Source organism: Pseudomonas resinovorans NBRC 106553 (genome assembly GCF_000412695.1).
GTDB classification, from domain to species: Bacteria; Pseudomonadota; Gammaproteobacteria; order Pseudomonadales; family Pseudomonadaceae; genus Metapseudomonas; species Metapseudomonas resinovorans_A.
The window spans coordinates 4,525,594-4,637,917 of sequence record NC_021499.1 but is presented as its reverse complement, the minus strand read 5'-3'; the positions used below and the strand labels follow the sequence as shown (position 1 = coordinate 4,637,917).

At 67.1% G+C, this 112,324-nt stretch carries 105 protein-coding genes (2 of these 105 running past the window's edge); 70 read left to right on the top strand and 35 right to left on the bottom strand.

The genetic code is table 11. The features are described 5' to 3' along the window. The 7 genes in view from PCA10_RS20965 to PCA10_RS20935 are tightly spaced (at most 8 nt apart) and all read right to left on the bottom strand, a layout consistent with a single transcriptional unit that may run on beyond the window. A protein-coding gene (locus PCA10_RS20965; RefSeq protein ID WP_016494088.1) for a flagellar biosynthesis protein FlhA crosses the window boundary here: on the bottom strand, positions 1–1,963 show its 5' portion. 134 nt of this gene lie to the left of the window's left edge; the window shows 1,963 of its 2,097 coding nt (coding positions 1–1,963); it begins with the start codon at positions 1,961–1,963; the stop codon falls past the left edge of the window. A 3-nt stretch (positions 1,964–1,966) separates the two neighbouring features. Continuing rightward, positions 1,967–3,100, bottom strand: a complete 1,134-nt coding sequence (gene flhB / locus PCA10_RS20960; RefSeq protein WP_016494087.1) for a flagellar biosynthesis protein FlhB — start codon at positions 3,098–3,100, stop codon at positions 1,967–1,969. Beyond that, positions 3,093–3,893, bottom strand: coding sequence for a flagellar biosynthetic protein FliR (fliR, locus tag PCA10_RS20955; RefSeq protein ID WP_016494086.1), 801 nt, complete (start codon positions 3,891–3,893; stop codon positions 3,093–3,095). Before fliR ends, flhB begins: the two co-directional genes overlap by 8 nt. A gap of 4 nt (positions 3,894–3,897) precedes the next feature. Next, positions 3,898–4,170: a flagellar biosynthetic protein FliQ gene (locus PCA10_RS20950; RefSeq protein ID WP_016494085.1), complete on the bottom strand. Its 273-nt coding sequence runs from the start codon at positions 4,168–4,170 to the stop codon at positions 3,898–3,900. Positions 4,171–4,178: 8 nt separating this feature from the next. Continuing rightward, a complete protein-coding gene (gene fliP / locus PCA10_RS20945) occupies positions 4,179–4,928 on the bottom strand; it encodes a flagellar type III secretion system pore protein FliP (RefSeq protein ID WP_016494084.1) in 750 nt (249 codons plus the stop codon). Beyond that, positions 4,925–5,293 carry a flagellar motor switch protein FliN gene (gene fliN, locus PCA10_RS20940; RefSeq protein ID WP_016494083.1) on the bottom strand — a complete coding sequence of 123 codons (369 nt, stop codon included), beginning with the start codon at positions 5,291–5,293 and terminating at the stop codon, positions 4,925–4,927. The genes fliP and fliN overlap by 4 nt, the downstream gene beginning before the upstream one ends. Next, positions 5,290–6,129 carry a FliM/FliN family flagellar motor C-terminal domain-containing protein gene (locus PCA10_RS20935; protein WP_016494082.1) on the bottom strand — a complete coding sequence of 280 codons (840 nt, stop codon included), beginning with the start codon at positions 6,127–6,129 and terminating at the stop codon, positions 5,290–5,292. The genes fliN and PCA10_RS20935 overlap by 4 nt, the downstream gene beginning before the upstream one ends. Before the next feature lie 474 nt (positions 6,130–6,603). Between PCA10_RS20935 and PCA10_RS20930 the strand changes: the two genes are divergently transcribed. The 17 genes from PCA10_RS20930 (at position 6,604) to PCA10_RS20850 (ending at position 21,062) form a co-directional block, all read left to right on the top strand. Continuing rightward, positions 6,604–7,971, top strand: a complete 1,368-nt coding sequence (locus PCA10_RS20930) for a sigma-54 interaction domain-containing protein (protein ID WP_016494081.1) — start codon at positions 6,604–6,606, stop codon at positions 7,969–7,971. A 19-nt stretch (positions 7,972–7,990) separates the two neighbouring features. After that, the gene (locus PCA10_RS20925; protein ID WP_016494080.1) at positions 7,991–8,320 is read left to right on the top strand and encodes a flagellar hook-basal body complex protein FliE; all 330 of its coding nucleotides are present in this window, start codon (positions 7,991–7,993) and stop codon (positions 8,318–8,320) included. 20 nt (positions 8,321–8,340) lie between these two features. After that, complete coding sequence (fliF, locus tag PCA10_RS20920) at positions 8,341–10,047, top strand: flagellar basal-body MS-ring/collar protein FliF (RefSeq protein ID WP_016494079.1); 1,707 nt, start codon at positions 8,341–8,343, stop codon at positions 10,045–10,047. Next, complete coding sequence (locus PCA10_RS20915) at positions 10,022–11,089, top strand: FliG C-terminal domain-containing protein (protein ID WP_041770384.1); 1,068 nt, start codon at positions 10,022–10,024, stop codon at positions 11,087–11,089. Before fliF ends, PCA10_RS20915 begins: the two co-directional genes overlap by 26 nt. 4 nt (positions 11,090–11,093) lie before the next feature. Next, positions 11,094–11,792 (top strand): flagellar assembly protein FliH, encoded by a 699-nt coding sequence (fliH, locus tag PCA10_RS20910; protein ID WP_016494077.1) that lies wholly within the window; start codon positions 11,094–11,096, stop codon positions 11,790–11,792. 1 nt (position 11,793) lies between these two features. Then, positions 11,794–13,122, top strand: coding sequence for a flagellar protein export ATPase FliI (gene fliI, locus PCA10_RS20905; protein ID WP_016494076.1), 1,329 nt, complete (start codon positions 11,794–11,796; stop codon positions 13,120–13,122). Further along, positions 13,119–13,541: a flagellar export protein FliJ gene (locus tag PCA10_RS20900; protein WP_016494075.1), complete on the top strand. Its 423-nt coding sequence runs from the start codon at positions 13,119–13,121 to the stop codon at positions 13,539–13,541. The genes fliI and PCA10_RS20900 overlap by 4 nt, the downstream gene beginning before the upstream one ends. 108 nt (positions 13,542–13,649) lie before the next feature. Next, positions 13,650–13,931, top strand: a complete 282-nt coding sequence (gene flgM / locus PCA10_RS20895; protein WP_016494074.1) for a flagellar biosynthesis anti-sigma factor FlgM — start codon at positions 13,650–13,652, stop codon at positions 13,929–13,931. Next, positions 13,928–14,368 carry a flagella synthesis protein FlgN gene (locus PCA10_RS20890; protein ID WP_016494073.1) on the top strand — a complete coding sequence of 147 codons (441 nt, stop codon included), beginning with the start codon at positions 13,928–13,930 and terminating at the stop codon, positions 14,366–14,368. Before flgM ends, PCA10_RS20890 begins: the two co-directional genes overlap by 4 nt. A gap of 441 nt (positions 14,369–14,809) precedes the next feature. Further along, positions 14,810–16,147 (top strand): flagellar filament capping protein FliD, encoded by a 1,338-nt coding sequence (gene fliD / locus PCA10_RS20885; RefSeq protein ID WP_016494072.1) that lies wholly within the window; start codon positions 14,810–14,812, stop codon positions 16,145–16,147. Next, on the top strand, positions 16,144–16,542 hold the full coding sequence (fliS, locus tag PCA10_RS20880; protein ID WP_016494071.1) for a flagellar export chaperone FliS: 399 nt from the start codon (positions 16,144–16,146) through the stop codon (positions 16,540–16,542). Before fliD ends, fliS begins: the two co-directional genes overlap by 4 nt. Then, on the top strand, positions 16,526–16,843 hold the full coding sequence (locus PCA10_RS20875; RefSeq protein WP_016494070.1) for a hypothetical protein: 318 nt from the start codon (positions 16,526–16,528) through the stop codon (positions 16,841–16,843). Before fliS ends, PCA10_RS20875 begins: the two co-directional genes overlap by 17 nt. A gap of 3 nt (positions 16,844–16,846) precedes the next feature. After that, on the top strand, positions 16,847–17,953 hold the full coding sequence (locus PCA10_RS20870; protein ID WP_016494069.1) for a flagellar hook-length control protein FliK: 1,107 nt from the start codon (positions 16,847–16,849) through the stop codon (positions 17,951–17,953). 44 nt (positions 17,954–17,997) lie between these two features. After that, entirely contained in the window at positions 17,998–18,480 is a 483-nt protein-coding gene (locus PCA10_RS20865; protein WP_016494068.1) for a flagellar basal body-associated FliL family protein, read from the top strand. Positions 18,481–18,496: 16 nt separating this feature from the next. Continuing rightward, positions 18,497–19,231: a FliA/WhiG family RNA polymerase sigma factor gene (locus tag PCA10_RS20860; protein ID WP_016494067.1), complete on the top strand. Its 735-nt coding sequence runs from the start codon at positions 18,497–18,499 to the stop codon at positions 19,229–19,231. Between the two features lie 8 nt (positions 19,232–19,239). Then, the gene (motA, locus tag PCA10_RS20855) at positions 19,240–20,112 is read left to right on the top strand and encodes a flagellar motor stator protein MotA (RefSeq protein ID WP_016494066.1); all 873 of its coding nucleotides are present in this window, start codon (positions 19,240–19,242) and stop codon (positions 20,110–20,112) included. After that, entirely contained in the window at positions 20,109–21,062 is a 954-nt protein-coding gene (locus PCA10_RS20850; protein ID WP_016494065.1) for an OmpA family protein, read from the top strand. Before motA ends, PCA10_RS20850 begins: the two co-directional genes overlap by 4 nt. 10 nt (positions 21,063–21,072) lie before the next feature. On the opposite strand, the gene PCA10_RS20845 is transcribed toward PCA10_RS20850, so the two are convergent. The 6 genes from PCA10_RS20845 to flgA all read right to left on the bottom strand — a co-directional run bounded on the left by PCA10_RS20845 (position 21,073) and on the right by flgA (position 27,582). Further along, positions 21,073–21,537 (bottom strand): hypothetical protein, encoded by a 465-nt coding sequence (locus PCA10_RS20845; RefSeq protein ID WP_016494064.1) that lies wholly within the window; start codon positions 21,535–21,537, stop codon positions 21,073–21,075. Next, positions 21,534–22,391, bottom strand: coding sequence for a winged helix-turn-helix domain-containing protein (locus PCA10_RS20840; protein WP_016494063.1), 858 nt, complete (start codon positions 22,389–22,391; stop codon positions 21,534–21,536). The genes PCA10_RS20845 and PCA10_RS20840 overlap by 4 nt, the downstream gene beginning before the upstream one ends. A gap of 357 nt (positions 22,392–22,748) precedes the next feature. Next, positions 22,749–23,630, bottom strand: a complete 882-nt coding sequence (gene lafA, locus PCA10_RS20835) for a lateral flagellin LafA (RefSeq protein WP_016494062.1) — start codon at positions 23,628–23,630, stop codon at positions 22,749–22,751. 734 nt (positions 23,631–24,364) lie between these two features. After that, complete coding sequence (gene lafA, locus PCA10_RS20830; RefSeq protein WP_016494061.1) at positions 24,365–25,207, bottom strand: lateral flagellin LafA; 843 nt, start codon at positions 25,205–25,207, stop codon at positions 24,365–24,367. Between the two features lie 729 nt (positions 25,208–25,936). Then, a complete protein-coding gene (lafA, locus tag PCA10_RS20825; RefSeq protein WP_016494060.1) occupies positions 25,937–26,827 on the bottom strand; it encodes a lateral flagellin LafA in 891 nt (296 codons plus the stop codon). 128 nt (positions 26,828–26,955) lie between these two features. Beyond that, positions 26,956–27,582: a flagellar basal body P-ring formation chaperone FlgA gene (gene flgA, locus PCA10_RS20820; RefSeq protein ID WP_016494059.1), complete on the bottom strand. Its 627-nt coding sequence runs from the start codon at positions 27,580–27,582 to the stop codon at positions 26,956–26,958. A 251-nt stretch (positions 27,583–27,833) separates the two neighbouring features. Here flgA and flgB point away from each other — a divergent pair, with 251 nt between their 5' ends. The 17 genes from flgB to PCA10_RS20735 all read left to right on the top strand — a co-directional run bounded on the left by flgB (position 27,834) and on the right by PCA10_RS20735 (position 44,610). Then, positions 27,834–28,196, top strand: a complete 363-nt coding sequence (flgB, locus tag PCA10_RS20815) for a flagellar basal body rod protein FlgB (protein WP_041770383.1) — start codon at positions 27,834–27,836, stop codon at positions 28,194–28,196. Positions 28,197–28,198: 2 nt separating this feature from the next. Further along, the gene (gene flgC, locus PCA10_RS20810) at positions 28,199–28,627 is read left to right on the top strand and encodes a flagellar basal body rod protein FlgC (RefSeq protein ID WP_016494056.1); all 429 of its coding nucleotides are present in this window, start codon (positions 28,199–28,201) and stop codon (positions 28,625–28,627) included. Continuing rightward, positions 28,627–29,289: a flagellar hook capping FlgD N-terminal domain-containing protein gene (locus PCA10_RS20805; RefSeq protein ID WP_016494055.1), complete on the top strand. Its 663-nt coding sequence runs from the start codon at positions 28,627–28,629 to the stop codon at positions 29,287–29,289. The genes flgC and PCA10_RS20805 overlap by 1 nt, the downstream gene beginning before the upstream one ends. A gap of 69 nt (positions 29,290–29,358) precedes the next feature. Continuing rightward, on the top strand, positions 29,359–30,546 hold the full coding sequence (flgE, locus tag PCA10_RS20800; RefSeq protein ID WP_016494054.1) for a flagellar hook protein FlgE: 1,188 nt from the start codon (positions 29,359–29,361) through the stop codon (positions 30,544–30,546). Positions 30,547–30,557: 11 nt separating this feature from the next. After that, positions 30,558–31,286: a flagellar basal body rod protein FlgF gene (locus PCA10_RS20795; RefSeq protein WP_016494053.1), complete on the top strand. Its 729-nt coding sequence runs from the start codon at positions 30,558–30,560 to the stop codon at positions 31,284–31,286. 28 nt (positions 31,287–31,314) lie between these two features. Beyond that, complete coding sequence (gene flgG, locus PCA10_RS20790; RefSeq protein WP_016494052.1) at positions 31,315–32,100, top strand: flagellar basal-body rod protein FlgG; 786 nt, start codon at positions 31,315–31,317, stop codon at positions 32,098–32,100. Positions 32,101–32,105: 5 nt separating this feature from the next. Next, entirely contained in the window at positions 32,106–32,768 is a 663-nt protein-coding gene (flgH, locus tag PCA10_RS20785) for a flagellar basal body L-ring protein FlgH (RefSeq protein ID WP_016494051.1), read from the top strand. A 23-nt stretch (positions 32,769–32,791) separates the two neighbouring features. Next, positions 32,792–33,886 (top strand): flagellar basal body P-ring protein FlgI, encoded by a 1,095-nt coding sequence (locus PCA10_RS20780; protein ID WP_041770891.1) that lies wholly within the window; start codon positions 32,792–32,794, stop codon positions 33,884–33,886. Between the two features lie 12 nt (positions 33,887–33,898). Further along, entirely contained in the window at positions 33,899–34,894 is a 996-nt protein-coding gene (locus tag PCA10_RS20775; RefSeq protein WP_016494049.1) for a lytic transglycosylase domain-containing protein, read from the top strand. Beyond that, complete coding sequence (gene flgK / locus PCA10_RS20770) at positions 34,891–36,258, top strand: flagellar hook-associated protein FlgK (RefSeq protein ID WP_016494048.1); 1,368 nt, start codon at positions 34,891–34,893, stop codon at positions 36,256–36,258. Before PCA10_RS20775 ends, flgK begins: the two co-directional genes overlap by 4 nt. A 45-nt stretch (positions 36,259–36,303) precedes the next feature. Next, positions 36,304–37,221 (top strand): flagellar hook-associated protein FlgL, encoded by a 918-nt coding sequence (gene flgL / locus PCA10_RS20765; protein ID WP_016494047.1) that lies wholly within the window; start codon positions 36,304–36,306, stop codon positions 37,219–37,221. 15 nt (positions 37,222–37,236) lie between these two features. Continuing rightward, on the top strand, positions 37,237–38,277 hold the full coding sequence (locus PCA10_RS20760; protein WP_016494046.1) for a hypothetical protein: 1,041 nt from the start codon (positions 37,237–37,239) through the stop codon (positions 38,275–38,277). Positions 38,278–38,463: 186 nt separating this feature from the next. Continuing rightward, the gene (locus PCA10_RS20755) at positions 38,464–39,324 is read left to right on the top strand and encodes a LysR family transcriptional regulator (protein ID WP_016494045.1); all 861 of its coding nucleotides are present in this window, start codon (positions 38,464–38,466) and stop codon (positions 39,322–39,324) included. 216 nt (positions 39,325–39,540) lie between these two features. Continuing rightward, entirely contained in the window at positions 39,541–40,605 is a 1,065-nt protein-coding gene (locus PCA10_RS20750) for a putative 2-aminoethylphosphonate ABC transporter ATP-binding protein (protein ID WP_016494044.1), read from the top strand. A gap of 1 nt (position 40,606) precedes the next feature. After that, positions 40,607–42,325 carry a putative 2-aminoethylphosphonate ABC transporter permease subunit gene (locus PCA10_RS20745; protein ID WP_016494043.1) on the top strand — a complete coding sequence of 573 codons (1,719 nt, stop codon included), beginning with the start codon at positions 40,607–40,609 and terminating at the stop codon, positions 42,323–42,325. 40 nt (positions 42,326–42,365) lie between these two features. Beyond that, complete coding sequence (locus PCA10_RS20740) at positions 42,366–43,385, top strand: putative 2-aminoethylphosphonate ABC transporter substrate-binding protein (protein WP_016494042.1); 1,020 nt, start codon at positions 42,366–42,368, stop codon at positions 43,383–43,385. 97 nt (positions 43,386–43,482) lie between these two features. After that, positions 43,483–44,610, top strand: a complete 1,128-nt coding sequence (locus PCA10_RS20735) for a TIGR03364 family FAD-dependent oxidoreductase (protein WP_016494041.1) — start codon at positions 43,483–43,485, stop codon at positions 44,608–44,610. 128 nt (positions 44,611–44,738) lie between these two features. On the opposite strand, the gene PCA10_RS20730 is transcribed toward PCA10_RS20735, so the two are convergent. Genes PCA10_RS20730 through PCA10_RS20715 form a run of 4 tightly spaced genes read right to left on the bottom strand, consistent with a single transcriptional unit; the run spans position 44,739 to position 48,347 of the window. Next, complete coding sequence (locus tag PCA10_RS20730) at positions 44,739–45,818, bottom strand: ABC transporter permease (protein WP_016494040.1); 1,080 nt, start codon at positions 45,816–45,818, stop codon at positions 44,739–44,741. Then, entirely contained in the window at positions 45,815–46,762 is a 948-nt protein-coding gene (locus PCA10_RS20725) for an ABC transporter ATP-binding protein (RefSeq protein ID WP_016494039.1), read from the bottom strand. The genes PCA10_RS20730 and PCA10_RS20725 overlap by 4 nt, the downstream gene beginning before the upstream one ends. Next, positions 46,759–47,712 (bottom strand): HlyD family secretion protein, encoded by a 954-nt coding sequence (locus tag PCA10_RS20720; RefSeq protein ID WP_016494038.1) that lies wholly within the window; start codon positions 47,710–47,712, stop codon positions 46,759–46,761. Before PCA10_RS20720 ends, PCA10_RS20725 begins: the two co-directional genes overlap by 4 nt. Beyond that, on the bottom strand, positions 47,709–48,347 hold the full coding sequence (locus PCA10_RS20715) for a TetR/AcrR family transcriptional regulator (protein WP_016494037.1): 639 nt from the start codon (positions 48,345–48,347) through the stop codon (positions 47,709–47,711). Before PCA10_RS20715 ends, PCA10_RS20720 begins: the two co-directional genes overlap by 4 nt. A gap of 193 nt (positions 48,348–48,540) precedes the next feature. On the opposite strand from PCA10_RS20715, the gene PCA10_RS20710 reads away from it, so the two are divergent. Genes PCA10_RS20710 through PCA10_RS20700 form a run of 3 tightly spaced genes read left to right on the top strand, consistent with a single transcriptional unit; the run spans position 48,541 to position 51,588 of the window. Further along, positions 48,541–50,529 carry an FUSC family protein gene (locus PCA10_RS20710; RefSeq protein ID WP_016494036.1) on the top strand — a complete coding sequence of 663 codons (1,989 nt, stop codon included), beginning with the start codon at positions 48,541–48,543 and terminating at the stop codon, positions 50,527–50,529. Beyond that, on the top strand, positions 50,516–50,722 hold the full coding sequence (locus PCA10_RS20705) for a DUF1656 domain-containing protein (protein WP_016494035.1): 207 nt from the start codon (positions 50,516–50,518) through the stop codon (positions 50,720–50,722). The genes PCA10_RS20710 and PCA10_RS20705 overlap by 14 nt, the downstream gene beginning before the upstream one ends. An 11-nt stretch (positions 50,723–50,733) precedes the next feature. Further along, positions 50,734–51,588 carry an efflux RND transporter periplasmic adaptor subunit gene (locus PCA10_RS20700; protein ID WP_016494034.1) on the top strand — a complete coding sequence of 285 codons (855 nt, stop codon included), beginning with the start codon at positions 50,734–50,736 and terminating at the stop codon, positions 51,586–51,588. A 693-nt stretch (positions 51,589–52,281) separates the two neighbouring features. Here the strand turns inward: PCA10_RS20700 and PCA10_RS20690 are convergent. The 3 genes from PCA10_RS20690 to PCA10_RS20680 form a co-directional block, all read right to left on the bottom strand. After that, positions 52,282–52,752 (bottom strand): MaoC family dehydratase, encoded by a 471-nt coding sequence (locus tag PCA10_RS20690; RefSeq protein WP_016494032.1) that lies wholly within the window; start codon positions 52,750–52,752, stop codon positions 52,282–52,284. Further along, positions 52,749–53,705, bottom strand: a complete 957-nt coding sequence (locus PCA10_RS20685; protein ID WP_016494031.1) for an alpha/beta hydrolase — start codon at positions 53,703–53,705, stop codon at positions 52,749–52,751. Before PCA10_RS20685 ends, PCA10_RS20690 begins: the two co-directional genes overlap by 4 nt. Before the next feature lie 64 nt (positions 53,706–53,769). Continuing rightward, a complete protein-coding gene (locus PCA10_RS20680; RefSeq protein WP_016494030.1) occupies positions 53,770–54,507 on the bottom strand; it encodes a substrate-binding periplasmic protein in 738 nt (245 codons plus the stop codon). A gap of 184 nt (positions 54,508–54,691) precedes the next feature. Between PCA10_RS20680 and fadD2 the strand changes: the two genes are divergently transcribed. The 8 genes from fadD2 (at position 54,692) to PCA10_RS20640 (ending at position 68,084) form a co-directional block, all read left to right on the top strand. Beyond that, positions 54,692–56,380, top strand: coding sequence for a long-chain-fatty-acid--CoA ligase FadD2 (fadD2, locus tag PCA10_RS20675; RefSeq protein WP_016494029.1), 1,689 nt, complete (start codon positions 54,692–54,694; stop codon positions 56,378–56,380). A 334-nt stretch (positions 56,381–56,714) separates the two neighbouring features. Beyond that, entirely contained in the window at positions 56,715–58,421 is a 1,707-nt protein-coding gene (gene fadD1, locus PCA10_RS20670; RefSeq protein WP_016494028.1) for a long-chain-fatty-acid--CoA ligase FadD1, read from the top strand. 121 nt (positions 58,422–58,542) lie between these two features. Further along, positions 58,543–59,448 carry a LysR family transcriptional regulator gene (locus PCA10_RS20665; protein ID WP_016494027.1) on the top strand — a complete coding sequence of 302 codons (906 nt, stop codon included), beginning with the start codon at positions 58,543–58,545 and terminating at the stop codon, positions 59,446–59,448. A gap of 147 nt (positions 59,449–59,595) precedes the next feature. Then, positions 59,596–61,143, top strand: coding sequence for an MFS transporter (locus PCA10_RS20660; protein WP_016494026.1), 1,548 nt, complete (start codon positions 59,596–59,598; stop codon positions 61,141–61,143). Between the two features lie 13 nt (positions 61,144–61,156). Continuing rightward, entirely contained in the window at positions 61,157–62,218 is a 1,062-nt protein-coding gene (locus PCA10_RS20655) for an HlyD family secretion protein (protein ID WP_016494025.1), read from the top strand. A gap of 109 nt (positions 62,219–62,327) precedes the next feature. Then, positions 62,328–66,353, top strand: coding sequence for an ATP-dependent RNA helicase HrpA (gene hrpA, locus PCA10_RS20650; protein WP_016494024.1), 4,026 nt, complete (start codon positions 62,328–62,330; stop codon positions 66,351–66,353). Continuing rightward, positions 66,353–66,889: a DUF3087 domain-containing protein gene (locus tag PCA10_RS20645; RefSeq protein WP_016494023.1), complete on the top strand. Its 537-nt coding sequence runs from the start codon at positions 66,353–66,355 to the stop codon at positions 66,887–66,889. The genes hrpA and PCA10_RS20645 overlap by 1 nt, the downstream gene beginning before the upstream one ends. Positions 66,890–66,986: 97 nt before the next feature. Continuing rightward, on the top strand, positions 66,987–68,084 hold the full coding sequence (locus PCA10_RS20640; RefSeq protein ID WP_016494022.1) for a sensor domain-containing diguanylate cyclase: 1,098 nt from the start codon (positions 66,987–66,989) through the stop codon (positions 68,082–68,084). A gap of 721 nt (positions 68,085–68,805) precedes the next feature. Here PCA10_RS20640 and PCA10_RS20635 read toward each other — a convergent pair. Beyond that, complete coding sequence (locus tag PCA10_RS20635) at positions 68,806–69,240, bottom strand: HIT family protein (RefSeq protein WP_016494021.1); 435 nt, start codon at positions 69,238–69,240, stop codon at positions 68,806–68,808. Between the two features lie 330 nt (positions 69,241–69,570). On the opposite strand from PCA10_RS20635, the gene PCA10_RS20630 reads away from it, so the two are divergent. After that, positions 69,571–71,808 (top strand): TonB-dependent receptor, encoded by a 2,238-nt coding sequence (locus PCA10_RS20630; protein ID WP_016494020.1) that lies wholly within the window; start codon positions 69,571–69,573, stop codon positions 71,806–71,808. Positions 71,809–71,864: 56 nt separating this feature from the next. Here the strand turns inward: PCA10_RS20630 and PCA10_RS20625 are convergent, their stop codons facing one another. Further along, positions 71,865–73,052: an MFS transporter gene (locus PCA10_RS20625; RefSeq protein ID WP_016494019.1), complete on the bottom strand. Its 1,188-nt coding sequence runs from the start codon at positions 73,050–73,052 to the stop codon at positions 71,865–71,867. Between the two features lie 103 nt (positions 73,053–73,155). Between PCA10_RS20625 and PCA10_RS20620 the strand changes: the two genes are divergently transcribed. From PCA10_RS20620 to PCA10_RS20600, 5 genes are all read left to right on the top strand, one after another. Continuing rightward, positions 73,156–74,058, top strand: coding sequence for a LysR family transcriptional regulator (locus tag PCA10_RS20620; RefSeq protein ID WP_016494018.1), 903 nt, complete (start codon positions 73,156–73,158; stop codon positions 74,056–74,058). 389 nt (positions 74,059–74,447) lie between these two features. Next, positions 74,448–75,569, top strand: a complete 1,122-nt coding sequence (locus tag PCA10_RS20615) for a beta-ketoacyl-ACP synthase III (RefSeq protein WP_016494017.1) — start codon at positions 74,448–74,450, stop codon at positions 75,567–75,569. Further along, positions 75,569–76,180 (top strand): RNA polymerase sigma factor, encoded by a 612-nt coding sequence (locus tag PCA10_RS20610; RefSeq protein ID WP_016494016.1) that lies wholly within the window; start codon positions 75,569–75,571, stop codon positions 76,178–76,180. The genes PCA10_RS20615 and PCA10_RS20610 overlap by 1 nt, the downstream gene beginning before the upstream one ends. Then, the gene (locus PCA10_RS20605) at positions 76,174–76,407 is read left to right on the top strand and encodes a zf-HC2 domain-containing protein (RefSeq protein WP_016494015.1); all 234 of its coding nucleotides are present in this window, start codon (positions 76,174–76,176) and stop codon (positions 76,405–76,407) included. The genes PCA10_RS20610 and PCA10_RS20605 overlap by 7 nt, the downstream gene beginning before the upstream one ends. Before the next feature lie 284 nt (positions 76,408–76,691). After that, positions 76,692–78,005: an OprO/OprP family phosphate-selective porin gene (locus PCA10_RS20600; RefSeq protein ID WP_016494014.1), complete on the top strand. Its 1,314-nt coding sequence runs from the start codon at positions 76,692–76,694 to the stop codon at positions 78,003–78,005. A 667-nt stretch (positions 78,006–78,672) separates the two neighbouring features. On the opposite strand, the gene PCA10_RS20595 is transcribed toward PCA10_RS20600, so the two are convergent. Continuing rightward, positions 78,673–78,993, bottom strand: coding sequence for an antibiotic biosynthesis monooxygenase family protein (locus tag PCA10_RS20595; RefSeq protein WP_016494013.1), 321 nt, complete (start codon positions 78,991–78,993; stop codon positions 78,673–78,675). Then, positions 78,990–79,688: a CTP synthase C-terminal region-related (seleno)protein gene (locus PCA10_RS20590; protein ID WP_016494012.1), complete on the bottom strand. Its 699-nt coding sequence runs from the start codon at positions 79,686–79,688 to the stop codon at positions 78,990–78,992. The genes PCA10_RS20595 and PCA10_RS20590 overlap by 4 nt, the downstream gene beginning before the upstream one ends. 94 nt (positions 79,689–79,782) lie before the next feature. Between PCA10_RS20590 and PCA10_RS20585 the strand changes: the two genes are divergently transcribed. The 6 genes from PCA10_RS20585 to PCA10_RS20560 all read left to right on the top strand — a co-directional run bounded on the left by PCA10_RS20585 (position 79,783) and on the right by PCA10_RS20560 (position 84,757). Beyond that, positions 79,783–80,682, top strand: a complete 900-nt coding sequence (locus tag PCA10_RS20585) for a LysR family transcriptional regulator (RefSeq protein ID WP_041770885.1) — start codon at positions 79,783–79,785, stop codon at positions 80,680–80,682. 61 nt (positions 80,683–80,743) lie between these two features. After that, positions 80,744–81,271 carry an SRPBCC family protein gene (locus PCA10_RS20580; protein WP_016494010.1) on the top strand — a complete coding sequence of 176 codons (528 nt, stop codon included), beginning with the start codon at positions 80,744–80,746 and terminating at the stop codon, positions 81,269–81,271. Positions 81,272–81,543: 272 nt separating this feature from the next. Further along, the gene (locus tag PCA10_RS20575; RefSeq protein WP_016494009.1) at positions 81,544–81,921 is read left to right on the top strand and encodes a YciI family protein; all 378 of its coding nucleotides are present in this window, start codon (positions 81,544–81,546) and stop codon (positions 81,919–81,921) included. A 31-nt stretch (positions 81,922–81,952) separates the two neighbouring features. Next, the gene (locus tag PCA10_RS20570) at positions 81,953–83,176 is read left to right on the top strand and encodes an RNA polymerase sigma factor (protein WP_144277064.1); all 1,224 of its coding nucleotides are present in this window, start codon (positions 81,953–81,955) and stop codon (positions 83,174–83,176) included. 113 nt (positions 83,177–83,289) lie between these two features. Further along, positions 83,290–83,733: a YybH family protein gene (locus PCA10_RS20565; protein WP_016494007.1), complete on the top strand. Its 444-nt coding sequence runs from the start codon at positions 83,290–83,292 to the stop codon at positions 83,731–83,733. Positions 83,734–83,896: 163 nt separating this feature from the next. Then, positions 83,897–84,757, top strand: coding sequence for a LysR family transcriptional regulator (locus PCA10_RS20560; RefSeq protein ID WP_016494006.1), 861 nt, complete (start codon positions 83,897–83,899; stop codon positions 84,755–84,757). 104 nt (positions 84,758–84,861) lie between these two features. On the opposite strand, the gene PCA10_RS20555 is transcribed toward PCA10_RS20560, so the two are convergent. Beyond that, the gene (locus tag PCA10_RS20555) at positions 84,862–86,028 is read right to left on the bottom strand and encodes an HPP family protein (RefSeq protein ID WP_016494005.1); all 1,167 of its coding nucleotides are present in this window, start codon (positions 86,026–86,028) and stop codon (positions 84,862–84,864) included. A 532-nt stretch (positions 86,029–86,560) separates the two neighbouring features. On the opposite strand from PCA10_RS20555, the gene PCA10_RS20550 reads away from it, so the two are divergent. The 10 genes from PCA10_RS20550 to PCA10_RS20505 all read left to right on the top strand — a co-directional run bounded on the left by PCA10_RS20550 (position 86,561) and on the right by PCA10_RS20505 (position 97,479). Then, a complete protein-coding gene (locus PCA10_RS20550) occupies positions 86,561–87,784 on the top strand; it encodes an SfnB family sulfur acquisition oxidoreductase (RefSeq protein ID WP_016494004.1) in 1,224 nt (407 codons plus the stop codon). A 10-nt stretch (positions 87,785–87,794) separates the two neighbouring features. Then, the gene (locus tag PCA10_RS20545) at positions 87,795–89,168 is read left to right on the top strand and encodes an LLM class flavin-dependent oxidoreductase (RefSeq protein ID WP_016494003.1); all 1,374 of its coding nucleotides are present in this window, start codon (positions 87,795–87,797) and stop codon (positions 89,166–89,168) included. After that, complete coding sequence (locus PCA10_RS20540; protein WP_016494002.1) at positions 89,165–89,830, top strand: methionine ABC transporter permease; 666 nt, start codon at positions 89,165–89,167, stop codon at positions 89,828–89,830. The genes PCA10_RS20545 and PCA10_RS20540 overlap by 4 nt, the downstream gene beginning before the upstream one ends. A 96-nt stretch (positions 89,831–89,926) precedes the next feature. After that, a complete protein-coding gene (locus tag PCA10_RS20535) occupies positions 89,927–90,697 on the top strand; it encodes a MetQ/NlpA family ABC transporter substrate-binding protein (RefSeq protein WP_016494001.1) in 771 nt (256 codons plus the stop codon). Positions 90,698–90,880: 183 nt separating this feature from the next. After that, positions 90,881–92,116 carry an SfnB family sulfur acquisition oxidoreductase gene (locus tag PCA10_RS20530; protein ID WP_016494000.1) on the top strand — a complete coding sequence of 412 codons (1,236 nt, stop codon included), beginning with the start codon at positions 90,881–90,883 and terminating at the stop codon, positions 92,114–92,116. Positions 92,117–92,126: 10 nt separating this feature from the next. Beyond that, positions 92,127–93,335 carry an SfnB family sulfur acquisition oxidoreductase gene (locus PCA10_RS20525; RefSeq protein WP_016493999.1) on the top strand — a complete coding sequence of 403 codons (1,209 nt, stop codon included), beginning with the start codon at positions 92,127–92,129 and terminating at the stop codon, positions 93,333–93,335. After that, positions 93,335–94,792, top strand: coding sequence for an LLM class flavin-dependent oxidoreductase (locus PCA10_RS20520; protein ID WP_016493998.1), 1,458 nt, complete (start codon positions 93,335–93,337; stop codon positions 94,790–94,792). The genes PCA10_RS20525 and PCA10_RS20520 overlap by 1 nt, the downstream gene beginning before the upstream one ends. 18 nt (positions 94,793–94,810) lie before the next feature. Further along, complete coding sequence (locus tag PCA10_RS20515; protein ID WP_016493997.1) at positions 94,811–95,605, top strand: MetQ/NlpA family ABC transporter substrate-binding protein; 795 nt, start codon at positions 94,811–94,813, stop codon at positions 95,603–95,605. 157 nt (positions 95,606–95,762) lie between these two features. Then, the gene (locus PCA10_RS20510; RefSeq protein WP_016493996.1) at positions 95,763–96,842 is read left to right on the top strand and encodes a methionine ABC transporter ATP-binding protein; all 1,080 of its coding nucleotides are present in this window, start codon (positions 95,763–95,765) and stop codon (positions 96,840–96,842) included. Further along, positions 96,826–97,479: a methionine ABC transporter permease gene (locus PCA10_RS20505; protein WP_016493995.1), complete on the top strand. Its 654-nt coding sequence runs from the start codon at positions 96,826–96,828 to the stop codon at positions 97,477–97,479. Before PCA10_RS20510 ends, PCA10_RS20505 begins: the two co-directional genes overlap by 17 nt. A 157-nt stretch (positions 97,480–97,636) precedes the next feature. Here the strand turns inward: PCA10_RS20505 and PCA10_RS20500 are convergent, their stop codons facing one another. From PCA10_RS20500 to hmgA, 3 genes are all read right to left on the bottom strand, one after another. Next, the gene (locus PCA10_RS20500) at positions 97,637–98,050 is read right to left on the bottom strand and encodes an anti-virulence regulator CigR family protein (RefSeq protein WP_016493994.1); all 414 of its coding nucleotides are present in this window, start codon (positions 98,048–98,050) and stop codon (positions 97,637–97,639) included. A gap of 247 nt (positions 98,051–98,297) precedes the next feature. After that, complete coding sequence (fahA, locus tag PCA10_RS20495; protein ID WP_016493993.1) at positions 98,298–99,602, bottom strand: fumarylacetoacetase; 1,305 nt, start codon at positions 99,600–99,602, stop codon at positions 98,298–98,300. A 1-nt stretch (position 99,603) separates the two neighbouring features. Further along, entirely contained in the window at positions 99,604–100,899 is a 1,296-nt protein-coding gene (gene hmgA, locus PCA10_RS20490; RefSeq protein ID WP_016493992.1) for a homogentisate 1,2-dioxygenase, read from the bottom strand. Between the two features lie 102 nt (positions 100,900–101,001). Here hmgA and PCA10_RS20485 point away from each other — a divergent pair, with 102 nt between their 5' ends. Beyond that, the gene (locus tag PCA10_RS20485) at positions 101,002–101,790 is read left to right on the top strand and encodes an IclR family transcriptional regulator (RefSeq protein WP_016493991.1); all 789 of its coding nucleotides are present in this window, start codon (positions 101,002–101,004) and stop codon (positions 101,788–101,790) included. Between the two features lie 36 nt (positions 101,791–101,826). On the opposite strand, the gene PCA10_RS20480 is transcribed toward PCA10_RS20485, so the two are convergent. Beyond that, on the bottom strand, positions 101,827–102,726 hold the full coding sequence (locus tag PCA10_RS20480; RefSeq protein ID WP_016493990.1) for a neutral zinc metallopeptidase: 900 nt from the start codon (positions 102,724–102,726) through the stop codon (positions 101,827–101,829). A gap of 60 nt (positions 102,727–102,786) precedes the next feature. Beyond that, positions 102,787–103,689: a LysR family transcriptional regulator gene (locus tag PCA10_RS20475; protein WP_016493989.1), complete on the bottom strand. Its 903-nt coding sequence runs from the start codon at positions 103,687–103,689 to the stop codon at positions 102,787–102,789. Positions 103,690–103,829: 140 nt separating this feature from the next. Here PCA10_RS20475 and salA point away from each other — a divergent pair, with 140 nt between their 5' ends. Both salA and PCA10_RS20465 read left to right on the top strand, forming a co-directional pair. Further along, positions 103,830–105,119, top strand: coding sequence for a salicylate 1-monooxygenase (gene salA / locus PCA10_RS20470; RefSeq protein ID WP_231866601.1), 1,290 nt, complete (start codon positions 103,830–103,832; stop codon positions 105,117–105,119). A 73-nt stretch (positions 105,120–105,192) separates the two neighbouring features. Beyond that, positions 105,193–106,539, top strand: coding sequence for an MFS transporter (locus PCA10_RS20465; RefSeq protein WP_016493987.1), 1,347 nt, complete (start codon positions 105,193–105,195; stop codon positions 106,537–106,539). A gap of 275 nt (positions 106,540–106,814) precedes the next feature. Here PCA10_RS20465 and PCA10_RS20460 read toward each other — a convergent pair whose 3' ends face one another. The 5 genes from PCA10_RS20460 to PCA10_RS20440 form a co-directional block, all read right to left on the bottom strand. Next, positions 106,815–108,872 carry a pyridoxamine 5'-phosphate oxidase family protein gene (locus PCA10_RS20460; protein ID WP_016493985.1) on the bottom strand — a complete coding sequence of 686 codons (2,058 nt, stop codon included), beginning with the start codon at positions 108,870–108,872 and terminating at the stop codon, positions 106,815–106,817. A 52-nt stretch (positions 108,873–108,924) separates the two neighbouring features. Further along, entirely contained in the window at positions 108,925–109,554 is a 630-nt protein-coding gene (locus PCA10_RS20455) for a glutathione S-transferase family protein (RefSeq protein WP_016493984.1), read from the bottom strand. Positions 109,555–109,714: 160 nt separating this feature from the next. Beyond that, positions 109,715–110,617, bottom strand: coding sequence for a LysR family transcriptional regulator (locus PCA10_RS20450; RefSeq protein ID WP_016493983.1), 903 nt, complete (start codon positions 110,615–110,617; stop codon positions 109,715–109,717). Positions 110,618–110,620: 3 nt separating this feature from the next. Further along, the gene (locus tag PCA10_RS20445; RefSeq protein WP_041770881.1) at positions 110,621–111,535 is read right to left on the bottom strand and encodes a LysR family transcriptional regulator; all 915 of its coding nucleotides are present in this window, start codon (positions 111,533–111,535) and stop codon (positions 110,621–110,623) included. A 94-nt stretch (positions 111,536–111,629) separates the two neighbouring features. Beyond that, positions 111,630–112,324, bottom strand: the 3' portion of a protein-coding gene (locus PCA10_RS20440; RefSeq protein WP_016493981.1) for an ATP-binding protein. It continues 679 nt past the right edge of the window; only the last 695 of its 1,374 coding nucleotides appear in the window; its start codon lies beyond the right edge, outside the window — the gene reads right to left on this strand; its stop codon occupies positions 111,630–111,632.

Sequence of the window (112,324 nt, the reverse complement as noted above, 5' to 3'; positions counted from 1 at the left end):
TGGGCGGGTGGCCTTCCTTGCGCAGCTTCTCCTTCACCACCGGCATGGCGTTCTGCAGCTGGTTGAGCAGGGCCGGCTCCACCGGAATGTTGTCCAGGCTCACCGGGCCGGCCTGCTGGGCGATGCTCAAGGCCCCCAGCAAGGTGTTCTCCAGGGCGTTCTCCAGGATGAACACGGAGATCTCGCCGCGTTCCCCGGCGATCCGCGAAACGATGCTGCGGCGTAGCGCGTAGCGCACGTCGGAGGCCAGCAACACCGGGTCCTTGGTGCTCTCGCTGCCTTCGAGCAGGGCGGTAGCGATGCTGACGATGTCCTTCAGCGGCACTTCTTCCTGCAGCAACTGGCGGAACACCCGGTGCTGCTGGGAGTAGTTCAGCTGCGCCTTGAGCGAGTCCGCGAGCTTCGGCGCCTGCAGGGCCAGGCGTTGCATCAGGTGGTCGACGTCGTCGTGCTTGAAGATGTCCGGCAGGTGTTCGCGGACCACCTTGTTCAAGTGGGTGGCCACCACGCTGGCGCAGTCGATCACCTGGTAGCCCAGGTTCAGCGCGCGGGTCTTGTCGCTGGGGAGGATCCACACCACCTGCATGCGGTAGGCCGGGTCGGTGCCGAGGATGCCGTCGACCTCGCCGTAGACTTCCGGGGAAGGGATGGCCATCAGCCGGTCGGCGTGCAGCTCGGCACCGTCGATGCGCTCGCCGTTGATATGGATGCTGTACTGCGAGGCCTTTAGCCGCAGGCTGTCACGGATCTGCACCTCCGGCAGGAGAAAGCCGAGGCTCTCCGAGAGGGTCTGGCGTACGCCTCGTACCCGCTGGGCGAGAGGCGCGCCGCTGGCCTCGCTGACCAGCCCCACCAGCTTGTAGCCCAGGGAAATGGACAGTCGCTCCACCAGCGGGATGTCTTCCCAGGCGAGGTTCTGCACGCGCTCCTGGTCCATGGCCTTGCTCATCGCCTCGACCTGTTCCAGCTGCGCCGCCTCACTCACCGGTTCGGCCTTGGACACGCGCCAGCCGATGTAGGCGATCAGCGCGGCGAAGCCGAGGAAGGCGATGTGCGGCATGCCCGGCACCAGGCCGAGCACGGTGAGGATGCCGGCCACGGTGTAGAGCACCGACGGCGAGGCGAGCATCTGCCGCTGCACCAGGTTGGTGATATCGGCCGATTCGTTGACCCGGGTGACGATGATCGCCGCCGCGGTGGACAGCAGCAGCGCCGGGATCTGCGCCACCAGGCCGTCGCCGATGGCCAGCAGGGCGTACTGCTGGAACGCGTGGCTGCCGTCCAGTCCGTGGACGAACACGCCGATGGCGATACCGCCGAAGAGGTTGATCAGCAGGATCAGGATGCCGGCGATGGCGTCGCCGCGAACGAACTTCGAGGCCCCGTCCATGGCACCGTAGAAGTCGGCTTCCTTGGCCACTTCCTGGCGGCGGGTCTTGGCTTCTTCCTGGGTGATGATGCCGGCGTTGAGGTCGGCGTCGATGGCCATCTGCTTGCCGGGCAGGGCGTCCAGGGTGAAGCGCGCGGTCACCTCGGAGATCCGCTCGCCGCCCTTGGTGACGACCATGAAGTTCACGATCATCAGGATCACGAACACGATCAGGCCGACGATGAAGTTGCCGCCGATCACCACCTCGCCGAAGGCCTCGATCACCTTGCCCGCGGCGCCGGTGCCGGTGTGGCCGTCCAGCAGCACCACGCGGGTGGAGGCCACGTTCAGCGACAGGCGCAGCAGGGTGGTGACCAGGATCACCGTCGGCAGCAGGGAGAAGTCCAGCGGCCGCTTCGACGACACGCTCACCATCAGCACCAGGATCGCCATGCCGATGTTGAAGGTGAACAGCGCGTCCAGCAGCAGCGGCGGCAGCGGCAGGATGATCATCGCCAGGATCGACAGGATCACCAGCGGAATGCCGATGCGCCCGCTGCTCAGGGTGGGGGTCAGTTGCTGGAGTAAACGCATGGGTCAGTCCCTGTTCAGCAGGTCTTCGGGAATCGGGAGGTTCCTGGCCAGCTCGGGTTTGTCGCGGCGTCCCTGGCGCCACGCCTTGAGCTGGAGGATGTAGGTCAGCACGTGGGCCACGGCGCGGTAGAGCTGCATCGGGATCTGCTGGTTGACCTGGGTGGTGAAGTAGATGGCGCGGGCCAGGGGCGGCGCTTCCACCACCTCCAGGTCATGGGCCTGGGCCATCTTGCGGATGTACAGCGCGGTCTCGTCCACGCCACGGGCGATCACATAGGGTGCCTGGGCCTTCTTCGGGTCGTACTTGAGCGCCACCGCGAAGTGCACCGGGTTGACCACCACCACGTCGGCGTTCTTGATCACCCTGTTGATCTGCCGCTGCACCAGCTGCCGTTGCAGCTGCTTGATGCGCGACTTCACTTCCGGGCTGCCTTCCTGGTTCTTGTGCTCTTCCTTGCGCTCCTGCTTGGTCATGCGCATTTTCTTCATGAAGAAGAACCGCTGCAGCGGGATGTCGATCAGTGAAAAGACCACGAACACCAGCAAAAGCGAGAGCGTCGCGTCGAAGGCCAGGCCGAAGGCGCCGCGCAGGGCCTCGTGCAGGTTGCCGCGCTGCAGGGCGATCAGCTGGGGCAGGGCGTCGCCCAGTTGCCACCAGGCCACCAGGCCCAGCACCGCGATCTTCACCAGGGACTTCAGCAGCTCCGCCAGGTTCTGCAGGGAGAACATCCGCCCGAAGCCGGCGATGGGGTCGAGCTTGGACAGCTTGGGGTAGAAGTTCTTCGCGGCGAACACCCAGCCGCCGGAGAGCAGCGACAGCGCCACCACCAGCAACGGCGTGAGCAGCAACGGCAGGAGCAGCTGCATGAACAGCAGCAGGCCGTGGCCCATTACCAGGCGCAGGTCCTCCAGGCTGATCTCGCTGCGCGAGAGGTCCACCCAGCTCTGGCTGAACACGCTTTGAAGGCCATCCTGCAGCCAGCCGAGGCTGAACTTCAGCACCAGCAGGGTGGCCAGCAGGGAGAGGGTGGTGGAGAGGTCCTTGGAGCGGCTGACCTGGCCTTCCTCGCGGCTCTTCTTGAGCTTCTGCTGGGAGGCCTCTTCGGTTTTTTCCTGGGCGCTGCTTTGCTCAGCCATTGCGCCCCTCCACGAGGATGCGGCCGAGGTTGTCCAGCAGCTCGCGAGTCAGGTGCAGGTAGCTTTCCGGTAGGTTCGGCAGGGTCAGCTGGATGCACATCAGGCCAGCGATGATCGCCATGGGAAAGCCCAGGGAGAACAGGTTCATCGCCGGCGAGATGCGGTTCAGCAGGCCGAAGCAGAACTGCAGCAGGCTCATGCAGAACACCAGGGGCAGGGACACCAGCACCGCCGCCGAGAACACCCAGCCGAGGGACTGCAGCACCGCCTGCAGCCCGCTGTAGTGCAGTCCGCTGCCCACCGGCCAGTAGATGAAGCTCTGGAACAGGATGCTCACCACCAGCAGGTGGCCGTCGATGGCGAAGAACAGGAACACCAGCAGGATGAAGTAGAGCTGGAAGATGATCGACGACGAAGACACCCCGTTCACCGGGTCGTTGAACAACGCCATGCTCAGGCCCAGCTGGGTGGCGATCACATCGCCGACCATGCCGAAGATGGCGAACACCAGCATCAGCGCCAACCCCAGCAGCAGGCCGAAGGCGACCTGCTCCAGGGCGGTGAGCAGGCCCCGCGCCGACAGCGGCTCGATGGCGGGCATCGGCGGCAGGGCGGCGGCCAGGGCCAGGGTCAGGGCCAGCGCCAGGAGCACGCGCAGGCGCGCCGGCAAGGCCTTGTGGCTGAACAGCGGGGCGATGCCGAACACCGCCATGATCCGGCAGAACGGCCACCAGTAGCTCTGCAACTGGTGCAGGTACTGGCTCAATTGCAGGATCGCGTCGTTGCCCGCCATGCCATCAGCCGACCAGCCGGCCCGCCTGCTTGAAGGACTCGATGAACAGGTCGCTCAGGGTCCGCAGGATCCAGTTGCCGGCGAACACCAGCATGCCGAGGGTGATCAACAGGCGCGGCAGGAAGCTCAGCATCTGCTCGTTGATCTGCGTGGCGGCCTGGAAAATGCTGATCAGCAGGCCGCCGATCAGGCTCGGCACGATGAGCACGCAGACCACCAGGGTGGTGATGTGCACGGCGTTGGAGACGATGCCGACGGCGGTATCGGGGGTAAGCATGGTCGACCTCAGAACGGCTGCACGCTGGTGGTCAGGGTGCCCATCATCAGGGCCCAGCCGTCCACGAGGACGAACACCATCAGCTTGAAGGGCAGGGAAATCATCATCGGCGAAAGCATCATCATGCCCATCGCCATCAGCACACTGGCTACCACCAGGTCGATCACCAGGAAGGGCACGAAGATCATGAAGCCGAGCTGGAAGGCGGTCTTCAGCTCGCTCAGCACGAAGGACGGCAGCAGCAGGGAGAAGTCCAGCTCCTCCAGCTTGTCCGGCATCTTCTCGCCGGCCAGCGACACCATGGTTTCCAGGGAGTTGCGGTTGGTCTGCGCCAGCATGAAGTGCGACAGGGTGGTCTTGGCCCGCTCCAGGCCCTCTTCCAGGGAAATGGCGTCGGCCTCGAAGGGCTGGTAGGCCGTGCTGTACATCTCCTGCCAGACCGGGCGCATCACCAGCAGCGTCATGATCAGCGCGATGCCCACCAGCACGTTGTTCGGCGGGCTCTGCTGCAGGCCGATGGCCTGGCGCAGGATGGCCAGCACGATGACGAAGCGGGTGAAGCAGGTCATCAGCATGAGCATGGCCGGCAGGAAGCCCAGCAGCGTCATGACGATCAGGATCTGCAACTTGACGCTGAATGCCTGGCCGTTTTCCGTCTGGTTCAGGTTGAACAGTGTGATGTCGCCACCCGCGGCCTGGGCCAGCAGCGGCGCGCAGCCGGCCAGCAGCAGGGCGAGACAGGCCAGGCGACGGATCATGCCGGCAGTTCGTTGAAGCGGTTGCTGTTCAGCTCGACGATGCGCAGGCCGTAGTTGCCGTTCATCACCACCACCTCGGCCTTGGCGAAGAGCGCGCCGTTGACCTTCACGTCCAGGGGCTCGCCGGCCAGCTTGTCGAGGATGATCACGCTGCTGGTGTCCACCTCCATCAGCTCCTTGAGGGAGATCTCCACCGAGGCCACCTCCAGGGTGACGTTCACCGGGATCTTGCCGAAGAAGCTCATGTCCGGGCGTGGCGCCTGGCTGGCGATCGGCTCGAGGGTCTCGGCCAGGGCGCTGTCCAGGCCCAGGCCGTCGTCGTTGATCAGGGAGTCGAAATCGTTATCGGAAACCGGGCTGCTCATGGGGTCTTCACACTCTCGATGGACGTCAGGAACAAGGTGCCATCGTCTTCGAAAATGGCTCCACGGAAGAGGGGTTGCTGGTTCACGCGCACGTCGACGCGTTCCTTCAGGCGCAGGCTGAGGATGTCCCCCACCTGCAACCCGAGCACCTGGGCGAGCGGCATGCGCGCCTGGGCCAGTACGCAGTCCAGGCGCACCGGCAGGTGCTTGATGTTGTCCAGGGGGTCGCCGGCCAGGCGCGGTGGCGGGGGGCCTTTGATCAGGCTCGTGAGCTGGTCGGTCAGCTCGGCGTCCAGGTAGATGTAGAGCGACGATTCGCTGCCGGTGAGGTGGCTGGTGTAGCGCAGCTCGGCCACGTACTCCCAGAGGGTTTCCTCATAGGCGTTGTCGAACCGTTCGAGTTCGCCGAAGCCGGCGCCGGTCACCAGGGTGCGGCCGAAGATCCGGCAGATATCCAGGCCAAGGCGCTCACGCATCCGCTGCTCGGACGTGCTGACCGGTGTCTCTTCGTGGCTGGGCAGGCTGGTGCCGCCGTAGTAGCACTCCAGCGCTTCGCCGAGCAGGGCGCGATCGATGGCGAAACCCACCTTGCCCAGTACCGAGCGATAGATGCACTCGACCGGTTGCGGCGGCTGTTCGAAAACATCCACCTTGTTCAATTCGAGGTTTATTCGATAACTGCGCAGGAAGTAGTCGCTGATGATTCGCGGATACTTTCTCGCGGTTTCCTTTATATGTTGGGGAATCCGATGGTGGTGCCGCCCCAACTTTTGTGGCTTCAGGCGTATGAGGCTATCGGCGGGCACGCCATGATGGACTTTGGAGTTGCCAGTCATACTGAAGATTCGTAATTCCAGGTTTGCACCACAGTGCGTTTGGCGAACGCCAGAATGTCTCGGCCGAAGACATCTCTTGCGCCGACGTGCTGCTCCTTGCCAATTGCGCTGGAAATCTCACGCATCCATCGCAAGCTTGGCCACTGGCGGCGCCATTGTAGGGCTGCAGCTTTTCTGGGTTTAAATCAAGAGCTGTCAAAAGCTATCTTTTGATCTTTGATTTGGACTTTTGACGGTAAATAAGCGGGGTTTGATAGGGGTTTTACGGCGTACTCGTTATTGTGCGCGAACCTATGCCGGCGGGTGGCCACCAGAGAGTGGTATGGAATTGCCGGATACAGAGTTAAGGCGACCGTTCAAGCAGAAAGTTCAAATTTATTTCGAAATTATTTCGAAGTTGCAGAGTGCCGGGTTGGCGCAAGGGAAAGATGCAGGTGATATGCGATGAATAGCCAAAGTCAGGCGCTGTCCCGAATGGAACAAGGGCTGCTCGGACAAGTCCCGGCATTACAGCAAGTCGCGGTTATCGGTTGTGCCGAACAATGCCGCGCGCTGCTCGACGGGCTGCGTCGCCAGGGCTGCCGGGTGGCGCTGTTCGCCGACCTTGAAGCGGTGGACGCCGCCGACCTGGCCGACGCCGACCTGGCCTTCGTCTTCGCCAGCCAGCAGCCCGCCCAGGCGCTTTATGCGCGCGTCGGTGCGCTGCTGCGGCAAGCGCCCCAACTCAGCCTGGTGCCGCTGGTGGAATACGCCGACCAGGAGAAGGCCGCGACCCTGCTGGAGCTGGGCTGCATCGACTACCTGCTGACCCCCTTCAGCGGTACCCAGCTCAGCGCCTTGCTGCAGCGCCAGGCCCAGGCCCGCGCCGCCCAGGACGAATTCGTCTGCTGCTCCCAGGCCGGGCGTCGCCTGCTGGCCATGGCCCAGCGCGTGGCGCCGACCCGCGCGCCGATCCTCATCAGCGGCGAGACCGGCACCGGCAAGGAGCTGATGGCGCGCTACATCCATCGATTCTCCGCGACGCCGGGCGCCCCCTTCATCGCGGTGAACTGCGCGGCCATTCCCGAAGCCATGCTCGAATCCATCCTGTTCGGCCACGAGCGCGGCGCGTTCACCGGTGCCGTGACCGCGCAGCCGGGGAAGTTCGAACTGGCCAACGGCGGCACCCTGCTGCTGGACGAGATCGGCGAATTGCCGCTGAACCTGCAGGCCAAGTTGCTGCGGGTGCTGCAGGAGCAGCGCGTCGAGCGCCTGGGTGGACGCAGGGAAATCGAACTGGACGTGCGCATAGTCGCCGCCACCAACCGTGACCTGCAGGACGAAGTGGCGGCGGGGCGCTTCCGCGCCGACCTGATGTTCCGCCTCGACGTGTTGCCCCTGCACATCGCCCCGCTGCGCGAGCGCAAGGACGACGTGCTGCCCCTGGCGCGGCGCTTCATCCGCAAGTACGCCCCCCAGGACGCCCAGCACGACCTGCTCACCGACAGCGCCTGCCAGGCCCTGCTGGCCCACGACTGGCCGGGCAACGCCCGCGAGCTGGAGAACTGCCTGCAGCGGGCCCTGGTCCTGCGCAATGGCTTGTTCATCCAGCCGCGCGACCTGGGCCTGGCCGCCGTCGAAGGCCAGCCCCAGACCCCGGGCGTGCAGCCGGTAGCGGCCGTGGAAGGCCGCGCCGCCCTGCGCGCCAGCGGCAAGCTCGCCGAATACCAGCACGTGCTGGACACCATTCGCCGTTTCGGCGGCCACAAGACCAAGGCCGCCGAAAGCCTGGGCATGACGCCCCGGGCCTTGCGCTACCGCCTCAACGCCATGCGCGAGCAAGGCCTGCAGGTACAGCTCTGACCCTTCCTGGAGAACAAGCATGAGTTCGATCACACAGGTCCAGCAGGACATGCTGGCGCGCATGGGGCAGTTCGCCGAACTGGCCGGCGGCGACGCCGTGCGCCCGGCCTCCCTGCCGATGGCCGAGGCCGGTGGCTTCGGCGAGTCCTTCGAGTCCGCCCTGCGCGCGGTGGATGCCGAGCAGCACCGCTCCAGCCAGGCCATGGAGGCGGTGGACAGTGGCCGCAGCGACGACCTGGTGGGCGCCATGGTGCAGAGCCAGAAGGCCAGTGTGTCCTTCAGCGCCCTGATGCAGGTGCGCAACAAGCTGGCCTCGGCCTTCGACGACGTCATGAGAATGCCGCTCTGAGCGGCGCGGGAAGCTGAATCGTGCTGCAGTTGATCAAGAGCAAGTTGCCCGAGGGCGGCTTCAAGCCCGACCCACGCCTGACCCTGCTGGCCATGGCCGGCGCCGCCGCGCTGCTGGCCGTCGGCACCGTCTTCTGGCTCTGGCGCGACCAGGGCGCGTTCAAGCCCTTGTATGGCGCCGGCGAAGCCTTCCCGGCCGCCGAAGTGATGCAGGTGCTGGACACCGAGGGCCTGGCCTACCGCATTCATCCGCAGAGCGGCCAGGTGCTGGTGAGCGATCAGGACCTGGCGCGAGCGCGCATGCTGCTGGCGGCCAAGGGCGTGAAGGTCTCGGTGCCGCCGGGCTACGAGCTGTTCGACAAGGACGAGCCCCTGGGCACCAGCCAGTTCGTCCAGGACGTGCGCCTCAAGCGCAGCCTGGAAGGCGAGCTGGCGCGCACCATAATGGCCGTCAAGGGGGTGAAGTCCGCCCGGATCCACCTGGCCCAGGAAGAAGCCACCTCCTTCGTGGTCAACCGCCGCTCGCCGCCCAAGGCCTCGGTGATGCTCACCCTCGATCCGGGCACCCGGCTCAAGCCGGAGCAGGTCGGCGCCATCGCTAACCTGGTGGCCAACAGCGTGCCGCAGCTCAAGCCCGAAGACGTCAGCGTGGTCGACCAACTGGGCTCGCTATTGTCCCGTGGCCTCAATGCCTGGGGCGGGCCGGGGCAGAACTGGGAAGTGATCGACGACTACCAGCAGAAGGCCGTGGCCAACGTCGAGGAAGTCCTGGCGCCGGTGCTGGGCGCGGGCAACTACCGCATCAGCGTCGCCGCCGACATGGACTTCAGCCAGAAGGAAGAAACCTTCCAGGCCTACGGCGAGACCCCGCGCATGCGCAGCGAAGTGCAGCGCAACGAAGCCACCCTCGACCAGCTCGCCCTCGGCGTGCCCGGCTCCCTGAGCAACCGCCCGCCGCCGGCGCCGCCGCAACAGCCCCAGGGCACGCCGGCCGCGCAGCCCGGCCAGCCCCAGGCGGGCAACAGCGACGTGCAGACCGAGAACAAGGCGGCCACCTCCACGCGCAACGAAACCACGCGGCAGAACGACTTCGACCAGAGCGTCACCCATATCCGTCATGCGTCCTACGCCCTGCGTCGGCAGAGCGTGGCCGTGGTGCTCAACGCCGCCACCGCGCCGGAAGGCGGCTGGACCCCTGATGCCCGCGCCCAGCTGGAAGCCACGGTGAAGAGCGCCGTGGGCTTCGACGCCCAGCGCGGCGATGAACTGACCCTGAGCGTCTTCCCCTTCACCCAGCCGGTGCTCAGCGAGGACACGGCGGCCTGGTGGGAAAGCGGCGCCTTGCAGGAGTGGATCAAGCTCGGCCTGCTGGGCCTGGTCAGCCTGCTGCTGCTCCTGCTGGTGGTGCGTCCGGCGGTCCGCCACCTGACCCGCACACCGGAGGCGCCCATGGGCCTGGAGGCACTGGACAGCCCCGAGGCGCTGGCCGCGCTGCCGCGCCATGAGGCCGAACGCCTGCTGGGGCGCAGCGCCTTGGCCGAGCAGGGCGGTGGCAGCGTGTTCGGCGAGCTGAACCCGCTGTCGGAAATCCGCCTGCCGGCACCGGGCTCCGGCCTGGAGCTGCAGATCGAGCACCTGCAGATGCTCGCCCACAACGACCCCGAGCGCGTCTCGGAGGTGATCAAGCATTGGATCGGCCGGAATGAGAGAAGCCATGAGCCAGCCTGATGAAGGGGCGCTGCCCTCGGTCAAGGACCTGAAGAAACGCACCGTGCAGTTGCGCTCGGTCAGCTCGCTGGAGCAGGCGGCGATCCTCATGCTGAGCATGGGCGACGACATCTCCGCGGGGGTGCTGCGGCATTTCACCCGCGAAGAGATCATCGCCATCAGCCAGGCCATGGCGCGCCTGTCCAACGTCAAGCAGCCGATGGTGTCCGATGTGATCGGCCGCTTCTTCGACGACTACAAGGAGCAGAGCAGCATCAAGGGTGCGTCCCGTGGCTACCTCTCCGGCATGCTCGGCAAGGCACTGGGCAGCGACATCACCCGCAGCCTGCTGGACAGCATCTACGGCGAGGAAATCCGCGCCAAGATGGCCAAGATGGAGTGGCTCGATCCCAAGCAGTTCGCCGCCCTGATCGCCAAGGAGCACGCGCAGATGCAGGCGGTGTTCCTCGCCTTCCTGCCGCCGTCCATGGCCACCGAGGTCCTCGAAGCCATGCCGCCGACGCGCCAGGACGAACTCCTGTACCGCATCGCCAACCTGTCCGAGGTCAACAGCGATGTCATCCGCGAGCTGGAACAACTGATCGACCGCAGCCTCAACGTCCTCACCACCCAGGGTTCCCAGGTGCGCGGGGTGAAGCAGGCGGCGGACATCCTCAACCGCTTCAAGGGCGACCGCAACCAGATGTTCGAGCTGCTGCGGGCCCACAACAACGACCTGGTGACGCGGATCGAAGACGAGATGTACGACTTCTTCATCCTCTCCCGGCAGAACCAGGACGTGCTGCAGACCCTGCTGGAGGTCATCCCGCTGGACGAGTGGGTGGTGGCCCTGAAAGGCGCCGAGCCCGAGCTGGTGCGCGCCATCCAGGCCGCCATGCCCAAGCGCCAGGCGCAGCAGATGGAGTCCATCAACCGCCGCCAGGGCCCGGTGCCCCTGAGCCGCGTCGAGCAGGTACGCAAGGACATCATGGCCGTGGTCCGCGAGATGGCCGCCGAAGGCGAGCTGCAACTGCAACTGTTCCGCGAACAGACGGTGGAGTAGGGCGATGACGGTCAGGGTGATCAAGTCAGCGGGAGTGGCCTGGCGGGCCTATCGCTTCCCGCCGCGTTCGCGCGTGCTGCCGGGTGAGGGCACCGAATGGGAAAGCGACCCGGCGGCGCGCCAGCGCGCGGTGGCCGACGGTTTCCAGGAAGGCATCGAGCGTGGCTTCCAGGAAGGCCTCGCCGAGGGGCGCGAAGCCGGCCAGCGCGAAGGGCTGGAACGCGGCCGCCAGGAAGGCCTGCGCATGGGCCGGGAAGAGGGCCGCCAGCTCGGCCAGCAACAGTTCGAGGAAGCCGGTCGGCCCCTGCGGGTGGTGGCAGACGAGTACCAGCGTTTCCTCCAGGCGTTCGAGCAGTCGCGTCGCCAGGAACTGCTGGAGATGGTGAAGAAAGTGTCCAAGCAGGTGATCCGCTGCGAACTGACCCTGCATCCCACCCAGCTGCTCAGCCTGGCCGAGGAAGCCCTGGCGGCCATGCCCGGGGACCCGGGCGAGGTGCAGATCCTGCTCAACCCCGAGGAGTGCGCGCGAATCCGCGACCTCGCGCCGGAGCGCGCCGAAGCCTGGCGCCTGGTGCCGGACGAGCGCCTGGCCCTGGGCGAGTGCCGGGTGGTGACCGCCCAGGCCGAGGCCGATATCGGCTGCCAGCAGCGCCTGGACTCGTGCATGGATGCCCTGGCGGGCCACCTGCAGGGCGAGGACTGAAATGAGCGCGCGGGAATCCTTCAACCTGGACGAGGCCCTGCGCTCACTCGACGGCGTCCAGCTGGCCAAGGTCAGCGGCCGCCTGGTGCGGGTTTCCGGGATGCTCCTGGAGAGCCTCGGCTGCCGCCGCATGACCGGCCAGCGCTGCCTGGTGGAACTGGCCGACGGCAGCATGCTGGAGGCCCAGGTGGTGGGCTTCAATCGCGATATCACCTACCTCATGCCCTTCAAGAAACCGGTGGGGCTGACCTCCGGCTCGCGGGTCTTCCCAGCCCGCGACCAGGCCCTGCTGCAGATCGATTCGAGCTGGCTCGGGCGCGTGGTCAACGGCCTCGGCGAGCCCCTCGATGGCCTCGGCAAGCTGGCTGGGCGCGACCCGTTGCCGGCCGAGCTACCCTCGGTCAACCCGCTGCGCCGGCGACCGGTGAGCGAGCCGCTGGACGTCGGCGTGCGCGCCATCAACGCCATGCTGACCTTGGGCAAGGGCCAGCGGGTCGGCCTGTTCGCCGGCAGTGGCGTGGGCAAGAGCGTGCTGCTGGGCATGATCACCCGGCAGACCAAGGCCGACGTGGTGGTGGTGGGGCTGATCGGCGAGCGTGGCCGCGAAGTGCAGGAATTCCTCCTCCACGCCCTCGGCCCGGAAGGCCTGAAAAAGGCGGTGGTGGTGGTGGCTCCGGCCAACGAGTCACCGCTGATGCGCTTGAAGGCCACCGAACTCTGCCATGCCATCGCCGCCTATTTCCGCGACCAGGGCAACGACGTACTGCTGCTGGTGGACTCCCTGACCCGCTATGCCATGGCCCAGCGCGAGATCGCCCTGGCCCTGGGCGAACCGCCTGCCACCAAGGGTTATCCGCCTTCGGTGTTCGGCCTGCTGCCGGAGCTGGTGGAAAGCGCCGGCAACGGGGAAAACGACAAGGGCAGCCTCAGCGCCATCTACACGGTACTGGCCGAAGGCGACGACCAGCAGGACCCGATAGTCGACTGTGCCCGCGCCATCCTCGACGGCCACATCGTGCTCTCAAGGCGCCTGGCCGATGTCGGCCATTACCCGGCCATCGACATCGCCGCCTCGGTCAGCCGCTGCATGAGCCAGGTGTCCCAGCCGCGCCATCTGGCGGCGGCGCGCCAGCTGAAGGAGTTCAGCGGCACCTACGACAAGATCAAGGAACTCATCCCGTTGGGGGGCTATACCCCGGGCATGGACATGAAGACCGACCGCGCGGTGCAACTGGCGCCGGCCATCGAGCGCTTCCTGCGCCAGGACGTGGGGGAGGGCGCCGAACTGGACGCCTGCATCACCGCGCTCAGAGGGTTGGCCGGGGCATGAAGGAGCAGATCGAGGTGCTCTCGCGCCTGGCCGGCCTGCGTGGGGTGAAGGTCCGCGAGATACTCGGGCGGGTCAACTACCAGCGCAACCTGTGCCAGCGCTACCGCAACAACATCGCCGGCCTCGGCAAGCTGTGCGGCTTCAGCTCGCCGGTCAGCACCCCACTGCAGCGCAGCAACCAGCAGCAGTACAAGCTCACCCTGCACAAGATGCTGCAACTGCAGAAGGTGGAACTCTCGGTGGCCGAGCAGACGCTGGCGCGCATCCAGGACGAACTGCTGGCGGCCATGCGCAGCGAGAAGCTGCTGGCCCAGGTCATCGACGGGCGCCTGCAGGAGTGGCAACAACTGCTTGCCCGGCAGGAGCAGCAAATCCAGGATGGGCTCGCCAGCCAGGCCTGGTGGCGTTCTCACGAATGAGGTCTGATGCGTGGAGAGTGAATAGAGGAAAATTTCTTTCCGCCGCACTTAAGTCCCGCTTTGATGCGGTCGCCTGTATGGCAGTAACCCGATGATCTGGACGCAATCATGGAAATCAGCAGGCATTTGAAATCCGTCGCGGCCGCCCAGGCCGAAGCCGCCGACACGCTTCGCCAGGAGCCGCCGAAGGCTGCCCGCGAGGCCGCCACCAGCCGCCCGCCGGAGAAGCTGCAGCTCGACCAGATGCAGCAGACCCTGCGCGAGATGCCCGACGTCGATCTCGCCCGCATCGAGGAAATCCGCCAGGCCCTGCGCAGCGGTGGTATCGAGACCGACGCCCGTTCCCTGGCCGCGAGCATCCTCGGCTACCACACCGGCAGCGAGTCGTGACCCGTCGCGACAAGCTGCTGCACCTGGTGGAATGCGAGATCCAGCAGGATGGCGTCGACTACCTGGCATTGCGCGGCTTGATGCAGGCCCTCTACGGACACCTGCTGGAACGTGACAACCTCGAGATCGACCAGCACAACCGCGACATCCTCCGGCTGGTGGACGACATCGCCGCGCGCGCCGAGCGCCGCACCAAGGTCCTCGCCGCCTTCGGCTTCGAGCCCGGGCTGGCCGGTATGGCTGCGCTGCTGACCCACTTCCCCGGGCGTCGCGGCGAGCAACTGCAGCAGGCCTGGCAACGGCTCGGCCAACTCGCCAGCCAGTGCAAGCGCCTGAACGAACGCAACGGCAAGCTGCTGGCGATGCACCACGACATCCTCGCCCAGCTCCTCGGCACCGGCGCCGGTCCCCAGCTCTATACCCAGCAGGGGTATTGAGCGGAGCAGCCCCACGGGCTGCTTTCGCGAATGAATTCGCTCCTACAGGAAAAGCACTCATCTGCGTGCCCGCACGTACTGCCCCCTCTCCCGTCGGGAGAGGGTTGGGGTGAGGGCAGCCAGTCTTCGCTGGGAGTCCGCAGGGCAGACCTGCGGTCCGCTTTCGCGAATGAATTCGCTCCTACAGGAAAGCACCCATCTGTGTGCCCGAACGAATTCACCCTCATCGCCACGACACTCCCTTAACGAATCCCTCCGCCAGGTCGCCTTTGCCAGGTACCACTCCCACCGACGGGGTGCGGAAACGGCCTTTCCCCTTGTCGCCCGGTTGCGTCCAGGAGGAAGTCCAGCTTCTCCCTATCCGGGCTGAAAGCCGCATGAATACTGGCTATCGGCCATTGGCATCGAACTTGCTCTTCAAGGCTCAAGGGGTATCACGACATGGCTATAGATTCCGATTACGTAAAGCAGATGGCATCGCAGCTGGCCAACTATGAAGTGCAGTCCGCGCTGACCAAGGCCAACCGCAACCAGACCGCCTACAAGTCCCAACTGACCGCGGTGACCACGCTGGATACCGCGCTCAAGAGCTTCTCCTCGGCGATCAAGGGGCTGAAGAGTTCCTCCACCAGCATGCTGGTGAACAAGGCCACCTTCAGCAAGGAAGGCGTGGCCACCGCCACCGTGGGGCCCAAGGCCGTGTCGGGCAGCTACCAGTTCTTCGTCGAGCAGCTGGCCAGCTCTCACCAGGTGGCGCTGCAGGGCCTGACCACTGACGACATCGATACCCAGGGCGAGCTGACCATCGGCCAGGATGGCAAGTCGTTCAAGATCAACCTCGCCAGCATCGACACCGACGGCGACGGCAAGAACTCCCTGGACGAACTGGCCGCGGCCATCAACGCCGCCACCGACAACACCGGGGTCAAGGCCAGCCTGCTGCGCAGCAATGGCCAGGTGTCCCTGGTGCTGGGCGCGGAGAAGAGCGGGGCGGCCAACGCCATCAGCCTGTCCCTGTCCGGGACCGACAGCGCGAGCAGCGTGTTCGAGAATGCCGTGGCCAACCGCACCGAACTGTCGGCGGCCAAGGATGCGCGGGTTCGCCTGGGCGGCGAGACCGGCATGCTGCTGACCAACGCCAGCAACACCTTCGACAGCCTGATCGACGGCGTCAGCCTCACCTTCAACCAGACCCACAAGTCCGGCGATCAGCCCCTGCAGGTGGACATCGGCCAGGACCAGGCCGGTACCTCGGACCAGGTGAAAAAGTTCGTCGATGCCTTCAACACCCTGATGGGCACCTTCGACACCTTGACCGCCAGCGGTGGCGAGGATGGCAGCACCCGTGGCGTCCTGGCCGGCGACTCCGGCGTGCGCGCCATCGAGAGCATGCTCAACCAGCTGGTGCGCAAGGAGTTCGGCGGCGCGACCCTGATCAACTTCGGCATCAGCGCCGACCGCAACGGCAAGCTGAGCATCGACGCCGCTCGCTTCGAGAAAGCCGTGGCCGCCGATCCCCAGGGCCTGGAACAACTGTTCCGCGACAAGGACAGCCTGCTCGACTCGGTGGACAAGAGCCTCTCGGTCTACACCAGCAGCGTCAACGGGCTGATGAAGAACCGCAAGGAGTCGCTGAACCTGAACCTCAAGCGCGTCGACCAGCAGTTCGATGCCATCGAGAAGCAGTACGACAACTACTACAACCGCTACCTGAAGCAGTACACCAGCATGATGCAGATTATGGATTCCATGTCCCAGACCAGCGGGATGTTCCAATGAGCGGCTACGACATGACGGACAGCTACAACAGCTACCGCTCCATCGACCTGGAGGCCAAGGCCGCCGCCGCCTCGCCCTACGAGCTGGTGCTGGTGCTGTTCGACGGCCTGCTCGACGAGCTGGCCCGCGCCCGTGGCCATATCGAACACAAGCGCTTCCAGCAGAAGGGCCAGTCCCTGGAGAAGTGCCTGAACATCCTCAATGGCCTCAACGGCGCCCTCGACTACGAGGGCGGCGGCGAGGTGGTGCAGGGCATCGCGCGCCTCTACGACTACTGCATCTATCGCCTCTCCGATGTCAGCGTGACCCTGTCCCTGGAAGGCCTGGACGAAGTGGTGCACCTGCTCGGCACGTTGCGCGAGGGGTGGGAGGGCGTGAGTGCAACCCGCCGTTGAAATCCGCCGGGTGCGCGAACTGCACGCCCAGCTGGACCTGGCCCTGCGCTCCCAGGACTGGGACGCGGTGAGCCGCGCCGACCTCGCCATCCGCCAGTACTTGCAGGCCCAGGCTGGGCGCAACGACCTGGCGACGGACGTGACGGAGGCGCGGCGCTGGCTGAAGGCGCTGCACGATCGCGCCATGCAGGCCTGCGCCGACGAATGCGAGCGGCTGCGCCGCCTGATGTTGAACCACCTGGAGTACGCCGAGGGACGTTCGGCCTATATGCAGGTGGAGGCTTACCTTGGAGGGCAATAGGCCGTGATCCAGACCTTCGATGCGGCGCCCCAGCCCCAGGCCATGGCGGCCCCGGCGCAGGCCCCGCTGCCCGCCGCGCCCTGGCAGCCGGAGATTGGTTCGGCGCTTCCGCCGAGCTTCAGCGATGAGCTGCTGAACAGCGTGCAGGTCGTTGCCGATGTGCCGGAGGAGGCCGCCCTGGTCGAGCCGCTGGCCGAAGCGCCGAGCGAGCCCGCCGCCGCGCCGCAGGTGCCCGCCGAGCAGCAGGACCCGGCGGCGCTGACTCCGGAACTCTGGCTGCTGAGCATGCTCGGCCAGCAGAACCTCCAGGTGCAGGCGCAAGACAAGCCGAACGCTGTCGATGCCGTTCGCGCGCAGCAGTCCGTAGCCGCGCAGCAGTTCCTAGCCGCGCAGCAATCCATAGCCGCCGCGCCCGTCCCGACCCGTCAGCTGGACGATCTCGCCGCTGACGCCCAAGTCCAGCCCCAGGCAGCCGCGCACAGTGCCCGCGCGGCCCTGGATACCCCGGACCTCCCGCCGGCACTGGTGCCCCAGGCGCCGTCCGATGAGCTCGCGGCAGTCGGCGAACGCCCGGCCCTGGCCTTGGTGTCCGCTACCCAGGGCGAGGCGCCGCGCAGCCCGGTACAGGGCACCGCGCCGAGTGCAAGCGGACGAGCGCCTACCTTCGAGCGTGGCCTCAGCCTGCACGGCAACGAGGCCCGCTGGGGCGAGCAGATGCTCGGCGCCCTGCGTGACAGCGTCGAGTTGCAGCTGAGCCAGCGCGTGCAGAACGCCACCATCCGTCTCGACCCGCCGGAGCTGGGCAGCCTGGAGATCCTCCTGCGCCACGAATCCGGCCAGCTCAACGTACAGATTTCCGCCAGCCAGGCCGATGTCGCCCGTGCCTTGCAGGGCACCAGCGATCGCCTGCGCCAGGAACTGGTGGGGCAGAACTTCCTCCAGGTCAGCGTGCAGGTTTCCGCCGATGGCCAGCAGGGCCAGGGGCAGCGGCACGCCCATGGGCGGACGTTCGACTTCGAGGCGCCCCTGGCTGCCCGCGAAACGTCCGATGAGTCCGACGCAAGCCCCGGCGCGAGAGTCTCCGGCCAGGATGTGCTGGTCACCGTCTAACCCGATCCGAACCCCCAAGAGCCAGGTCCAACCGAGAATTCCGCATGTCCACCACGCGTTTGGTTTTGCTGATGTTCGTCCTCAACATCGCCGTCGTCCTCGGCGGCGTGTTCGTCAATTACAAGATGATCCAGTCCGCCACCCTCGGTGCGGCCCAGCCGGCGGCCGAGGGCCAGGAGCAGGCGGCTGCCGAGGAGGAGGAAGAAGAGCCCGTCGAGTACGTCTTCGTGCCGGTGGAGAAGGTCATCGTCAGCCTGCCGGGCGAAGGCCGCGAGCACTACTTCGTGCTCGACCTGGTGCTGCAGGCCGAGTTCGGCACCGATCCGAAGAAGCTGGAGCAGGTCGACCCCATGGTGCGCAGCTCGGTGGTGGCCAATCTCTCGGCCATGCGCTTCGACGAACTGCGCGCGCTGCAGATTCCGCAGCTGCAGCGGAAACTGGAAGAGGTGCTGCTTGCCGACTTCGCCAGCCGCAAGGTGGCGACGCCCTTCCAGCATGTGCTGGTCAGCAAGATGATCGTGCAGTAGGACCGGGGCCCGCGCCATGAATGCCAACTGTCACGCCGACTTCGACTACTCCGCCGCCCAGGATGCACTGGTGGTGCTGTCGCCGGCGGCGGAGCAGCGCTGGATGATGCAGTACCTGCCCCTGGTCAGGCGCATAGTCGGCCAGCTCTCGCTGCAGGCCAACCAGGTGCTGGACCGCGAGGACATGGAACAGATCGGCCTGATGGGCCTGCTTGAAGGCTTGCGCCGCTACGGTGAACCCGACGAGCAGTTCGGCCGCTTCGCCGCCTTGCGCATCCGTGGCGCCATCCTCGACGAATTGCGTCGCCAGGACTGGCGCCCGCGCCAGGTGCGCCAGCAGGCCCACAAGCTGCGCGACAGCATCCGCGGCCTGGCGCGCAAGCTCGGCCGCGAACCCGGCGAGGAGGACATCCTCGCCCACACCGGGATCAGTGCCCGGGACTACCAGGACTTCCTCCAGGCCGAATCCAGCGAGGCCATCGAGAGTCTCGACGCCTTGCTCCAGTCCGGCCAGGAACAGTTCCACGACGCCGGCTCGGCGGTCGAGGAACGGGTGCTGCAACAGCGTCTGCTGGAGCAGGCCCTGAACCATCTGAACGAACGCGAGCGGCTGATCCTCACGCTCTACTACCAGCACGAACTCAACTTGAAGGAGATCGCGCTGGTGCTGGAGCTGACCGACGCCCGCATCTGCCAACTGATGAAGCAGGCCATCGCCAAGGCCTGTCGTTTCCTCACCGCGAGAACGTAGAAGCCGCCATGCAGAAAGTACTGGGTTCACTCATCATCATCGCCTGCGTCCTCGGGGGCTACGCCATGGCCAACGGCGACATGCGCGTGCTCTGGCAGCCGGCGGAAGTGCTGATCATCCTCGGCGCCGGCCTCGGCAGCCTGATCGTCGCCAACCCCCGCGAAGTGCTGCTGGAGATGTGCTCGCAGATCAAGGGCGTGTTCGTCCACAAGCGCCGCGACGAGGAGTTCCAGCGCCAGCTCCTGATGATGCTCTACGAGCTGCTGGAGATGGTCGACGTGGGTGGCCTGAAGGTGCTCGATGCGCACATCGAGGAGCCGGAGCAGAGCGAGCTGTTCGCCAAGTACCCGCTGATCCTCCAGGAGCCCAACCTGATGGCCTTCATCGCCGACAACTTCCGCCTGATGGCCATGGGCAAGATCAGCGCCCACGAGCTGGAAGGCTTCCTCGAGCAGGAGCTGGAAGCCATGGAGCACGCTCTGCTGCAACCCTCCAAATCCTTGCACAAGGTGGGCGAGGCCATGCCGGGCTTCGGCATCCTGGCGGCGATCATGGGCATCATCATCACCATGGGCAACATCGGCGGTTCGGTGGCGGATATCGGCACCCACGTGGCCGCCGCCCTGGTGGGTACCTTCCTCGGCATCTTCTTCTGCTACTGCCTGATGGACCCGCTCAGCAACGCCATGTCCCAGCGCGTGAAGACCGAGCTCTCGGCCCTGGAATGCGTGCGTACCACCCTGGTCGCCCACGTTGCCGGCAAGCCCACGCTGCTGGCGGTGGACGCCGGCCGCAAGCTGATCGAGCAGGACGTGAAGCCCGCCTTCAAGCAGTTGGAGAACTGGGTGACGCGCTATGAAGAGGAGCGCGACGCGGCATGAGGAAGCGCGCCGACAAGGACCATGAAATCATCGTCAAGCGCCGCAGCAAGAAGGGCCATGGCGATGAACACGGCGGCGCCTGGAAGGTCGCCTTCGCCGACTTCACCCTGGCGATGATGGCGCTGTTCATGGTGCTCTGGATCGTCCATCCGCAGGCCCAGGATCACACCCAGGTGGGCGGCGACATGGACAGCAACCCGCTGGTGGACGGCGGTGCCGGGGTGTTCGACGGCGCCAGCCGCACCCCCGTGGAGCTGGATGGATTCCCCGCGCCGGTGCGCCGCGAGGCCCCGGCAAAGGCCGTTCCCGTCGACGCAGAGGCGAAGCCGGCGCAGGACCTGGCCAAGGCCGAGAGCGGCGAGGCAGGGGATGACGCACTGGCCCGGCGCCTGCAATCGAGCGAAGAGTTGCAGCAACTGGCGCGGCTGATCCGCGATGTCTCCGGCAGCGTCGACGCCCTGACCAACATCGAAGTCGAGGTGGTGCCCCAGGGCCTGCGCATCCTGATTCGTGATGACCAGCAGCGCTTCATGTTCCAGCGCGGCAATGCCAGCCTCGACCCGCACTTTCGCGGCCTGCTGGTGGCGCTGGCCGGTGTGCTGGGCAAGGTGGAGAACAAGCTGATCATCAGCGGGCATACCGACGCCACGCCTTATCGTGGCGAATCCGGCTACGACAACTGGAACCTCTCCGGCGACCGTGCGCTGCGCGCGCGCAATGTGCTGGTGGCAGGTGGCTTGCCGGCTGGCAACGTGCTGCAGGTGGCGGCCCAGGCGGATGTCATGCCGATCAAGCCGGAGCAGCCGGAAGACGGCGCCAACCGCAGGATAGAGATCCTGCTGCTCACCGAGCGCGCCGAAAGCCTCTACCGCGAGCTGTTCGGCGAGGGTTATGCACAGGCGCAGGTGTCGGCCTCCGGCGCCCGCTTCCAGGGGCCGGAAAAACAGTAGGAGCGGGCGTTCAGCCGGATTGCGGGGTGGGGCAGTAGACCTGGCGGGTTTCCACTGTGTAGAGGCAGGCGCCGAGGCGTTCGAGGTTGATCACCGAACCGCGCTTGCGGCTGTAGAGCAGGTTGAACACCAGGTCGTTGTCCATGCCCTCGCCGGGCCAGAGCCCGCTGACGTCGCCTTCCTCCACCTGCAGGCGGAAGTGCCCGAGGAAGCCCGAGTCGATGGCGCCGGACGTTTCCAGGATGGTGCTGCCCTGGCGGGTCATGGCGTAGAAGCGACCATCCTTGAACAGGATGGTGTGGGAGACCTGCAGGGTGCTGCCGCTGCTCAGGATCACCTGGCCGGAGGAGCCGTAGCGGCCCTCCAGTTCGGTGGTGGACTGGAAGTTGAACGCTACCAGCCCCGCCATCAGTCCCAGGGCCGACAGCCCCAGCACCCCCTTCTTCAGCAGCGTGCGGCAGCAGGGGCGGATCAATTCAGGCAGCTCTTCAGGTGCTCGTTGGGGACGGCGGCGAGCTGGCTGCGGTGCACCATCAGCCAGTTGACCCCGCCATCGGGCTGCATGCAGAGGATTTCATAGAAGCCCGCGGTGAGGTTGAGCACCAGCTTGGCCGGCCGGGTGGCCAGTTCCGCCACTTGCTGGGACAGCGAGCGGGTGTCCATCACCAGCTCCTGCAGGGCGTCCTCACGGGAGTCGGCGTAGATGATCTGTGCCTTGCCGGCCTGCACCTCGGTGCTGAACACCGGGGTCTGGAACATCAGTTTGTAGAACCAGGTCAGCGCCAGGACTAGTATCAGCGCCAGCATGCTGCCGACGCCTAGGGTCAGCAGGGAGAAGCGCCAGGGGGCCAGCGGCCGGGAGAAATGCTCCATGGGCGCGGCGAAGGGCGGGATGGCGTTGGCTGTGACCGGCGCTTCCATCGGCTGCGGTTCGGCGGCCTGGCCGGTGAGGAACTTGGGGTTGAACAGGTAGCCGCGTCGCGGCAAGGTCTGGATGATCTCGCGCTTCTTTTCGTCCCCCAGCACCTGGCGCAGGGTGTAGATCTGCTGGTTCAGGCTGCCGGGACCGACGATGCGGTCGGACCAGGCGTGGGCCAGCAGTTCTTCCCGTGGCACCACCTGGCCGGGGGCCTGCAGCAGACGTTCCAGCAGGCGGCTGCCGGAGAATCCGAGGTCGATCTTTTCTTCACCCTCGTCACGGATCAGGTCCAGACGATAAAGCGCCGGATAGAAGCGTGCATGACAGTCGGTGTGGCCCGTTCCGATTTCCAGGTGGGAGATGGCGGGCCCGGTTTCACCGAGCGGCTGGATGTTCTGCATGCTGGTCATGTCGCCCTACAACTACGCTCACTGCTGGTGGTAGAAATTCCCGATTGGGCGAGTTTGCTTTCAAAGGGCCAGCATTTTGACGTCAGAAAAATGCTGCTGCAAGTTCTGTTTTCAACGTAAGTCGATTGCTTATTTGGAACTTGAGTGTTAGGCGCTGACGCTGAAAATGGCGATTTTGCGGGAAACCCTTTGCAAGCTAAGTATTTATCGCCTGAACGGTCAGGAACTTGAACGGGGCGTGGATTAGCAGTTCGTAGGAAAATTCGACCAATAATTTATTCTGTGAATACGCACCAATAAGCAAAAGCCCCGACAAGGTCGGGGCTTTCGTTTTTACAGCCTGGTGGTCTCGCCGGGTCAGCCCAGCAGGGACATGACCATGCCGGGCATCTGGCCGGCTTGCTTGAGCATGGAGATGCCGGACTGCATGAGCATCGAGTTCTTGCTCATGTTGGCGCTTTCCTTGGCGAAGTCGGCGTCCATGATGCGGCCCTTGGCCATGTCGGTGTTGTCCTTCATGTTGGCCAGGTTGTTCGCGGTGTGGTTCAGGCGGTTGATGTTGGCACCGAAGTCGGCGCGCAGGGCGGCGACGGCGTCCAGGGCGGTGTTCACCACGGTGATGTTGGCGTTGGCGCCACCGGTGATTTCCACGCCCGGGGTGCCCGGTGTGGTGTAGGTATCCGAGGCGTTGCCCAGGGCGGTGGCCAGGGTGGTGAGCTTGGCGGAGACGTTCATCGCCAGGGTCTCAGCGGCGGTGGAACCGATCTGGAAGTTCACCGCGGCGGACAGCTTGCCGTTGGCGCCGGTGACCACGGTGCCGTCACTGAACAGCTTGGCGCCGGCATAGCTGGTGTTCTTGATGATGTTGGACAGTTCCTTGCCCAGCTCGTCGTACTCGCCCTGCAGGGCGGTCAGGTCGGCGGCGGCGTTGGTGCCGTTGGCGCCCTGGGTGGAGAGGTCTTTCATGCGCTGGAGGATGTCGGTCATCTCGCTGAAGGCGCCTTCGGCGGTCTGCAGCATGGAGATGGCGTCGCCGGTGTTGCGCATGGCCACGTCCATGCCACGGGACTGGGCGTTGAGGCGGGTGGCGATCTGCAGGCCGGCGGCGTCGTCGGCGGCGGAGTTGATGCGCAGGCCGGTGCCCAGGCGCTGCTGGTTGGTGCTCAGCTGGCCGTTGGTCTTGTTCAGGTTGGTCTGGGTGACCAGGGCCGAGTAGTTGGTGTGAATCGACAGCGCCATGTGAAGGATTCCTCGAGCGGATGGGCTTGATGGGAGCGGGCTGTGATTGCCTGCTAAGTCTTCAAGGCGACCTTCTTCGGTGGTCGGTTAAGCCATGCGTGGGGAATTCTTTTGTGGAAGTTCGTAGAGCCCGGATGAAATCCGGGGGCTTGGGGTTGGTGCCCTGTTCATTTTCGCGTGGGCTGCGGGATTTTGTTTCGCCCTCCCGGGCGAGTCCCTTTTCCATTCGCCGGATGGCCGCCCCCGTGAAAAGGAACCAAAAAACTTGCCCCTGCATCCGGCCCCGGCTGTGCCGGGGTTCCCTCGCTTCATCCTTGCTCCGGGGGCCGCCGCGAAGGGCCATCCATGGCCCTGCGCGGCTCTCGCGGCATCCATGCCGCTCGTCCCTTGCGCAACGATTCCGCTCGGCCTGCTGAAGGGGCGATTCGCGCGGCGTCATCTCCTCTGCTTCCTATCAGGACGGCATGGGCAGATCGTAGGATGGGTTGAGCGAAGCGATACCCATGCGGAAAGGGCTGATGGGTATCGCAAGCTCAACCCATCCTACGTTGCTTCTCTGCCTCGTTTCAGATCGGTATAGGCATCAGGACCGCGTCACCCCTCTTCCTCTGGGAGAGGGGCGGAAGGGAGGAAGCCAGGCGCAGGTACGGCAAACGAATTCACCACGCCCACCCACAAAAAAGCCCCGAACCAGTCGGGGCTTTTTTCTATTGCGCGTGGTCTGTACCGCGGGATCAACCCAGCAGGGACATGACCATGCCCGGCATCTGGCCGGCTTGCTTGAGCATGGAGATGCCGGACTGCATGAGCATGGAGTTCTTGCTCATGCTGGCGCTTTCCTTGGCGAAGTCGGCGTCCATGATGCGGCCCTTGGCCATGTCGGTGTTGTCCTTCATGTTGGCCAGGTTGTTCGCGGTGTGGTTCAGGCGGTTGATGTTGGCGCCGAAGGTGGCGCGTACGGCGCCCACGTTGTCCAGGGCGGTGTTCACCGCGGTGATGGCCGCCTGGCCGTTGGCGGCGGTGGCCAGGGCCAGGCCCGGAACGGTGGTGCCGAGCTCGGTCACCAGGTTGCCCATGGCGGTGCTCACGTCGAGGCTCAGGGTCTCGGCGGCGGTGGAACCGATCTGGAAGCTGACCGCAGCGGCGAACTTGTTGCCCGCGCCGAACAGCTTGGCACCCGCGTAGCTGGTGTTGGTCATGATGTTGCCCAGCTCTTTGCCCAGCTCGTCCCACTCGGACTTGATGGCGGTGCGGTCGGCGGTGGCGTTGGTGTCGTTCGCGCTCTGGGTGGCCAGGTCTTTCATGCGCTGGAGGATGTCGGTCACTTCGCTGAACGCGCCCTCGGCGGTCTGCAGCATGGAGATGGCGTCGCCGGTGTTGCGGGTGGCTACGTCCATGCCACGGGACTGGGCGTTGAGGCGGGTGGCGATCTGCAGGCCGGCGGCGTCGTCGGCGGCGGAGTTGATGCGCAGGCCGGTGCCCAGGCGCTGCTGGTTGGTGCTCAGCTGGCCGTTGGTCTTGTTCAGGTTGGTCTGGGTGACCAGGGCCGAGTAGTTGGTGTGAATCGACAGAGCCATTGGGTGATCCCTCGAACAGTGCTTGATTGAAGCTGGCGGTGGTTGCCTGCTGACTCTTCAAGGCGACCCTTTGTGGTGCTCGGTTAAGTAATTCTTTTGGGGAGTGCACTAGAGGGGCATTGTTGAGTCGGTAGCCCGGATGGAATCCGGGAGGCTGGGGCTTGGGGCTGGTGCCCTGTTCATTTTCGCGTGGGCTTGGGGCTTTTGTTTCGCCCTCCCGGGCGAGTCACTTCTGGCAGTCGTCGGGGTGCCGAACCACCCAGAAGTAACCAAGAGGGCTTGCCCCTGCATCCGGCCCCGGCTTCGCCGAGGTTCCCTCGCTCCATCCTTGCGCCGGGGGCCCGCCGCGAAGGGCCATCCATGGCCCTGCGCGGCTCTCGCGGCATCCATGCCGCTCGTCCCCCTCTGCAAGGATTCCACTCGGCCTCCTGAAGGGGCGCTTTGCGCGGCGTCATCTTCGTCACTTCGTTTCAGACGGGCATGGGCATCAGTTCTCCGCTTGTAGGATGGGTTGAGCGAAGCGATACCCATGCGGAATGCCGCCCGACCCATCCTACGTTGCTGCATGGGCAGCAGCGCGGGTGGATGGCGCTTTTCACATCCACCATCGGCGCTCGGCCTAACTTCACTTGGTGGACCGATGAAGCGTGGTCCACATGGCTGAGCAACCGACCGAAGCCCCACAAAAAAGCCCCGAACCAGTCGGGGCTTTTTTCTTGCAGTGCGGGATCAACCCAACAGGGACATGACCATGCCCGGCATCTGGCCGGCCTGCTTGAGCATGGAGATGCCGGACTGCATGAGCATGGAGTTCTTGCTCATGCTGGCGCTTTCCTTGGCGAAGTCGGCGTCCATGATGCGGCCCTTGGCCATGTCGGTGTTGTCCTTCATGTTGGCCAGGTTGTTCGCGGTGTGGTTCAGGCGGTTGATGTTGGCGCCCAGCTCGGCGCGCAGGGCGCCGACGGCGTCCAGGGCGGTGTTGAGCTTGGTGATGGAGCCGTTGGCGCCACCGGCCGCGGTCAGTTCGGTGCCCACCGCGCCGCCCGGGGTGGTGTAGTTGGTCGAGACGGCGTCCAGGGCATCGGTCAGGGTCTGGACGGCGTCGGAACCGGCGGCGGTCAGGTCCAGGGTCAGGGTTTCGGCGGCGGTGGAGCCGATCTGGAAGTTCACCGCGGCGGCGAACTTGCCGGCGGAGTTGTCCTTGCTGAACAGCTTGGCGCCAGCGTAGCTGGTGTTGTCCATGATGTTCGCCAGCTCTTTGCCCAGCTCGTCGAACTCGCCTTGCAGGGCGGTCAGGTCGGCGGCGCTGTTGGTGCCGTTGGCGCCCTGGGTGGAGAGGTCCTTCATGCGCTGGAGGATGTCGGTCATTTCGCTGAAGGCGCCTTCGGCGGTCTGCAGCATGGAGATGGCGTCGCCGGTGTTGCGCATGGCCACGTCCATGCCACGGGACTGGGCGTTGAGGCGGGTGGCGATCTGCAGGCCGGCGGCGTCGTCGGCGGCGGAGTTGATGCGCAGGCCGGTGCCCAGGCGCTGCTGGTTGGTGCTCAGCAGGCTGTTGGTCTTGTTCAGGTTGGTCTGGGTGACCAGGGCCGAATAGTTGGTGTGAATCGACAGAGCCATTGGGTGATCCCTCGAACAGTGCTTGATAGAAGCCGGCGGTGATTGCCCGCTTCCCGGGTAAGGCGACTGGAGGGTCGGCAAAGGTTAAATGGCCCGTGGCAAAAACCGCCCCGGGCCAGTCGGGGCGATCAGTCGAAGGTGCTGCTCACCAGGGCGTCGCCGATCACCTTGGCGTCGATGCTCTTCTGGCTGCTGAGGTTCTTCACCCGGATCACCTCGCCTTCGCGGCCATCGGCCAGGGCCTCGCCGGCGGTGGCGGCGACTATGCCTTCGTGGCTCGCCTGGATCTTCACCTTCTGCCCGCGCTTGACCATCAGGGCGCTGGAGAGCAGCGCCGGGGTGACGAGCTGGTTGGCGCGAATGCGCCGCTTGGCGGTCATGCCGGCCACCGCGGCCGGGTCCTGGAAGAACCCCTGGCGCGCCTTGCCGAGCTCAAAGGGTTCCAGCTTCAGCTGCGTGGCGGCGAGGGTCTGTCCGCGCGCCACCACCGTCGTCGTCACCAGCATGGGCAGCAACAGGCGCGGGGTACTCAGTACGGTCACCGGCCAACCCGGCGCGCCCTGTGGACAACCGACTTCCAGGCGTTGGCGGGCCAGCGGGTCACCGCCCGACGTGGCGCGCACCGAGGGCGTCATGGGGCAGGGCTGCAGGTTGGCGGTGCTGCCCAGCAGGTCGTTGTCGAGGCGGTGGCCCATGCCGGTCCAGCCCTGGCGTTTCGCCTCGCGTTCCAGGCTCGCCTGCTGATACGCGCCCACCGCGCGCTCCACCTGTTGACGGGCGTCGTCGCCGGCCTGGGCAAGGCCGGCGCAGCCGAGGAGCAGAAGGGCGGAAGCAAGGCTTCCGCATCGACGCCCAAGCGACGTCCGAGGCGCCTCGGCATTTCCGCATTGCGGGCCGTGGTCATCAAGAAAATCCAGCGAAATCAGGTGGTTGGCGTTCATTTATAGGTTCGGCACGTTTTGTGCGATGGGACGCGGGCTTACCAACAGGCAAGGGCAAGAAGCGGATGAGTATACGGATTGATGAAGCCTTGGGCGTCCACAGCCGCGCGCTGGCGCTGCGCATGGAGCGCAGCGAAATACTGTCGGCGAACCTCGCCAACGAAGACACCCCCGGCTTCCAGGCCCGCGATATCGACTTCGCCGCCGAGATGCAACGGCTGGACAGCGACAGCCACCAGCTGTTCGCCAGCACCAGTGGGCCGGGCCTGAAGTACCGCGTGCCGACCCAGCCCGCCCAGGATGGCAACACCGTGGAGCTGTCGGTCGAGCAGGCGCAGTTCTCCCGCAACGCCATGGACTTCCAGACCAGCCTGACCTTCCTCAACATGAAATTCCGTGGCCTGAAGCAGGCCATCGAGGGCCGTTGACCATGTCTTTCGACGCCATCTACCGCATCGCCGGCTCCGCGATGAACGCGCAGACCGTGCGCCTGAACACCGTGGCCAGCAACCTGGCCAACGCCGACTCCGCCTCGGCCAGCGCCGCCGACACCTACCAGGCGCGCAAGCCGATGTTCGCCGCCGTCTACGAGAACGGCGAGCTGACCCGTGGCGCCGGCATGGGCGGCGCCCATGTGCAGGTGCTCGACGTGGTCACCTCCGGCCGCGACCCGGTGCGCCGCTATGAGCCGGGCAATCCGGTGGCCGACCGTGACGGCTACGTCTACTACCCGGACGTGAACCAGATCGAGGAGATGACCGACATGATGTCCGCCACCCGCAGCTTCGAGACCAACGTCGAGGTGCTGAACCGGGTCAAGAGCATGCAGCAAGGCCTGCTGCGCCTGGGAGAAGCCTGATGTCCACGGTCAACGGCACCAGCAACAATGGCGGCACCACCGGCAGCGACAGCGACCTGCCGCGCGCGGCGGTCAACCTCAGCGAAGCCACCCAGCTGGAGAACAGCTTCATCAGCCTGATGGTGGCGCAGATCAAGTACCAGGACCCCACCAATCCGGTGGACAGCACCGAGTTCCTCAACCAGTACTCGGCCATGTCCCAGGTCAAGAGCATGGAGAACATGACCCAGCTCTCGCAGAACAACCTGGTGCTCATGGACAACCTGCAGACCCTTACCGCCGCCGGCCTGGTGGGCCAGGAAGTGAAGGTCCGCGTCGACCGCCTGCAGCTCGACGAGCAGCCCATCGACGGCCAGATCCAGCTGGAGTTCGCCTCCGCCAAGACGGTGCTGCAACTCACCGATGCCAACGGCCAGAAGACCGAGATCCAGCTCGGTCCGCAGGTGGCCGGCAGCGTCGATTTCCGCATCGATCCCAAGGCCCTTGGCCTGCGTCCCGGCGCGTACCAGGTGGCGGTCACCACCGAGAGTGGCGAGACCCCGCAGGTGGAGGTCGCCGGCCTGGTCGGCAAGGTCCGCGTCAGCGCCGATGGCCCCGTGCTGGAGGTGGAGGGCGTGGGCTCCGTGCCCTTCTACAACATCGTCGAGTTCGGCCCCGCGTGATAGCGGGTTCGCGAGCAGAGCTCGCTCCTGTGCGGCATTGAATTTCCAATTTCCCGAGGTCCAAGGTCCATGAGCTTCAACATCGCCCTGACCGGTCTGAACGCGGTCAACGAACAACTCAACACCGTCAGCCACAACATCGCCAACTCCGGCACCGTCGGCTTCAAGTCCTCGCGCACCGAGTTCGGCAGCGTCTACGCCGACAGCCAGGCCATGGGCGTGGAAGTCACCGGCACCACCCAGAGCATCAGCCAGGGCGGTTCCCTGGTGGCCACCGGGCGCAACCTCGACCTGGCCATCTCCGGCGGCGGCTTCTTCGTCACCAAGGCCAGCAACGGCGACGCGCTCTACACCCGCGCCGGGGTCTTCGGTTCCGACAAGGACAACTACCTGGTCAACGGCAGCGGCGCGCGCCTGCAGGGTTACCCGACCGACGCCGCCGGCAACCTGCTGGTGGGCACCATGAGCGACCTGCAGCTGCGCAACGGCAACCTGCCGGCCAAGGCCACCGACACCCTGGACTTCGTCGCCAACCTCGACGCCGACTCCACCGTACCCACCGTCGTGCCCTTCGACCCGCAGAACCTCAGCACCTACAACTCCACCTACACCACCCGCGTGTACGACTCCCAGGGCCGCGAGCACACCCTGACCCAGTACTTCGTCAAGACCGCCGACAACCAGTGGAACGCCCACTACTACGTCGATGGCAACTCCGCCGGCGCGGTCCAGGCGCTGAACTTCTCCACCAGCGGCACGCTCACCGCGCCGGCCGCCCCGGTGAGCCTCTCCGCCGCGTTGCCGGGCGTCGACCCGCTGAACATCGCCCTGGACTACAGCGGCACCAGCCAGCACGGCTCCGATTTCGTCGTCACCACCAACCGCCCGAGCGGCTACGCCCCCGGCGAGCAGACCGGCATGGTGGTGGAGAAGGACGGCCGCGTCTTCGTCAACTACAGCAACGGCCAGCGCCTGCTGCAGGGCCAGGTGGTACTGGCCAACTTCGCCAATGCCGGCGGCCTGGCCAATGAAAGCGGCACCGCCTGGAGCGAGACCTCCGAGTCCGGCACCCCGCTGATCGGCGTGGCCGGCATCGGCGCCTTCGGCGCCCTGTCCGCCGGCAGCCTGGAGAACTCCAACGTCGACCTCACCCAGCAGCTGGTGAGCCTGATGGAAGGCCAGCGCAACTACCAGGCCAACACCAAGGTCCTGACCACGGACAAGGAACTCACCCAGGTCCTGTTCAGCGCCATCTAAAGGAAACCGACATGGACCGCCTGGGATACACCGCCATGGCCGCCGCCAGCCGCACCATGACCTCGCTGGAGGTGCGCTCGAACAACCTGGCCAACGTCAACACGCCGGGCTTTCGCGCCGACCTCGAACGCGCCGCGGAAGTCGCGGTGCCGGGTTACGGCTACGACAGCCGGCACCTGGTGCGGGTGCAGGACAACGGCGTCAGCCTGGAGTCCGGCACCCTCATGGCCACCGGCCGCGACCTCGATTTCGCCATCAAGGGCACCGGCCTGATCGCCGTGCAGACCGGCGAAGGCGAGGCCTATACGCGCAACGGCAACATGCAGATCGACGCCGAGAACCGCCTGACCATCAATGGCCGGCCGGTGCTGGGGGAGGGCGGCCCGATCGTCCTGCCCGAGTACGACACGGTGGCCATCGGTTCCGACGGCACCGTCTCGATCATGCCCCGTGGCGACTTCCTGATGGCCGAGGTGGACCGCATCAAGGTGGTCGACCAGCCCGCCAGCGCCCTGACCAAGAACGCCGCCGGCCTGCTGGTGGCGCGCAACGGCCAGCCGGCCCCGGCCATGGACAGCCCGCTGCTGGTCAGCGGCCACCTGGAGTCGAGCAACGTCTCGGCCATCGACCAGCTGGTGTCGAGCATGAGCCTGAACCGCCTGTTCGAGACCCAGGTGAAGATGATGAAAGCCGCCGAGGACCTGTCCTCGGCCGGCAACCGAATGATCCGTGGAAGCTAAAAAAGCTTTTCTTTAGGAGATAGAAGGAATGAGCTCAGCACTCTGGGTCAGCAAGACCGGCCTGGCCGCCCAGGACACCGCGCTGTCCACCGTGGCCAACAACCTGGCCAACGTGAACACCAACGGCTTCAAGAGCGACCGCGTGGTGTTCGAGGACCTGTTCTACGCCGTCGAGCTGCAGCCCGGCGCCCAGGCCGACCAGGTCAACACCGTGCCGTCCGGCATCCAGCTCGGCAGCGGCGTGCGCGTGGTGGGCACCCAGAAGGTGTTCACCGAAGGCAGCATGCAGACTACCGGCCAGCCCATGGATCTCGGCATCATCGGCCGGGGCTTCTTCCAGGTGGAAGCGCCCAACGGCGACACCCTCTACACCGAGAACGGCCAGCTGCAGCTCAACGCCGAAGGCGTGGTGGTGAACGCCCAGGGTCTGCCCCTGGTGCCCGCCATCGAAGTGCCCAACGGCGCCAGCAAGTTCACCGTGGGCAGCGACGGCATCGTCACCGCCGTGCTGCCGGGGGACACCCTGCCCAGCGAGCTGGGCCAGATCACCCTGGTCAACTTCACCAACCCGGCCGGCCTCGAGGCCCTGGGCGGCAACCTCTACCGCGAGACCGTGGCCAGCGGCGAGCCGGTGGAAGGCACGCCGGGTGAGGAAGGTCTCGGCACCCTCAAGCAGGGCGTACTGGAAGGCTCCAACGTGCAGGTGGTGGAGGCCATGGTGAACATGATCGCCATCCAGCGCGCCTACGAGGCCAACGCCAAGGTCCTCGACGCCGCGTCGGGGATGCAGCAGTTCCTTAACCAGACGGTCTGATCGCGATGATGCGCTTGTCGATCCTGGTCGCCCTGGCGCTGCTCGCCGGCTGCCAGAGCTTCAACGAAATGCTCCCGGACGAGGACTCCTCGGCCTACCAGCCGCCGGAGCTCGACTACAGCCAGCCGGCTACCACCAGCGGCGGGCTGTTCCGTTCCGGCTACAGCAGCTCGCTGATCCGCGACAAGCGCGCCATCGGCGTCGGCGACATCGTCACCGTGGTGCTGGCCGAGTCCACCCAGTCGAGCAAGAGCGCCGGCACCAGCTTCGGCAAGAGCGCCAGCATCGACGTGCCGGTGCCGACCATCCTGAACAAGGAATACGACCGGCTGAACACCTCGGCCAGCGCCCAGCGCGACTTCGACGGCTCGGCCGAGAGTTCCCAGCAGAACACCCTGCAGGGCTCCATCGCGGTCACCGTGCACAAGGTGCTGCCGGGCGGCGTGCTGCTGGTCAAGGGCGAGAAGTCCCTGCGCCTGAACCAGGGCGACGAGTTCATCCGCCTCACGGGCCTGGTGCGCATCGACGACATCAACCGCGCCAACCAGGTGTCCTCGCAGAACGTCGCCAACGCCCGCATCTCCTACGCCGGACGCGGCGTGCTCAATGACAGCAACTCCGCCGGCTGGCTGACGCGCTTCTTCACCCATCCGCTGTTCCCGATGTGAGCCTGGAGTCCTTCGTGCGCAAGATCCTGCAACTGACGCTGGCCGGCCTCGCCCTGTGCTGGCACCCGAGCCTCTCGGCGACCCCGCTGATGGACCTGGTGGACATCGAGGGCGTGCGCGGCAACCAGCTGATCGGCTACGGCCTGGTGGTGGGCCTGGATGGCACCGGCGACAAGAACCAGGTGAAGTTCACCAGCCAGTCGGTGACCAACATGCTCAAGCAGTTCGGCGTCAACCTGCCGCCCAACGTCGACCCCAAGCTGAAGAACGTCGCCGCCGTCAGCGTCACCGCCAACGTGCCGCCCAACTACGGTCCGGGGCAGACGGTGGATGTCACGGTGTCGTCCCTGGGCGATGCCAAGAGCCTGCGCGGCGGCCTGCTGCTGATGACCCCGCTGCAGGGCGTGGACGGCGAGGTCTATGCCCTGGCCCAGGGCAACCTGGTGGTGGGCGGCCTCAAGGCCGAAGGCCAGAGCGGCTCAAGCGTCGCCATCAACAGCGCCACCACCGGCCTGATCGCCAACGGCGCCTCGGTGGAGCGGGTGATCCCCAGTGATTTCACCGAGCGTCCCGAGGTGATCCTCAACATGCGCCAGCCGAGCTTCCAGACCGTCAGCCGGGTGGTGGACGCGGTCAACGCGCGCTTCGGCTCCGGCACCGCCACAGCGCTCAACGCCACCAAGGTGTCCCTGCGCGCGCCGCTCACCCCGACCCAGCGCATGAGCTTCATGGCCATGCTCGAGGCGGTGGAGGTGGCCGAGGGCCGCACCCGGCCCAAGGTGGTGTTCAACAGCCGCACCGGCACGGTGGTGGTGGGGCAGGGCGTACGGGTGAAAGCCGCGGCGGTGTCCCACGGCACCCTGACCGTGACCATCAGCGAGAACCCCCAGGTCAGCCAGCCCGGTCCCTTCTCCGGCGGCCAGACCGCCGTCACGCCGCAGTCCGACGTCGCCGTCACCCAGGACAAGAACGCCATGTTCAAGTGGCCCGAGGGTTCCAGCCTGGAAAGCATCATCAACACTGTGAACAGCCTGGGCGCCACCCCGGACGATGTGATGAGCATCCTCCAGGCGCTGGAACAGGCCGGCGCCCTGAACGCCGAACTCATCGTCATCTGACCCGGTTTTCCCATGAGCATCGTTTCCCTGCCCACCTCCTTCGTCTCCCCCCGGCGCAGCGCCGAAGCCCCGGCCGGCAGCCGGGAGCAGCTGGAGGCGGTGTCCGAACAGTTCGAGGCGCTGTTCCTCCAGCAGATCCTCAAGCAGATGCGCAAGGCCGGCGACGTCCTGTCCGCCGGCAGCCCCATGCGCAGCCGCGAGCTGGACACCATGCGTGACTTCCACGACGAACTGCTGGCCGAGACCCTGGCCGGCAAGCGCCAGACCGGCATCACCGACATGCTGGTGCGCCAGCTGTCCGGCAACGGCGGCGAGGCCGTCGCGGCGATTGCCGAGGGTCCTCTACCACGGGCCAGCGCCGCCAGCCTCGAGCCCTTGCGCGCCACCTGGCAGCGCGGCGGCGAACTGCTCTCCAGCGCCTGGGAACAGGGCAGTGCCGGCTTCCGCGCCCTGGTGGACAGCCTGATCAGCCAGGAATCCAGCGGTAACCCGCAAGCCGTGTCGCCCAAGGGCGCCCGTGGCCTGATGCAGCTGATGCCCGACACAGCGCGGGAAATGGCCGCCGAACTGGGCCTGGCCTACAGCGAGGAGCGCCTGACCCAGGACCCGGCCTACAACCGGCAACTGGGCACCGCCTACCTGAACAAGATGCTCGACCGCTACGACGGCAACCGCGTGCTGGCCCTGGCGGCCTACAACGCCGGCCCCGGCAAGGTGGACGAGTGGCTGCAGGCCAATGGCGACCCGCGCGGCGGGCAGATCGGCGTCGAGGACTGGATTCGCCAGATCCCCTACCAGGAAACCCGTGACTACACCCGCAACATCCTGCGCAACCTGGAGCGTTCGGCGCCGCAACCCGCTGCGCTGCAAGGCGCATTTAAGCCGGCGGCCGATCCGGTCGCCTTGCATGAAAGCCAGCAGCAGATCCCGTCGGCCAGCGCGCACCAGTCCCGCTCGGCGGCCTTCGCCCAGCCGATCAGGATCGAACACCAGGAGAACCTTTCGTGAGCATATTGAGCCAGATCGCCTACAGTGGCCTGCGCGCGTCCCAGGTCGGCCTGTCGACGACCGGGCAGAACATCGCCAACGTCAACACCCCTGGCTTCAGCCGGCTCAACCCGGTGCAGGTCTCCCTCGGTGGCCAGGGCGGCCTCGGCGTCGGCGGCGGGGTCGAGGTGACCAGCATCCGCCGGCTCTCCAACGACTTCCAGAATCGCCAGCTGTGGCGCGCCACCACCGAGCAGAGCTACTACAACAGTTCCCAGGGCTACCTCAGCGCCCTGGAAGGGCTGATGAGCGGCGAGGGCTCGAGCATCAGCGTCGGCCTCGACCAGTTCTTCGCCGCCGTCAGCGAAGCCAGCTCCACCCCAGGCTCCATCGCCCTGCGCCAGCAGGTGCTCAGCGAGGCGCGCAACCTCGCCCAGCGTTTCAATGGCCTGTCCGGCAACATCGACGCCCAGCTGTCGGCCCTGCAGGAGCAGCGCCAGGCCATGGTCGGCGAGATGAACGGCCTGTCGCGCAATATCGCCGAGCTGAATCGCCAGATCGTCGAGGCGCAGTCCACCGGTGCCGACACCTCGGCCCTGCGCGACCACCGCGAAAGCCTGGTGAAGGACCTCAGCCAGTACGCCGGTGTGCGCGTCAACGAAACCCCGGATGGCGCCCTGACCGTCGCCTTCGACAGCGGCCAGCCCCTGGTGGCCGGCAGCAGCCCGGCACAACTCAGCGTGACGAAGAACGCCGACGGCGAGCAGGTCATGCAGCTGGCCTTCGCCGGCACCAGTTTCCCCCTCGACCTGGACGGTATCGGCGGCTCCCTGGGCGGCATCCAGGACGTCGAGTTCGGCGAGCTGCGCCCGAAGATGGAGGCCCTGCACGACATGGCCGGGCAACTGGCGCAGATGCTCAATGACACCCTGGCCAGCGGCTACGACCTGTCCGGCGCTGCCGGCCAGCCGCTGTTCACCTATAACGCCACCAGCAACAGCCAGCTGCTCAGCCTGAACGACCTCACGCCCGAGCAACTGGCGTTCTCCGACACGGCGGGGGAGAGCGGCAACAACAAGGTGCTGCTGCAACTGCTCGACGTGCGCAGCCAGACCATCACCGTCAACGGCAGCCAGGTGACTCTCAACGACGCCTACGCCGGCCTGCTCGGCCAGGTGGCCAGCGCCAGCCGGCAGAACCAGGCCGACCTCAAGTCCGCCACCACCGTGGTCGAACAGGCCCAGGCCCAGCGCGACAGCATCAGTGCCGTGAGCCTGGACGAGGAAGCGGTGAACCTGATGACCTACCAGCAGGCCTATCAGGCCAACATGAAGGTCATCAGCACCGCCAATCAACTCTTCGACGCCATGCTGGCTGCGTTTTAAGAATTTGAACAGGCTCTGACGCCGCCCCATAACGAGAACCAGACCATGCGGATCACCAACGCGCAGATCACCGCGATGATGAGCAACTCGATGAACGCCAACTCGGCGGAAATCGGCAAGCTGATGCAGCAGATGGCCACCGGGCAGCGCATGATGCTGCCGTCCGACGACCCCATCGCCAGTGTGCGGGTGCTGCGCGTGCAGCGGGAAGAGGCGAGCCTCGAGCAGTACCGCAAGAACATAGCCAACCTGTCGAGCAACCTCTCCACCCAGGAGGCCAACCTCCAGGCCAGCTCCGACTCCATGCTCAGTGCCCGCGACCTGCTGCTCTGGGCCGGCAACGTCGGCGCCAACGCCTCCGAGGACCTGGCCGCCATCGCCGGGGAGCTGGAAACCATCGAGAACACCATCGCAAGCTTCGCCAACGTACGCGACGAGGAAGGCCGCTACCTGTTCTCCGGCACCCTCAGTGATCGTCCCGCCGTGACCTTCGACAGCGCCACCGGCAGCTACACCCTGACCGGCAACGACAAGCACCGCCAGGCGGCGGTGGCCAATGGCGTGCTGGTGGACGAGAACGTCACCGCCGCGAGCATCTATGGCCCCGGCATCGATGCCCTCAACGGCCTGCACGAGATGGTGCAGATGCTCAAGGACCCGGCCCTGGACGCCACCGATCCGGCGGTGCGGGCGAAGATCGAGGACACCCTGGCCAAGCTCGATGCCGGCCATGCCGGTGTGCTCGGCGCCATCACCGAACTGGGTGGCCGGCAGAACTCCCTGACCCTGCTCAACAGCAGCAACGAGGAAGTGTCGCTGGTGAACCAGAAGACCGAGGGAGAGCTGTCGCAGCTGGACTATGCCGGTGCGTCCATCGACCTGAACAACTACCAGCTGTCCCTGCAGGCGACCCAGAAGACCTACCTGAAGATCAACCAGCTGTCCCTGTTCGGGCTGTTGTAAGCCAGGAGCGTGCCGATGAAGGTCGACAATTCCCTCACGTCCATCGCCCTCGCCGATGCCCAGCCGCGCCGCCAGCCGCTGCTGCCGGAAGCGACGCCTGCTTCGCGGCGCAAGGCCGACAAGCTCGCGCCGGAGACCACCGGCGCCGAGCGCGGGCCGGCCAAGAACGCCAGCTTCAACCTGCAGCTGAACCAGCAGCTGTCGTCCATGCAGACGGCCGAGAGCTACCTGGACCAACTGGCCGATCACCTGGGCCAGCTCAAGCTCAACATCGGCCGCGAACTGTCCAACCCGCAGAACGGCGACAAGCCGGCGGTGCGCGACGCGGCCCAGCAGGTCAACAGGCTGCTGGAAGAGCGCAGCAAGCGTTCCGGCAACGCCCTGGACGCCAGCCTGAGGCTGCGCCTGCACGAGCCGGTGCGCAGTCGCTTCAGCCTGCAGGGCCTGGAGTCGGTGGAGAACATCCAGCGCTCCGGCAAGGAAACCCTGCTGTTCTCCGGCGGCCGTGCTCTGGGTGAACCGGTGGCCGTGGTGCTGGACGATGGCATGAGCACCGAGCAGCTGCTGCGGCGCTTCAACGGCAGCCTCGGCCAGGCCGGCATCCGCGCCGAACTGGACCGCGACGGTGCGCTGAAATTCTCCGCCCAGGAAGGCGATTGGCAGGCCCTCCAGGGCCAGCTCAAGGTGCAGGGCGAGGACAAGCTGTTCGCCAAGGGCCGCTTCACCCCGCTGGACAGCCAGGAGGAAGGCTTCAAGCCGTTCCCCAGCGACTTCAAGGGCGACACCCTGCGCGAACTGCGTCAGGTGCTCGACCAGGTGGTGAACGCCCTGGACAAGGTGTCGTCCCTGCGCGAGCAGATCCGCAACCGCCAGGAAGACATCCGCGAATTCCTCGCCCGCCAGTCCAGCAACGACGAAAGGACCTGGGCCCACGACTACGCCAACACCGTGTTCAACCTGATGCGCAAGAGCCCGAGCAACTACGGCGCCGTCAGCCAGACCGTGATCGCCCAGGCCAACCTCAGCCGCTACGCGGTGGTGAGCCTGTTGTCCTGAACCGCGATGGGGATGGCCCTCCTTGTGGGGGCGATTTCAATCGCCAATCGGGCCGCAGGTCCGACCCGTGGCTCGCATGGGGGCGCTGCGCACCCCTTGGCGAATGAATTCGCCCCCACAGCTATCGGAGACGCCTCGGGCTGCGGATAGAATGCGCGGACCCCAGCCGTTCCGAGGTTCCACCCCATGCTCAGCGCCGAGCTCAAGGCCTTCTACATGGTCGCCCGCCTGGGCAGCATCACCCAGGCGGCGAAGAAGCTCGGCCTCAGCCAGCCCACGGTGACCACCCAGATCCGCAACCTGGAAGGCCAGTACGGCGTCGAGCTGTTCCACCGTGGTGGCCGCCGCCTGACGGTGAGCGAGGAGGGCGCGCGGCTGCTGCCCATGGTCAAGGTGCTGCTGCAGCAGGAGGCGGACATCGAGTTCTTCCTGCGCAATTGCGGGCAGATGCAGGGGACCCTGCGCATCGGCGCCACCGCGCCCTACTACATCCTCGACCTGGTGCGCGCCTTCCGCACGCGCTTCCCGCAGATCGACGTGTCCCTGGAAATCGGCAACTCCCAGCAGGTGATCGAGTCCCTGGAGGAGTACCGGGTCGATCTCGCCGCGTCGTCCCAGCACCTGGACGATGCCCGGCTCACGCGCATCGTCCTCGGCAGCGACCCCCTGGTCCTGGCGGTGCACCGCGAGCATCCCCTGGCGCGGCGCAAGTCTGTCGAGCTGGCCGACCTCAAGGGCCATTGCCTGCTGATGCGCGAACCCGGCTCCACCACCCGCCAGCTCACCGAAGACATGCTCAAGGGGGCTGGCATTTCCATCGGCCCGCTGCTGGAAATCGGCAGCCGAGAATCCATCCGCGAGGCGGTGATCCGCAATCTCGGCATCAGCATCATCGCCCGCCACGAAGTGCCGGATAACCCCGAGCTGCGGGTGATCGAGCTCAAGGGCGCACCGCTGATCGACGAGTACCTCTATTGCCTCAAGGAGCGCCGCCAGGCGCGCCTGCCGGCGGCCTTCCTGACTCTCGCTCGCGACTCGCATCCGTAGGATGGGTTGAGCCTGCGATACCCATCAATCCGGACCGCATGGGTATCGCTTCGCTCAACCCATCCTACGATTCGGTAACTCCCCGCTTCGCAAATCCACCAATGCCACTATTGGTGTCTTTGCGCCTACCGCCATCTGACGTTCGCATTGCCTCCCTAGCATCCACCTCGTCGAGTCGTGCAGCCGTGCACGCCAACCGCTCAACGAGGTACCGCCATGACCCCCGCCGACCAGCACAGCGCCAGCCATATGCAGGTGCGAGATATCCACAAGCGCTTCGGCCATTTCACCGCTTTGGACGGTGTGTCCCTGGATGTCGCCGAGGGCGAGCTGGTGTGCCTGCTGGGGCCGTCCGGCTGCGGCAAGACCACCCTGCTGCGTTGCATCGCCGGGCTGGAGCGGCAGGACAGCGGCACCCTGCACATCGGCGCGCGGGATATCTCGCACCTGCCGCCCCAGGCCCGTGACTACGGCATCCTGTTCCAGTCCTATGCGCTGTTCCCCAACCTCAGCGTCGAGCAGAACATCGCCTACGGCCTGGCCGGCAGCGGCCGCGAGCAGGTCCGCGCGCGGGTGGCCGAGATGCTCGAACTGGTGGGGCTGACCGGCAGCGAGAAGAAGTTCCCCGGCCAGCTGTCCGGCGGACAGCAGCAGCGCGTGGCGCTGGCCCGCGCCCTGGCGCCAGCGCCGTCCCTGTTGTTGCTGGACGAGCCCATGTCGGCCCTGGACGCCCGCGTCCGCGAGCATCTGTGCACCGAGCTGCGCCAGCTGCAGAAGCGCCTCGGCATCACCACCCTGATGGTCACCCACAACCAGGACGAGGCGATGCTCATGGCCGACCGCATCGCGGTGATGAACCAGGGCCGGGTCGAGCAGTACGGCACCCCGCAGGCGATCTACCGCGAGCCGGCGACGCCCTTCGTCGCCGAGTTCGTCGGCCAGGGCAACTGGCTGCCCTTCGCCTCCCGCCGGGACGGTCACGCCCAGGTCGGCGACCTCGCCCTGCGCCTGCCGGAACAGGCCAATGGCGCCGCCAGCGGCCGCCTGTTCTGCCGCCCCGAGGCCATCGCCATCAACCCGTCCGAGCAACAGGACAACCGCTTCCGCGCCCAGGTGCGGGAGATCACCTTCCTCGGCAACCGCTGCCGCATGAGCTTCGAGCTGGAACAGCTGCCCGGCCATCCACTGCTGGCGGAGCTGGACCCGGCGCTGCTGCCGCGCCTGGGCACCCCGGATATCTGGGTGGCCCTGCCGTCCCGCAGCCTGCAGGTGTTCGCCTGACATGGATGCCGTGATCAAGCTGGACAAGACCTTCCCCCAGGGCTCGTCGCGCGGCGAGCTGGGTGACCGCCTCTTCGTGCAGGGCGGCAAGTACCTGTTCCTCGGCCTGCTGGTGCTGGCGGTGCTGTTGCCGCTGCTGGCGATCTTCTGGCGCGGCTTCAGCGGCGAGGCGGGGCAGGGCGGCGGCCTGGTCGCGGCCAGGGAACTGCTGGCCAGCGCCAACTTCCACTGGTTGCTGGGCAATAGCCTGAAGGTCTCCCTCAGCGTGGCCGCCATCGTGGTGCCCAGCGCCTACCTGTTCGCCTACGCCCTGCAACGCACGCTGATTCCGGCCAAGGGCCTGTGGCGGGGGATTTCCCTGCTGCCGCTGCTGGCGCCCTCGATGCTGCCGGGCATCGCCTTGATCTACCTGTTCGGTAACCAGGGCCTGTTCCGCGACTGGCTGCCGGACAACATCTATGGCTTCTGGGGCATCGTCCTCGGCCAGGCCATCTACACCTTCCCCCATGCGCTGATGGTGCTGCTCTCGGCGCTGTCGATGGCCGATGCGCGCCTGTTCGACGCTGCCGCGAGCATGGGCGCGGGGCCCTGGAAGGCGTTCCGCAGCATCACCTGGCCGGCCACCCGGCAGGCCGCGTTCGCCGCCTTCTGCCTGGTGTTCACCCTGTGCATTACCGACTTCGGCGTGCCAGTGGTGGTGGGCGGCGATTACCAGGTACTGGCCCTGGAGGCCTACAAGGCGGTGGTGGGCCAGCAGCAGTTCGGCCGTGGCGCGCTGATCGGCATGGTGCTGCTGCTGCCGGCGCTGCTCAGCTTCGGCGTCGACGCCTGGCTGCGCCGCCGCCAGGGCGAAGCCATGAGCGGCCGCGCCCAGGTGTTCCACCCGGCGCCGCACAAGGTCCGCGATGTCTGCTTCCTGGCCCTGGTGCTGGTGGTCTGCGCGGTCCTGCTGCTGGTGCTGGGCATGGCGGTGTACTCGTCCCTGGTGAAGTTCTGGCCCTACAACCTGTCACTCTCCCTGCGCCACTACGCCTTCGAGGAAACCGCCGGCGGCGGCTGGCTGGCCTACCGCAACAGCCTGACCCTGGCGACCTGCACGGCGATCTTCGGTAGCGCGCTGATCTTCACCGGCGCCTACCTGATGGAGAAGACCCGTGGCCAGCAATGGCTGAACCAGGCCCTGCGCCTGCTCAGCTTCGTGCCCATGGCGGTGCCCGGCCTCGTGCTGGGCCTGGGCTACGTGTTCTTCTTCAACCTGCCGGGCAATCCGCTGCATGTGCTCTACGGCAGCATGACCCTGCTGGTGATCTGCTCCATCGCGCACTTCCTGACCACCGCGCAGATGACCGCCACCACCGCCCTGCGCCAGCTCGACGGCGAGTTCGAGGCCGCCGCGCTGTCGCTGAAGGCCCCGCTCTGGCGCCACTACCTGCGGGTGACGCTGCCGATCTGCCTGCCGGCGCTGCTGGACATCATCCGCTACCTGTTCGTCTCGGCCATGACCACGGTGTCGGCGGCCATCTTCCTCTACAGCCCGGACAGCATCCTCGCCGCCGTGGCCGTGCTGAACATGGACGACGCCGGCAACGTCGGCGGTGCCGCCGCCATGTCGACCCTGATCCTGCTGACCTCCGCCGCGGTGTCCCTGCTGCTGGCCTGGGCCTCGCGCGGCGTGCTGCGTCGCTCCCAGGCCTGGCGCCAGGGCACCCCGGGCAACTGAACAACCACAACCCCAAGCCATCCCGACCAGGAGTTCTTCCATGTTCAAACGCCTCGCCCTCGCCGCCGCCGTCATGGCCGGCTTCAGCCTCCAGGCCCAGGCCGCCACCACGCTGACTGTCTACACCGCCCTGGAAGCCGAGCAGCTGTCGGCCTACAAGAAGGCCTTCGAAGCGCAGAACCCGGATATCGAGATCAAGTGGGTGCGTGACTCCACCGGCATCATCACCGCCAAGCTGCTGGCCGAGAAGGACCGCCCCCAGGCCGACGCCGTGTGGGGCCTGGCCGCCTCCAGCCTGGCCATCCTCGATCAGCAGGGCATGCTGGAAAAATACGCCCCCGAACACCTGGACAGCATCGGCGCCAACTACCGCGACGCCGCCAACCCGCCGGCCTGGGTGGGCATGGACGTGTGGGCCGCGACCATCTGCTTCAACACCGTGGAAGCCGAGAAGCAGGGCCTGGCCAAGCCGGTGAGCTGGGAAGACCTGACCAAGCCCGAGTACCAGGGCAAGATCGTGATGCCGAACCCGGCGTCCTCCGGCACCGGTTTCCTCGACGTCAGCGCCTGGCTGCAGACCTTCGGCGAGAAGCAGGGCTGGGCCTACATGGATGGCCTGCACCAGAACATCGGCCAGTACGTCCACTCCGGCTCCAAGCCGTGCAAGCTGGCCGCCGCCGGCGAGTTCCCCATCGGCATCTCCTTCGAGTACCCGGCCGTGCAGCTGAAACGCCAGGGCGCGCCGCTGGACATCGTCCTGCCCAAGGAAGGCCTGGGCTGGGAGATCGAGGCCACCGGCATCGTCAAGGGCACCGACCAGCTGGATGCGGCGAAGAAGCTCGCCGACTTCTCCGCCAGCCCGGCGGCGATGAACCTCTACAAGGAAAACTTCGCCGTGCTCGCCGCCCCCGGCATCGCCAAGCCGCAGACCGAACTGCCGGCCGACTACGAGCAGCGCCTGATCAAGAACGACTTCGCCTGGGCCTCGCAGAACCGCGACCAGATCCTCGCCGAATGGCGCAAGCGCTACGACGGCAAGTCCGAGAAGCTGCCGCAGTAACACCGGGGTTCGGCTCCCTGCACCAATAGCCCCTCTCCCCCTGGGAGAGGGGTTGGGGTGAGGGAAGTCGGAGCCCGCTCGATCCCAAGGAGTCCCCATGCTGCAAGACACCGATATCGCCATCGTCGGCGCCGGCATCCTCGGCCTTTCCCACGCCTACGCCGCCGCCCGCCGTGGCCTGCGCGTCAGCGTCTTCGAACGCAGCGCCACGCCGCTCGGCGCCTCGGTACGCAACTTCGGCCAGGCCCTGGTCACCGGCCAGCCACCGGGCCCCATGCAGGCCCTGGCCAAGGAAAGCCGCGAGATCTGGGCCGGCTGGGCCGAGGCCGCCGGCTTCCATATCCGCCGTGAGGGCTCCCTGCTGCTGGCCCGTACCCGCGCCGAGGAAGAACTGCTGGAGGCGTTCTGCGAGGTGCGCGCGCCGGAGCACGGCTACCGCGTCGAACTGCTGCGCGGCGAACGCCTGCACGACCTCTACCAGGGGCAGTTCAGCCACCACCGCGCGGCGCTGCTGGGGCTGGACGACCAGCAGGTCTATTCCCGCGAGGCCGTGCCGGCGCTGGTGGACCATCTGCGCCGCGAGCATGGCGTCGAGTTTCATTTCTCCACCCTGGTTCGCGACGTCGAACCGGGGGTTATCCACAGCACCCTGGGCCGTTGCCGCGCGGGGCAGATCATCGTCTGCTCCGGCCACGACTATCAGACCCTGCTGGCCGAGCAGATCGCACCGTTGCAGCCGCAGGTGTGCCGCCTGCAAATGCTGCGGGTGCGTCCCGAGCGCGACTTCGGCCTGCGCCAGGCGGTGCTCACGGGGCTGAGCTGCGTGCACTACGGCGCCTTCGCCGACCTGCCGGAAGCCGAGGCCATCCGCGAGCAGATCCGCGAGCAGCAGCCTGAGCTGGAAGAACACGGCATCCACCTGCTGGTCAGCCCGACGCCCTATGGCGAGCTGATCGTCGGCGACTCCCACCACTACGGCAGCGATGCCTCGCCCTTCAACGCCGAGGCGGTGGACGACATCCTGCTGGCGCTGGCGGAGCAGACCCTGGGCACCCGCCTGCAGGTGGTCGAGCGTTGGCAGGGTGTCTACGGCGCACGCGGGCCGGGACCTTTCTCGGTGCTCAAGGCCGCGCCTGGTGTGACCGGCGTATTGATGCACAGCGGCGTTGGCATGAGCGTAGGGCCGGCGTTGGGTGAGCGGACCATCGCGAGTCTGCTGTCGTAGGCCGGTGTAGGGGCGAATTCATTCGCCAAGGGCGGCGTAGCCGCCCTCGGGAATCGAAAGGGCAGGCCTGCGGCCTGCCTGGCGAATGAATTCGCCCCTACAGAAAAAGATGGCCCAGCCGACGGAAATCAATCCAGCCGCTTGTGCACCCGCATCACCGCAACGGTCAGCATCACCAGGGTGAAGATCACCAGCACCACCAGCTCCAGCCAGAGCTCGGCCAGGCCGGCGCCGCGCAGCATGATGCCCCGGGCCAGGCGCAGGAAATGGGTCAGCGGCAGCACCTCGGCTATCCACTGCGCCGCCACCGGCATGCCGGCGAAGGGGAACATGAAGCCGGACAGCAGGATCTGCGGCAGGAAGGTGAAGAAGGCCATCTGCATTGCCTGGAACTGGCTGCGCGCCAGGGTGGAGATGAACACCCCCAGGGTCAGGCTGGCGAAGATGAACACCAGGGATGCGCCATACAGCTCCAGCAGGGAACCGCGCACCGGTACGTCGAACAGCCACAGGCCCACCAGGAGAATCACCGTCACCTGCACCAGGCCGATGCCGACGAAGGGCAACACCTTGCCCAGGGTCAGTTCCCAGGGCGACAGCGGCGTGGTGATCAGCAGTTCCATGTTGCCGCGCTCGCGTTCGCGCACCAGGGCGATGGCGGTGAACAGCACCATGGTCATGGTGAGGATCACGCCGATCAGCCCCGGCACCGTGTTCAGCGGCGCCAGGCGTTCCGGGTTGTAGAAGTTCACCACCTCGACCCCGGTGGGCTGTTCCCAGCCGGGCAGGGGAAAGGCCGCCAGCTGCCGGGCGGAGGCCTGCACCACCTGGTCGGAGCCGTCCACCACCAGTTGCAGCGGTGGGCGGTCGCGGCGTTCCAGGCGCGCCTCGAAGTCCGGGGGCACCACCAGGGCGGCGCTGATGCTGCCGTCGCGCAGCAGCTGGTTGAGCTGCTGCGGGTTGTTGATCCGGTAGCGGAAGTCCAGCACCTGGCTGGCGCCGAGTTCGGCCACCACTTCACGGGAGCGGGCGGTGTCGGCCTGGTCCATCACGGCGGCGTGCAGGCCGCGCACGTCCATGTTGATGGCGTAGCCGAAGAGCACCAGCTGCATGATCGGGATGCCGACGATCATGGCGAAGGTCAGGCGGTCGCGGCGCAGCTGGCGCAGTTCCTTGAGGACGATGGCCCCCAGGCGGCGCAGGTTCATGACGGGGCTCCGGCCCGTTCCAGCGGGCGGTGGGTGACGGCGACGAAGACGTCTTCGAGGTTGGCGTCGGTGGGCTTCACCTCGGCCTCCACGCCCTGGTCGGCCAGGCGCCTGGCGACGCGATCGTGGGCATCTTCCACGGCACTGAGCACCCGCAACGTGGCGCCGATCTGGGCCATGGCGATGACCTCCGGGGCGCCTTGCAGGGCGCGCTGGGCCTGGCGTGGCTGGGCGCATTCCACCAGCAGCGGGCGGCCGGGCAGGGCGGCCATCAGTTCGGTGGGGCTGCCGTCGGCCACCAGGCGGCCGGCGTCGAGGATGCCCAGGCGGGTGCAGCGTTCGGCTTCGTCCATGTAGTGGGTGGAGACCAGCAGGGTGGTGCCGGCCTCGGCCAGTTCGAACAGCGAATCCCAGAATTCCCGGCGCGACTGCGGGTCCACGGCGCTGGTGGGTTCGTCCAGCAGCAGCAGGTCGGGTTTGTGCAGTACCGCGCCGGCCAGGGCCAGGCGCTGTTTCTGGCCGCCGCTCATGGTGCCGGCCAACTGCGTGCGGCGGTCCGCCAGCCAGTAGCGCTCCAGCAGTTCGTCGATGCGCTGGCGCGCCGCCTTGCGGTCCAGGCCCTGGACGGTGGCGAGGAATTCCAGGTTCTCGCCCACGGTCAGGTCTTCGTACAGGGAGAACTTCTGGGTCATGTAGCCGATGCGCCGTTTCAGCGCCTCGGCGTCCTGGGGAATGCGGCAGCCGAGTACTTCGATCTCGCCGGCACTCGGCAGCAGCAGGCCGCAGAGCATGCGGATGGTGGTGGACTTGCCGCAGCCGTTGGGGCCGAGGAAACCGAACACCTCGGCGCGATCGACCTTGAGGTTGAGCCCGTCCACCGCGGTGAGCTGGCCAAAACGCTTGGTCAGGCCGGTGGCGCGGATCACCGCTTCCTGGCCGTTCATTGGGCAACCCGTTGTGCCTGCACCGGCAGGCCGGCGGGCAACTGCCGCGCGGCCTCGCCTTCCAGCACCAGCTCGGCACGGTAGACCAGGCGGCTGGCGTCCGCGCCGGTCAGGGCGAAGTAGGGGGTGAAACTGGATTCGCTGGCGATGCTGCGCACCCGTGCAGTGAAGGGGTCGGCCACGCCTTCTACCGTCACTTTCAGTTCGTCGCCTATGGCGATGTTCGGGCGCACCGAGGCCGGCACGTAGACCCGTGCGTAGGGCGCATCGCCCACCAGCAGGCTGACCAGCTCGGCGTTCAGCGGCGGCTGGTCGCCGGGCTTGAAGGGCAGGGCGTCGACCCGCCCGGCGCGGGGCGCGCGCAGGCTCAGGTGTTCGCGATCGACCTTGAGCTGTGCCAGCCGACCCTGGGCGGCCTGGAGCTGGGCGCTGGCCTGTTCGATCTGTTCCGGGCGGGTGCCGTTGGTGAGCTCGCGCAACTGGGCGTCGGCATTGCTCACCGTGGCGCGGGACTGGTCGCGGGCGGCGCGGGCGCGGTCCAGTTCGGCGATGGCCACCTGGCGGCGCTGGTAGAGGGATTCGATGCGCTGGAAGTTGCGCTCGGCATCGGTGAGTTCGGCGCGGTTGCGGCTCAGGGTGGCGCGGGCGGCGTCCACGGTTTCGCTGCGCGCGCCGTTGCTCAGCTCGGCCAGCCGGGCCTGGGCCTGGCCGACATCGCCTTCGGCCTCCTTGAGGCGGGCGTCGACCCGGCGCGGGTCGAGCTCCAGCAGCAGTTGGCCGGCGTCCACCCGGTCGCCCTCGGCCACGCGCCAGCTGAGGATGGTTTCCGAGGCTTCGGCGGGCAGGCCCACGCGGTCCCACTCCAGGGTGCCGAGCAGGGTCTGCCCGGCACGGTCTTCGCAGCCGGCCAGCAGGGCCAGGACCAGCAGGCAGGGGAGCAGGCGCTTCATGGCGTGATCTCCAGGCCGCGTTCGAGCAGCGCCAGTATGTGTTTGACCATGGCCTCGTCGCCGATCTCCGGGCTGGCAAAGATGCCGCGCCAGATCGGACTGGCGGCGTAGGGCAGCATCACCACGCTCATCAGCGAAACCACCAGCAGGCGTGGGTCGAGGTCGGGGTTGAGGCGGCCGGCGGACTGTGCGGCGGCGAAGCGCTGGGCCAGCAGCAGCGGCACCATGGGCGCGAAGCGGCTGGGCATCAGCGTGCGCAGGGCGCCGCCTTCGCAGAGCACTTCGCGCACCCAGAGCGGCGGCAGCCAGGGGTTCTTGCTGAGGTTGGCGCTCATGCCGCGAACGAAGGCGGTGATCAGCTCGCGGGGGTCGTCGCCGATCTGCTGCAGGCGCTCGGCCATGCCCTGGAACAGCGGCAACAGGCGTTCTTCCACCAGGGCGTCCACCAGGCGCTGCTTGTTGCCGAAGTAGTAGTTGACCAGGGCCGGCGTCACCCCTGCCTGCTGGGCGATGGCGCGCAGGCTGGAGGCCTGGATGCCGGTATGGGCGAAGGACTCGGCGGCGGCGTCCAGCAGGCGTTCACGCTGGAGCTGGGAGTCACCGGTGGGGCGGCCCGGGGAGCGGGGGCGGGACATGTGGGGCATCTCCGGTCAGGGTCAGGGGACGACATTTTTATTTAAATATGCATTTAATTAATTAGCAACGCGAAGCCGACGAACGTAGGCGATGCCTCCAGGCGAATGACGACATCGAGCCGGTAATGAGGGGTGCGCATGGGCTGCGCCGGTCTATCTTGATTGTCATCCGGATCATCCTTGGACCTCGCCTGTGCGCGACAACCTGCGTGCCTTCCTGGCGCCCGACATGCTGGCGCTGCAGTTCGCGATCAAGACCCTGCTGGGCGGCGGCCTCGCGCTCTGGCTGGCGTACCGCTTCGACCTGCAGCAACCGCAGTGGGCGCTGATGACCGCTTTCATCGTCGCCCAGCCGCTGTCCGGCATGGTGGTGCAGAAGGGCCTGGCGCGGCTGCTCGGCACCCTGGTGGGCACCGCCATGTCGGTGCTGATCATGGCGCTCTTCGCCCAGACCCCCTGGCTTTTCCTGCTGGCCCTGGCCCTCTGGCTGGGCTTTTGTACCGCCGCCTCCACCATGATGCGCAGCGCCTGGTCCTATGCCTTCGTGCTGGCCGGCTACACGGTGGCCATCATCGGCCTGCCCGCCATCGCCCACCCGCTGGCCGTGTTCGACCAGGCGGTGGCGCGCTCCACGGAAATCTGCCTCGGCATCCTCTGCGCCACCCTGACCAGCGCGCTGCTCTGGCCCCAGCGGGTGGAACTGCAGCTGGCGCGCCAGGCGCGGGACACCTGGGAATGCGGTGTCCAGGCGGCGATCTCGGCACTCAAGGGCGAACGCCAGGAGCGCCAGGGATTGCTCGGCGTCCTGGGGCGCATCGTCGCCGTGGACGCCCAGCGCGAGCACGCCTGGTTCGAGGGCAGTCGCGGCCGCCAGCGGGCGGTGGCCTTGCAGGCGCTCAGCCATGACCTGCTCAGCCTGTTGCGCCTGGCCCGTGGTGTAGCCCGTCAGTGGCTGCAATTGAGCGAGGGTGAGGCGCAAGTGTTGCGACCCTGGTTGGAGGAATTGGAACAGGCCCTGGTCGAGCCCGATGTCGCGCACCTGGACACCCTGCGCGAACGCTTGCTGGTGGCCTCTGAGAACGACGCGCTGTCCACCATCCAGCAGTACTGCCTGGTGCGCATGGCGGTGCTGGCCCGCCAGGCAGCGGCGGCGGTGGTGGCCATGCACGGGGTGGAACGTGGCGAGGCGCCAGCGGACGCACCGCCGCCCCTGTCCGCCCACCGCGATGTGCAGACCGCCGCCATCTACGGCCTGCGCAGCTCCCTGGCGTTCCTGGGACTGTCGGCCTTCTGGCTGGCCACCGCCTGGACCTCGGCCGTGGGTGCCCTGACCCTGACCTGTGTGATCTGTGGCCTGTTCGCCAGTCGCGAGAACGCCGAGCAGATCGGCATGCTGTTCCTGCGCGGGATCCTCTATGCGCTGCCGGTGGCGTTTTTCGTCGGCCAGGTGTTGCTGCCCCAGCTCAGCGGCTTCGCGATGCTCTGCATGGCCTTGGGGGTGCCGCTGTTCTTCGGCGCGCTGGGGATGGCCAGGCCCGCCATCGGGGCGACCGCCACGTCCTTCTGCCTGCATTTCATCGTGCTCTGCGCACCGCTGAACGTCATGCGCTTCGATGTCGGGCTGTTTCTCAACGAGGCGGTTTCCATGCTGCTTGGCGTGGGCTTTGCGGTGTACGTCTTCCGCCTGATCCCCCTGCGTAATCCGGTCTGGCATGGCCGGCGCCTGCTCAAGGCGTCGCTGAACGACCTGGCGCGTCTCACCGGTGTACGCCTGGCGGGTGCGGAGAACTGGTTCGGCGGACGCATGGCGGATCGCCTGATGCAACTGGCGCGGTTCTACCCGGTGCTGCCGGAGCAGAGCCGCAGCCGCTGGGACGACGGCCTGGCCAGCCTGGACCTGGGGGACGAACTGCTGCACCTGCGCCGCTGCCTGGCGGCGGCGGACCGTCCGCTCGGGGTATCGGAGGATCGCTTCCTGCGGGAACTGGAGCGCACCCTGTTGCAAGGGCCGGCACCCGGTCGCGCCCAGGCCCTCGACAGTGCCGTCGGTGAGCTACTGACCGCGCTGCGTGCGGCGGGACGCAGCGTCGACCGGCGCCTGGCGCAGGCGGCGCTGTTGCAGCTGCAGCAGAGCTGGCGGCAATGGTGCGAACAACAGGAGACGAGCCATGGGCTTGCGTGAATGGGCGCTGGGCGGTGTGCTGCTCAGCCCCTTTCTGCTCTATGCGGTGCTGGCGCTGCTGGTGACCGGCGTGTTGCGTGTGGTCCTGGCGAAGCTCGGGCTGGCGCGCTGGATCTGGCACGAAGCGTTGTTCGACTGTGCCCTGTATGTCTGTGTGCTGGCGGCGCTGGTGGCGCTGACCGAGCACTGGTGAAGGAGAAAGAAATGCGTTCGATGGTACGTGTGCTGGTCACCCTCAGCCTGGTCGCGGTGGCCCTGGTGGCCGGCTATGGCCTCTGGCAGCACTACATGCTCGCTCCCTGGACCCGCGATGCGCGGGTCCGCGCGGACGTGGTGGTGATCGCGCCGGACGTGTCCGGCTGGGTGATGGAACTCAAGGTCCAGGACAACCAGGAGGTGAAAGCCGGCGACCTGCTGCTCACCGTCGACCGCGAACGCTACCAGGCCGCCCTGGAGCGAGCCCGCGCGGTGGCCGACACCCGCCAGCACCAGTTGCGCCTGCGTGAGCACGAGGCGTCCCGCCGCGAGCACCTGGGGCCCCAGGCGATCAGCGCCGAACTGAAGGAGAACGCGCTGATCACCGCCGAAGTGGCCCGCGCCGAATTCCGCGAGGCCCAGGCGGAACTGCGGGTGGCCGAACTGAACCTGTCCCGCAGCGAACTGCATGCCCCGCGCAACGGGCATGTGACCAACCTGCGCCTGGCCCAGGGCAACTTCGTCAACGCCGGCCAGCCGGTGATGGCCCTGGTGGATGATGCTTCCTTTTTCATCCAGGCCTATTTCGAGGAGACCAAGCTGCCGCGTATCAAGGTCGGCGCGCCGGTGCGGGTCTGGCTGATGAGCGGCGGCAAGCCGTTGAGCGGTACGGTGGAGAGCATCAGCCGCGGCATTACCGACCGCAACGCAAGCCCTGATGCGCAGCTGTTGGCCAATGTCGAGCCGACCTTCAACTGGGTGCGGTTGGCCCAGAGGATTCCGGTGCGGATCAAGCTGGACAAGGTTCCGGAGGGGGTTCAGCTGAGTGCGGGGATGACGGCGAGTGTGAGGGTGGAGGAGTAGGGGGATGCTTTCGTAGGTTGGTGCCGAGGGACGAGGCCCAACGCGGGGTGATGGATTGGCTGGCTTCTGGCTCGATTACGTGTGTGCTGTGGGTTTCTGTTTCGCCCTCCCGGACGAGTCCCTTTTGCAGTCGTTCAAAAGGAACCAAAAAACTTGCCCCTGCATCCGGCCCCGGCTTCGCCGGGGTTCCCTCCCTTCATCGCTGTTCCAGGGGCACGGCGCGAGGGGCCATCCCTGGCCCCGCGCGCCTCTCGCGGCATCCATGCCGCTCGTCCCCTTCCACAACGATTCCGCTCGGCCTCCTGAAGGGGCTCTCCGCGCGGCGTCATCTTCGTTGCTTCGTTTCAGGCCGGTATGGGCAACAGGACTGCTTCGCGCCTGCCTGCGCGAGTCACCCCTCGTCCTTCGGGAGAGGGGCGGGGGAGAGGGAATCATCCGCCATTACGTGGATGTCGCTTTTCACATCCACCATCGGCGCTCGGCCTAACCCCGCCTGGTGGGCCGATGAAGCACGGTCCACATCGCTGCCCGTTTCCCCCCGGCCGCGCGGGCTACCGGCGTAGGGTGCGCTGCGCGCACCGAGGAGGTCGTACTGGGCCTTGGTGCGCACGGCGCACCCTACGGGGCCGGCCAATTCGGCGACCCACAAAAAAGCCCGGATCATCTCCGGGCTTTTTCATTGCCAGCCAAACCTCAGCCGATGGTGATCGGCGGCAGCTCCGGCAGTTCCACCGACAGCTGCTGCTTGGGCGCCAGCACTTCGGCCTCGCCGTCCACCACCTGGTCGGCGTTCTGGTTGAACACGCGGGTGGCGATGCGCACGCGGTTCTTCGGCAGCTTCTCGAGGATTTCCAGCTCCACGGTCAGGCTGTCGCCAAGCTTCACCGGGCGGGTGAACTTCAGTTGCTGGCCGAGGTAGATGCTGCCCGGGCCGGGCATCTCGCAGGCGATGGCGGCGCTGATCAGGGCGCCGGTGAACATGCCGTGGGCGATGCGCTCCTTGAACATGGTGCCGGCGGCGTACTCGGCATCCAGGTGCACCGGATTGCGGTCACCGGAAACGGCGGCGAACAGCTGGATGTGGCGTTCTTCCACGGTGGTGGAGAAGCTGGCTTTCTGGCCGACTTCGAGGGCGTCGTAGGTGAAGTTGGTTACCTGGCTCATGCGGTCTCCTTGGCGTGTGGTTGCGTTCGACTGTGGGCGAGGGCGTGCTCCAGCCAGTCGATCAGGTCGCGGGTCACCTCGTCGCGGTTGCTCTCGTTGAGCAGCTCGTGGCGGGCGTCGGGGTAGAGGTTCAGCTGCACGTCCCTGATGCCGGCGCGGCGCAAGGCCGCAGCCAGGTCGTGCAGGCGCCGGCCATCGCTGACTGGGTCGCGTTCGCCGCCGATCACCAGCAGCGGCAGGTCGGGGTCGATCTGCGCCAGGTTCTTCGGCGGGGTGATGCTCTGAAGCCCGCCGAGCAGGTCGAGCCACAACTGGTTGGTGCAGCGGAAACCACAGAGCGGGTCGCTTACGTACTTGTCCACTTCCAGCGGGTCGCGGCTGAGCCAGTCGAAGGTGCTGCGATTGGGCTTGAAGGCCTTGTTGAAGGAGCCGAACGAGAGAAACTCGATCAGCGCGCTGCGGCCCGTCGGGCCTTGGCGCCAGCGTTCGAAACGGGCCAGCAGGGCGGCCACCCGGTACAGCGCCACCGGCTGGTAGTTGGAGCCGGAGAGAATGGCCCCCTGCAGGCTGCTGCTGTGCTGCATCAGGTAGGCCTGGCCGATGTAGCTGCCCATGCTGTGGCCCAGCAGGAAGATCGGCGCTTGCGAGTGCCGCTGGCGGATGTGGTGGTTGAGGCTGGCCAGGTCGCCGATTACCTTGCTCCAGCCATCCTCGGCCGCGTACTGGCCGAGGACGCCATGCTCGGCGCTGCGGCCATGGCCGCGCTGGTCGAGGGCGTAGAGCTCGAAGCCGGCCGCCACCAGGTCCTGGCCCAGGCGGGCGTAGCGGCCGCTGTGCTCGGCCATGCCGTGGGAGAGCATCACCACCGCCCTGGGCGGGGCCTCGCCGAACCAGTGGTTGACGTACAAGGGCACTGCATCGCTGGCGTCGAGCCAGAAGGCATCGTGGCGCATGGCCGATCCTTTTGCCGGGGAATCGGCGCATTGTGCACGGGCGCGGGGGAGGCGCAAAGCCCGCTTACGGGGAGGGGCTGTTGTGGCGTTCGAGGATGCGCGTGTACTCGCCGCTGGCCAGCAGGGCGCGCAGGCCCTGTTCGTAGACCTTCGCCCAGTCCGGCTGTCCGGGCTGGGGGGCGGTGAAACCCGCCAGCAGGGGAATCCGCGCCAGGGCCGGCGGCTGCCAGCTGAGCTTGCCGCGCAGGTGCTCGTCCGCCGTCACCAGGTGCTGGCCCACCACGCGTTCGAGCAGGACGAGGTCGAAGCGGCCCGCGTCCAGCTTGCGCAGGTTGGAAATGTCGTCCACCGCTTCCTCGGTGACGATGCCCGAGCGCAGGATGCTCTGCGGGTAGCCGTAGCCCCTGACCACGCCGACCTTGTGGCCCCTGAGCTGGGTCAGGTCGTTGAACCGGACCGGCGTGTCGTTGCGCACGAACAGGCCCAGCTCGCTGTAGAACAGCGGGCGCGAGGCATGCAGGTTTTCCTCGATTATCTCCCGTGGCCAGAGGGCCAGGGCGCCCTGGTAATGGCCGCTGTGCAGCGCCGCGCGCACCCGCGCCCAGGGCATGAAGTCCACCTGCACCTTGTGGCCCTGGGTGGCGAAGGCGCGCGTCGTCAGTTCCACGATGCTGCCACCCGCGGGCAGTTGCTGGGAGCAGTAGGGCGGGTACTCGAGCGTCGCCAGGCGCAGGTCGGCCCAGGCAGCGCAGCTGGTGAACAGGCTGGGCAGCAGGACGAAGAGGGCCAGTAGAAATCGCATGGGGTGGTTTGCAGTCCCTGTCGTACATTGGTTCCGATCCTATGTGAATCTAACCGGACTATCCGCAAGATTCACGCGGTCTATATCGCTGGGCCGAGTATTTGCGCTGCCAACAGGAGCTGCTAAGTTCCGGGCAGCCCCGCAGCGCGGGCCAGACAAATTCAGGGCCAAGAGGACAAGAACAATGCAACCTGATTTCTGGAGCGACAAACGCCCGGCCGGCGTGCCCAATCAAATTGATCTGGCCGCCTACAAGTCGGTGATCGAGGTGTTTGAGCGATCCTGCAAGAAGTTCGCCGACCGCCCGGCGTTCAGCAACCTGGGCGTGACCCTGACCTATGCCGAGCTGGACCGCCTGTCCGCCGCCTTCGCCGCCTACCTGCAGAAGAGCACCGACCTCAAGCCCGGCGACCGCATCGCCGTGCAGATGCCCAACGTCCTGCAGTACCCCATCGCCGTGTTCGGCGCCCTGCGCGCCGGGCTCATCGTGGTCAACACCAACCCGCTCTACACCGCCCGCGAGATGCGCCACCAGTTCAAGGACGCCGGGGTGCGCGCGCTGGTCTACATCAACCTGTTCGGCAAGCTGGTCGAAGAGGTGCTGCCCGATACCGATATCGAGTACCTGATCGAGGCGCGCATGGGGGACATGCTGCCGAGCCTGAAGGGCTGGCTGGTGAACACCCTGGTCAAAAGCGTGAAGAAGATGGTCCCCAACTATCACCTCCCCCAGGCGCTGCTGTTCAAGGAGGTGCTCAAGCAGGGCCAGGGCCATGGGCTGAAGCCGGTGCGGGTGGGCCTGGAAGACATCGCCGTGCTGCAGTACACCGGCGGCACCACGGGCGTGGCCAAGGGCGCGATGCTGACCCACGGCAACCTGGTGGCCAACATGCAGCAGGTGGACGCCTGCCTGTCGCAGCATGGTCCGGACGGCGCGCCGCTGATGAAGCAGGGCCAGGAGATCATGATCGCGCCGTTGCCGCTGTACCACATCTATGCCTTCACCGCGAACTGCATGTGCATGATGGTCAACGGCAACCTCAACGTCCTCATCACCAACCCGCGGGACATCGGCGGCTTCATCAAGGAGCTGAAGAAGTGGCGTTTCTCGGCGCTGCTGGGGCTCAACACCCTGTTCGTCGCGCTGATGGACCACCCCGAGTTCAAGAACCTCGACTTCTCCAACCTCAAGCTCACCAACTCCGGCGGCACCGCCCTGGTCAAGGCCACCGCCGAGCGCTGGCAATCCATCACCGGCTGTTCGGTCGTGGAGGGCTACGGCCTGACCGAAACCTCGCCGGTGGCCAGCACCAACCCCTACGGCAACCTGGCGCGCCTGGGCACCGTGGGCATCCCGGTGCCGGGCACCGCGTTCAAGACCATCGACGACGCCGGCAACGAGCTGCCCCTGGGCGAGCGCGGCGAGCTGTGCATCAAGGGCCCGCAGGTGATGAAGGGCTACTGGCAGCGCCCCGAGGCCACGGCCGAGGTGCTGGACGCCGAGGGCTGGCTGAAGACCGGCGACATCGCGGTGATCGATCCGGATGGCTTCGTGCGCATCGTCGACCGCAAGAAGGACCTGATCATCGTCTCCGGCTTCAACGTCTACCCGAACGAGATCGAGGACGTGGTGATGGCGCACCCGAAAGCGGCCAACTGCGCGGCCATCGGCGTACCGGACGAGAAGTCCGGCGAGGCGGTGAAACTCTTCGTGGTGGCCCGCGAGGGCGGCGTCAGCGTCGAGGAGCTGAAGGCCTACTGCAAGGAAAACTTCACCGGCTACAAGGTGCCCAAGCACATCGTGCTCAAGGAGGCCCTGCCGATGACCCCGGTGGGCAAGATCCTGCGCCGCGAACTGCGCGATATCGCCTGACCGCAAAAGGGCAGGACGGGTCCTCCGTCCTGCCCTCGCTCTTTTCCCCGCTCCACCCCCGCCCCGCCCGAACGCCCCCCTTCGAAACTCGTGAAAGCCCCGGAATACGCCGTTTGTCGGCGATTTAGAGTTGCAACTCCAAAAATGACCGGATATCCATGTTATGGTCATTTTCGTGACTGGCCAGGACATGTTTGGTGCTGGTCGGCCTCTGGCAAAGCTGCTAATCTCGGCGCGTTTTTTTGCCCGGATGGGCGCACAATCGCACAGAACACAACAAACAACTGCCCCTTGGAGGGCAGTGAATTCAGCTGTTGCTTAGGAGTGGGCCTCCATGACCGATAACCTCTGGAAGGACAAGTATCCAGCGGGCGTACCTGCCGAGATCAATGCCGATCAGTACCCCAACGTTCAAGCGGTGCTGAAGGAGTCCTGCCAACGCTTCGCCGACAAGCCCGCATTCAGCAACCTGGGCAAGACCCTCACCTACGGTGAGCTCTACGAACTCTCCGGAGCTTTCGCCGCCTACCTGCAGAACAACACCGACCTCAAGCCCGGCGACCGCATCGCCGTGCAGCTGCCGAACATCCTGCAATACCCGGTAGTGGTATTCGGCGCCATGCGCGCCGGCCTGATCGTGGTCAACACCAACCCGCTGTACACCGCGCGGGAAATGGAGCACCAGTTCAACGACTCCGGCGCCAAGGCCCTGATCTGCCTGGCCAACATGGCCCACCTGGCCGAGGAAGTGCTGCCCAAGACCGGCGTCAAGCACGTGGTCGTCACCGAAGTGGGCGACCTGCTGCCGACCTTCAAGCGCCTGCTGGTCAATGCCGTGATCAAGCACGTGAAGAAGATGGTGCCGCCGTTCAGCCTGCCCCATGCGGTCAAGCTCAACGACGCCCTGGCCAAGGGCCGTGGCCGCGCGGTCAAGGAAGCCACTCCGCACAACGGCGACGTCGCCGTGCTGCAGTACACCGGCGGCACCACCGGTGTGGCCAAGGGCGCGATGCTGACCCACCGCAACCTGATCGCCAACATGCTGCAGTGCAAGGCGCTGATGGGCGCCAACCTCAACGAAGGTTGCGAGATCCTCATCACCCCGCTGCCGCTCTATCACATCTACGCCTTCACCTTCCATTGCATGGCGATGATGCTGACCGGCAACCACAACATCCTCATCTCCAACCCGCGCGACCTGCCGGCCATGACCAAGGAGCTGGCGAAGTTCAAGTTCACCGGCTTCGTCGGTCTGAACACCCTGTTCGTCGCCCTGTGCAACAACGACGACTTCCGCAAGCTGGACTTCTCGGCGCTGAAGCTGACCCTGTCCGGCGGCATGGCCCTGCAACTGGCCGCCGCCGAGCGCTGGAAGCAAGTCACCGGTTGCGCCATCTGCGAAGGCTACGGCATGACCGAGACCAGCCCCGTGGTGTCGGTGAACCCCTTCCAGAGCATCCAGATCGGCACCATCGGTATCCCGGTGCCGTCCACCCTGTGCAAGGTGCTGGACGACGAGGGCAACGACGTCGGCATCGGCGCGCCCGGCGAGCTGTGCGTGAAGGGCCCGCAAGTGATGAAGGGCTACTGGCAGCGCCAGGAAGCCACCGACGAGATCCTCGACGCCGAAGGCTGGCTGCGCACCGGCGACGTCGCGGTGATCCAGGAAGACGGCTTCATGCGCATCGTCGATCGCAAGAAAGACATGATCCTGGTATCCGGCTTCAACGTGTACCCCAACGAACTGGAGGACGTGCTGGCGACCCTGCCGGGCGTGCTGCAGTGCGCCGCCATCGGCGTGCCGGACGAAAAATCCGGCGAGGCGATCAAGATGTTCGTGGTGGCCAAGCCCGGCGTCAGCCTGACCAAGGAGCAGGTCATGGAGCATATGCGCGGCAACGTCACCGGCTACAAGGTGCCGCGCGCCATCGAGTTCCGCGATGCGCTGCCGACCACCAACGTCGGCAAGATCCTGCGCCGCGAACTGCGTGACGAAGAGCTGAAGAAGCTCAAGGCGAAGCAGGAAACGGCCAAGGCCTGATCCTCTCCCGCCAGGCACAAGGCCCCGCAATTGCGGGGCCTTGTCGTTCATGGGGGCCCATCGACGGGATTCGGGCCGGCCGATACAGTGGCGGTTTCCCGTTTGCCCCGGAGCCGGCGCGATGGCATTGCCCGACCTCAACCTGCTGGTGGCCCTCGACGTGCTGCTCGACGAAGGCAGCGTGGCGGGCGCCGCGCGGCGCATGCACCTCAGCGCCCCGGCCATGAGCCGCACCCTGGCGCGGATCCGCGAAGCGGTGGGCGACCCCATCCTGGTGCGTGCCGGGCGCGGCCTGGTGCCCACGCCCAGGGCGCTGGAGCTGCGCGAGCAGGTGCGCGAGCTGGTGGAACAGGCCAGCGGCCTGTTCCATTCCGGCGAGCTGGACCTGGGGAATCTCTCGCGCCAGTTCAACGTGCGCACCAACGACATCTTCATGGTCTGCTTCGGCGGCCGCCTGTTCGAGCTGATGCGCCAGCAGGCGCCCGATGCCGTGCTGCGTTTCGTGCCGGAGATCGATGGCGACGACGATGCCATGCGTGCCGGGCGCATCGACCTGATCGTCGGCGCCTCCGACAAGCTGACGCCGGAAATCAAGTCCCAGGGCTTGTTCAGCTGCCGCTTCAACGGGCTGGTGCGCGAAGGCCATCCGATCTTCGACGCCCCCATCACCCCGGAACGCTTTGCCGCCTTCGACCAGATCAGCGTGTCGCGCCGGGGCCTGGCGCGTGGCCCCATCGACAAGGCGCTGGCGGAGCTGGACCTGTCGCGGCGGGTGGTGCTGATCTCGCCCAGCTTCTTCTCGGCGGTGCTGGCCCTGCACGACTCCGACCTGATCCTGCCGATGCCGGACCCGGTGATCGCCACCTGCGGGAAGCTCGGCCTGCCCCTGCGCTCGTTCGAGATCCCGCTGCCCCTGGAGACCGTGCGCGTCCGCCAGTCCTGGCACCCGCGCTTCGACAACGACTCGGCCCACCGCTGGTTGCGCGAACTCATCAAGAGGTGCTGTGAAGAGGGGTTCCAGGGCTAGTAGGGATACCTGCGTATAACGCACTGATCCATTGAGATCATTGCAGTATTCGGCATTGCTGGCGCAAACATAGACTCGTCTTGTACCCGCAATCCGGACCCGACTCATGTCCCTCTCAACCCTCCGCGCCGATGGAAAGGCGCCGCAATGAACGCCCCCCTGGCCATCCCGCTGCAGCCGGCAGCCAGCCCGGCAAGTGCGGCCCCCAAGGCCCCCGCAGCGACCGCCCTCGGCCCGCGTCTGCTGGTCGGCATGCTCGGCGTGTTGCTCGCCGTGCTGGTCTCGGGCTTCAACGAGAACGTGGTGAAGATCGCCCTGGCGGACATTCGTGGCGAGATGGGCATCGGCTATGACGAAGGCACCTGGCTGGTGGCGCTCTACGCGGCACCCTCGGTGTGCGCCATGGCCTTCGCCCCCTGGTTCGCCGTGACCCTCTCGCTGCGCCGCTTCACCCTGGGGGCCATCGCGCTGTTCATGCTGCTCGGGCTGCTGAGCCCGCTGGCGCCCACCCTGGAAAGCCTGATGCTGTTGCGGGCGCTGCAGGGGCTGGCGGGTGGTGCCTTGCCGCCGATCCTGATGACCGTGGCGCTGCGCTTCCTGCCGGCCAACCTGAGAATCTTCGGCCTGGCCAGCTATGCCCTCACCGCCACCTTCGGCCCCAGCCTCGGTACCCCGCTGGCGGCATTCTGGGTGGAGTTCGTCGGCTGGCGCTGGGCCTTCTGGCAAATCATTCCGTCGAGCCTGCTGGCCCTGCTCGCGGTCGCCTGGGGGCTCCCCCAGGACCCGCTGCGCCTGGAGCGCTTCCGTCAGTTCAACTGGCTGGGACTGGCGCTCGGTTTTCCCGCCCTGTCCATGCTGGTGGTGGGGTTGGTGCAGGGCGAGCGGCTGGACTGGTTCGAGTCGCCGCTGATCCGCATCTTGCTCGGCGGCGGCAGCCTGCTGCTGGTGCTGTTCCTGTTCAACGAATGGAAGCACCCGCTGCCGTTCTTCAAGCTGCAACTACTCAAGCTGCGCAACCTCAGCTTCGCCCTGTTCACCCTGGCCGGAGTGCTCTTCGTGCTCCTGGCCGCGGTGGTGATCCCGTCCGGCTACCTGGCCCAGGTGCAGGGCTATCGCCCGTTGCAGACCGCCCCGGTGATGTTGGTGGTGGCCTTGCCGCAGTTGCTGGCGCTGCCCCTGGTGGCGCTGCTGTGCAACCTGCGCTGGGTGGACTGCCGCTGGGTGCTGGCCTGCGGCCTGGCCATGCTCGGCTGCTCCTGCTGGCTGGGTTCGCACCTGACCTCGGCCTGGATTCGCGACGATTTCTACCTGGTCCAGGCGCTGCAGATCTTCGGCCAGCCGATGGCGGTGTTGCCCTTGCTGATGCTGGCCACCGGCAGCATCGCGCCCACCGACGGCCCGTTCGCGTCGGCCTGGTTCAACACCGTCAAGGGTTTCGCGGCGGTGCTGGCCGGCGCCGTGCTCGAAGCCCTGGCGACCCTGCGCCTGCATGTCCATTCGACCCAGTTGGTGGACCGCCTGGGCAACAACCCGCTGGCCGATGGCGGCCCCGACCTGGCCCAGCGGCTGCACCAGCAGGCGTCCGTACTCACGTCAGCCGACCTCTATCTCTGCACCGCTGTCGTGGCGGTCGTGCTGATCCTGCTCATCCCCTTCGTGCCGACGCGTATCCATCCGCCGCGCGCCCCGACCTGAACGGAGCCCCATCATGAACCACGCACGCATTCTCAAACCTGTCATCCCGGCTGCTCTGCTGGTGGGCGTCGGCCTGCTGGCCTGGGGCGCCTGGCATCTGCTGGATGACAGCGCCGACCAGTACACCAACGACGCCTACGTCCATGCCGACTTCACCCTGGCTGCGCCCAAGGTGCCCGGCTTCATCCATGAAGTGCTGGTGGAGGACAACCAGGTGGTGAAGGCCGGGCAAGTGCTCGCCCGGATCGACGACCGCGACTACCGTGCCGCCCTGGAGGGGGCCCGGGCCAAGGTCGCCAGTGCCCGGGCGCAACTGGACAACGCCACGGCCACCCTGGAGCGGCAGGCGTCCCTGATCGAGCAGGCCCAGGCGACGCTGGAGGCCGACCGCGCGGAGATCGTCTTTGCGCAGCACGAACTGGCGCGTCACGAAAAGCTGGTGCATCGCGGTGCCGGTACCTTGCAGAACGCCCAGCTGGCCCGCAGCCGCTTCGACACCGTGCGGGCGCGTCAGGCCGAGCACAGTGCCGCCCTGCTGGCCACGCGCAAGCAGACCGACATCCTCGGCGCCGAGCGCGACGCCGCCCAGGCAGCGCTGGATAACGCCCAGGCCGGGCTGCGCCAGGCCGAGCTGGATCTTTCCCATACCGAACTGCACGCCCCCATCGATGGCATGGTCGGGCGTCGCGCCGTGCGCGTCGGCGCCTTCGTCAAACCCGGCGACGCGCTCCTGGCGGTGGTGCCGCTGGACCGCGCCTACGTGGTGGCCAACTTCCAGGAAACCCAGCTCACCCACGTGCGCCCGGGCCAGGCCGTGCGGGTGACGGTGGATACCTTCCCCGGCGAGTCCCTGCGCGGCCATGTGCAAAGCATCGCCCCGGCCACCGGCGTGGCCTTCGCCGCCATCGCGCCGGCCAACGCCACCGGCAACTTCACCAAGGTGGTGCAGCGCATCCCGGTGAAGGTGGTGCTGGACCCCGGCCAGTCGCTGCTGGGCCAGCTGCGGGTGGGCATGTCGGTGGAGGCGAGCATCGACACCGGCAGCGCCGACGCCACCATCGCCAGGACCAACTGAAGGGTCCTGGCCGCTCCCGTCGCCCCAAAGCCACGCAAAGGTGCCACGGCCGCCCTTGTCTGCGACAATTCCGCCCTTGGCGAAAACGACAGCAGAATCAGCGGACCCGATGAGCGAGCAATCCCCCAGCCCCGAACAACTCCTGCAACGCATCGACCAGGCCATGGGCGCCGACCGCCATCGCCTGCGCCGGCAGCTCCACGAGCTGCACAAGCACCCCGACGCGGGCAAGCTGGCGCAGTGGGCCGAGCGTTTCCAGGCCTCGATCGCGCGGGTCGAGGCGCGCCGCGCCAGCGTGCCGGTGATGCGCTACGACGACGCCCTGCCCATCGCCGCCAAGCGCGACGAGATCAAGGCGGCGCTGGCGAAGCACCAGGTGCTGGTGATCGCTGGCGAGACCGGCTCGGGCAAGACCACCCAGCTGCCGAAGATCTGCCTGGAGATCGGCCGGGGTACCCATGGCCTCATCGGCCACACCCAGCCGCGCCGACTGGCGGCGCGCAGCGTGGCCACGCGGGTGGCGGAAGAGATCGGTACGCCCCTGGGCGAGCTGGTGGGCTACCAGGTGCGCTTCGAGGACCAGTCCAACGAACGCAGCCTGATCAAGCTGATGACCGACGGCATCCTGCTGGCCGAGACCCAGCACGACCGTTTCCTCGAACGCTACGACACGATCATCGTCGACGAGGCCCACGAGCGCAGCCTGAACATCGACTTCCTGCTGGGCTACCTCAAGACCCTGCTGCCGCGCCGCCCCGATCTCAAGCTGATCATCACCTCGGCGACCATCGACCTGGAGCGTTTCTCGAAGCACTTCGGTGACGCGCCGATCATCGAGGTCTCCGGCCGCACCTACCCGGTGGACACCTGGTACCGGCCGCTGGCCGCCGAGGTGGACGAGGACGGCGAGGCGCTGTTCGACGACCTTTCCGTGGACCAGGGCATCCTCCGCGCCCTGGACGAGATCGCCGCCCATGAGCGCGAGGTGGGCAAGCGCCCTGGCGACGTGCTGGTGTTCCTCCCCGGCGAGCGGGAAATCCGCGACTGCGCCGAGGTGCTGCGCAAGGCCAACCTGCGCCACACCGAGGTCCTGCCGCTCTATGCACGCCTGACGCCGGCCGAGCAGCAGAAGATCTTCGCGCCCATGCCGGGGCGCAAGATAGTGCTGTCCACCAACGTCGCCGAAACCTCGCTGACGGTGCCGGGCATCCGCTATGTGATCGACAGCGGCACCGCGCGCATCAGCCGCTACAGCTACCGCGCCAAGGTCCAGCGCCTGCCGGTGGAAGCCGTGTCCCAGGCCAGCGCCAACCAGCGCAAGGGCCGCTGTGGCCGGGTCGAACCGGGTATCTGCGTGCGCCTCTACAGCGAAGAGGACTTCATCTCCCGGCCGACCTTCACCGATCCGGAGATCCTGCGCACCAACCTGGCGGCGGTGATCCTGCAGATGCTCCACCTGCGCCTGGGCGACATCGAGGCCTTCCCCTTCATCGAACCGCCGGATGGCAAGGCGATCAAGGACGGCTTCACCCTGCTGCAGGAACTCTCGGCGGTGAACCGCGAGAGCCAGCTCACCCCCATCGGTCGCCAGCTGGCGCGCCTGCCCATCGACCCGCGCCTCGGCCGCATGGTGCTGGAAGGCGCGCGCCAGGGCAGCCTCGACGAAGTGCTGGTGATCACCGCCGCGCTGTCGGTGCAGGACCCGCGCGAGCGGCCCATGGACCGCCAGCAGGCCGCCGACCAGGCCCACGCCCAGTGGAAGGACGTGGATTCCGACTTCGCCGCGCTGATCAACCTCTGGCGCGGCTTCGAGGAGCAACGCCAGGCGCTCGGCTCCAACGCCCTGCGCAACTGGTGCCGGAAGAACTTCCTCAACTACCTGCGCCTGCGCGAGTGGCGCGACGCCCACCGCCAGCTGGTGCTGATCTGCCGCGAACTGAAACTGTTCCCGGAGCGGAGCAAGGACACGCCCGAGGGAGGGGACGGGCGGCGCTCCGCTCAGCGCCATCCTGCGAAGAGCAACGCCGCCGAAGCTCCGCGCGATGCCGCCGCCAAGGCCGAGCAGCAGGCGCGCAACATCGACTACGCCAAGGTGCACAAGGCGGTCCTCTGCGGCCTGCTCAGCCAGATCGGCCAGAAGACCGAGGAGGGCGACTACCTCGGCGCGCGCCAGCGGCGCTTCTGGATCCATCCCGGCACGGCCATCGCCAAGAAGCGCCCACAGTGGCTGATGACCGCCGAACTGGTGGAAACCACCAAGCTGTTCGCGCGCATGGTGGCGAAGATCGACCCCGACTGGCTGGAGCCCCTGGCCGGCCACCTGGTGAAGAAGAACTACCTCGAACCCCACTGGGAGAAACGCCGTGGCCAGGTGGTGGCCTTCGAGCAGATCACCCTCTACGGCCTGATCATCGTCGGCCGCCGCGCCGTGCACTACGGCCCCATCGAGCCGGAGGTGGCCCGCGAGCTGTTCATCCGCGAAGGCCTGGTGCGCGGCGAAATCCACAGCAAGGCGAAATGCCTCACGGCCAACCGCCAGTTGCTGGAACGGCTCGACGAACTGGAAGCCAAGGCACGCCGCCGCGACATCCTGGCCGATGAGGAAACCCTCTTCGCCTACTACGCGGCGCGCCTGCCGGCGGACATCTACCAGACCGCCAGCTTCGAGAAGTGGTACGAGCGCGAACGGGCGCAGAACCCCAACCTGCTGATCATGCGCGAAGAAGACGTGCTGGCCCGCGAGGCCAGCGAGGTCACCGCCGCGCAGTACCCGGACACCCTGCGTCTGGGCGACCTGCAACTGCCGCTGAGCTATCACTTCGAGCCGGGCCACCCGCGCGACGGCGTGACCCTGCGGGTGCCCGCGCCACTGCTGCCGCAACTGCCGGCCGAGCGCCTCGAGTGGCTGGTGCCGGGCCTGCTGGAAACCAAGTGCGTGGCCCTGGTGCGCAACCTGCCCAAGGCGATCCGCAAGAACTTCGTGCCGGTGCCGGACTTCGTCAAGGCGGCGCTGGACAAGCTGGCGTTCGCCCAGGGTTCGCTGCCCGAGAACCTCGGTCGCGAGCTGCAGCGCATGACCGGTGCCCGCGTGCCCGAGGAGGCCTGGAGCGAGGCCGCCGCCCAGCTCGAAGGCCACCTGAAGATGAACCTGGAAGTGGTGGACGCCCGCGGCAAGTTCCTCGGCGAAGGCCGCGACCTGGCCGAGATCACCGCGCGCTTCGCCGAGGCCAGCCAGGCCGCGCTGGCCATCCCCCAGGCGCAGAAGGAACAGAAACCGGTAGAGGCCAAGGGCTTCGCCCAGGTGGCGGCGAGCACCCAGCAGAAGGTCGCCGGCCTATCCATGACCGTCTACCCGGCGCTGGTGGAGGAGGGCGGGGCGGTCAAGGAAAGCCGCTTCCCGACCCAGGCCGAGGCCGACTGGCAGCATCGCCGTGCCCTGCAACGCCTGCTGCTGCAGCAACTGGCCGATACCGCCAAGTTCCTCCGCGGCAAGCTGCCGGGCCTGACCGAGCTGGGCCTGCTGTACCGCGACCTCGGGCGGGTCGACGCCCTGGTGGAGGACATCCTCCTGGCCAGCCTGGATGCCTGCATCCTCGAGGGTGAAGCCAGCCTGCCCCGCGATGGCGCGGCACTGGCGTCCCTGGCCGAGAAGAAGCGCGGCGCCTGGGCCGAGCACGCCGAACGCCTGGCGCGCCTGACCCTGGACATCCTCAAGCTCTGGCATGCCCTGCAGAAGCGCTTCAAGGGGCGCATCGACCTGGCCCAGGCCGTGGCCCTGAACGACATCAAGGCGCAGTTGGGCAACCTGGTCTATCCGGGCTTCGTCCGCGAGACGCCGGCCGAATGGCTGAAGGAACTGCCGCGCTACCTCAAGGCCATCGAGCAGCGTTTCGACAAGATCGCCGCGCAGTTGCAGCGCGACCGTGTCTGGTCGGGCGAGCTGGCCGGCTACTGGGAGCAATACCAGGCGCGCCTGGCCAAGCATGCCCAGGAAGGCAAGCGCGATCCGGAGCTGGTGCTCTACCGCTGGATGCTGGAGGAGTACCGCGTGTCGCTGTTCGCCCAGCAGCTCGGTACGCGCATGGCGGTATCCGACAAGCGCCTGAACAAGCAATGGAGCCAAGTGGAAGCCTGATGAGCGCACTCTTTGAAATCCGTCCCATGGACCCCGAGCTGTATCGCCGGCAGACCCGGCGCATCACCCTGATCGTCGCCGGCCTGTTCATCGCCATGGCCATGCTGTTCTCCACCCTCAGCGTGCAGCTGTTCGGCAGCCCGGGCGGCGACAACTTCCGCTGGAACCTGATCGGCGTACTGGCGGGCCTGGCCATTACCGTGGCCGTGGTACGGCTGCAGTTCTGGCCGCGTCCCTGGATGGCGCCGGCGGTCTATGGCTGGCAGCTCAAACGCAGCCTGATGCGCATCGGCAACGTCATGCACAAGGTCAAGGCGGGTGTGGCCGCTGGCGATCCGACGGCCATGAAGCTGCTGCGCTTCTACCACCTGGCGCTGACCCAGATGCACCAGCTCGACGGCAACAGCGCCGACCACAGCCAGATGGTGCGCGAGATCGACCAGCATCGCGAAGCGATGGAGGCCCAGGGCCTGGAACCGGAGCAGAAGCGCCTGGAAGCGGCCTGGCTGGAGGCCATGAAAGCCCAGGGCGCCTGACCCGCCGCTGCTTTCCGGGCCGGCGCCCGCCTTGGTCAGGATGATGGCCGCATGCTATATAGCCGGGAGTCGGATTTCGCAGCAAAGGGAGCGGTGCATGGACAGGCCAACAGCGCTGCAGCAGCCGTCGGAGCATCCGCCAGGTCAGCAAGGCCGCGCCGCGAACGGCCAGAATCGCAGCCAGTTCGTCTGGCGCGCCCTGATGCCAAGGGCCCTGGGTTTGCCGGTGGGTGCGCTCTGCCTGTCGCTGCCGCTGTGGGAGCTGCAGCGGCCGGTCTGGGTCTGGGTGCTGCTGGCGCTGTTCGTCTTCGTCTGGCCCTGGATCGCCCTGGCGCTCAGCCTGCGCTATCGCGAACCGGTGCGCTTCGAGCGCTGGCACATCCTCTTCGACTCCTTCGCCGGTACCTTCTGGATCGCCGCCGCCGGCTTCAGCCCGCTGGCCAGCTGCGTGGCCTTCGCCATGCTCCAGGCCAACAACGTGGCGGCCGGCGGCACCCGCTTCGTCGCGCTCGGCTGGTTGGCGCAGTTGGTGGGCGTGGGCGCCGGGGTGGCGGTATTCGGCTTCTCCTTCCATGCCGCCATCAGCCTCCAGCACCTGATGTTCTGCCTGCCGATGATGGTGCTGCACCCGCTGGTGATCGGCTCGACCCTCTACGACCTGGCCCAGAGCGTCGCCCGCAGCCGGCGCAAGCTGCGCACCCTGAGCCAGACCGACAGTCTCACCGGTGTGTTCAACCGGCGCTACTGGAGCGAGCTGGCGCAGCAGGAATTCCTCCGCTGCCGTCGCGGCGGCGGGCCGTCCTGCCTGGCGCTGATCGATGTGGATAACTTCAAGGCGGTCAACGACAGCCAGGGCCACCTGGCCGGCGATGAACTGCTGGTGCGCCTGGGCACGGCCCTGTGCGCGGACCTGCGGGAAACCGACCTGGTGGGTCGCTACGGCGGCGACGAGTTCTGCGTGCTGCTGCCGATGACCGCCGAGCATGGCGGCGGCACCGCCCTGGAATGGCTGCGCGAGCGGGTGGCCCGGGACGAGAATGGCAACGTCGGGCTGAGCATCGGCCTGGCGAGCTGGCGCCCGGACATGAACGAGCTGGAAGACTGGATCCGCTGCGCCGACCAGGCCCTCTACCAGGCCAAGTCCAGGGGGCGGAACCAGGTGGTGGTGCACCGCCATGAACAGGCCGGGGCCTGAGTCGGCCGCTATCGCAGATCGTAGGTTGGGTAGAGCGCAGCGAAACCCAACGCCGGGGCGTTTCGCGAAGCCCTGATGTTGGGCCGCGCTGCGCTTGGCGCCAACCTACGTCAATGCCACCTGCTCCTGGGGCTGGCTGTCGGGAGCTCGTTGCGCAGCGCTGTTCCGTAGCCTGGCTCGAGCAGATCGTAGGTTGGGTAGAGCGCAACGAAACCCAACGCCGGGGCGTTTCGCGAGGCCCGGATGTTGGGCCGCGCTGCGCTTGGCGCCAACCTACGTCGATCCCACCTGCTCCTGGATGCTGGCTGTCGGGACCTCGTTGCGCAGCGCTGTTCCGCAGCCCGGCTCGAGCAGATCGTAGGTTGGGTAGAGCGCAGCGAAACCCAACGCCCGGGCGTTTCGCGAAGCCCGGATGTTGGGCCGCGCTGCGCTTGGCGCCAACCTACGTCAATGCCACTTGCACCTGGGGGCTGGCTGTCGGTACTTCGTTGCGCAGCGCTGTTTCGTAGCCCGGATGCGATCCGGGACCCTGGGCGGGGCCTTCCCCAGATTGCATCCGGGCTACCTATTTGCGGCAATGTCGGGTGGGACCGAGCGCGGCGTCACACAGGGCACGGCCTTCTTGCCGTAGGAGCGAATTCATTCGCGAAGGGCCGCAAGGCCCGTTGCCCCGCACCGCGAATGAATGCGCATGTAGCACGTCGTAGCCCGGAACCCACCGCTATTGCAGGTGCTTGAGCAGGCGCGCCTGCAGCGCTTCCAGGTCCTTCGGATCGGCTTTCTTGCTGGCGTGGATGCCCAGGGCTTCACCTTCGAAGCGCGGCACGATGTGCATATGGATATGGAACACGGTCTGGCCCGCCGGCGCGCCGTTGAACTGCGCCACCTGCACCCCGGCCGGAGCCAGTTCGTCCACCAGCACCTGGGTCAGGCGCTGCACCACCGCCATCACCTTGGACAGGGCGTCGACCTCGATCTCCAGGATATTGCGCGCGGCCGAGCGCTTGGGGATCACCAGGGTGTGGCCGAAGGACTGCGGGAAGATATCGAGGAAGGCGAGCACGTCGTCGTCTTCGTAGAGTTTGTAGCAGGGGGCTTCGCCGCGAATGATCTGGGCGAAGACGTTCTGCGGATCGTAGTTGCCGTGCAGGCTCATCTAGGGCTCTCCAATTGCCGGTTGCAAGCCGTGCACCTTAACCCTCCCGGGTGGCGCTGGAAAACCCCGTAACCGCCGCCCTGGGCGGCGGCCTCCATCCCGCCGCTTGCCTCGTGGGCTCTAACCGCCACGCCTGCGGGCGTCATGTGCGCGTCACGGCTTTGCAATCAGGGCAGTGAGACGCGTGCACGTTTGCTGCCGATACGCAAACGCATTGCATATTCCAAATACCAACCATTCTCATTCCGTCTTGTAGGAAGTTTCGCCGGCAGGCTGGCTGAATTTCAGTCAGTGCCAGATCCCCCTTCACTTCTGTTTGTAGGAATGATCATGGCCAACACTTCTCTTCCCCCCTATCCCCTCCGGTTCACCACGCTGCTGCTCTGCTGCTCCCTGAACGGCGTCGCCCTGGCGGCGGAGGAACCCACCGAAGCCACCGGCGAAGGCCAGGACAATGGCGCCATGGTGCTGGGCAGCGCCAACGTCAATGCCCAGCGCGCGAGCCCCGGCGCCCTGCCGCCGGCGTTCCCGGGCGGGCAGGTGGCCCGTGGCGGCCAACTGGGGGTACTGGGCAACCAGGACTACATGGACGTGCCGTTTTCCGCCGCCAGCTACACCGCCAAGAGCATCCAGGACCAGCAGGCCAAGGACATAGGCGAGGTGCTGCTCAACGACGCGTCGGTGCGCCAATCCTTCGGCTTCGGCAACCAGTCGCAGGTCTTCGTCATCCGTGGCTACCCGCTGAACTCCGACGACATTTCCTTCAACGGCCTCTACGGCATCCTGCCGCGGCAGATGCTCGCCATCGAAGCGGTGGAGCGGGTGGAGGTGTTCAAGGGCGCCAATGCCTTCATCAACGGTGTCACCGCCTCCGGGACGGGCATCGGCGGCGGGGTCAACATCCAGCCCAAGCGCGCCGAGGACGACCCCACCCGCAGCCTGACCCTCGACTACACCAGCGATGGCCAGCTCGGCCAGCACCTCGATCTCGGCGAGCGCTTCGGCGAGGACAACCGCTTCGGTGCGCGCCTCAACCTGCTCAATCGCGAGGGCGACACCGCCATCGATGACGAGTACCAGCGCACCCACATGGTGTCGCTGGCGCTGGATTACCGGGGCGACAACTACCGCCTGTTCGGCGACCTCGGCTACCAGAAGCAACGGGTCAACCAGGGGCGCAACATGATCAGCCTGGCGGGCGGGCTGACCCACATCCCGCGCGCGCCCTCGGCCGACAGCAACTGGGCGCAGCCCTGGACCTTCACCGAGCTGAAAGACACCTTCGGCATGGTGCGCGGCGAGTTCGACCTGAACGACGACTGGATGCTCTACGCCGCCGCCGGCGCCAAGGAGACCGACGAGGTCGGCACCTACTCCTCGCCCACCCTGGCGGACGAGGCGGGCAATACCACCGGGGCCATCTCCCATATCCCCCATGAGGAGAGCAACCAGAGCATGATGGCCGGCGTCAACGGCAAGCTGCAGACCGGCGAGGTCAGCCACCGCATCAACATCGGCATCGCCGCCCTCTGGCAGGAATCGAGAAACGCCTTCGATTTCGGCGATGGCTACACCGACAACATCTTCAATCCCACCCCCGTGCCGGCCCCGGCCCTGGGCGGCTTCACCGGCGGCAACCTCAGCGACCCCGGCGTCACCAGCAAGACCAACAACCGCAGCGCGGCGATCTCCGACACCCTGGGCTTCATGGACGACACGCTGCTGGCCACCATCGGCCTGCGCCGCCAGGCGCTGCGGGTGGAGTCCTACAACTACGACGGCGGCAGCTTCGCCGGCTTCCCGCTGCCCGGCTTCGACGGCAATCGCGCCACCAAGTCCGACCAGTGGATCACCACGCCGGTCTATGGCGTGGTCTACAAGCTCACCCCGGAGGTGTCGCTCTACGCCAACCGTATGGAAGGCCTGTCCCCGGGGCCGATCGCGCCCATCGACCCGACCCTGGTCAACAGCGGCCAGGTGTTCTCGCCCGACCGTTCCAAGCAGTACGAGGCCGGGGTCAAGCTGGACATGGACACCTACGGCGCCAGCTTCGGCGTCTACCGCATCGAGCAACCGGCGGACGGCGTGCGGGTGGGCAACGTCTTCACCCGTGATGGCGACCAGGTCAACAAGGGCGTGGAACTGAACGTCTACGGCGAACCGGTGGACGGCCTGCGCCTGATCGCCGGCGCGACCTACATGGACACCGAACTGAAAAGCACCGAGACCGGCGCCAACGACGGCAACCGGGCGGTGGGCGTGCCGGAGTTCCAGTTCAACGTCGGCGCCGACTGGGACATCCCCGGCGTGCCCGGCGCCGCGGTGAACGCCCGGATGCTGCGCACCGGCGGCCAGTACGCCGACCCGGCCAACAACCTCAGCATCCCGACCTGGAACCGCTGGGACGCCGGCGCCCGCTACAGCTTCCGCGCCTTCGAGCAGCAGCTGACCGTGCGCGCCAACGTCGAGAACATCTCCAACAAGAACTACTGGGCCTCGGCCAACGGCGGCTACCTGACCCAGGGCGAACCCCGCACCTTCAAGCTCTCGGGCACCGTGGACTTCTGACCTGAACGCACGAAGCCCTGGCCATCGCGGCCAGGGCTTCGCTGGCGTTTCTGACTTCAGGCCACGGCCTGCCCTGCGGTTTCGCCAGCGCTACGTGGTGCGCGTTCCAGGCGCAGGCACAGCAGCGCCACGGCGATCGCCGCCACCGGCAGCGCGGCGGCGACCCAGGGCAGGGCCGCGAGGCCGGGGCCATGATCGATGGTCATCCCGCCGATCCAGGCACCCAGGGCGTTGCCCAGGTTGAAGGCGGCGATGTTGAAGCTGGCCGCCACGCTCTGCCCGGCGCCCTGGGCCTTTTCCAGCACCCACATCTGCAACGGTGGCACCGTGGCGAAGCCGGCTGCGCCGACCAGGGCGATGAACACCACCACCGCCACGCGATTCTCCAGGGCGAAGGTCATCAGCCCCAGCACCAGGGCCAGCGCCGCCATGCTGCCTAGCAGGGCGGGGACCAGCTTGCGGTCGGCCAGCTTGCCGCCCAGCAGGTTGCCCAGCATCAGGCCGCCGCCGAACACCAGCAGCACCGGCGACACGGCGCTGTCGGAAAAGCCGGCCAGGCGCGTGAGTAGCGGCGAGATGTAGCTGAAGACCGTGAACACGCCACCGAAGCCGAGCACCGTGGTCAACAGGCCGAGCAGCACCGGCGGGCGTTTCAGCACGCGGAAGTCGTCGCGCAGGCTGCCGGTCTGTTCCGACCCGCTGTCGCGGGGCAGGTACAGGGCGAGGATCGCCAGCGTGGCCAGGCCGATACCGCTCACGGCCCAGAACGTCGCCCGCCAGCCGTAGAGCTGCCCCAGCCAGGTGCCCAGCGGCACGCCGAGGATGGTGGCCAGGGTCAGCCCGGTGAACATCAGCGCGATGGCCGAGGCGCGGCGTTCGGCGGGCACCAGGCTGGTGGCGACCACCGAGCCGACGCCGAAGAAGGTGCCGTGGGCGAAGGCGGTCAGCACCCGCGCGGCCATCAGCGTGGTGTAGTCCGGCGCAAGGGCGCAGGCGAGGTTGCCGAGGGTGAAGATCACCATCAGGCCCAGCAGCGTGCGGCGCTGGGACCAGCGCGCGGTTAGCGCGGTGAGCAGCGGGGCGCCGAGCACCACGCCAAGGGCGTAACCGGAGATCAGCAAGCCGGCGGCGGAAATGGATACGCCAAGGTCCTGGCCGACCTCCAGCAGCAACCCCATGATCACGAATTCGGTCAGGCCGATGCCGAAGGCTCCGGCGGTCAAGGCGTACAGGGCAATGGGCACGAGGGTTCTCCCAGTTGATTAGTGGAATGGGCGCCACCTTATCCCTGCCTGTTTTGCTGATATAGACTGCTTCCAAGCAAATGACTTGTGAATTCAAATCAACATGGCCAGACCCGACGTCAATCGCTTCGGCGAAATGGATGTATTCGTCCGCGTAGTGGAAACCGGCGGTTTCAGCGCCGCCGCGCAGAAATGCGGAATGACGCCATCGGCCGTGAGCAAGCTGGTGGCGCGCCTGGAAGATCGCCTCGGCGCGCGTTTGTTCAACCGTTCCACCCGGCGCCAGCAGCTCACCGCCGAAGGCGCGGCGTTCTATGACCGCAGCCTGCGCATCCTCGCCGACCTCGACGAGGCCGAGCGCGAGGCCTCGGCCAGCGCCACCGCCCAGGGCAAGGTACGGCTCAGCTGCAACCTGCCGGTGGGACGGCAACTCCTGATTCCGGCGCTGCCGCTGTTTTTCGAGCGCTACCCCGGAGTCAGCCTGGACCTGCATCTCTCTGACGAAGTGGTGGACCTGCTGGAGGAGCGCGCCGACGTGGCCATCCGCAGCGGCACGCTGAAGGATTCGCGGCTGGTGGCGCGCTTTCTCGGGGAGTCGGGGCACCAGGTCGTGGCCGCGCCGGACTATCTGGCGCGGCACGGTGCGCCGCAGCATCCGCGCGAACTGGTGGAGCACAATTGCCTGGGCTTCAGCTACCGGCGCATCGAGCCGGACTGGCCGTTCCTGGGCAGGCAGGCCCAGGACCCCGAGCCCATCGGCAATACCCTTGCCAGCGACGGCGACAGCCTGCGCCATCTGGTGCTCGCCGGCCTCGGGCTGGCGCGGTTGGGGACCTTCCAGGTACGCGACGACATCGCCGCCGGGCGACTGGTCCCGGTCCTGGAAGACTTCAACCCCGGCGACACCAAGCCCATGCACGCGCTGTACCTGGGCAAGGGTGGGCACCTGCCGGCGCGGGTGCGGGCGGTGCTGGACTTTCTTGCCGAGCACGTGCGCATCGCGTGAACCGGTGGTCCGAAGGGGCGGCATTCTCGCTTCGGGCGGGGCATGGCTACCCGCGCTTACCTACAGGTCGCGAACTGACCGGTGATTCTCGCCACTTCGCCGATGATTTGGCGAAAGTCCCCGTCGCCAGCCGCTCTTTCTGGCGTTACCCTTCGCATCTGGATAAGAAGTGGAACGCCCGTGAGGGAAACGCCCGCCGACCTGGTCGGGCGAAACCGCAAGCCTCAACGGGGCATGGCGAAGGATGTCGTGCGAAGGCTTCCACCCCTGTTTGCTGTTCCGTCCCGCTCGGCGAGACGACCATTTTCCGCCGTGGGCCCGACCGGGCCGGCGGCTGACTGCCTGAACCGGCCGCTCCAGGGAGCGGCCCAGTAACGAGAGGATCGACCGTGCACAATGTCGTGATCAGTGGCACCGGCCTGTATACCCCGTCCAACAGCATCTCCAACGAAGAGCTGGTGGCCTCCTTCAATGCCTACGTGCAGGCCTACAACGCGGAGAACGCCGCCGCCATCGAGCGCGGCGAGATCGAGGCCCTGACCGAATCCAGCGCCGCCTTCATCGAAAAGGCCTCCGGCATCAAGAGCCGCTTCGTGGTGGACAAGGACGGCATCCTTGACCCGCAGCGCATGCTGCCGCGCATCCCCGAGCGCAGCAATGACGAGTGGGGCATCCTCTGCGAGATGTCCGTGGCCGCCGCGAAGCAGGCGCTGGAACGCGCCGGCAAGACCCCGGCCGACATTGACGGTGTGATCGTCGCCTGCTCCAACCTGCAGCGCGCCTACCCGGCGGTGGCGATCGAAGTCCAGGCGGCCCTGGGCATCGACGGCTACGGCTTCGACATGAACGTCGCCTGCTCCTCGGCCACCTTCGGCATCCAGGCCGCCACCACGGCGGTACAGACCGGCCAGGCCCGCGCGATCCTCATGGTCAACCCGGAAATCTGCACCGGCCACCTGAACTTCCGCGACCGTGACAGCCACTTCATCTTCGGCGATGCGGCCACCGCGGTGATCATCGAACGGGCCGACCAGGCCACCTCCAGGCACCAGTTCGATATCGTCGGCACCAAGCTGCTGACTCAGTTCTCCAACAACATCCGCAACAACTTCGGCTTCCTCAACCGCGCGGCGGAAGAGGGCGTGGGCGCCCGCGACAAGCTGTTCGTGCAGGAAGGCCGCAAGGTCTTCAAGGACGTCTGCCCGATGGTCGCCGAGCTGATCGCCGCCCACCTGGCGGAGAACCAGCTCAACGTCGGCGACGTGAAGCGCTTCTGGCTGCACCAGGCCAACCTCAACATGAACCTGCTGATCGCCCGCAAGCTGTTGGGCCGCGAAGCCGAGCCGGACGAGGCGCCGGTGATCCTCGACACCTACGCCAACACCAGCTCCGCCGGCTCGGTGATCGCCTTCCACAAACACCAGGACGACCTGCCCAGCGGTGCGTTGGGTGTGCTCAGCTCCTTCGGCGCCGGCTACTCCATCGGCAGCGTGATCCTGCGCAAGCGCTGATGGGCCTGCCCGCCGACGTCGACCTGCTGCCCCGGCTGCTGGCTGGGGAGCAGGGCGCCTTTCGCGAACTGATTGGCGCCTACCAGGGCGCCATGCGCGCGGTGGCCTACGCCATCGTCGGCCAACGCTACGCCGATGAAGTGGTGCAGGACGCCTGGCTGGCCGTGGTGCGAAACCTCTCGGGCTTCCAGGGGCGCTCCAGCCTCAAGACCTGGCTGCTCACCATAGTCGCCAATACCGCCCGTAGCCGTCTGCGGCAAAACCGCCGTGAAGTGCTGCTCGACGACCTGCCTGCGCCCCATGGCAGCGTGGGCGATGCCCGCTTCGCCGAGGACGGTCACTGGGCGGCCACCGTGCCCGCCTGGCACGAGGACACGCCCGAAGCCCTGCTCACCGAAGACGAACTGCGCGAATGCCTGGAAAAGACCCTGCTCAGCCTCTCGGACCTGCAGCGCAGCGTGGTGTTGCTGCGGGAGCGCCAGGGACTGGAGCTGGAAGACATCTGTAATTTATTGGAGATCTCGCTCTCCAATGTCCGGGTGCTGCTGCATCGCGGCCGCCTGAAGCTGTTCGCCACCCTGGAACATTTCGAGGAGACAGGCCAATGCTGACGTGCAAGGAACTGGTCGCGCGTTCCAGCGATCTGCTCGATGGCGAGCTGAGTTTCCGTGAGCGCATGGCCGTGCGCCGCCACCTGATGCTCTGCCGCAACTGCCGGCGCTTCATCAAGCAGATGAAGCTGACCCAAGCCGTGATCCGCCACATGCCGGAAAGCCAGGGAAGCGACCTGGACGACCTGGCCGCCTTTCTCGCGCAGCAGCGCCGCGACAACCCCTAGCCAGACCTTTCTCGCCCCCTTGCGGTAGTCGCGATTCGGCAAATCCGCAAGCCGCTGTATTCCGCGTCAACTCCCCCGTCGAAACCGCCAAAACCGGCTGAAAGCCGCGGTCCAGAGCGGCTCATCGCTTATGAATATTCGGAGTAAAAAAGTTCCGTTGTCACAAAATATTTATATATAAGCAACTGGGCTGAAATAACCCGCCGCCAAGATTCCCCCCCAGCACCGACGAGCCCAGAGCTCTCGTGTTTTCTAACGCTAAAGACCAATAGGGGAATTCTTCGATGATCCGTAAGCACTTCGCCGGTTTTGCCGCCAGCGCCATGGCCCTGGCCATTTCCGCCCAGGCTTTCGCCGGTACCGTTACCACTGACGGCGCCGATATCGTCGTCAAGACCAAAGGCGGCCTTGAAGTTGGCACCACCGACAAGGCTTTCAGCTTCAAGCTGGGTGGCCGCCTGCAGGCTGACTACAGCCGCTTCGACGGTTTCTACACCGTGAATGGCAACACCGCTGACGCCGGTTACTTCCGTCGCGCCTTCCTGGAACTGGGTGGCGTGGCGTACACCGACTGGGCCTACCAGATCAACTACGACTTCTCCCACAACGCCGGCGGCGACAACCGCAGCGAGGACGGTTACTTCGACGAGGCCTCCATCGCCTACACCGGTTTCCAGCCGGTCGTGATCAAGATGGGCCGCTTCGACCCCGACTTCGGTCTGGAGAAGGCCACCAGCTCCAAGTGGGTGACCGCCCAGGAACGTACCGCCGCCTATGACCTGGCCGACTACGTCAACTCCCACAACGGCGGCATGGCTGTACAGGTTTCCGGCACCTACGGCGCGTCCCTCTACGGCTCGGCCGGCATCATGGCCAACGATGCCACCAACCAGGACAAGGACGGCGACAGCATCAAGCAGGTCAACCTGCGCGGCGTATTCGCCCCGATGCACGAAGCCGGCAACGTGCTGCACTTCGGCGTCAACTACGCCCAGCGCGACCTGTCCGACACCGCGTTCGACGGCCGTATCCGCAGCCGCCTGGGCATCCGTGGCGTGAGCACCGACGGTGGCCAGGACGCCGGCACCAACGGCAACCGCCTGGTACTGGCCGGCGCCAACAACACCCCGGCCGGCTCTTTCGACACCGACAGCACCTGGGGCCTGGAAGCCGCCTTCGCCACCGGTCCGTTCTCCATCCAGAGCGAATACCTCAAGCGCGAAGTGCAAGCCAAGGCCGCCGACCGCGAGGACATCGACGCCGACGGTTACTACGTGCAGCTGGCCTACACCCTCACCGGTGAAGCCCGTGACTACAAGCTGGGCAAGTTCGACAAGATCAAGCCGGCCAACAAGAGCATGGGCGCCTGGGAAGTGTTCTACCGCTACGACAACATCAGTGCCTCGGACGACAACGGCGCCTTCGCCACTCGTGACGACGTCGAAGCCCAGGTGCACAACTTCGGTGTGAACTGGTACGCCAACGAAGCCGTGAAGCTGAGCGGCTACTACGTCATGAGCAAGGTGGACAACGCCACCAACGCCGTTGGCGACGACGATGGCGATGGCATGGTTGTCCGTGCTCAGTACGTGTTCTAAGACGACACGGGTACAGCTCCTTTGATTCGGCCCCGCCATCTGGCGGGGCTTTTTTATGCTTCTTCGCGGGGTATCGGGCTACGGACTGCTGCGTGGGGATAAGCAACGTAGGATGGGTTGAGCCTGCGATACCCATGCTGTTTGTTGGAGCTGATGGCCGTGTCCGTCGGCGGAAGACAGGTGCGAAGGGGCTTGAGCTTTGTTTGTTCAGCCCATTGCCGAGCGGGCGGTGGATATCTGTTTCGCCCACTCGGGCGACTTCCTTTTACAGTCGCCTAAAAGGAAGCAAAACGCTTGCCCCTGCATCCGGCCCCGGCTGCGCCGGGTTCCCTCGCTACATCGTCGCTCCGGGGGCACGGCGCGAAGGGCCATCCATGGCCCTGCGCGGCTCTCGCGGCATTCATGCCGCTCGTCCTCCTGACTCGCTGCGCTCGCCCTTCGGGCCAGCCTGCGGCTGTTACTTCGCTTCGCTCCGTTTCACAACGATTGCGCTCGGCCTCCTGAAGGGGCGCTTTGCGCGGCGTCATCGTCTCCGCTCAGTTTCAGGCCGGTATAGGCATCAGGACTGCGTCACCCCTCTCCCTCTGGGAGAGGGGCGGGGGAGAGGGGGCATCGGCTGACTCGGTACCCGAACTTTTCGCGAATGAATTCGCTCCTACCACCCGCCTCAACCCATCCCATATTCCCGCTCCACCTTCGCCACCCGCGTGCGGAATGCCCGGTACCAGTCCGCCCGGCCGCGGCGTTGCGCCTCGCGGTGTTCGGCCTGGACGCGCCAGTGGCGAATGTCGTCCTCGCTGGCCCAGTAGGAAACGGTGATCCCCAGCCCGTCGGCGCCTCGGGCGGATTCCACGCCGAGGAAGCCGGGCTGGTCGGCCGCCAGCTCCAGCATGCGTCCGGCGGTGGCAGCGTAGTCCTGCTCGGTGTCCGTACGCAGGGAGGTGAAGATCACGGCGTAGTAGGGCGGTTCGGGTGTGCGGGCGATCATCCGGCGCGCTCCTGGCAGGCGTTGGCGAAGGCCTGCACCAAGGGCGGCACGCGGCCGATCAGGGCGGCGCGTTCCGGCTGGAACAGGGTGGCGACGAAGAAGGGGTGGCCCTCCAGCTCGATCCCCCGTACCGCGCCGGCGCCATCGACACTGGCGACCCGCAGCGGGCCTCGGGTGAGTTCTTCGCGAAACACTGGGTTGAGCCCATAGCCGCAGAAGTAGCCTTCGAAGGCCTCGCTCGCGCCGTAGGCCTTGGCCAGTCGGGAACCCGGCAGCAGGTGCACCCGCTCCAGGGTTTCCCGCAGCGCGCAGGGCAGCGGGCTGATCACCGCGCGTGGGGCGTCCGGGGTGTTTTCGGCGTGCTCGGCATCGGCCCAGCCAAGTACGTTGCGCGCATATTCCAGCAGCGCGTGCTGGAAACCGCCGCAGGTGCCGAGGAAGGGCAGGGTGGTGCGCCGCGCATGGCCGATGGCGCTTAGCGCACCTTCGGGGTCGCGGTAGGGACTGTTGGGGACGCACCAGAGGCCGTGGAAGTCGTCGAGGTTGGTGGCGGCGACCTTCTCGGTGGGCAGCCAGGTGGCTTCCAGCGCCAGGCCGGTCGCCCGCGAGGCGAGTTCCAGGGCGTGCCCGATGGCTCGGTGTGCGGTGACTCGATCGTCCCGATCGCCTACCAGGCCGATGCGCAAGTGCTTCATCTCTTTCCTCCCAGGTGGGGCGCGTCTTGCGCCCGTTCCGCTGGACTATATAGTTGCGTTCAAGCAATAAAAATTGGCGAACTGGCAAGGTGAGATTGCAGTGACGCAATATAGTATCGACCACGCCGACCTCGCCCTGGTGCTCGCCCTGGTTCGTGGCGGCACCCTGGCGCGGGCGGCCGAGCTGCTCCGGGTGGACGTCTCCACGGTGTTCCGTTCCCTGCGCCGTCTGGAGCAGGTCCTGGGCAGCCCGCTGTTCGAGAAGAGCCGCGCCGGTTACCTGCCCAACGCGGCGGCGCGACTGCTGGCGCAGCAGGCCGAGCTGGCGGAGAAGGCCCTGGAAGCGGCCCGCCTGGGCCTGGAGCAGGGCCACGAGGCGGTCAGCGGCACCCTGCGCCTGACCTGCACCGATGCCGTGCTCCATGGCTTGCTGCTACCGGCCCTGGCGCGCTTCATGCCGGGCTACCCGGCGTTGGAGCTGGAACTCACCACCTCCAACGACTTCGCCAACCTCAGCCGTCGCGACGCCGATGTCGCCCTGCGCCTGACCACCTCGCCACCCGGTCACCTGGTGGGCCGTTGCCTGGGGCCCGTGCCCTATGTGCTCTGCGCGGCGGAGACCTACCTGGCGCGGGTCGGCGAGCGTGATCCGGCGAGCCTGGCCTGGATCGGCCCGGACGACTTCCTGCCCAACCACCCGAGCCTGGTCTGGCGCCGCCAGCGCTATCCCGAAGCGCAGCCGGCCTACCGCTGCAGCAGCATGTTGTCGGTGGCGCAGTTGATGCGCGCCGGCCTCGGCGTGGCGGCATTGCCCGCGTTCCTGGTGCGCGGCGAGGCCGGACTGCGGGTGCTGGAAGACGACCTGCCGGGTTGCTCGAGCGCCCTCTGGCTGCTGACCCGACCGGATTGCCGCGCCCTGCGCTCGGTCACCAGTCTGTTCGAGGAGTTGACCCGGCACATTCACCTGGCGGGCGATGGAGCGCGGAGCGACTAACCTTGTTCAGGCGGTACTTCCCAAGTGCTATCCATCCGCCTGCAAGCCCCCGGAGGGCGCCATGTTCAAAGCCATTCTCGCGATCATCTTCATCGGCCTGCTCGGCGTTCTGGGATACGCCGCGATCAGCCCCAACCATTTCCGCATCGAACGCAGCACCACCATCGCGGCGCCGCCGGAAAAGGTCTTCCCGCTGATCAACGACTTGCAGCAGTGGACCGCCTGGTCGCCCTGGGAAAAGCTCGACCCGGTGTTGAAGCGCAACTACAGCGGTCCGAAGGAAGGGGTCGGCGCGACCTATGCCTGGCAAGGCAACAACGAGGTGGGCACCGGGCGCATGGAAATCACCAAGAGCGATCCGGCTTCGCGGGTGGAGATCAAGCTCGACTTCGAGATGCCCTTCGAGGCCCACAACACCGCCGAGTTCACCCTGCGTCCGGAGGACGGCGGTACCCAGGTGACCTGGGCCATGTACGGGCCTTCGCCCTATTCGCATCGGCTGATGCAGGTGTTCTTCGACATGGATGACATGGTCGGCGGCAAGTTCGACCAGGGTCTGAAGAACCTCAAGGCCGCGGCCGAGAAATAGCCTGCAAAAGTCCATTCGGCCCCTCATCGGGCCGGATGGCTGCGCGGCGCTATGCTCAGCATCTTCCGTAGGGGCGAATTCATTCGCCAAGGGGCACGAAGTGGCCCCAATCAACCCCCGGAAGCAGACCTGCGGTCTGCCTGGCGAATGAATTCGCCCCTACAACGAACACCATCTCCACGGGAAAGGAATTTCCCTCCGGCCTGTCGAATTCTCGCGCGGCCGAACGACCAATGGGTGTCAGTACCCCGCAGCCACCCGAGGAAGCCGTCATGAAATACCTGTGCCTGATCTATATCGAAGAAGCCAAGCTGGCCACCCTGACCGATGCCGACTACCAGGCCATCGCCGGCGAGTGCGTGGACTACACCGAGCAACTGAGCGCCAGCGGCCACTACCTGGCGTCCAACGCCCTGGAGTCGGTGCGCACCGCCACCACCCTGCGCACCCAGGGCGGACGCGTGTCCATGACCGACGGCCCCTTCGCCGAAACCAAGGAGCAGCTCGGTGGCTTCTACCTGATCGAAGCCCGCGACCTCAACGAAGCCCTGCAGATCGCCTCGAAGATCCCGCCGGGCCGCCTCGGCTGCATCGAGGTGCGGCCGGTGCGCGAACCCGAGATGCGGCCGAGCCTGGGCGCGGCTTCGTAAGCAAACGGAGGGCCTGATGGAAGAGGCCGAATTGCGCCAACGGGTCGAGGCGATCTACCGCAGCGATTCGCGTCGCGTGCTCGCCACGCTGATTCGCCTGCTGGGGGATTTCGACCTGGCGGAGGAAGCCCTGCACGACGCCTTCATCGCCGCCGTGCAGCAATGGCCACGGGATGGCCTGCCGGCCAACCCGCGCGCCTGGCTGGTGTCGGCCGGACGCTTCAAGGCCATCGACAGCCTGCGCCGCCGCGCCCGCTTCGACGCCTCCAAGCGTCACCTGGTGGCGGAACTGGAAGAAGCGGCCAGCGCCTTCCTGGAGGGCGAGGACGTGGAAGACGACCGCCTGCGGCTGATCTTCACCTGCTGTCACCCGGCGTTGCCGGCCGACGCCCAGGTACCCCTGACCCTGCGCGAGGTCTGCGACCTGAAAACCGAGGAAATCGCCCGCGCCTTCCTCAGCAGCCCGTCCACCATCGCCCAGCGCATCGTCCGCGCCAAGGCGAAGATCCGCGATGCGCACATTCCCTACCAGGTGCCGGCGCTGGCCGAACTGCCGGAGCGCCTGGATAACGTGCTGCGGGTCATCTACCTGGTGTTCAACGAGGGCTACTCGGCCTCGTCCGGCGATTCGCTGACCCGCACCGATCTCTCCGCCGAAGCCATCCGCCTGGCGCGCCTGCTGCTGGAACTGCTGCCGGACCCGGAAGTCATGGGCCTGCTGGCGCTGATGCTGCTGCACGATTCGCGCCGCGCCGCCCGCGCCACGGCGGACGGCGAGCTGGTGCTGCTGGACGACCAGGACCGCACCCTCTGGGACCACGGGCAGATCGCCGAAGGCCTCGCCCTGGTGGCCCAGGCCATGGCCAGCCGGCGGGTCGGCGCCTACCTGCTGCAGGCCGCCATCGCCGCCGTGCATGCCCAGGCGGCGGACGCGGCCGTAACCGACTGGCGGCAGATAGTCGGCCTCTACGACGTGCTCCAGCGCCTGGTGCAATCGCCTGTGGTGGCGCTGAACCGCGCGGTGGCCATTGCCATGCGCGACGGCCCCGAGGCCGGACTGGCCCAGGTGGATGCCCTGCTGGAGGCCGGGGAACTGGCCGACTACCACCTGGCCCATGCCGCTCGCGCCGACTTCTGCCGGCGTCTGGGACGCAAGGACGAGGCGCGCGCGGCCTACGAAAGCGCCCTGGCCCTGGCGCGCCAGGAGCCCGAGCGGCGCTTCATCGAAATGCGCCTGCGTGAGCTGGATGGCTGACTGAACCATTCGTCGACCATGAACCCTGGTGCTGTCGAAGTCGGCTCCGGCTCCTCGACTAGGGATGAAACCCGGCGGCGCGGAGCCGCCACCCGGAACCAAGGAGACACGACATGAGCAGCGAAACCCTCAAGGCCACCGCCGAACTGGAAGTGCACGAAGCCTTCAATCAATGGCTCAAAGGCGCCCGGGCGAAGAACGTGGACGCCATCCTGGCCTGCTACGCGGACGACGTGATCGCCTACGACGCCGTCATCCAGTTGCAGTTCAAGGGCATCCAGGCCTACGGCAAGCACTGGCGCTTCTGCATGGAAATGTGCGGCGGCGACGGCATCTTCGAGCCCGCCGAGCCCACCATCCACGTCGACAACAGCCTGGCGCTGCTGCACTGCCTGGTGCGCTGCGGCGGTGAGCAGGACGGTGAGGTGAAGACCAGCTGGATGCGTGGCACCCAGTGCTACGTCAAGCGCGGCGGGCAGTGGAAGATCATCCACGAGCACTTCTCCGCGCCCTTCGATATGGAAAGCGGCAACGCCCTGTTCGACCTGCAGCCCTGAGCCCGCACCGCGAGGGAGCAGATTGTAGGATGGGTCGGTCGGCGTTCCGTGAGCTTGCGATACCCATCAATCCGGACCGCATGGGTATCGCTCCGCTCAACCCATCCTACGGGGGAGTCCGCGCGGGTAGAATCGGCGCTCCCGTCCCCCGTCGAGCGAGCCCATGGATATCGACCTGGCGCGTACCTTCCTGGAGATCGTCCGCAGCGGCAGCTTCGTCGCCGCCGCCGAGCGCCTGCACGTCACCCAGACCACCATCACCGCCAGGGTGCAGAACCTGGAGCAGCAGCTGGACTGCCGGCTCTTCGTGCGCAATCGCGCCGGCGCGCGGCTGACCGCCGACGGCGAGGTGTTCGTCGCCTACGCCAACCAGATGGTGCAGACCTGGGAAGCCGCCCGGCGCGACCTGCCGCTGCCCGAGGGCTTCCGCGACGTGCTCAACCTGGGCGGCGAGATGAGCCTGTGCAGCCCGCTTGTGCTGAGCTGGGTGATCCGCCTGCGCGAGCGCATGCCGTCCCACGCGGTGCGCGCCGAGGTGGGCGAGGCGGGGCAATTGCAGCAGCAGTTGCAGAGCGGCCTGCTGGATGCCGCGCTGGTCTACCGGCCCGATTACTGGCCGGGGCTGCAGGTGGAGTTGCTGATGGAGGAGAAGCTGATCCAGGTGCGCTCCACGGCCAACCCCGAGCCCTACATCTACAACGACTGGGGCCCGGAATTCCGCCAGCGCCACGACGCCGCGCTGCCGGAAAAGGCAAGCGCCGTGCTGGCCACCAACCTGGGGCCGCTGGCCTTGCACTACATCCTGCAGTGCGGCGGCGCCGGCTATTTCCGCGCCCGCGTGGTGCAGGGGCACCTGGAGAGCGGCGAGCTGGAACGGGTGGATCGGGCGCCGGAATTCACCTATCCCACCTACCTGGTCTATTCCCGCGAGAAAGATACCCCGGCCCTGCGCCAGGCCATCGAGCTGCTGCGCGAAGTGGTGGCCGAGGATATCGACTGGTCCCGGCGCTGGGATCCGATCTGAGACTGCGCAAGCCTGTAGGTTGGTGCAGAGCGAAGCGAAGCCCAACATTGCGAGGGTGGCCCGGAATCGTTGGGCTTCGCGTAGCTCAGCCCAACCTACGAGTTTCAGCTCGCCAGGCGCAGCTCAGGCTGCTGGTGCAGCTCGTGCAGCCAGTTGTGGTAGAGCCCGGCGATCAGGTCGCTCTGGCTGACTATGCCCACCACGCGGCCACCATCGTCCAGCACCGGCAGGCAGTGCAGGCCCTGGTCGGAGAGCAGGCCCACCAGTTCCACCACCGGCGTATCCAGCGTGACGCAGCGCACCGGGCGGCTCATCAGCCGTGATACCGGCGCTTCGCGGCGGGCGCGAAAGCGTTCGGCGAGGCTGCGTGGTGCGGCGCCGGCGGCGTGGCCGAGCAGGTCGGAGAGGGTCAGGATGCCCACCAGATGCTGGCGTTCGTCGAGTACAGGCAGGGCTTTCAACTGATGGCGTTCGAGCAGCCGCCAGGCTTCGCTGACCGACGCCTCGGGAGCGATGGTGCGCAAGTCGCGGGACATGATCCGCGCCGCCCGCAGGTCGCCCATGGTGCGCCGCAGGGCGTGCTTCTCGGTGAGCTGGAGCAGGCGCTGGAGGTCGTCGCGGGTCACGTCGACGGCGCTGCCGAACTCGGCCAGGGCGTGGTCCAGGTCTTCCTCGGCAATGCCATTGCGTTCTCCCGGCAGCGGGTCGGCCGTCAGGTGCGGGCCGCTGGCCGGCTGCGCCAGCTTGCGCGGGTAAGACGTGCCGCCGAGGTTGTGGAACAGCAACGCGGTGGCCACCAGCAGCAGTGAACCCAGCAGCACAGGCAGCAGCAGGTGCCAGCCCAGCTCGGCCACCAGCGGCCCACCCAGGGCGGCCCCCAGGGCTACCGCGCAGCTTGGCGGATGCAGGCAGCGCAGGGTCTGCATGGCCACCAGGGCCAGGCCGAAGGCCAGTGGCCCGGCCAGCAGCGGTTCATGCACCCAATGCCCGACGCCCAGGCCGATGGCGGCCGCCAGCAGGTTACCCACCACCACCGGCCAGGGCTGCGCCACCGGGCTCGAGGCCAGGGCGAAGATCAATACCGAAGAAGCGGCGAAGGGTGCGGCCAGGCGCAGTGCCAGGTCGATACCGAACAGCTGCAGGCAGGCGAAGGTGGCCAGGGCGACGGCCAGGGAACCGCCGATGGCGGCGCGCAGCCATTCACGGGGCGGGGCAGTGCTGGCATCGGGCAGCAAGCGCTGCAGCCAGAGACGCAGAGGGTTCTGGGGCATGGGCGAGACACTGGGCAGTTGGTAAAAGGAGAGGCCGTGGTCTTGTACGAAAACTGCCTTCGCGCGGCGACCTTTCGTACAGGACCCAGGGCCCCTCAATCCCGCCGAAACGGGAGCTCCATCCTTGGAAATGGAAACGTTTTTCTCGCGCAAGGTTCCTCGGGAGGCCTGCCGGAGCAGACCCCGGCCGGGCCTGGCGTCGGGGATGGCCGGAATGCTAAGGGGCCGAAAAGAGAGAAGGCCAATGAATGTTATTGCTGGTTAAGTGCAAAAAAATTGCATCAATGCATTCCAGCTGTCTCGACCCGCTGCCTCCTCCATCGCTTGTGTGTCGATTCAGCGGACGCCTGGCTGACTGTTGCGCCAGCAACACCTGAGCAACAAGTTGCCTGCTTTATAGCGTGTCCATTGTTTCTGTTTTTATTTAAGTTGTTGTTTTTAAACAATAAATAAACTTGGCACGGGTGCTGCTTTATCCCTCTGCAAGCAAGGCCGCAACTGTTCGCGGCGAAACAGCAGTGCAGAGAACCCCATGTCGCAGACCCCTACTTCCGCCCCGTACCCCATCGGCATCCCGGATGCCCACATCATCCGCAGCGATGCCGAGGCCATCGAGGTGGCCCATCGCGTAGCGGCCTTCCTGCTGGAAGGCGACGCCGAGCGCGACCGCACCCGCAAGGTGCCGTCCGAGGTGGTGGACGTCTTCTCCAACAGCGGCCTGTGGGGCATCACCGTGCCCAAGGTGTTCGGCGGCGCGGAGGTGAGCTACGCCACCCTGGCCGAGGTGATCGCCGTCATCTCGGCCGCCGATGCCTCCCTGGGGCAGATCCCGCAGAACCACTACTGCCTGCTGGAGGACATCCGCCTGCAGGGCAGCTACGAGCAGAAGCGTTTCTTCTTCGGCCTGGCGCTCAAGGGCAACCGCTTCGCCAACGCCCTGTCGGAAACCGGCGGCAAGAACGTCCAGGACATCCAGACCCGCATTCGCCGCGAGGGCGACGGTTTCGTCATCGACGGCCGCAAGGGCTACTGCACCGGCTCGCTCTATGCCCACTGGCTGGGCGTGCTGGCCCTGGACGAGGAAGACCGCGCCCAACTGGCCTTCGTCCCGCGCGGCAGCGAGGGCCTGGTGATAGTCGACGACTGGTCCAGCATCGGCCAGCGCAACACCTCCAGCGGCACGGTGCTGGCCGAGGGGCTACGGGTGTCCGCCAGCCACCTGTTCCCCACCCACCGCTCCTACGACAGCCCCACGCTGGCCGGTCCCTTCGCCCAGATCACCACCGCCGCCATCGACGCCGGCATCGCCCGCGCCGCCCTGCGCGACACCATTGCCTTCGTTCGCGACCACGCGCGGCCGTGGATCGACGCCGGGGTGGCGAAGGCCAGCGAAGACCCCCTGACCATCATCCAGGTAGGCAATCTGGGCATCCGCCTGGAAGCCGCCGAAGCCCTGCTGGAACGCGCCGGCAAGGTGATGGACGCCGCCCGCCCGGCCACCGACGAAGACAACGTGGCCGCCGCCTCGGTGGCCGTGGCCAAGGCCAAGGTGCTGACCACCGAAGTGGCCATCGAGGCCGCCAACAAGCTCTTCGAGCTGGGTGGCACCCGTTCCACCCTGCAACGCCACAACCACGACCGTCACTGGCGCAACGCGCGGGTCCATACCCTGCACGACCCGGTGCGCTGGAAGTACCACGTGGTCGGCAACTGGCTGCTCAACGGCATCAAGCCGCCGCGCCACGACTGGTCCTGAGGCGCGCATCATGACCAAGCAGATCCGCCTCAATGCTTTTGCCATGAACGCCGTGGGCCACCTGTCCCCCGGCCTCTGGCGCCACCCCCGCGACCAGGCCCGGCGCTACACCGACATCCACTACTGGATCGAGCTGGCGCGCACCCTGGAGCGCGGCAAGATCGACGGCCTGTTCCTCGCCGACGTGCTGGGGGTCTACGACGTCTACCACGGCGGCCCCGAGCACGCCCTGCGCACGGCCGCCCAGGTACCGGTGAACGACCCGTTGCTGCTGGTGCCGGCCATGGCCGCCGCCACCCGCCACCTGGGCTTCGGCGTTACCGCCTCGGTGTCCTTCGAGCACCCGTACCCCTTCGCCCGGCGCATGAGCACCCTGGACCACCTCACCCATGGCCGCGCCGGCTGGAACATCGTCACCTCGTACCTGGAGAGCGGCGCCCGCAACATCGGCCTCAAGCAGCAACTGAACCATGAGCAGCGCTACGCCCTGGCCGCCGAGTACCTGGAGGTCTGCTACAAGCTCTGGGAAGCCAGCTGGGACGAGGATGCGGTGGTGGCCGATGCCGAGCGCGGCGTCTACGCCGACCCGGCCAAGGTGCACCCCATCGCCCACCAGGGTGCGCACTTCGAGGTACCCGGCTTCCACCTGAGCGAGCCGTCGCCGCAACGCACTCCGGTGCTCTACCAGGCCGGCGCCTCCAGCCGTGGCAAGGCCTTCGCCGCCGCCAACGCCGAGTGCGTGTTCGTCGCCGCGCCCACTCGCCACATCCTGCGCAACCAGGTGGCCGACCTGCGCCGCCAGGTCGAGGCCGCCGGCCGCAAGGGCAGCGATATCCAGGTGTTCAACCAGCTCACCGTGATAGTCGGCCCCACCGATGCCGAGGCCCAGGCCAAGTGGCGCGAGTACCGCGAGTACGCCAGCCGGGACGGCGCCCTGACCCTGATGTCCGGCTGGACCGGCATCGACTTCGGCCAGTACGCGCCGGACCAGGTGCTGCGCCAGGTCGAGAGCAACGCCATCCAGTCGGCGGTGGACGCCTTCACCGCCGCCGACCCCAGCCGTACCTGGACCACCGCCGAGATCGCCGACTACTGCGCCCTGGGTGGCGACGGCCCGCTGCTGGTGGGTTCGCCGAAAACCGTGGCCGATGAGCTTGAGGCCTGGGTCGAGGAAACCGACGTGGACGGCTTCAACCTGTCCAGCATCGTCGCCCCGGAAACCTTCGTCGACATCGTCGACCTGCTGGTGCCGGAGCTGCAGGCCCGTGGCCTGTTCAAGCGCGAGTACGAAGAAGGCAGCCTTCGCCACAAGCTGTTCGGCGCCGGTGATCGCCTGGCCGAACCGCACCCGGCGGCGCGCCTGCGCAAGAGGGCGGGGCGATGAACGAACTGCTGGCCAACCTCGACTGGCTGGAGATCGGCCAGGCCTGCCTCGACACCCTGACCATGCTCGCCCTGGCCCTCGGCTTCACCGTGGCCCTGGGCCTGCCCCTGGGGGTGCTGCTCTACCTCACCGGCAAGCAGCAGATGCATGAGAAGCCCGGCTTCTACCGCGCCGCCTCGGCCCTGGTGAACATGCTGCGCTCGCTGCCCTTCATCATCCTGCTGATCGTGATGATCCCGCTGACCACGCTGCTCACCGGCACCTCTCTCGGCGTCGCCGGGGCCATTCCGCCGCTGGTGGCCGGCTGCACGCCATTCTTCGGCCGGCTGGTGGAAACCGCCCTGCGGGAAGTGGACCGCGGCCTGGTGGAGGCGACCCAGGCCATGGGCGCCAGCACCTGGCAGATCATCTGGCACACGCTGCTGCCGGAGGCCCGCACGGGGCTGATCGCCGCCGTGACGGTCACCGCCATCGTGCTGGTGGACTACACGGCCATGGCCGGGGTGATCGGTGGCGGCGGCCTCGGCGACCTCGCCATCCGTTTTGGCTACCAGCGTTTCCAGACCGACGTGATGGTGGTCACCGTTGCCCTGCTGATCCTGCTGGTGCAGGCCCTGCAGATGAGCGGTGACCGCCTGGTGGTCCGCTACAGCCGCCGCTGAATCCCTATCCCGTACGGCAGCCGGGTCCCGCTGCCGAACACGGCCCCACGTCCACCCCACGACGGCCATAAGAAACCGCCCAGGAGCATCCGCATCATGAAAAAGGCAATCGCCATACTGGCCGCCGTCGTCGCTTTCTCCGCCCAGGCGGGCGAGAAACTGGTGGTCGGCGCCACCCCGGTTCCCCACGCCGAGATCCTCGAGTTCATCAAACCCACCCTGGCCAAGGAAGGCGTCGACCTGGACATCAAGGTCTTCACCGACTTCATCCAGCCCAACGTGCAGCTGGCGGAGAAGAACCTCGACGCCAACTACTACCAGTACCGGCCCTTCCTCGATGAGTTCAACAAGAGCCGCCACACCGACCTGGTGCCGGTGGTGGGCATCCACATCGAACCCTTCGGTGCCTACTCCACGAAGATCAAGAAGCTCGACGAACTGAAGGACGGCGCCAGCGTCGCCATCCCCAACGACCCGGTGAACACCGGCCGCGCCCTGGTGCTGCTGCACGAGGCCGGGCTGATCAAGCTGAAGGACCCGAGCAACACCCTGGCCACCCAGCGCGACATCGCCGAGAACCCGAAGAAACTGAAGATCCGCGAACTGGAAGGCGCCCTGCTGGCCCGTTCGGTGAGCCAGGTGGACCTCGCCTTCGTCTTCGCCAACTACGCCCTGGAGGCCGGCATCGACACCAACAGCGCGCTGATCGTCGAGAAGGGCAAGGACCTCTACGCCGAGTTCCTCGTCGCCCGCCCGGACAACCTCCAGGACCCGGGCCTGCAGAAGCTGGCCAAGGCCCTGAACTCGCCGGAAGTCCGCAACTTCATCGTCACCCGCTACAAGGGCCAGATCGCCCCGGCGTTCTGATCCACGTTCTGCCTCCCGTCACTCGGACTACCCCCTCTCCCCTTGGGGCTCATGGACACGCTGTTGGAGGCACTGCCTCCTGTGTCCATGAGCGACTGAACGCAACGCGTTCAGGCCGGGGCGCAGGGCGGGGCTGGGGTGAGGGAAGCCCGCAATCGCTCCATTGTCAGAAGGCCACACCGCATGACCCACTCAAATGCACACCACGCATTTCGTGATGAAGCCCCGCCATTACTCCCGGCGGCGCTGATCGAGAACGACGCCCAGGCCCTTGCCGCCGCCCACGAGGTGGCGAAGCAGGCCCGGGAAGGCGCGGCCCGCCGCGACCGCGAACGCGAGCTGCCCTGGCGCGAGCTGGAACTCTTCACCCGCCTGGGCCTGGGCGGCATCCGCATTCCCCGCGCCCATGGTGGCGCCGAGGTGTCCCACGTCACCCTGGCCGAGGTGTTCCGCATCATCTGCGTCGCCGACCCGGCCCTGGGGCAGATCCCGCAGAACCAGTTCGGCCTGCTCAGCGTGGTGGAGAACGTCGGTAGCGAAGAGCAGCAGCGCAAGGTCTTCGCCGGCATCCTCGCCGGCCGCCGCCTGGCCAACGCGGGGCCCGAGCGCAACACGAAGAACACCCTGGAGCTCAAGGCACGCATCACCCGTGGCGAGCGGGGCCTGGAAGTCAGCGGCGAGAAGTTCTATTCCACCGGCGCGCTGTTCGCCCACTGGGTGGCGGTGAAGGCCATCGACGACAACGGCGTCGGCGTGCTTGGCCTGGTGGAGCGCGGCGTGCCTGGGCTGTCCATCGTTGACGACTGGTCCGGTTTCGGCCAGCGCACCACCGCCAGCGGTACCGTGCTGCTGGACCGCGCGCCAGTGGCCGACGACCTGATATTCCACAACAGCCGCCTGGCCGAGGTGCCGAGCATCCAGGGCGCGCTGTCGCAACTGATCCAGGCGGCCATCGATGCCGGCATCGCCGAAGCCGCCATCGACGACGCCATCGCCTTCGTCCGCGAGCGTTCGCGGCCCTGGGTGGACGCCGGCGTTGAGCGCGCCAGCGAAGAGCTCTACAGCATCGCCGAAGTCGGCCGCCTGAAGGTCGAGCTGCATGCCGCCAACGCCCTGCTGGAGCGGGCGGGGCAGGTGCTCGACGAAGTGGCCGCCGCACCCATCGACGCCGCTGCCGCCGCCCGCGCCTCCATCGCCGTGGCCGAAGCCAAGGTGCTGACCACCGAGATCAGCCTCACCGCCAGCGAAAAGCTCTTCGAGCTGGCCGGCAGCCGCGCCAGCCTCGCCGAGTTCAACCTCGACCGCCACTGGCGCAACGCCCGGGTGCACACCCTGCACGACCCGGTGCGCTGGAAGGTCCAGGCCGTCGGCGCCTACCACCTCAACGGCGCCTTCCCGGCGCGTCATTCGTGGATCTGAGGAGCTCGCCATGACTTCGTTGCAACAACCGGCCGCGGCGAGCGTCGCCATCATCCGCGATGACGCGGAGGCCCTGGATGTGGCCCGCCGCATCGCCGAACTGTTCAAGCCCGGCGCCGCCGAACGCGACCGTGAGCGGCGCCTGCCCCATGAGGAACTGGAGGCGTTCAGCCGCTCCGGCCTCTGGGGCATCGGCGTGCCCCGCGAGTTCGGCGGCGCCGGGGTGTCCCGCGTCACCCTGGCGCGGGTCATCGCCATCATCAGCGCGGCGGATGCCTCCCTCGGGCAGATCCCGCAGAACCATTTCTACGCCCTGGAAGTGCTGCGGGTGAACGGCACGCCGGAGCAACAGCGCCGCCTGTTCGCCGCCGCCCTGGCCGGCCAGCGCTTCGGCAACGCCCTGGCCGAGATCGGCACCCGCACCGCCAACGACCGCACCACCAAACTGGTGAAGGACGGCGCCGGCTACCGCATCCAGGGCCGCAAGTTCTACTGCACCGGGGCGCTCTACGCCCACCGGGTGCCCACCCTGGCGGTGGCCGAGGACGGTCACCAGTACCTGGCCTTCGCCGAGCGCAACGCCCCCGGTCTCACGGTGATCGACGACTGGTCCGGTTTCGGCCAGCGCACCACCGGCAGCGGCTCGGTGGTGTTCGACAACGTGCCGGTGGCGGCCGAGGACCTGGTGTCCTTCCAGGCCTCCTTCGAGCGCCCGACCACCGTTGGCCCCTTCGCCCAGATCCTCCACGCCGCCATCGACGCCGGCATCGCCCGCGCAGCCTATGAAGACGCCCTGGAATTCGTCCGTAGCCGTTCGCGGCCCTGGATCGACTCGGGAGTGGAGAAGGCCAGCGACGACCCGCTGACCATCCAGGAATTCGGCCGCCTGGCCATCCGCCTGCATGCCGCCGAGGCCATCCTCGACCGCGCCGGGCGCCTGCTGGACGCCGCCACCGCCGCGCCGGACGCCGAGACCGTGGCCGCCGCCTCCCTCGGCGTGGCCGAGGCCCGCGCCCTGACCACCGAGGTGTCCCTGGCCGCCGGCAGCAAGCTGTTCGAGCTGGCCGGTACCCGCGCCAGCCTCGCCGAGCACAACCTCGATCGCCACTGGCGCAACGCCCGGGTGCACACCTTGCACGACCCGGTGCGCTGGAAGTACCACGCGGTGGGCAACTACTACCTCAACGACCAGCTGCCGCCGCGCCGGGGGACCATCTGATGGCGCGCAAAGAGATCCTCCTCAACGCCTTCAACATGAACTGCGTGGGGCATATCAACCACGGGCTCTGGACCCACCCGCGCGACCGCTCGGCCGACTACCGCAAGCTGTCCTACTGGACCGAGCTGGCGCAGCTGCTGGAACGCGGGCTGTTCGACGGGCTGTTCCTGGCGGACATAGTCGGGGTCTACGACGTCTACCAGGGCAATGTCGACCTGACCCTGAAGGAGAGCATCCAGCTGCCGGTGAACGACCCGCTGCTGCTGGTCTCGGCCATGGCCGGGGCGACCCGCCACCTGGGCTTCGGCCTCACCGCCAACCTCACCTACGAGGCGCCCTACCTGTTCGCCCGGCGCATGAGCACCCTGGATCACCTCAGCGACGGCCGGGTGGGCTGGAACATCGTCACCGGCTACCTGGAAAGCGCGGCGCGGGCCATGGGCCTGGCGCAGCAGGTGGAGCACGACCGCCGCTACGACCAGGCCGACGAATACCTGGAGGTGCTCTACAAGCTCTGGGAGGGCAGCTGGGAGGAGGGCGCGGTGCTCAATGATCGCCAGCGGCGCGTCTACGCCCAGCCGGAGAAGGTGCACAAGGTGATCCACCACGGCGAATTCTTCAGCGTCGAGGGCTACCACCTCTGCGAGCCGTCGCCCCAGCGCACTCCGGTGCTGTTCCAGGCCGGCGCCTCCAGCCGAGGCCTGCGTTTTGCCGGCGAGCACGCCGAGTGTGTGTTCATCAGCGGCAACGACAAGTCCGCCACCCGCGCCCAGGTGGACAAGGTGCGCGCCGCGGCCCAGGCCGCCGGCCGCGACCCGCAGGCGGTGAAGGTGTTCATGGGCATCAGCGTGATAGTCGCCCCCAACGAAGCCGAGGCCCGCGCCAAGCACGCCGAGTACCTGGCCCATGCCAGCGCCGAGGCGGGGGTGGCGCATTTCTCCAGCTCCACCGGCATCGACCTCTCCCGCTTCGCCCTGGACGAGCCGATTTCCTATGCCAAGACCAACGCCATCGAGTCCGCCGCCGCCAAGCTCAGGGACAACCGCCTGACCCGTCGCCAGCTGCTGGAACAGCACGCCCTGGGCGGGCGCTACATCCTGCTGGTGGGTTCGCCCACCCAGGTGGCCGACGAGCTGCTGGCCTGGATCGACGAAACCGGCCTGGACGGTTTCAACCTGACCCGCATCGTCACCCCGGAAAGCTACGCCGACTTCATCGAGCTGGTGATCCCCGAGCTGCAAGCCCGTGGCGCCTACAAGACCGCCTACGCCGAAGGCAGCCTGCGCCACAAGCTGTTCGGGGCGGGGGATCGGTTGCCGGCCGAGCACAAGGGCGCTGCATTTTCTGTGGGGGCGAATTCATTCGCCAAGCAGGCCGAAGGCCTGCCCCTCGACCCCCTCGACCCCCTCGGGAGCGCTGCGCGCTCCTTGGCGAATGAATTCGCCCCTACCCATTGATCGACAAGGACTCAAACCATGCCCAAGCACATTCTCAAGACCCTTACCCTCGGCCTGCTGCTGGCCAGCGGCATCGCCCAGGCCGCCGACACCGTCCTCAAGGTCGGCACCACCGCCGCCTTCGCCCCGCCCCTGGAAGTGGCGGTGGAGGAAGCCGCGAAGAAAGGCCTGAAGGTGGAACTGGTGGAGTTCACCGACTGGAACTCGCCGAACATCACCCTGGCCGCCGGCGACATCGACGTGAACTACTTCCAGCACACCCCCTTCCTGGAAAACGCCCGCAAGGAAGGCGGCTTCGATCTCAAGCCCTTCGCACCGGGGGTGATCAACAACGTTGGCCTCTACTCGAAAAAGTACAAGGCCATCGGTGACCTGCCGGAAGGCGCCAAGGTGGCCATCGCCAACGACCCCATCAACGGTGGTCGCGGCCTGCAGCTGCTACAGAAGGCCGGCCTGCTCAAGCTGAAGGACGGCGTCGGCTACAAGGCGACCCTGGACGACATAGTCGACAACCCGAAGCACATCGAGATCATCGAGCTGGAAGCCGTGCAGCTGGTGCGCGCCCTGGATGACGTCGACCTGGCCCAGGGCTACCCGCACTACATCCGCCTGGCCGGCACCCTCGACCCCAACAGCGCGCTGCTGTTCGACGGCATCGAGAACAAGGAATACATCATCCAGTTCGTCACCCGCAGCGACTACAAGGACGACGGCCGACTCGGCCAGTTCGTCGACATCTACCAGCACTCCCCGCAGGTCCGCGCCGCCCTCGACAAGGCCCATGGCTCGCTCTACCAACCGGGTTGGGAATAACTGGGAGGGGCCCGCTCTTGTAGGGGCGAATTCATTCGCCAAGCAGGCCGAAGGCCTGCCCTTCGAGTCCGCAGGGGGCAGCGTTGCTGCCCTTGGCGAATAAATTCGCCCCTACAGGGTTTGCGCCCTCAGGCAACACGAAATAGAGAGGCCCCATATGTTCAGTTTCAATCGCGACATCAGCCTGGACCTGCCGCATATCCGGCTGCAGGGGCTGGGCAAGGCCTACCAGGGCAGCAAGGGGCCGGTGCAGGCCCTGCAAGGAATCGACCTGGACATCCGCCGTGGCGAGGTGTTCGGCATCATCGGCCGCAGCGGCGCGGGCAAGTCGTCGCTGATCCGCACCCTCAACCGCCTGGAGAAACCCAGCTCCGGCCAGGTGGTGATCGACGACGAGGACATCGGCGCCTTCGACACCCGGCAGCTGGTGCTGCTGCGACGTCGGGTCGGGATGATCTTCCAGCACTTCAACCTGATGTCGGCCAAGACGGTCTGGCAGAACGTCGCCCTGCCGCTGAAGGTGGCCGGCGTGCCGCGCGCCGAGATCGAGCGCAAGGTGAGCGAGCTGCTGGACCTGGTGGGCCTGGCGGAGAAGCGTGACGCCTACCCGGCGCAGCTCTCCGGCGGGCAGAAGCAGCGGGTCGGCATCGCCCGCGCCCTGGTGCACCAGCCGGAAATCCTGCTCTGCGACGAGGCCACCTCGGCCCTGGACCCGGAGAGCACCCAGGCCATCCTCGCACTGCTGCGGGATATCAACCGGCGCCTGGGCCTGACCATCGTGCTGATCACCCACGAGATGGGTGTGATCCGCGAGATCTGCGACCGCGTGGTGGTGCTGGAGCGCGGCCGGGTGGTGGAGCAGGGCGAGGTCTGGCGGGTGTTCGGCGACCCCCAGCACGAGGTCACCCGCACCCTGCTGGGCACCTTGCGCCATGAGCTGCCGGACGACCTCAGTGCACGCCTGCGTGGCCAGCCGGGGGAGGGCGCCCACGACCTGCTGCTGGACCTGCACTTCACCGGCGCCAGCGGCCGCGAGCCGGACCTGCTGGCCATCGCCCAGGCCCTGGGCACCCGGGTAAGCCTGGTGCACGGCGGCATCGACCGCATCCAGGGCCGCGCCCAGGGACACCTGCTGCTCAGCGCCACCCTGGCCGGGCCGGGCGGCCTGGACCTGCTGGAGCGCGCGCGCGGGCTGGCGGACAAGGCGGAGGTGCTCGGCTATGTCGCCCATGCTTGACCGCCTGTTGCAGGGCATCCTCGACACCCTGCTGATGATCGGCGCGTCGTCGCTGATCGTGTTCCTGGTGGGGATTCCCCTGGCGCTGGTGCTGGTCACCACCGGCCCCGGTGGCATCTTCGAGGCGCGCGCGGTCAACCGCGTGCTGGGCAGCGTGGTGAACGTGCTGCGCTCGATCCCCTTCCTGATCCTGATGGTGGCGCTGATCCCCTTCACCCGCCTGATCGTCGGCACCAGCTATGGCGTCTGGGCGGCGGTGGTGCCGCTGACCATCGCGGCCACGCCGTTCTTCGCGCGGATCGCCGAGGTGAGCCTGCGGGAGGTGGACTTCGGCCTGGTTGAAGCGGCCCAGGCCATGGGCTGCCAGCGCCGCCACATCATCTGGAACGTGCTCTTGCCTGAAGCGCGGCCGGGCATAGTCGGTGGCTTCACCATCACCCTGGTGACCATGATCAACTCATCGGCCATGGCCGGCGCCATCGGTGCTGGTGGGTTGGGGGACCTGGCCTACCGCTACGGCTACCAGCGCTTCGACACCCAGATCATGCTCACCGTGATCATCCTGCTGGTGGTACTGGTGACCCTGATCCAGTTCGGCGGCGACCGCCTGGCGCGGTTGCTGAACAAGCGGGCGTGAGGGGATGGACGTAGGGTGCCCGGGTGCAGCTCGATGGTGGAAATGAAGAGCGATTTCCACCCTACGAAAAGCGGCCTTCGAGCCAGGACCGTAGGATGGGTTGAGCGCAGCGATACCCATCGATCAGCCCGCGAAACGCCCAACCTGACCTGCCGAATCAATCCAGCACGTCGTGCAGCACTTCGTGGATGATCCCCGTGGCCACTGCCACCAGGATCAGGTCGGCGCCGGCGCGGACCCAGTCGTAGCCGTCGTAGTGGGGCAGGCGGTCGACCAGGCGGCCGTCGAGCTTCTTGGCGATGCCCGGCGGCAGCGGCTTGCCCCGCGCCAGGTTCTTCTGGATGCCCGGCGGCAGGGACTGGGCCGGGCCCCAGTAGTCGCGGTTGTCGTCGAGGATGATGCGGATGCCGCCGATATCCACCTGCGGTCCGCTGGACCAGTTGTTCCCCTGGGCGCTCGCGTGACCCTTGTCGTGGCCCTTGCCCTTGCCGGGATCGGCCTGCAGGGCCGGCGAGGCGGCGATCAGCGCAAGGCTGGTGAGGGTGGCGATCAGGGTGCGTCGTTGGGTCATGTTCGTCTGGCCTCCTTGGTGACGACTGGCTCCACTATTGCAGACTTCCACACTGCTGTGACGGCGCGGACAGGGAAGGCGTTCACGCTTTGCACAACCGCCTGTCGTCCACAGCTTCCACCTGCGTTCCGGCGGCGAACTGGCGCCCACGGCCGTGACCGGGCCGAAGCCTCGTCGACCGAGAACGACGGCAAATCCCACCGCTAGAAAGCAGAAGGGGCAACCAGTTGGTTGCCCCTTCTTCGTTTCAGCGTGCCGCCAGCACGACGCCTCGGCATTCGCCGAAACCGATGCTGGCATACCCCTCGCGCTCGCAACGGGCGCGCAGGATCACTTCATCGCCATCCTGCAGGAAGGTGCGCTGCTCGCCGCCGGGCAGGGTGATCGGCTGCTTGCCGCCGAAGGTGCTCTCCAGCAGGCTGCCGAAGGCTTCCGGCTCGGGGCCGGAGAGGGTGCCGGAGCCGAACAGGTCGCCCGGTTGCAGCTTGCAGCCGCCGACGCTGTGGTGGGCCACCAGTTGGGCCACGGTCCAGTACATGTTCAGGGTGCTGGAGAGGGCCAGGCGCTGGGGCGCCAGGCCCTGTTCGCGCATGGCGGGGGTGAGGAGCAGCACTTCCAGCTGGATATCGAAGGCGCCATTGGCCTGGTCGGCCTCGTCCAGCAGGTAGGGCAGGGGCTGCGGGTCGCCTTCGGGGCGCGCCGGTTGGGCGCGGCGGAACGGCTCGAGGGCTTCGGCGGTGACCACCCAGGGCGACACCGTGGTGCCGAAATTCTTCGCCAGGAACGGGCCCAGCGGCTGGTATTCCCAGGCCTGCACGTCGCGGGCGGACCAGTCGTTGAGCAGGCAGTAGCCGGCGATGTGCCGCTGGGCGTCGCCGATGGCGATGGCTTCGCCCATCTCGTTGCCCTGGCCGATCCAGATACCCAGTTCCAGTTCGTAGTCCAGGCGCTTGCTGGGGCCGAAGCTCGGCGCTTCCTGACCCGGCGGCAGGGTCTGGCCCAGGGGGCGGCGCACCGGGGTGCCGGACACGCAGACGGTGGACGAGCGGGCGTGGTAGCCGATGGGCACGTGCTTGTAGTTGGGCAGCAGGGGGTTGTCCGGGCGGAACAGGCGGCCGACGTTGTTGGCGTGGTGGATGCCCACGTAGAAGTCGGTGTAGTCGCCCACCCGCGCCGGCAGGTGCAGCTGGCAGGTGGCGGCGGCCGGCAGCAGGGCCTGGCCCATGGCTTCCAGGCGTGCCTGGGCGGCGCTGCCTTCGGCCAGCAGGTCTTGCAGTTGGCTGCGCAGGGCGCGGCGGGCGGAGGCGCCCAGGGCGAAGAAGGCGTTCAGGCTGTCGCCGCACACCGCATGCGCGGCCTCGCTGGCCTCGCCACTGAACAGGCCGGCGTCGCTGGCCACTTTCAGGTCGAAGATGGCGTCGCCGATGGCCACGCCACCGCGCGGGGTGGCGCCGGCCGGGCTGAAGATGCCCAGCGGCAGGTTCTGCAGGGGGAAGTCCGGGTGGCCGTTGGCGGAGGCTATCCAGCTACGGCGGTTGTCAGTCTGGGTCATGTCAGATCCTGCCCTTGTCGAAGGTCTTGGCCATGCCGGCCCAGCATGCATCGTAGTCGGCCTGCAGCTGCGGGCATTCCAGCGCGTACTGGCTGGGGCGCAGCACGCGGCTGGTCTCGAACATGAAGGCCATGGTGTTGTCGATCTTGTGCGGTTTGAGATCGGCGGCTATGGCGGTGGTGGTGGTGGCGTTGTCCGGGCCGTGGGCGCTCATGCAGTTGTGCAGCGAGGCGCCGCCAGGGCTGAAGCCTTCGGCCTTGGCATCGTAGGCGCCCTGGATCAGGCCCATGAATTCGTTCATCAGGTTGCGGTGGAACCACGGCGGACGGAAGGTCTTCTCGGCCACCATCCAGCGTGGCGGGAAAATCACGAAGTCGACGTTGGCCTGGCCGTGGGTGTCACTGGGGGAGGTGAGCACGGTGAAGATCGACGGGTCCGGATGGTCGTAGCTCACCGTGCCGATGGTGTTGAAGCGGCGCAGGTCGTACTTGTAGGGCACGTTGTTGCCGTGCCAGGCGACCACGTCCAGGGGCGAGTGATCGAGCTCGGTGGCCCAGAGTTCGCCGAGGAACTTCTGCACCAGTTCCACCGGGGCATCCAGGTCTTCGTAATGGGCGACCGGGGCGAGGAAGTCCCGCGCGTTGGCCAGGCCATTGCTGCCGATGGGGCCGAGGTCGGGCAGGCGCAGGGGGGCGCCGTGGTTTTCGCAGATATAGCCGCGCGCCGTGGTGTCCAGCAGTTCGACGCGGAACTTCATGCCGCGCGGGATCACCGCGATTTCCAGGGGCTCCAGGTCCAGCAGACCCAGCTCGGTGGCCAGGCGCAGGCGGCCCTGCTCGGGCACGATCAGCAGCTCGCCGTCGGCATTGAAGAACACCCGCTGCATCGAGGTATTGGCGCGATACAGGTGCACGCTGACCCCCGAGGCCTGCTCCGCGTCGCTGGTGGCGGCGAGGGTGATCAGGCCGTCGATGAAGTCGGTGGCCTCGGCGGGAATGGCCTGGGGGTTCCAGCGCAGGCGATTGGGCGTGACCGGGCCGAGGCGGCCACCAGTGATCTGGCACTCCAGGCGCTGGTATTTCGGGTGGTTGGCCGAGGGCTTGATGCGGTACATCCAGGTCCGCCGCGCTTCGCTGCGGGGCACGGTGAAGGCGGTACCGGAGAGCAGTTCGGTGTAGAGGCCGTAGGGCACTTGCTGCGGGGAGTTCTGGCCGACGGGCAGGGCGCCGGGCAGCGCTTCGCTGCTGAATTCGTTGTCGAAACCGGACTGGTAGGTGAGCGGCGTGGAGGAGACCATGGCGACCTCGATGTTTTTGTAATTTGATTACGCATAACGTAATTTGAAAGCCGATAGGGGTCAAGCTATAACAGCGCCCTCCACACCGACCAAGGCCAGGACATGACGAGCGACAACGACAGCGCGGGCGCACCGCGCCGGCAGAAGGTGCAGGCCGCGGAAGTGGGCACCGACATCCTCAAGGGGCTGGCGGAGCTGGCTCCGGCCACCTCGCTGTCGAAGCTGGCCGAGCACGTCGGCATGCCGGCGAGCAAGGTGCATCGCTACCTGCAGGCGCTGATCGCCAGCGGCTTCGCCGAGCAGGACGCCACCACCAATCACTATGGCCTGGGCCGCGAGGCACTGCTGGTGGGCCTGGCCGCCATCGGCCGGCTGGATGTGGTGAAGGTATCGATGCCGCACCTGGTGGAGCTGCGCGATGCCCTAAACGAAACCTGTTTCCTCGCGGTGTGGGGCAACAAGGGACCGACCGTGGTGCACGTGGAGCAGGCCCTGCGGGCGGTGACCCTGGTGACCCAGGTGGGTTCGGTGCTGCCGCTGCTGGGCTCGTCCACCGGTCTCGTGTTCAACACCTACCTGCCGGAAGCGGAAACCGCCTTCCTGCGCGACGAGGAGCTGGCGCTGCCCGACGCGCCCGCCGCCGCCGACCTGCAGGCGCAGATGGCGCAGATCCGCAGCACCGGCCTGCACCCGGTGCACGGCCTGCTGATGCCGGGGGTGAACGCCCTGTCGGCGCCTCTGTTCGCCACCGGCAGCAAGCTGGCCGGGGTGATCACCGTGGTCGGCGCCGCCAGCGTGTTTCGTGCCGACACCCAGGGCTCGGCCGCCGAGCGGCTGCACCAGGCCGCCCAGGCCATCAGCCTGCGGATGGGGGGCCAGCAGCCGGGCTGACGCCAGCCCCGCTGCACCTTCTCTGCTGCACCCTCCCTATTGCGCCGCCCCGGTGAACAGCTGCATGCAGCGCTGCGGGTCGCCGCTCTCGAATCCGGTGTGCAGCCACTCCTTGCGTTGTTCCAGGCTGCCGTGGGTCAGCGGGTCGCGCATCGCGGCCTTGCCCGGCACCTTGGCCTGTTCCTCGCCGTACGTGATCACCGCGTTCAACATCGCTTCCACGTCCGCGGGCTTCACCCATCCATATTTGCGCTGGGCGTAGCTGGCCCAGCTCCCGGCCAGGCAATCGGCCAGCAGCTCCTGGGCGAGCTGCAGGCGTTCCGGGCCTCCGCTTTCGCTGCCGGCGTCCTCGAAATCCTTGATCCAGGTATTGATGCCCACCAGGTTCAGCATGTGGTGGGCCACCTCGTGGGTTACCGCATAGCTGCGTGAGAAGTCGCCGACTTCCGGCGCGCCTTTCTGCAGGCCGTCGAGGTAGTCCAGGTCCAGGTGCAGGCTCATGTCGCGGGGGCAATAGAACAGGCCGCTGGTGGCGCCGGCGTCCTTGCAAGGGTACTGGGCCTGGCCTCGATAGGTCACCAGCTTGGGTTTCTTGAAGACATAGTCGCCACGGGCGAGGAACTCCCCCCAGATGTCTTCGACGCTGTCCATCAACAGCGCCACCAGCTCCTGCGAGTCAGCCGGCGCCTGCATGAGGGCCGGGGCCGGCGAGGCAGCGGGCACCGGTGAAGTGGCAGGTGCTTGCGGGGTTTCGACGACGGTCGCCGGGAAGGCCGGAGGCGGCGGTTTCAGGCGGTCGATCAGATGTGCCGGGCCAAAGGCAAGGTAGAGCGCCACGAGGATGATCGCCACGATCATCAGCAACCAGGCGAGGCTGCGCAGCAGGCGGAGCAGCAGGCCTTTGCCGGATGGCGGTGGGACGGATGCTTCGGACATGGGAGACGGCTCCGGGAGGACGATGGGATTGAGTGTTGACGCTGGAGCGCCGTCTCGCCATCAATCCGCGAACAACTCGCACATCAGTTGCCTGAGCCAGCGATTGGCGGAGTCCCGGTGGTACTTCGCGTGCCAGAACAGGTTGATGTCGATCTCGGGCAACTGCACCGGGTGGGCCAGGGCGACCAGGCCGAACGGCTCGAGACAGGAATCGGCGAAGCGTTCGGGCACGGTGGCCAGCAGATCGGTGCGCTGGAGAATATGGCCGACCGCGACGAAGTGCGGCACTTCCAGGCGAATATCCCGCCGGATGCCGATTCGCGCCATGTGCGCGTCGACCTCGCCATGGCCGGTGGTGGCGGCCACCACCCGCACATGGCCATGGGCGCAGAAGCGTTCCAGGGTCAGCGGTTGCCGGGCCACCGGGTGGTCCTTGCGGCACATGCACACATAGCGGTGGTGGAACAGGCGCCGCTGGAAGAAGCCGGCCTGCAGGTGCGGCAGCAGCCCCACCGCGAGGTCTACGGTGCCGTTCTGCAAGGCCTCGATCAGCGTCACCGAGGTATTGCGCACGGTGCTGATGCGGCACTTGGGCGCCAGGTGGGCGAGTGCGTCCATCAGGCGCGGGGTGAAGTAGATCTCGCCGATATCGGTCATGGCGATGGTGAAGGTGCGCTCGCTGGTTTGCGGGTCGAAGCTGTCCTGGCGGCTCAGCGCCTCGCGCAGGGTGTGGATGGCCAGGGACACCGGCTCCGCCAGCAACTGCGCATAGGGCGTGGGCTCCATGCCCTGGTAGGTGCGCACGAAGAGATCGTCCTGCAGGGTGGTGCGCAGGCGCTTGAGGGCGTTGCTCACGGCGGGCTGGGTGAGCCCCAGGTTGTCGGCGGCGGTGGACACGCGCCGGTCGATGAGCAACTGGTTGAAGACCACCAGCAGGTTCAGGTCCAGGTCGCGCAAGTCCATGGGGCGTCTCGTGGGGGCGTGCAGGGCGGCAGGAATATTCACACTCGTAATAGTCTGTATGCAGGTCGCTGTATTTATCAATATTCCTGCGTTCTCCATGATGGTTCCACTCCAACAACAACACCATCATGGGTACGAACATGAGCAAGAAGCCTGCCTTGCGCGTCGGCATCATCGGCGGCGGTATCTCCGGCGTCGCCCTGGCACTGGACCTGTGCCGCCACGCCCATCTCGATGTACAGCTCTTCGAGTCCGCTCCGGCCTTTGGCGAGGTGGGCGCGGGGGTTTCCTTCGGCGCCAACGCCGTTCGCGCCATCGCCGGCCTCGGGCTGGCCGAGCCCTACGGCGAGGTTGCCGACCGGACCCCGGAACCCTGGCAGGACATCTGGTTCGAATGGCGCCGCGGCAGCGATGCCGGCTACCTCGGCGCCAGCGTGGCGGCGGGCGTGGGCCAGTCTTCGGTACACCGGGCGGACTTCCTCGACGTGCTGGCCAGCCGCCTGCCTGCGGGTGTCGCGCGCTTCAACAAGCGCGCCGTCAGCGTGGAGCAGCAGGGCCCTGAGGCCTGCGTGCGCTTCACCGATGGCAGCGAATACCGGGGCGACCTGCTGATCGCCGCCGATGGCATCAAGTCCGCCATTCGCAACCATGTGCTGGACGGCATCGGTGCCGAGCCGGCCGCCCCGCGCTTCAGCGGGACTTGCGCCTACCGTGGCCTGATCGACAGCCGGCAACTGCGCGACGCCTATCGCGCCGCCGGTATCGACGAGCACCTGGTGGACGTGCCGCAGATGTACCTCGGCCTCGACGGCCACATCCTCACCTTCCCGGTGAAACAGGGCCGTCTCATCAACGTGGTGGCCTTCGTGTCCGACCGCAGCAGCGCCGAACCCACCTGGCCCGAGGACGCCCCCTGGGTCCGCGAAACCAGCCAGGCCGAGATGCTCGACGCCTTCGCCGGCTGGGGCGCTGCCGCGCGGGTGCTGCTGGAATGCATCCCGGCGCCAACCTGCTGGGCGCTGCACGACCTGGCCGAGCTGCCCGGCTACGTGCATGGCCGTGTGGCGCTGATCGGCGACGCGGCCCACGCCATGCTGCCGCACCAGGGCGCCGGTGCCGGGCAGGGGCTGGAAGATGCCTACTTCCTCGCCCGTCTGCTGGGCGACCCGCAAGCGACCCAGGACAACCTCGGCGAGCTGCTGGCGGCCTACGACGCCCTGCGCCGACCCCGCGCCTGCCTCGTGCAGCGCACCTCCTTCGAGGCGGGGGAGCTCTACGAACTGCGCGATGCCGCCGTGGGCGACGACGAGCAGGCCCTCGGCGCCACCCTGGCCAGCCGTTTCGACTGGCTGTGGAATCACGACCTGGACGCCGACGTGGCGGAAGCCCGCGCCCGCCTGGGCTGGCAGACCCGCAGAACCTGCGCCTGATCCTGCGACGTTCTTCCGGGGCGGCCCAAGCTGGCCGCCCCGGCTCTATAACAACGACAAGAAGAGCCATGCCATGCGTACCATCGACGTTTCCGCCCTGCTCGACGGGGCCCGCTTCAATGCCTTCCACGGGCGCGTGCTGTTCTGGTGCGCGCTGATCATCATTTTCGACGGCTATGACCTGGTCATCTACGGCGTGGTACTGCCCGCGCTGATGCAGGCCTGGAACCTCAGCGCGCTCCAGGCCGGCCTGCTCGGCAGCTGCGCGCTGGTGGGGATGATGCTGGGCGCGCTGTTCTTCGGCCCCTTGTCGGACCGGATCGGCCGGCGCAAGACCATCATGACCTGCGTGATCCTGTTCAGCTGCTTCACGCTGGTCAACGGCTTCGCGCGCACGCCCGAGGAGTTCGCGGTCTGCCGCTTCATCGCCGGCCTCGGCATCGGCGGCGTCATGCCCAACGTGGTGGCGCTGATGAACGAGTACGCGCCGAAGAAGATCCGCAGCACGCTGGTGGCCATCATGTTCAGTGGCTACTCGGTGGGCGGCATGCTCTCCGCCGGGTTGGGCATGCTGCTGATGCCGGCCTGGGGCTGGCAGTCGGTGTTCTTCGTCGCAGTGGTGCCGCTGCTGGTGCTGCCGCTGCTGGTACGCCAGCTGCCGGAGTCGATCAACTTCCTCGCCCGCCAGGGCCGCTCCGAGCAGGCGCGGGCGTTGCTGGCGCAAGCCGCGCCAGACTACCGTCCCGACGGTGCCGACCGGTTGCTCCTGGCCAAGGGGCAGGCGGGCAAGGTGGCCATCTCCCAGCTCTTCCATGACGGACGCACGCTGAGCACCCTGATGCTCTGGCTGGCGTTCTTCTGCTGCCTGCTGATGGTCTACGCCCTGGGTTCCTGGCTGCCGAAGCTGATGAACAGCGCCGGCTACGGGCTCAACTCCAGCCTGGCGTTCCTGCTGGTGCTGAACTTCGGCGCCATCTTCGGCGCCATTGGCGGTGGCTGGCTGGGGGATCGCATCGGCCTCGGCCGCGTGCTGTTCGCCTTCTTCACCGTCGGTGCGCTGTCCCTCAGCCTGCTGGCGCTGAAGTCGCCGCTGCCGGTGCTGTACCTGCTGATTGGCGTGGCCGGCGCCTGCACCATAGGCACCCAAATCCTGGCCAACGCCTGCACCGTGCAGTTCTACCCGGCGCACATCCGCTCCACCGGGCTTGGCTGGGCCATGGGCATCGGTCGCATCGGCGCCATCATCGGCCCGTTGCTGGGCGGCGCGCTGCACGCCGCGCAACTGCCGCTCCAGGCGAGCTTCCTGGCGTTTGCGCTGCCGGGCCTGGTGGGCGCCGCGGCCATCCTGGTGTTCCTCTGGCAGCGCTCGGCCGCCAGTGGCCTGGTGGCCGAGAAGGCCGTGGAGCCCACGGCCGGTTGATTGTGTCGTCGCGTCCCCTACCGGCTCGGCCATGGAGCCGGGGCGGGGGCCTTGCGCAGCAAGCGGCGCAGCCAGCCGGGTGCCGAGGGCCGCGCCGTAGCGATCCGGCAGTCGGGCGCCGAAAGCCACTGGGGCAGCAGGTAGCCCGCTTCCCATTCCGCGCCCTGGCAAGGCACGTCTGGCTGGTCGTTCGCTGTTGCCGCGTCGTTCCAGCGCGCGCTGCCCTGGTGCACCGAAGTGCTGAAATCCTCTCTGTTCATGGCACGACCACCTCGCTAGAGATCAAGGACCAGAGGCTGGATACCGTCCTCATCTTCCGCCGGCACCGCGCAGCAGATCAGGACCTCGTCCTCCTCCGGCATTTCCGCCGGAGGGTTGGGGTAGTGCACCTTGCCGCTGATGCGCCGGGTCCTGCAGGTTCCGCAGGAGCCGCCACGGCAGCTGAAATCCGGCGTCAGGCCACGGCTTTCCGCCAGCTCCAGCAGGCTGCCGCTGCCCGGTGTCCAGCGGGCTTCCCTGGCCGACGCCGAGAAATACACCGGCACCGCCGCGCTGGCCGCCGGTGGCTGGACCCGGACCGGCTGCTGTTCGTCGGTCTGGCGGTGGAGGGTCGAGGGGCCGAACGCTTCGGCGTGAATGCGCCCATCGGCAATGTTCACTGCCCGCAGTCCGTCGTACATGTCCTGGGTGAAGCTGGCCGGGCCGCAGAGGTAGAAGTCGTAGTCGTCCAGGTTCAGCCGGGCCTGGACCTGGGCGAAGCCGAGGCGGCCGGGCACGTCGTAGTCGCGGCCAAGCACGGCCCCCTCGCCGGGGCTGCTCAACGCGCGGTGGATGTGCAGCCGGCCGGCGGCCCGTTGTGCCAGCTCCTTGAGTTCTTCCTGGAAGGGCAGGTCCTCCAGGGTTCTTGCACCCTGGAACAGATGGACCTGGCGTTGCGGTTGCGCTCCGTTCTGCCCGACCAGTTCACGGAGCATGGAGAGCAACGGCGTGATACCCACGCCCGCGCCGATCAGCACCACGGGTCGGGTGGAATCGCTCTTCAGCGTGAAGCTGCCGAGCGGCGGGCGGACGTCGAGGATGTCGCCCACCCGCACGTTGTCGTGGAGGTGGCGCGAGGCCTTGCCCTGCGCCTTGACGCTGATGCGGATGTGCCCATCGGACGGCGCGCTGGAGACGCTGTAGGTCCTCACCAGAGGCTCTTCGCCGGCGCCTGTGCGCAGACGCATGGGCAGGTGTTGCCCCGGTGCGAAGGGCACCGCTGCCTGGTCCAGGGGCTGGAGGACGAAGGAGCGGATGTCCCTGCTTTCCTGGTGCAGGCTGACCACTTGCCAGGGGTGCCATTGCCGGCGCTGTTCGGCCTGCTTCAGGCGCTGGTCGGCTTCGGCCCAGGTGCCGGTCATCAGGCTGGTGGGGGCGTATTCGTGGAAGGCCCAGCGGATCGACAGGGCGGCGGGGCGCAGCACCACTCGCTCCACGTCGAAGGTCCAGAGGCGCTCGGCGCCCTCGAAGGCCGCGATCATCGGGCTGTCCAGGACCAGCTCCGCACGCCCACTGAGTTGCAGCATATCGCCGCTGGCGAAGTCGACGAAGAGCAGCCCCGCCAACGGATTGACCTTGAGGTTGCCCAGGGTGTTGAAGTGCAGGTTGCCGGCGTAGTCGGGGATGGTCAGGCGATTGCCTTCGACCTTGACGAAGCCGGGGCGGCCGCCGCGATGGGAGACGTCCACGGAGCGATGCTGCGGGTCGAGATCGACATAGCTGGCGATGAAGAAGGTGTCGGCCTGGGCGATCATCCCGGCGGTCCGGGCGTCCAGGGCGGTGAAGTCCAGGCGCTGTCCCTGGTCCCTGGCGTGCTCCGCAACGCGGGTGTACGCCCGCAGCTGGATGTATTTGGGGCAGTTGCCGAAGGAGTGCTCGACCTGGACTTCAAGGCCATCGGCCGAGGCCTGCCGGATCACGCCGTTGATGCGGTTGCGCCGGCGCGTGTGCAGTTCGATGCCGAGCATGCCGATCGCCTGGCCCGCCTGCAGGCCCGCAGCGGCCGGGTCCTGGTTGTCGGGCCGCGACTCGATCAGCAGCTGCCGTGGGTCCGGGGAGCTGACGAAGCCTTCCGGCCCCTCCAGCAGGGTCGCCCAGGGCCGGTTCTCGGCGTCCACCGCGCCGACGACCATGAACGGCAGCTGGTGGTAGAAGTCGCGGTGCTGGTCGGGCATGTAGTCGCGGATGACCTTCTGCCCGGCCACCTCCATCCGCTCGGACACGCCGAGCAGTTCCTGGAGCATTTTTTCGCCGGGATGCCAAGGCGAGTGGCGGTGCTTGGGGAGGTGTTCCATGGTTGGCGCTCCTCGGCGGGCCGCCGGGTATTCCCGACGGCGGGTCGCTTGCTCAGTTCGCTTGCAGGCCAGCGGCGGTACGTTGCATGGGGACGAAGCCGGGAAGCGCTTCGATCCGTTGCAGCCAGGCACGCACGTTAGGGTAGTCCTCCAGCGACACGTTGCCTTCCGGGGCATGGGCGATGTAGGCGTAGTTCGACACATCGGCGATGCTCGGCGCGTCGCCCGCCAGGAAGGGGCTCCTGGCCAGCTCGCCGTCCATGACCTTGAGCAGGGCGTGGGCACGGGTGATGACTTCATCGGCATTGAACGAGGCGCCGAACACCGTGATCAGCCGTGCGGCGGCGGGGCCGTAGGCCACCTGGCCGGCGGCGACCGAGAGCCAACGTTGAACGCGGGCAGCGGCAAGGGGTTCCTCCGGCAGCCAGCGGCCGTTGCCGTACGTCTTCGCCAGGTAGACGAGGATGGCGTTGGAGTCGCTGACCAGGGTGCCGTTGTCGTCGATCACCGGGACCTGCCCGAAGGGGTTGATGGCCAGGAAGTCCGCCTGCTTGTGCGCACCTTTGGCCAGGTCGACGAAGACCAGTTCGGTGGGCAGCTCCAGCAGGGCGAGCAGTAGCTCGACGCGATGGGCGTGGCCGGACAGCGGATGACGATAGAGTTTGATGGCGGCTTGGGACATGGTCGGGGCTCCGGATCGGGTTGAGGGGTTCAGCGCCGAATCGGACCGCATCGGGGTGTTCGCGCTGATGGGTTCATGCTGCGCCCACTCGCGGCCAAGCAGAATCGCCACCTTGGGCAATCCATAATTTCGTTTTCCGGAAGAGTGCTTCGCCGAGGGCTCAATCGCGGAAGGCCGGGTGGGCGCGCAGTCGGGGCACCACGAAGTCGATGAAGGTGCGCACCCGCGCCGCCGCGCGGCGGCCTTCGCGATAGAGCAGCAGCGCCGGCAGGCCCGCGCCGGCGAAGCCGTCCAGCACCGGTTCGAGCAGGCCAGCCTGGAGTTCCTGGTGCGCCTCGTAACTCATGCAGCGGGTCAGGCCCAGCCCCAGGGCGGCAGCGCGGATGGCCCCGCGCTGGGTGGTGCAGGTCAGTGCGGGCCTGGGTTTCACCAGCCTCGCTGCGCGGTCGCCGCGAAAGCGCCATTCGGCCACGTGGCCGGAGGACGTCGCCACCACGGTGCGGTGTGCGCGGATGTCGTCCGGGGTTTCCGGGCGCCCCCATTGCGCCAGGTAGCCGGGCGAGCCGCAGACCATCGGCGTTACGCTCCCCAGCGGTATGGCGAAGCCGGAGGAGTCCGGTAGCGGGCCGACGACGAGGGCGACATCCAGGCCCTCTTCGAGGAGTTTCGGAATGCCTTCGCGGGCATGGGTGACCAACTGCACGTCGGGATAGGCCGCCAGGTAATCCAGGGCGATGGGCGTGAACAACTGATCGGCCATCAGCAAGGGCAACGCGACATTGAGCTGCCCGGCGGGGTTGGCGTGCAGGCCGGCGGCGGAACGCTCGGCTTCCTCGGTCTGCTGGAGGATGTGCCGGCAGCTGGCGGCGAACTGTTCGCCGGCGGGGTTCAGGCTGACGCCGCGCGGGCCGCGCTCCAGCAATGGGGTGTTCAGTCGAGCTTCCAGTGCCGCCAGGGTGCGCATGACGGTCGCGGGCGAGAGGTTCAGGTCCCGCGCCGCCGCGGCGAGGCTGCCCGCCTGCGCCACCTGCTGGAATACCTGCATCTCGCGGTAGCGGCTCATGGGCTAGGGCCGCCCGGCGGCGTGCAGCGCCGGGTCGGCGAGGAAGCGCGCGGCGCAGAAATCGACGAAGGTGCGCACCTTGGCGGGGACCCGCCTGCCGCCCTGGTAGAGGATATGCACCGGCAGCGGCGTGGTACCGAAGGCCTCCAGGACTATCTCCAGCTCGCCCTTGGCCACGGACTCGGCGACCTGGTAGGAAAGGACCCGCGTATAGCCCCAGCCCAGGCGCGCGGCATTGATCGCCGCCTGGTTGGAGCTGACCAGCAGCCGGGGTTGGGGACGCAGGGTGAGGGCGCCGTCGGGAACTACGAACTGCCAGTCGGTGAGCAGGCTGCTGGCGGAGGACATCACCACCGGCGCGTCCCGCAGGTCCTCTGGGTGTTGGGGGCGACCGACCTGGTCGAGGTAGGCTGGTGCGGCGCAGATCACCGGGCGGATCTGCCCCACCTTCAGCGCCTGGAGGCCGGTTTCCGGCAACTGGCCGATGCGCACGGCAATGTCCACGCCTTCGTCGATGATGTTCACCAGGCGATCCACCAGCAGCGCGTTGACCGCAACCTCCGGATGCTCGGCGAGGTAGGCGGTGATCAGCGGGATCAGGAACAGCTCGCCGAACATCACCGGGGCGGTCACCGTCAGGTTGCCCCGTGGACGGATGCTGCTGCCGGCCGCCAGTTCTTCCGCTTCCTCCAGGTCCAGCAGGATGCGCCGGCAGTCCTCCACGTAGCGCTGACCCGCTTCGGTGAGCCGCAGGCTGCGTGTGCTGCGTGCCAGCAGCAGGGTACCCAGGCGCTGCTCCAGGCCCGCGATCACGCGGGTCACGCTCGGCGGCGACATGCCCATCAGTTTCGCCCCGCCGGCGAAGCTTTCCGCCTCGGCCACGGCCAGCAGCACCTTCATCTCCTGGAACCTGTCCACGATCACCGTCCAATGTCGAGAGTGGCTTGAGAAGGTAGCAGCCTAGCCGTGCCGGCACACGCCGGGGAACCCGCGTGCAGGTGTCGTCCCGGGCTCAGGTGGGGGCGCGTCGGGGCAGTTTCAGCTCGGCGCAGAGCCCGCCGCCTTCGCGGTTGTACAGGGCGATGCCGCCGCCCAGGCGGGTGGCGATCATCTGCACGATGGCCAGGCCGAGCCCAGCGCCCTGGGGGTTGCCCTGGCTGTAGAAACGCTCGAACAGACGCTCCAGCTCGGCTTCCCCGATGCCCGGGCCCTGGTCCTCCACCCGCAGCAGGACTTCCGCGCCTTCGCCGAGCAGGCTGACCTTCACCTCGCCGCCGGGCGGGGAGAAGGTGGTGGCGTTGGTCACCAGGTTCTGCAGGGCGATGCCGATGGCGGCGGCATTGCTGTCGAGCCGGTAGTCGCCTTGGGCCACCTCCAGCGCCAGCTCCACGCCCTTGTCCAGCAGCAGGGGCGTCAGCTCGGCCAGGTGTTCGCGGACCAGGCGCTCCAGGTCCAGGGGCTGCCAGTCCTCGTGGGCCAGCGCCGGCTCCATGCGCGCCATGGTGAGCAACTGGTTGACCACCCGGGTCAGCCGGTCGACGCCGACGGTGAGAAAGCCCAGGGCTTCTGCCCGTTGCTCGTCGCTGTTGGCTTCCAGGGCGTTCTGCGCGTGCAGGCGCAGCACCGCCAGCGGGGTGCGCATCTCGTGGGCGGCGTCGCCGATGAAGCGCCGTTCACGCTGGAGCATCTGCTCGATCTGCGCCAGCA

What these genes read in the sequence shown, in the direction of transcription:
- PCA10_RS20590 (WP_016494012.1), bottom strand. Translation starts at nt 79,688, where the DNA reads ATGAAGCACTTGCGCATCGGCCTGGTAGGCGATCGGGACGATCGAGTC.
- PCA10_RS20475 (WP_016493989.1), bottom strand. Translation starts at nt 103,689, where the DNA reads ATGGACTTGCGCGACCTGGACCTGAACCTGCTGGTGGTCTTCAACCAG.
- flgH (WP_016494051.1), top strand. Translation starts at nt 32,106, where the DNA reads ATGATGCGCTTGTCGATCCTGGTCGCCCTGGCGCTGCTCGCCGGCTGC.
- PCA10_RS20610 (WP_016494016.1), top strand. Translation starts at nt 75,569, where the DNA reads ATGGGCCTGCCCGCCGACGTCGACCTGCTGCCCCGGCTGCTGGCTGGG.
- PCA10_RS20505 (WP_016493995.1), top strand. Translation starts at nt 96,826, where the DNA reads ATGTCGCCCATGCTTGACCGCCTGTTGCAGGGCATCCTCGACACCCTG.
- motA (WP_016494066.1), top strand. Translation starts at nt 19,240, where the DNA reads ATGCAGAAAGTACTGGGTTCACTCATCATCATCGCCTGCGTCCTCGGG.
- PCA10_RS20715 (WP_016494037.1), bottom strand. Translation starts at nt 48,347, where the DNA reads ATGTCCCGCCCCCGCTCCCCGGGCCGCCCCACCGGTGACTCCCAGCTC.
- PCA10_RS20775 (WP_016494049.1), top strand. Translation starts at nt 33,899, where the DNA reads ATGAGCATCGTTTCCCTGCCCACCTCCTTCGTCTCCCCCCGGCGCAGC.
- lafA (WP_016494060.1), bottom strand. Translation starts at nt 26,827, where the DNA reads ATGGCTCTGTCGATTCACACCAACTATTCGGCCCTGGTCACCCAGACC.
- fliD (WP_016494072.1), top strand. Translation starts at nt 14,810, where the DNA reads ATGGCTATAGATTCCGATTACGTAAAGCAGATGGCATCGCAGCTGGCC.
- salA (WP_231866601.1), top strand. Translation starts at nt 103,830, where the DNA reads ATGAGCAAGAAGCCTGCCTTGCGCGTCGGCATCATCGGCGGCGGTATC.
- PCA10_RS20605 (WP_016494015.1), top strand. Translation starts at nt 76,174, where the DNA reads ATGCTGACGTGCAAGGAACTGGTCGCGCGTTCCAGCGATCTGCTCGAT.
- PCA10_RS20645 (WP_016494023.1), top strand. Translation starts at nt 66,353, where the DNA reads ATGAGCGCACTCTTTGAAATCCGTCCCATGGACCCCGAGCTGTATCGC.
- PCA10_RS20935 (WP_016494082.1), bottom strand. Translation starts at nt 6,129, where the DNA reads ATGACTGGCAACTCCAAAGTCCATCATGGCGTGCCCGCCGATAGCCTC.
- PCA10_RS20580 (WP_016494010.1), top strand. Translation starts at nt 80,744, where the DNA reads ATGTTCAAAGCCATTCTCGCGATCATCTTCATCGGCCTGCTCGGCGTT.
- PCA10_RS20480 (WP_016493990.1), bottom strand. Translation starts at nt 102,726, where the DNA reads ATGTCCGAAGCATCCGTCCCACCGCCATCCGGCAAAGGCCTGCTGCTC.
- PCA10_RS20730 (WP_016494040.1), bottom strand. Translation starts at nt 45,818, where the DNA reads ATGAACCTGCGCCGCCTGGGGGCCATCGTCCTCAAGGAACTGCGCCAG.
- PCA10_RS20690 (WP_016494032.1), bottom strand. Translation starts at nt 52,752, where the DNA reads ATGAGCCAGGTAACCAACTTCACCTACGACGCCCTCGAAGTCGGCCAG.
- fliH (WP_016494077.1), top strand. Translation starts at nt 11,094, where the DNA reads ATGACGGTCAGGGTGATCAAGTCAGCGGGAGTGGCCTGGCGGGCCTAT.
- PCA10_RS20750 (WP_016494044.1), top strand. Translation starts at nt 39,541, where the DNA reads ATGACCCCCGCCGACCAGCACAGCGCCAGCCATATGCAGGTGCGAGAT.
- fahA (WP_016493993.1), bottom strand. Translation starts at nt 99,602, where the DNA reads ATGACCCAGACTGACAACCGCCGTAGCTGGATAGCCTCCGCCAACGGC.
- PCA10_RS20915 (WP_041770384.1), top strand. Translation starts at nt 10,022, where the DNA reads ATGAGAGAAGCCATGAGCCAGCCTGATGAAGGGGCGCTGCCCTCGGTC.
- fadD2 (WP_016494029.1), top strand. Translation starts at nt 54,692, where the DNA reads ATGCAACCTGATTTCTGGAGCGACAAACGCCCGGCCGGCGTGCCCAAT.
- PCA10_RS20575 (WP_016494009.1), top strand. Translation starts at nt 81,544, where the DNA reads ATGAAATACCTGTGCCTGATCTATATCGAAGAAGCCAAGCTGGCCACC.
- PCA10_RS20795 (WP_016494053.1), top strand. Translation starts at nt 30,558, where the DNA reads ATGGACCGCCTGGGATACACCGCCATGGCCGCCGCCAGCCGCACCATG.
- fliN (WP_016494083.1), bottom strand. Translation starts at nt 5,293, where the DNA reads ATGAGCAGCCCGGTTTCCGATAACGATTTCGACTCCCTGATCAACGAC.
- hmgA (WP_016493992.1), bottom strand. Translation starts at nt 100,899, where the DNA reads ATGGTCTCCTCCACGCCGCTCACCTACCAGTCCGGTTTCGACAACGAA.
- flgE (WP_016494054.1), top strand. Translation starts at nt 29,359, where the DNA reads ATGAGCTTCAACATCGCCCTGACCGGTCTGAACGCGGTCAACGAACAA.
- flgG (WP_016494052.1), top strand. Translation starts at nt 31,315, where the DNA reads ATGAGCTCAGCACTCTGGGTCAGCAAGACCGGCCTGGCCGCCCAGGAC.
- PCA10_RS20740 (WP_016494042.1), top strand. Translation starts at nt 42,366, where the DNA reads ATGTTCAAACGCCTCGCCCTCGCCGCCGCCGTCATGGCCGGCTTCAGC.
- flgC (WP_016494056.1), top strand. Translation starts at nt 28,199, where the DNA reads ATGTCTTTCGACGCCATCTACCGCATCGCCGGCTCCGCGATGAACGCG.
- PCA10_RS20930 (WP_016494081.1), top strand. Translation starts at nt 6,604, where the DNA reads ATGGAACAAGGGCTGCTCGGACAAGTCCCGGCATTACAGCAAGTCGCG.
- PCA10_RS20535 (WP_016494001.1), top strand. Translation starts at nt 89,927, where the DNA reads ATGAAAAAGGCAATCGCCATACTGGCCGCCGTCGTCGCTTTCTCCGCC.
- PCA10_RS20760 (WP_016494046.1), top strand. Translation starts at nt 37,237, where the DNA reads ATGAAGGTCGACAATTCCCTCACGTCCATCGCCCTCGCCGATGCCCAG.
- PCA10_RS20630 (WP_016494020.1), top strand. Translation starts at nt 69,571, where the DNA reads ATGGCCAACACTTCTCTTCCCCCCTATCCCCTCCGGTTCACCACGCTG.
- fliR (WP_016494086.1), bottom strand. Translation starts at nt 3,893, where the DNA reads ATGGCGGGCAACGACGCGATCCTGCAATTGAGCCAGTACCTGCACCAG.
- PCA10_RS20500 (WP_016493994.1), bottom strand. Translation starts at nt 98,050, where the DNA reads ATGACCCAACGACGCACCCTGATCGCCACCCTCACCAGCCTTGCGCTG.
- flgB (WP_041770383.1), top strand. Translation starts at nt 27,834, where the DNA reads ATGAGTATACGGATTGATGAAGCCTTGGGCGTCCACAGCCGCGCGCTG.
- PCA10_RS20680 (WP_016494030.1), bottom strand. Translation starts at nt 54,507, where the DNA reads ATGCGATTTCTACTGGCCCTCTTCGTCCTGCTGCCCAGCCTGTTCACC.
- PCA10_RS20545 (WP_016494003.1), top strand. Translation starts at nt 87,795, where the DNA reads ATGACCAAGCAGATCCGCCTCAATGCTTTTGCCATGAACGCCGTGGGC.
- lafA (WP_016494061.1), bottom strand. Translation starts at nt 25,207, where the DNA reads ATGGCTCTGTCGATTCACACCAACTACTCGGCCCTGGTCACCCAGACC.
- PCA10_RS20925 (WP_016494080.1), top strand. Translation starts at nt 7,991, where the DNA reads ATGAGTTCGATCACACAGGTCCAGCAGGACATGCTGGCGCGCATGGGG.
- flgL (WP_016494047.1), top strand. Translation starts at nt 36,304, where the DNA reads ATGCGGATCACCAACGCGCAGATCACCGCGATGATGAGCAACTCGATG.
- PCA10_RS20685 (WP_016494031.1), bottom strand. Translation starts at nt 53,705, where the DNA reads ATGCGCCACGATGCCTTCTGGCTCGACGCCAGCGATGCAGTGCCCTTG.
- PCA10_RS20530 (WP_016494000.1), top strand. Translation starts at nt 90,881, where the DNA reads ATGACCCACTCAAATGCACACCACGCATTTCGTGATGAAGCCCCGCCA.
- PCA10_RS20560 (WP_016494006.1), top strand. Translation starts at nt 83,897, where the DNA reads ATGGATATCGACCTGGCGCGTACCTTCCTGGAGATCGTCCGCAGCGGC.
- PCA10_RS20900 (WP_016494075.1), top strand. Translation starts at nt 13,119, where the DNA reads ATGAAGGAGCAGATCGAGGTGCTCTCGCGCCTGGCCGGCCTGCGTGGG.
- PCA10_RS20705 (WP_016494035.1), top strand. Translation starts at nt 50,516, where the DNA reads ATGGGCTTGCGTGAATGGGCGCTGGGCGGTGTGCTGCTCAGCCCCTTT.
- fliP (WP_016494084.1), bottom strand. Translation starts at nt 4,928, where the DNA reads ATGATCCGTCGCCTGGCCTGTCTCGCCCTGCTGCTGGCCGGCTGCGCG.
- PCA10_RS20455 (WP_016493984.1), bottom strand. Translation starts at nt 109,554, where the DNA reads ATGTCCCAAGCCGCCATCAAACTCTATCGTCATCCGCTGTCCGGCCAC.
- PCA10_RS20595 (WP_016494013.1), bottom strand. Translation starts at nt 78,993, where the DNA reads ATGATCGCCCGCACACCCGAACCGCCCTACTACGCCGTGATCTTCACC.
- PCA10_RS20635 (WP_016494021.1), bottom strand. Translation starts at nt 69,240, where the DNA reads ATGAGCCTGCACGGCAACTACGATCCGCAGAACGTCTTCGCCCAGATC.
- PCA10_RS20460 (WP_016493985.1), bottom strand. Translation starts at nt 108,872, where the DNA reads ATGGAACACCTCCCCAAGCACCGCCACTCGCCTTGGCATCCCGGCGAA.
- PCA10_RS20540 (WP_016494002.1), top strand. Translation starts at nt 89,165, where the DNA reads ATGAACGAACTGCTGGCCAACCTCGACTGGCTGGAGATCGGCCAGGCC.
- flgM (WP_016494074.1), top strand. Translation starts at nt 13,650, where the DNA reads ATGGAAATCAGCAGGCATTTGAAATCCGTCGCGGCCGCCCAGGCCGAA.
- PCA10_RS20640 (WP_016494022.1), top strand. Translation starts at nt 66,987, where the DNA reads ATGGACAGGCCAACAGCGCTGCAGCAGCCGTCGGAGCATCCGCCAGGT.
- fliI (WP_016494076.1), top strand. Translation starts at nt 11,794, where the DNA reads ATGAGCGCGCGGGAATCCTTCAACCTGGACGAGGCCCTGCGCTCACTC.
- PCA10_RS20805 (WP_016494055.1), top strand. Translation starts at nt 28,627, where the DNA reads ATGTCCACGGTCAACGGCACCAGCAACAATGGCGGCACCACCGGCAGC.
- PCA10_RS20600 (WP_016494014.1), top strand. Translation starts at nt 76,692, where the DNA reads ATGATCCGTAAGCACTTCGCCGGTTTTGCCGCCAGCGCCATGGCCCTG.
- PCA10_RS20450 (WP_016493983.1), bottom strand. Translation starts at nt 110,617, where the DNA reads ATGAGCCGCTACCGCGAGATGCAGGTATTCCAGCAGGTGGCGCAGGCG.
- PCA10_RS20550 (WP_016494004.1), top strand. Translation starts at nt 86,561, where the DNA reads ATGTCGCAGACCCCTACTTCCGCCCCGTACCCCATCGGCATCCCGGAT.
- PCA10_RS20755 (WP_016494045.1), top strand. Translation starts at nt 38,464, where the DNA reads ATGCTCAGCGCCGAGCTCAAGGCCTTCTACATGGTCGCCCGCCTGGGC.
- PCA10_RS20735 (WP_016494041.1), top strand. Translation starts at nt 43,483, where the DNA reads ATGCTGCAAGACACCGATATCGCCATCGTCGGCGCCGGCATCCTCGGC.
- PCA10_RS20515 (WP_016493997.1), top strand. Translation starts at nt 94,811, where the DNA reads ATGCCCAAGCACATTCTCAAGACCCTTACCCTCGGCCTGCTGCTGGCC.
- lafA (WP_016494062.1), bottom strand. Translation starts at nt 23,630, where the DNA reads ATGGCGCTGTCGATTCACACCAACTACTCGGCCCTGGTCACCCAGACC.
- PCA10_RS20860 (WP_016494067.1), top strand. Translation starts at nt 18,497, where the DNA reads ATGAATGCCAACTGTCACGCCGACTTCGACTACTCCGCCGCCCAGGAT.
- PCA10_RS20720 (WP_016494038.1), bottom strand. Translation starts at nt 47,712, where the DNA reads ATGAAGCGCCTGCTCCCCTGCCTGCTGGTCCTGGCCCTGCTGGCCGGC.
- flhB (WP_016494087.1), bottom strand. Translation starts at nt 3,100, where the DNA reads ATGGCTGAGCAAAGCAGCGCCCAGGAAAAAACCGAAGAGGCCTCCCAG.
- PCA10_RS20840 (WP_016494063.1), bottom strand. Translation starts at nt 22,391, where the DNA reads ATGACCAGCATGCAGAACATCCAGCCGCTCGGTGAAACCGGGCCCGCC.
- PCA10_RS20950 (WP_016494085.1), bottom strand. Translation starts at nt 4,170, where the DNA reads ATGCTTACCCCCGATACCGCCGTCGGCATCGTCTCCAACGCCGTGCAC.
- hrpA (WP_016494024.1), top strand. Translation starts at nt 62,328, where the DNA reads ATGAGCGAGCAATCCCCCAGCCCCGAACAACTCCTGCAACGCATCGAC.
- PCA10_RS20725 (WP_016494039.1), bottom strand. Translation starts at nt 46,762, where the DNA reads ATGAACGGCCAGGAAGCGGTGATCCGCGCCACCGGCCTGACCAAGCGT.
- PCA10_RS20555 (WP_016494005.1), bottom strand. Translation starts at nt 86,028, where the DNA reads ATGCCCCAGAACCCTCTGCGTCTCTGGCTGCAGCGCTTGCTGCCCGAT.
- fliS (WP_016494071.1), top strand. Translation starts at nt 16,144, where the DNA reads ATGAGCGGCTACGACATGACGGACAGCTACAACAGCTACCGCTCCATC.
- PCA10_RS20510 (WP_016493996.1), top strand. Translation starts at nt 95,763, where the DNA reads ATGTTCAGTTTCAATCGCGACATCAGCCTGGACCTGCCGCATATCCGG.
- PCA10_RS20565 (WP_016494007.1), top strand. Translation starts at nt 83,290, where the DNA reads ATGAGCAGCGAAACCCTCAAGGCCACCGCCGAACTGGAAGTGCACGAA.
- PCA10_RS20850 (WP_016494065.1), top strand. Translation starts at nt 20,109, where the DNA reads ATGAGGAAGCGCGCCGACAAGGACCATGAAATCATCGTCAAGCGCCGC.
- PCA10_RS20660 (WP_016494026.1), top strand. Translation starts at nt 59,596, where the DNA reads ATGAACGCCCCCCTGGCCATCCCGCTGCAGCCGGCAGCCAGCCCGGCA.
- PCA10_RS20520 (WP_016493998.1), top strand. Translation starts at nt 93,335, where the DNA reads ATGGCGCGCAAAGAGATCCTCCTCAACGCCTTCAACATGAACTGCGTG.
- PCA10_RS20700 (WP_016494034.1), top strand. Translation starts at nt 50,734, where the DNA reads ATGCGTTCGATGGTACGTGTGCTGGTCACCCTCAGCCTGGTCGCGGTG.
- PCA10_RS20865 (WP_016494068.1), top strand. Translation starts at nt 17,998, where the DNA reads ATGTCCACCACGCGTTTGGTTTTGCTGATGTTCGTCCTCAACATCGCC.
- PCA10_RS20665 (WP_016494027.1), top strand. Translation starts at nt 58,543, where the DNA reads ATGGCATTGCCCGACCTCAACCTGCTGGTGGCCCTCGACGTGCTGCTC.
- PCA10_RS20745 (WP_016494043.1), top strand. Translation starts at nt 40,607, where the DNA reads ATGGATGCCGTGATCAAGCTGGACAAGACCTTCCCCCAGGGCTCGTCG.
- PCA10_RS20620 (WP_016494018.1), top strand. Translation starts at nt 73,156, where the DNA reads ATGGCCAGACCCGACGTCAATCGCTTCGGCGAAATGGATGTATTCGTC.
- PCA10_RS20655 (WP_016494025.1), top strand. Translation starts at nt 61,157, where the DNA reads ATGAACCACGCACGCATTCTCAAACCTGTCATCCCGGCTGCTCTGCTG.
- PCA10_RS20485 (WP_016493991.1), top strand. Translation starts at nt 101,002, where the DNA reads ATGACGAGCGACAACGACAGCGCGGGCGCACCGCGCCGGCAGAAGGTG.
- PCA10_RS20525 (WP_016493999.1), top strand. Translation starts at nt 92,127, where the DNA reads ATGACTTCGTTGCAACAACCGGCCGCGGCGAGCGTCGCCATCATCCGC.
- PCA10_RS20465 (WP_016493987.1), top strand. Translation starts at nt 105,193, where the DNA reads ATGCGTACCATCGACGTTTCCGCCCTGCTCGACGGGGCCCGCTTCAAT.
- fadD1 (WP_016494028.1), top strand. Translation starts at nt 56,715, where the DNA reads ATGACCGATAACCTCTGGAAGGACAAGTATCCAGCGGGCGTACCTGCC.